The sequence below is a fragment of the Phocaeicola plebeius DSM 17135 genome, from assembly GCF_000187895.1.
Taxonomy (GTDB): domain Bacteria; phylum Bacteroidota; class Bacteroidia; order Bacteroidales; family Bacteroidaceae; genus Phocaeicola; species Phocaeicola plebeius.
Genome location: NZ_DS990130.1, coordinates 173,015 through 288,357, shown reverse-complemented (window position 1 = coordinate 288,357; position 115,343 = coordinate 173,015). Strand labels below are relative to the sequence as shown.

Sequence of the window (115,343 nt, the reverse complement as noted above, 5' to 3'; positions counted from 1 at the left end):
ACGTACCAGTGGTTTTAGGCGGTATCGAAGCCTCTCTTCGACGCCTGACGCACTATGACTATTGGGAAGAGAAATTACGCCCTTCCATCTTAGTAGAATCAGGAGCCGACCTGCTTATTTACGGAATGGGAGAAAAACCCATTACGGAACTGAGCGAGCGCTTGCTTGAAGTAGAAGGAGAAGTTCATGCTGGAGACTTGCCGCATGACATTCCACAAACAGCCTACCTGATTTCACAGAAAGAGGTAGCTGCTCTGCCGGAAAACCCGAACGGCCAAGGCGACCTGACACTCTATTCGCATGAAGAATGCCTGAAGGATAAGAAAAAGCAGGCACAGAACTTCCGACACATCGAGGAAGAATCCAACCGCTATGCGGCAGCTCGCATCCTTCAGCAGGTAGGAAAGCAGGCGGTGGTAACCAATCCGCCTTATCCTCCCATGACGCAAGGAGAGCTGGACATGTCGTTCGACCTTCCTTACACCCGTCTTCCGCATCCTAAATACAAAAACAAGCGGATTCCGGCCTATGAAATGATCAAGTTCTCTGTCAACATCCACCGGGGATGCTTTGGCGGATGTGCTTTCTGTACCATCTCGGCCCATCAGGGAAAGTTCATTGTCAGCCGAAGCAAGGAAAGTATTCTCAAGGAAGTGAAAGCCATCGCTGAAATGCCCGACTTCAAAGGGTATCTGAGCGATTTGGGAGGTCCTTCGGCCAACATGTACCAAATGGGTGGAAAAGATACGGCTCTTTGCCGTCGCTGCAAACGTCCGTCGTGCATCCATCCCAAAGTCTGCCCGAATCTGAACACTGACCACCAGCCGTTATTAGAGATATACCATGCAGTAGACAGTTTGCCAGGCATCAAGAAAAGCTTTATCGGCAGTGGAGTGCGTTACGACCTGCTTCTGCATCAGAGTAAAGATGCAAAGACCAACCAGAGTACCAAGGAATATACTCGCGAACTGATTACACGTCACGTAAGCGGACGACTGAAAGTAGCTCCGGAACATACCAGTGACAAAGTGCTATACCTGATGCGCAAGCCACCGTTCGAGCAGTTCTACGAGTTCAAGCGTATCTTTGACAAAATCAACAAAGAAGCGGGATTAAGGCAACAGATTATCCCCTACTTCATCAGCAGTCACCCTGGCTGTACGGAAGAGGACATGGCCGAACTGGCGGTCATCACCAAGAAACTGGACTTCCACCTGGAGCAGGTACAGGACTTTACGCCTACCCCCATGACCGTCTCTACGGAAGCATGGTACACAGGCGTACATCCCTACACACTGGAACCGGTATTCTCGGCCAAAACCCCTCGTGAAAAACTGGCTCAGCGTATGTTCTTCTTCTGGTATAAACCTGAGGAACGGAAAGCCATTATCAACGAATTACGAAAAATTGGTCGAAACGACCTTATCAACAAGCTATACGGGAAATCATGATTTTTCACAGCAAAATTCGTCCGTGTCAAGCATGACGCGGACGAATTTTACGTACTACAGCCGACAGACTTTTCTGAATGGTCCGGGTCAACACAATCAAGGTAACGGCCACCAAGATAAGGAATATTCCCCAGCCTTCCTGCATGGTAAACTCTTCCCCAAAAATCAAGGCACCGATACATACAGCCGTCACCGGTTCCATGGCTCCTAATACCGAAGTCATTGTTCCACCAATATTCTGTACGGCCAATACCAAGGTAATATTGGAAATAACAGTAGGCACCACCGCCAGCAAGAACAGATTACCGATTGAAACTGCATCCGGTACCGGCTGTATTCCCTGATTGGTTAATGCCTTTATGGCAAACAGCACCGTACTTACGATAAATACATAAAAAGCTAATTTCCGCCCACTCATATCACGCAATCTTGATTTATTGACTGCCACAATGTATCCGGCATAACATACAGCCGAAAGCAGAACAATAACCACTCCCGTCGCATCGGCCGACAGCTCATCTCCTTTCAATGAAAGTTCAGATACACCATATATTGCCAGTAGAATAGCTACCCACGTTACCCAGGAAGCTTTCTCACGGAACAAGACCAACATCAGCAAAGTCACAAACACGGGATAGGTAAAATGAAGCGTCGTGGCTACCCCGGCTCCCATAAACCCATATCCCCAGAACAGAAACATGGCTGAACCAGTATACAGCAGTCCCAACAAAAGAAACATCGGAATATCACGGCTCTCTATACGAAATGACTCCTTCTTTACTTTCATCATGGCCCCCAATGCAAAGGTGGCAAAGAGAAAACGATAAAAAAGAATCGAATCAAACATCATCCCTTTCTGCATCAAAGGCAGCGTAAACAAGGGTATCAAACCAAATGTTACCGAAGTGGCAATCCCATAGAAAAAACCTTTCAAACTATTCATATACTTAACTTACAATAAAAATGAGTTTGCAAAGGTAAACAAATTACCATGATATTTTTACATAAAACTTGACCTACAATATTTTTTCAATATCCATTCTTTTTTCTTTTCTTTGTGATACAAGAAGCATCATCATGAAAAACATTCCGACTCACAACTTCAAATACATCATAAACGGCCGTCATGACCACAACTGGGGTTTCACAGTACAGACTGTAGGCTCGGCTATAATTCACCCAAACTATGAAAGTTATCCTCCAATATGCGGACATCCCACAGAATTTACTTTCAACCCATCCAAAGGCAGACTTCTGCCCATATTTGTACAGCTTTACATCGCTAAAGGAAAAGGTATATTCTTTTCTTCTCCCAATGAAAGTATGGAAATCAAAGAAGGAGATTTAATTCTCATACCTCCCTACACATGGCATAGCTATCTTCCCCACAAAAGCACGGGATGGAAAGAATATTGGATTGGATTCGACTGTCCGCATATAGAAAATTGCTTGAAACACAATCTATTTAACAAGAACAAAAAGATCTATCGAATTGGTATACAGGATAAAATCATCAATTTATACGAAGAAGCCATACGTATAGCCAACGAAGAGAAATCAGGATATCAGCAATATTTAGCAGGTATTGCCAACCTTATCTTCTGCATGATTCCCTATTACAATAATAACCGGAGTTTTGATCCAGCAACTGAGGATATCATCAACAAGGCCAAAATTATCATGAAAGAGGAACTTCTCAACGGAATATCTCCCGAAAAAACAGCAGCTCAAATCAAACTAAGTTATTCATGGTTTAGAAAGATCTTTAAAGATTATACAGGAGTTACTCCCTCTCAGTATATTCAAGAATTAAAAATGCAGGAGGCTAAAATATGCTTAACTACCTCCCACATTCAAATAAAAGAAATTGCCTATCACCTTGGATATGAAGATATAGCCTATTTCATCAAATTATTCAAACGACACACAGGGAAACGTCCCTCAGAGTATCGAAAATCATTTTTTGAATAAATCATTAGAAATAAGTACTTCATCTGTTTTCAGTTGAAAATACACATATTCATCATCTGAATGTGTCAATTTCACATAAGGATTATCCGACAATTGCATATTCTTTATAGAAATACGCTGCTTATTCACTTGTAAATGAGCATCAATTCTATTCTTCGGGAAGCCAACCAAACAAGCTTTCCGGGTATGATTCTTCACTTTAATCTCATACTCACTTTTATTAGAAGTTACTTGAACTTCTATCCGAGAATTTCCCACGGGAACTGTACAATCAATCCACGACAAGCCTCCCAATTGAGGTTTCACCATAATGGTATCCCACCCCGGCGTAAAAGGATATACTCCAGCTACATACTGTGGCAACAAGGACAATGCTCCGCCAGCCCAGCCATGGTTAATACTTCCACCTCCAGCTCCCCCTACGGTCCAGTCTTCCCATAAAGTAGTCAACGGACTTTCTACCATCACGGTATATCGCTGTTTCATTCTTTGTAAAGCATCTTTTACATATCCTTTCGATAACAGAGCTTCTTGTATATATTTTTCCATATACGGACTGGCTCCTTTTCGCTTCATCAAGAAATCACGCACTTTATCCCACTGACTTTTATCTGCAAAGCCTGCCAGTAAAGCCATACCATTGGCACGGTCATCCGTAATTCCCTTATAACCAGCCGACCTAAAATTTTCTCCTGTCCAAAAAGCGTTAGAAGCAGAAGTTCTGACAAGTTCCAGTTGAAAAGTATAATAATTTACAAAAGAGGTGTCATTTAACAGTTTTCCCATACCAATGGCTGATTCCAGTGCCAAACAATACCATGCGTTATCCAATACAGCCACATCAATATTATCACCCCAATCAGCCCAATCCCATCCTCCAGCTCTGTGCTTTACCAGTCCTTTTTCATCAATATTCCATAAAGAAAGATATTTTTTCATTTTAGGATACACATATTCTATCGTGTGCAAGTCCCCTGTATACTGATAATAATTCCAGAATCCATATTTCCCGATAGCAGCCAACATTTGCAAAGGCAATTCTTTATCCCATGAGCCTGCAGGCACAGGAGAGTATAAAGTCCCATCCTCTTTCTGCCAATCCACCAAGTTTAGCATGGCTTTTCGCACCGCCGAAATCCCATTCGTATCACAGGAGTAGAAAATCTCATTCAGAATAATGGCCGCATCTCCCCACCACTGAGATCGTTCCCTATCAGGGTCTTGTATGGCATCTCTCATATTAAGATTCATCGTATTCAAGGATTTCTCCCATAAACGATTATAAAACTCATCATTACAAGTAAACTTCCCGATTATCTCTGTATTAAAACGAGTTTCCCGATACCCCACTTTCAAGCATTTCACTCCTTTGGGAAGAGTATAGAAGATACGATGCCCATTGATATAATTAGGCATCTCAAACTCCTGCACTCCCTTCTTTGTGATATATTCGGCACGGACATTGTATTCACTTCCTCCCTTGTAATTGTCACTCCGGATATCAATCAGCTGACCAGCCTCAGCTTTTAAGCAAATATAAGGAGTTACTGTTATATTTTTAGGAAGTGTTCCGGTTATCAATACTGTATCTTTTTTCTCCTCAGATTCCACCTTTTCGTATTTCACGATTCCTGAATCTTTCCAGTTAGGGAATGGCCTTTTATGCAATAAGTTCCATGGTGCACATGGATATTCTCCCAACACAGAAGCTTGCTGCCATGAACTATCATCATAATTCAATTTTTTCCAATTTCCTAAACCTTTACGCGCATCAAAATGTACATTATATTCCGGTAGTCTATAATTAGGTTTAGGCTCATTACTCTCTCCAAATGACGGATGCACGTGTACTTTCCACGATGAATCTGTTCCTACAGATTCTTTTCCCCATCTTATATTAGCCAATAAGCCACACATCCCGCTATTTTTATGGCAAAAACCATCTTTGCCCCAATACCATACTAATACTGAAACAATGTTCTTTCCCCTTTTCAAGTATTTGGAAAGGTCTACTACGTCATAATATGTATCAGTTGGATTGGGTCCTCTCTTCAATCCTCCTTCAAAAATGACCAATTCCTCATTTACCCATAACCAGTATTTGGAATCTACAGCTATATCCATATATACTTTATCAGGTTGCGCATCCATATATACTACTTTTCTAAAGCACAACCATTGATTAGGAGTTTGTTGTTCAGAATTTACAGAAATCCATTTAATCCCTTTTAAATCAGCACTCCCTTCACAAACCGCATACAACGAACATACATTTGTGACCAACAAACATAACAACAAAATAAAAAATCTTTTCATATAATTTTTTCCTTCATACATTGTAAAACGTCTTTATTTCCATTTGCAAATTTAGGCGACAATACAATATCCGAATTTAGACAGAATGATTTTATATGGATATTTTCTGACTTATTTATTCAGGGCATAAAAAAGCGAAGCCGCAAGAACCTTTCATCTAGCTCTCACGACTTCGCTTCTATAAGATTCTACAACTTATCGTTCTCCTATCGGCTTGTAGTCCACTTCCTCCAGCACATTCTTGTACGCCGGACGGATAATGCGACGACCTTCGAAGTTCAGTTCCTCAATACGGTGTGCCGTCCATCCTACAATACGGGCCATGGCAAACAGCGGCGTATAGATTTCATGCGGCAAACCCATCAGTTCGTAGATAAAGCCTGAATAGAAATCCACATTCGAGCAAACCTGCTTCTTGGTTCCTTTCACTTTCTTGAAGCATTCGATGGCACGCTGTTCCAACAGTTCAAGGAAGGCAAATTCTTTCTCACACCCCTTTTCTGCCACCAGTTCACCAGCCAGTTCTTTCAGCAATACGGCACGCGGATCGGAAATCGTGTATACCGCATGACCGATACCGTAAATCAACCCACTGCCATCGTAGGCTTCTTTATTCAGCATACGGGTCAGATAGGTATCGATTTCGTCTACATTCGTCCAGTCAGAAATTACCTCTTTCAAGTGATGGAACATCTTTACCACCTGAATGTTGGCACCTCCGTGCAGAGGACCTTTCAACGAACCGATTCCGGCTGCAATGCTGGAATAAGTATCCGTGCGAGTAGAACTGGTGACACGTACGGTAAATGTAGAGTTGTTACCACCTCCATGCTCTGCCTGAAGCACCAGCAACAAGTCGAGCATACGCGCTTCCAGTGGAGTGTATTCTTTCTTAATCATGTAAAGGAAGTTTTCGGCCAGCGACAGATTCTCGTGCGGATGGCGAATGTGCAGCGAACGTCCGTGTATGCTATGACGATAGATGCTATACGCATACGCAATGATGGTCGGGAACTTTGAAATCAGTTCGATGGACTGACGCATCAGGTTGTCGCGTGAAATATCATCCGGATTTGGGTCGAACGTGTACATTTCGAGCACGCTACGTGCCAGGATGTTCATGATGTTCTGCCCTTCCAGATCGATAATGTTCATGGTCGTCTTCTTGTCCAGCGGCATATTGTCATTGATGAGTTCCTTGAACGAAGCCAGTTGTTCGCTGTCCGGAAGTTCACCCGACAACAGCAGATAAGCCACTTCCTCAAAGCCGAAACGCTTCTCGCGCAGCAAGGCATGAGCAATGTCATCCAAATCGTATCCACGATAGAACAACTTACCCGGAATAGCCTTCAATCCCTGGTCGGTACGTTCATAGCCCACCACATTACCAATCTTTGTCAGTCCCACGAGCACACCCGTACCATCTTCGTTACGCAGACCTCGCTTTACATTGTATTTCGTGAACAGTTCGTTGTCGATGCGGCATGCCTGCTTGGCACACTCGGAAAGTTTGTAAACTATATATTCTTTCTTCATAAACTTCTCTTTTTATCCATTAAAAACACTCCGACAAGAAAATCCTCTGACTATTACAGCAAAGAAATGATTTCCTGTCCAAATTCATTCGTGCCCAACGCGTGACCATTCGGCATGAAACGCGCCAAATCATGAGTAGCCTCCCCTTTCGAAAAAGCTTTCTCCAAGGCATTCACAATCAGTTGGGCAGCTTCTTTCCAGCCCATGTACTCCAGCATCATGACAGAAGAGAGCAGCAAGGAACACGGATTCACCACATTCTTTCCGGCAATGTTCGGTGCCGTGCCGTGAGTAGCTTCAAAGATGGCATGTCCGCTCTTGTAATTGATATTGGCTCCCGGTGCGATACCGATACCACCCACCATGGCTGCCAGCTGGTCGGACACATAATCACCGTTCAGGTTCAGCGTAGCAATGACTGAATATTCTTCCGGAATGAGCAGGGTGTTTTGCAGGAAAGCATCTGCAATACAATCCTTCACCACCACTTTTCCATCGTTGATGGCTTTGGCTACGGCAGCCTTGGCCGACTCTTCACCCAACTCTTTCTTCAAGCGGTCATATTCGTTCATGGTGAAAGTCTGGTCCTTGAACTCAGTTTCAGCCACTTCGTATCCCCAGCGCTTGAAACCTCCTTCCGTAAACTTCATGATATTTCCCTTGTGTACCAGTGTCACTGACGGCAAGCCGTGTTGCAACGCGTATTCAATGGCTGCACGTACCAGTCGCTGGGTACCTTCCTTTGACACGGGTTTCACACCAAATGAAGAGGTTTCCGGGAAACGTACCTTGGTCACACCCATCTCATCACGAAGGAAAGCATAGAATTTCTGTGCTTCCGGTGTACCTTGTTCCCATTCGATACCCGCATAAATGTCTTCCGTATTTTCGCGGAAAATGTGCATGTTCACCTTGTGCGGCTCTTTCACCGGAGAAACGACTCCTTTGAACCAGCGTACCGGACGCAGGCAGACATACAAATCAAGCGTCTGACGCAATGCCACGTTCAGCGAACGGATACCACCGCCTACCGGAGTGGTCAACGGACCTTTGATACCTACCAGATATTCCTTGAATGCTTCCAGCGTAGCCTCCGGCAACCATTCACCAGTCTGCTCAAAAGCCTTTCCGCCGGCCAGCACCTCTTTCCATTCAATGCGGCGCTTGCCTACGTAGGCCAGCTCTACTGCTGTATTGACAATTTTCTGACAAACCGGAGTGATTTCTGCTCCTACTCCATCCCCTTCGATAAAAGGAATCACTACGTGATCGGGAACCACTAGTTTCCCGTCCTGCATATACATCTTATTGCTCATTTCTCTCATTTTTTAAAGGTGTTCAAGGCTGAACCGGCCTTAAACCAGTTAATTTGCATTTCATTATAGGTATGAAGCACTTCGAATGTTTCTGTCGTGCCGTCTTCGTGCGTCAATACGGCATGCAACGGTTTACCCGGAGCAAAGCGTTGCAATCCCAAGATAGAAATCCGGTCGTGCTCACGTACCTTGTCGTAATCGTTCTTGTCGGCAAAAGTCAGTGCCAGCATACCCTGTTTCTTCAAGTTTGTTTCATGAATACGGGCAAAACTCTTGGCCAGGATTACCCGCACGTTCAGAAAGCGCGGTTCCATGGCGGCATGTTCACGACTGGAACCCTCTCCGTAGTTTTCTTCTGCCACTACGATAGAGCCCATGCCCTTTGCCTTGTACTGCTTGGCCACTGCCGAAACGGCTTCATATTCGCCAGTCAACTGATTCCATACGCAGTTAGTCTTACCGTTGAATGCATTGACAGCACCCATCAGCATATTATCGGAAATATTTTCCAGGTGTCCGCGGAAGCGCAACCATGGTCCGGCCATAGAGATGTGGTCGGTAGTACATTTTCCCTGCGTCTTAATCAGCAGCGGAAGTTCCATGAAGTCTTCTCCATTCCATGCAGCAAACGGTTCCAGTTTCTGCAAGCGCTGTGAGTCCGGCTGAATGGTCACTTCTACCTTTCCTCCGTCGGCCGAAGGAGCCACATAACCATTGTCATCTACTGTAAATCCTTTCTGTGGCAGTGTTTCCCCTATCGGCGGATCAAGTCTGACCTCTTCTCCCTTCTCATTCTTCAGGGTATCCGTCAGCGGATTAAAGCACAGGTCGCCCGCAATAGCAAACGCCACAGCCATTTCCGGTGAAGCAATGAACGCATGCGTGTTCGGATTGCCATCGGCACGCTTGGCAAAGTTACGGTTGAACGAAGTCACGATAGAATTGGCCCGAAGCGGATCGTCGGTCACTCGCTTCCACTGTCCGATACAAGGACCGCAGGCATTGGTCATCACTACACCGCCGATGCTCTTCAAATCCTCAATCATGCCGTCGCGCTGAGCCGTGCAATATACCTGTTCCGAACCCGGATTGATAATCAGCGAAGCCTGCATCTTCAAACCTTTTGCCTTTACCTGACGGGCTACCGAAGCTGCACGACTCAAATCCTGATAAGAAGAGTTGGTACAAGAACCAATCAATCCCACTTCCATCTTCTGCGGGAACCCTTCCTTCTTCACACGGGCAGCAAATTCCGATACCGGACAAGCTGCATCGGGCGTAAACGGTCCGTTCACATACGGTTCCAGTGCAGAAAGGTCAATTTCAATCAAACGGTCGTAATACTTTTCCGGCTGCAGTGCCACTTCCGCATCCGCCCGCAAATCGGCCGCATTAGCCTCAGCTAGTTCGGCAATATCTTCACGTCCGGTAGCACAAAGGTAGCGCTTCATCTCCTCATCGTAAGGGAAAACAGAAGTCGTAGCTCCCACCTCAGCTCCCATGTTACAGATAGTAGCCTTGCCGGTAGCAGACAACGAGCGGGTTCCCTCTCCGAAATATTCAATAATGGCATTCGTTCCTCCCTTCACGGTGAGAATACCTGCCAGTTTCAAAATCACATCTTTTGGTGAAGCCCATCCGTTCAACGCACCGGTCAGCTTCACCCCAATCAGTTTTGGCATCTTCAGTTCCCATTCCATGCCAGTCATTACGTCCACTGCGTCGGCACCGCCCACACCAATGGCAATCATACCCAATCCACCGGCATTCGGGGTGTGTGAGTCGGTTCCCACCATCATGCCACCCGGAAACGCATAGTTCTCGAGTACAACCTGATGAATGATACCTGCTCCCGGTTTCCAGAAGCCGATGCCGTACTTCGAAGCCACACTTTTCAGAAAATCGTATACCTCTTTATTGGTAGTGCAAGCAGAAGGCAAATCCTCTTCCACTCCTTTATATGCTTGAATCAAATGGTCACAATGTACGGTAGCAGGAACAGCTGAAACGGATTTTCCCGCATTCATAAACTGCAACAGCGCCATCTGGGCCGTCGCATCCTGCATGGCTACGCGGTCCGGACGGAAGTTAACATACTCTTCCCCCCGACGGAAAGCTGCCACCGTGTTTTCGTCGTATAAATGTGCATACAATATTTTTTCAGCCAAAGTCATGGCACGCCCCAGTTTCTTACGGGCCTTTTCTACTTTTTCTGCATACGACGCATAGAACGTCTTCTGCATTTCCATGTCGTAAATCATCTGAACAATCTTTTATAACTTCGTGCGCAAATATATTGAAAATATCTCACAATATCACACTTATATCAAATAAAAAACAACAATCTGCCACAAAACCTCATTTCTTTATAACAGAGGGCTGGTTTTTACCGCATTCCGGAAAGCTTTTTGACATGCCATTATCCTTAAATTGAAAATTCCCTGCATATTCTTGCTATTTTCCTTGTTCGTTTTCTACGTTTTCCTACTGCAAACCCTATGTTTCCCGTCGCAAAAACGTAGGGTTCCCGAACGGAAAACATACGGTTCCGCGACGGGAAACATAAAAAAACTTGAAAAGTTTCCGAATAAACTTACCGAATTTAGAAAAAAGCAGAGCCATCACATAAAAGCCAAATTATCCGCCTTTTCTGCCAGTAGAATCTCCCGCATTTTATTCGTTTTCTTCGGGATTTTTTGTAAGTTTGGAGAAACTCTTATTCAACTATATTATGGAAACATATCTATTCTGGCTGGTCCCGGCGGCATCGCTGCTGGCATTGGCACTTGCCGGATACTTCTACCGGCAAATGAAGCAGGAAAGCGAAGGTACCCCCACCATGGCACGCATTGCATCGTATGTCCGGAAAGGAGCCATGTCTTACCTGAAACAGCAATATAAAATAGTTACCCTTGTATTTATCGGACTGGCTGCCTTGTTTGCCATCATGGCCTATGGGTTCAACTTGCAAAATCCGTGGGTACCCGTAGCATTCCTCACTGGAGGTTTCTTCTCCGGTCTGTCGGGTTACTTAGGTATGAAAACCGCTACGTATGCCTCTGCACGTACCGCAAATGCCGCACGCAACTCTCTGAACAAAGGATTAAAGGTGGCATTTCGCAGTGGAGCGGTTATGGGACTTGTGGTCGTAGGACTGGGATTGTTTGATATTTCTTTCTGGTACCTGCTGTTGGATTTCTGCATTCCGGAAGATGCACTGAACCCCACTGCCAAGTTATGCGTCATTACCACCACGATGCTGACTTTCGGAATGGGCGCCTCCACCCAAGCTTTGTTTGCACGTGTAGGAGGAGGTATTTATACCAAGGCGGCCGATGTGGGAGCTGACCTGGTGGGAAAAGTAGAAGCGGGCATTCCGGAAGACGACCCACGCAACCCGGCTACGATTGCCGACAATGTAGGCGATAACGTAGGTGATGTGGCCGGAATGGGAGCCGATCTCTATGAATCCTACTGCGGTTCGATTCTGGCTACCGCTGCCCTGGGAGCTGCTGCCTATATCGGCACGGGAGATACCGCCATGCAGTTTAAAGCCGTCATCGCCCCGATGCTGATTGCAGCCGTAGGTATTATCTTGTCCATCATCGGCATTTTTGCCGTGCGCACCAAAGAAAATGCAGGCATGAGAGAATTGCTCAAGGCTTTGTCTACAGGCACCAACCTCAGTGCGGGATTGATTGTCATCGCCACCTTTAGCATTCTTTGGGTACTGCAAATTGATAACTGGCTGTATATTTCACTGGCTGTAGTCATCGGACTGATTGTAGGCATCGTCATCGGACAATCTACTGAATTCTACACTTCCCAATCCTACAAGCCCACTCAAAAACTGGCGGAAAGCGGAAAAACAGGTCCGGCTACCGTCATCATTTCGGGCATCGGATTAGGAATGGTATCCACTACGATTCCGGTCATTGCAGTTGTAGCCGGCATCATCCTGTCTTACTGGCTGGCCTCTGGTTTCGATTTCACCAACATCAGCATGGGACTTTATGGCATCGGTATCGCTGCCGTGGGTATGCTGTCCACTTTGGGCATCACATTAGCCACGGATGCCTACGGACCGATTGCCGACAATGCCGGCGGTAATGCGGAAATGAGTGGTTTGGGAGCAGAAGTCCGCAAACGCACAGATGCACTGGATTCACTGGGCAATACCACAGCCGCTACGGGTAAAGGTTTCGCCATCGGTTCTGCCGCCCTGACCGGACTGGCACTACTGGCTTCTTACATTGAAGAAATACGCATCGGACTGGAACGTATCGGTACCACCGTACTGGAACTTCCCAACGGACTGGAAGTAATGATTCAGGAAGCCGGATTCACGGACTTCATGATGTTCTACGATGTCACGCTTATGAATCCCAAGGTACTTTCGGGAATGTTTATCGGTAGCATGATGGCCTTTCTGTTCTGCGGACTGACCATGAATGCTGTAGGAAGAGCAGCTGCCCACATGGTAGAGGAAGTACGCCGGCAGTTCCGTGAAATCAAAGGTATTCTGGAAGGAAAGACTGAACCTGACTACGCACGCTGTGTACAGATTTCCACCCTTGGCGCACAGAAAGAAATGGTATTCCCGTCACTGTTGGCCATCATCGCCCCCATTGTGACAGGTCTGCTGTTTGGTGTGCCGGGCGTCATCGGTCTGCTGATAGGTGGACTTTCTTCAGGCTTCATTCTAGCAATTTTCATGGCCAATTCCGGAGGTGCCTGGGACAATGCCAAGAAATACGTGGAAGAAGGAAACTTTGGCGGGAAAGGCAGTGAAGTACATCGGGCCACAGTAGTAGGCGATACGGTAGGTGACCCGTTTAAAGATACCTCCGGTCCCAGCCTGAACATCCTGATTAAACTGATGAGCATGGTAGCCATCGTCATGGCTGGTCTGACCGTTTCATGGAGCTTATTCTGATAAACTAGGATAAAAGCAAAATACCCCGAATCCGTAAGCTAATCAAGCTGTCAGATTCGGGGCATTTTCATGTCTTCACAAGAAGTATGATTTATTCAATACCTAAATATTGCTTCCAGTATTTCTCACCTAAATCAAGAAATACTAAGCGATTTATCACAATAGGTCTATCATAAGGAATATATCCCTCCTTATAACAAGTATAGGTGGCACCTTCAGGATATTTTTCATAACTAATCTGATACTTGAAACATCCTACTCCTTTAAAAAATTCATAAGTATCCCGGTCATTATTGTCCGCTACATAAATATGAGATACATCACCATTTTCATCAAACTCCGCTCCCCACATGGTTATTACATGTCCCTCTCTTATCGGTCCCACAGAAAGTCCTATCGCCTTCTTGGTACTCAAAGCATCTTTTATCACTTCATTGAAACGCTCCTTACTAAGACCTCCTACATTGGTTCCCAAACGTACACCTTCCGGAAAAACATCCTTGAAATATCCTGCTGGATTTAAAGGCTTATTATGAGGATACGAAGGAGCTATTCCATGTATGAACCAGTTAGCACCTTCATCCCCCTTTCCAGCCTCATTGGGAAATGCATCTAAAAAACACTGAAAAATATTACTTTCCTGTTTTTTACCAGATGGGTATGTATAATCCGGTCCTGTATACTTATCCCCATACATGTCGATATAACGTTTATTCTGGTCAATCCACCATTGCAACATATTTGACGCTGTAGCAGCCCAACACATATACCCATCGGGCACTCCATCGGGATTCGCTGTAGGATTTAGTTTATTACAATCATACCAACCATATTCTTTCTTCCAAACCAAAGCAGTAGATGTAAACAATCCGGGATAAAGTAACTTCCAGTCCTTTTCATCGGGAGAGGTAATTCCATAAACCCATACTTTTTTATTTGCCCACTGCACATCGCCTTCCTTGAGCGACAAACGAATAGTCACTTGCTTACCTGACTCAAAATCAGACAACACGGTTCCATCCGAGGCATTATCAGGAGCCTTAAAAAAAGATTCTTTTCCCTGCGTCACAATTTTCAACAACCCTTCTCCTTCTCGATAAGGAGTAGTCTCCTGTGGATATATAACGGCCTCCCAATTTCCATCCGAATTTTTCCATGGAGTAATCCACTGATATTCGTCAGTGCTCACAGAGGTTTCACCTGTCAGCAAGTTTACCTTTCCATCGACCTTACTGCGCACAAAGACCTCTACATCTTCCGCATCATTTTGAAGTTGTATTTTCAAACGGTGTAAAACATGGTTAAACATCAATGCTGATCGATAACTTCCTTCTTCCAATACGGTTTGGGCAAACAATAAATCGGAAGCATCCTTTCCAGTTCCCGACTGTACGGAAGCTACCGAAAATGAAGAAGATTCAGGAGATATTCTTGAAGATTCCGATAAAACAGGATAATGCGCCGATAAAGTCAAACGTCCTTTCCCAAATTCGGAACGCTTCAGACGAGGATACCACTCACCATCCGTCAAGGTTAGTTCCCGATAAGAGACGTTTCCTTCACATGCTACATAAAGCCCAATGCAGTCTCCTTCACTGAAACTTCCGGCACCCTCTTGCGACAAATCAGCACGCGAAAGTGTTTTCGTAAAAGTCAACGACAAATATTCATCACTCGATGATGTGATATCATCCTCCGTCGAACAGGAAGAAAATAAAAAGGCCCACACCATCACACACATCCACCACACATTTTTTCGTAAATTCAATGTTTCAATACCCATAAAGCTTTATTAAAGATTCTATATTGGTTGTATAAAACGTCTGCAAACGTAAAACAATAGCATTTACAAAACAACCTTTATCCACATAAAGTTCTAACATAATCAACAACAATTACAAAAAATACCAAATGAAACCAAAAGACTCCTCTCTTTAAAAGCACAAAAAAGGCCGTCTCACCATCCAGATGAAACGGCCCTTCTTATTATGTGTAAGGGTATTACAATTCTTCTTTTGCCAATACATGACAATTATGCGCCTCAAGCACTTTCAGACACTGTGACATGTCATTCGGCTTGATAACCACATGAGCCTGATCGGCTTGTGCAAACGCATACATATACTCAATGAAAATCTGCTCTTCGGCCAAGTATTCCAATACCACAGCCAACGAGCCGGGCACATTGGCACACGAAAGACAAACCACATCAGTCGACATCACGGCAAAATTCTTTTCACGCAATACTTCTACCGCCTTGTCCACATCAGACACAATCAGTCGCAGAATACCAAAATCTGCTGTTTCGGCCATACTAAAAGCGTGCATATTGATACCGTTTGCTCCCAAAGTATGCACTACATCATTGATTCTTCCGGTCTTGTTTTCCAAAAAAACAGACAATTGCTTAATTATCATAGTTCTTTTTGCTTTAGTTATACCAATACTCGTTTATCTATCACACGCTTGGACTTCCCTTCGCTGCGGGTAATGCTGTTCGGTTCTACCAGTTTCACGTCGGCACTGATGGACAATACACTCTTCAAGCGGTCGGACAGTGTTTTCTTCAGTTTCAGCATAGAACCGATGTCATCACTGAAGAAATCACGACGCACTTCTACCTGTACTTCCAGGGTATCCAGATTGTTCTTGCGGTCTACCACCAACATATATTGCGGTTCGAACTCTTTCATACCCAGGATAACACTTTCTACCTGCGACGGGAAGACATTGATACCACGGATAATCAGCATATCATCGCTTCGGCCCATAATCGGCGTCATACGCACACTGGTACGGCCGCACGAACACGCATCAGCAATCAGTGAAGTCAGGTCCTTCGTACGGTAACGCAACAACGGCATGCCTTCTTTGGTCAATGTGGTAAATACCAGTTCTCCCTGTGTGCCGTATGGAAGGGATTCCAGGGTAACCGGATCAATAATTTCCGGATAAAAATGATCCTCGTTGATGTGAGAGCCAAACTGTTCCTGACATTCGTAAGATACACCCGGGCCCATAATCTCACTTAGCCCATAAATATTGTATCCCTTCAAACCCAAACGATTCTGTATTTCCTGACGCATGTTTTCTGTCCAAGGCTCTGCTCCGAACGCACCGATACGCAGTCCTAATTCCTCTTTTCGGATACCCATCTTTTCCACTACCTCTGCCAGATACAAGGCATACGAAGGGGTACAGGCAATCCCCGTGATGTGCAAATCACGAATCAAACGTACATGTTTTTCCGTATTTCCTGTAGAAGCCGGAATTACGGTAGCTCCTAAGTTCTCTACTCCATAATGTGCGCCCAATCCTCCGGTAAACAATCCATAGCCATAGCTTACGGAGAAAGTATCGTCACGGGTCACCCCGTATGCCGACAGACAGCGTGACATCACTTCCGACCAGATGGACAAGTCGCGACGTGTATACCCCACAATCGTCGGATTACCCGTTGTACCGGAAGAAGCATGTACACGCACCACCTCTGAAGGAGGAGCCGCCATCAGTCCGTAAGGATAATTGTCACGTAAATCCTGTTTGGTAGTAAAAGGCAATTTGGTAATATCGTCTATACTCCGTATATCATCTGGAGTCAGGTCCATTTCCTGCATTTTATGACGATAGAAAGGTACATTATGGTATACATACTGCACCAGTTTGCATAAGCGTTTTCCTTGCAGCTCGCGCATCTGTTCACGCGGCATACATTCTTTGTTCGGATTCCAAATCATAAGCTGTGTTTTTCTTTATTTCAGTAGTAGTTTTGTGATTTCTTATTTCAGCGGATGGTCTTCCTGAAACGCTTTCATACGTTCCTCCAGCACCGGATAAAGTTCTTCACGCATGCGCGACGTACAGGCTCTCACTCCTTGCTGTTCACTTCCAGTGGTAGACAAGGAAATACTGCTCACGCCATACATCATCAGTTCACGCAGCAATTCGCCTCCTGTCAGTCCGGGGTATCCCAAGGTGAAGAAGAAACCATCGCCCACCTGCTGAGTGACATCCTTATCATACACAATCGAGAAACCGTGGTCAGTAAAAATCTGCTTCATCCGGCGTGCCCGACGTTCATACTCGCGCACATCTTCTACGAAGTTGATTTCTCCTGAAATGGATTTCTCCAACATCTCGGCCATGGCATACTGAGTAGTAGCCGTACAACCGGAGGTAATCATGTACATGATAGAAGCGATGAAAGTCGGTCCGAATACGCCAGAATCTTCATAACGGGCTGCCAGGGCCGGATACTGCGTATCAAACAATTTATCGGACACGCAGGCTAAAGCTATACGCTGGCCGGCATAGCTGAAAATCTTGGACGCCGACAACATCAGAATATAATTATCGGTATAACGTGCAACCGTAGGTACAAAAGGTGGCTGGTAAGGACGGCCGAACGCATGACGGAAGTCCATGCAGAAATAAGCCTGGTCTTCCAGCACAATTACATCGTACTTCGTAGCCAGCTCTCCAATAATCTTCAATTCACTTTCTTCCAGACAAATCCATGCCGGATTATTAGGGTTAGAATATACTACAGCGGCAATATCTCCTTTTGACAGGAAACTTTCCAGCTTGGCACGCAGCGGTTCGCCACGGAAATCATGAATGTCGAACAACTCCCATCCAATACCCAAAATACGCAACTGAGATTTTTGTATCGGGAAACCTGGGTCGATAAACAAGACCTTGTTCTTTCCCGGAATTCGCTGGGTACAGGCGATAAAGGCACCGAAAGAAGCTGCCACAGAACCGGTAGTGGGCAGACATGCCCGCGGAGAAATATCAATATCGATAAAGGCTTTCACGAAACGTGAAGCAGCCTGTTTCAGTTCTGCCACTCCGGCAGCTGCCGGATATTGCGAACCGACTCCTCTATCGAGAGCTTTCTTCTCTGCCTCAATACCTATTTTATTGGCCGGAAGACCGGGAGATCCCTGGTCCATCCGGATAAAAGGAATACCTGTCAGTTCTTCCAGGCGGGAAGCTACCAGCAACACATCCCCTATGGTGGCATTGGCCAAGTCGGCCACTTTCATTTCCTTCGCTACGGAATTTACCAGCTCTTCACTAAACACGCGACTCATAGGCTCTCAGAATTTCAACTGTTTGACATATTCATGACCTATATCGAAGGCACGATAGTTCATCTGCACCACTTCTTCGCCTTTTGACGCAAAAATACGGCCTACACTTTCGCGCAAGACTTCTGCATCCAGGATTTTCAGGAAAGGAGCGGCAGCCCCTAACAGAATGACATTGGCCGATTTGGGCATGTGATTTTCTTTCGCCAGATTTTCCACATCCAGCACGACTACATGAGGCTGTGACTTCAATTCCTGCATCAGCTTTTCTTCCTCCGGATAGTTCGGTATGTTTTTGAAAGGAGCAGCCGAAGTAATAATCCATCCGTCTTTTGATAGATACGGCAGGTAGCGCAAAGCTTCCATCGGCTCCAGTGAGATAATCATATCAGCCGTTCCCAAGGCAATCAGGTCGGAAGCAATCGGGGCATCCGACAAGCGAAGGTTAGACTGCACATCCCCTCCACGCTGGCTCATTCCGTGTACTTCTGCCTGTTTCAAGTTCAACCCTAAATGAAGAGCTGCTTCTCCGATAATCGTAGCGATGGACAAGATTCCCTGTCCGCCGACTCCTGAAAGTATAATATCTGTTTTCATTGTTTCTGTGCTTTTTGCTGTTTCAGTTTCCGGTTCAAAGTCTGCATACATTCCCTGCGCGGAATAATGACAGATACACCGTTGTATTCTATTTCCTCACGAATGACACGGGTAATTTCTTCCATGTTCTTAGGAAGCGGCACGACCACCCGCACATGTTCCGGTTCTACTCCCAAGCCCAGACAAATGGCTTCGAACTTATTGGTTCCGGCTGAATCCTGTCCTCCGGTCATGGCAGTAGTCAAGTTATCAGAAATAACCACCGTGATATTGGACTTGTCATTCACGGCATCCAGCAGACCGGTCATTCCAGAGTGAGTAAATGTGGAGTCGCCAATCACTGCAATAGACGGGAACAAGCCTGCATCCGCAGCCCCTTTGGCCATGGTAATGGAAGCTCCCATATCCACGCAACTGCTCAACGTACGGAACGGAGGAAGTGCGCCCAGTGTATAGCAACCGATATCACCGAAAATCTTGGCATCCGGATATTCGGCAGCTACTTTATTCAGAGCATCATACACATCACGGTGTCCGCATCCCTTGCACAAGGCAGGAGGACGAGGAACTACATTTTGAGCAGCAGCATAAACCTGTTCGCAAGAAAGTCCCAAAGCCTGACGCACATTATCCGGCGTCAATTCTCCCGTACGAGGTAACTCACCGCTTAAACGGCCTTTCACCACATATCTAGAAGGAAGAATACCTTTCAGCTGTTCTTCAACAAAAGGCTGTCCGTCTTCCACTACCAGAATCTCTTTGCAAGAGTCGGCCAGACGGGTCAAGGTTTCCACCGGTAAAGGATACTGTGAAATCTTCAGCAAAGGATACGGACATCCATCCGGATAGGTTTCCATCACGTAGTTGTAGCCAATTCCACAAGCCACGATTCCTTTCTCAGCTACACCTTCCTGACCTGCCAACCGATTAAATGCAGACTGTTCAGCCTCATCGCGTAACTTTTCCTGAGTAGCGATGGCTTCCACATACCGGCGGCGGGCATTACCGGGTAAAAGTACCCAATCAGAAGGAACCGACGGACGCCCCGTGCAAGTCACTTCCTTTCCTGATTCCTGCACTTCGACTGCCGCACGAGAGTGTGCCATGCGGGTAGTAATGCGCATCAGTACCGGCGTACGCATTTGTTCCGAAAGATCGTATGCATACGACATCATGTCGTAAGCTTCCTGCTGAGAAGACGGTTCCAAAATCGGAATCAGGGCAAACTTGCCGTAAAAACGGGAATCCTGCTCATTCTGAGAAGAGTGCATGGACGGGTCATCAGCAGCCAGTACCACTACCCCTCCGTTCACGCCTGTAATGGCCGAATTGACAAAGGCATCGGCACAGACGTTCATTCCCACGTGTTTCATGCAAACCAAGGCACGTTTCCCTACATAAGAAACACCCAAGGCAGCTTCCATGGCTGTTTTTTCATTGGTACACCAGCTACTGTGCAAACCACGTTCTTTTGCTATCGGAGAGTTTTGAATATATTCCGTAATTTCAGTAGAGGGAGTTCCCGGATAAGCATACACTCCCGAAATCCCCGCGTGAATGGCTCCCAGCGCAATAGCCTGGTCGCCCAACAATAAGCGTTTATTTTTCATATAATATAGAAATTAATTCAGTGTAAAAGAGTCGGCATCGTTCAATACCGGGAATTTTTTCCGGAACGACTGCAGTTCCTCCATATCAATCACAACTTCTGCAAAACCTTCTTTCCCATCCGCACAAGCAGAAAGTGTTCTACCATACGGGTCTATTCCTGCTGTTCCTCCGCTATATTCGCAATAAGGATCTTTCCCTACCCGGTTTACCCCGAGTACATAGCACTGGTTCTCGATGGCACGGGCACGCAACAAAGCTTTCCAGGCTTCCACTCTGGGCGAAGGCCAGCTGGCTACATAAATCGCCGCATCATAATCGCCCCGGTTACGTGACCATACCGGGAAACGCAGGTCATAGCAGACCTCCAGCAGGAAACGCACGCCACGGAAGTTCACAACCACCCGTTCCTGTCCGGCTGTATAGTGTTTGTCTTCCCCTCCATACGTAAACAGATGCTTTTTATTGTACCACTGCACGTTTCCGTCAGGATGCACAAAGTAGAAGCGGTTATAGAATTTTCCATTTTCCTCGACTGAAACACTTCCGGCAATGGCACAATTACGTTCGGCAGCTTTTTGCTTCATCCACTGAAGGGTAGCACTATCAGATGATTCGGCAATACCTTCCGGCGAAGTACAAAATCCGGTGGAAAACATTTCCGGAAGAACAAACAAGTCTGTTCCTTGTGCGTGGGCACTAATAAGTTTATCCATGTAAGCCACATTGGCTGCAGGATCGGCCCAACGAATATCTGTCTGTAGTAAAATAACTTTCATGCTTTTCATTCATTAGAAACGCCCAAAGGTAACAAATTAATCATAGAAACCAAAAATTAGCATCAAAATACTTCAAAGGCATACGTATTTGTATATTTTTGCAAACGCTTATACAAAAATACCTCGACACGTTGCTGTTAAGGTCTCGACTCGAACGTGACGAGACATCCGCACAAACGTGTCAAGACCTCGTCACGTACGTGTCGAGGTAAAAACGTCAAGAACATGATGATAAAACCCCAGCCTGCTGTCTGTTTTTCATGAAAGAGTCGTGGCTTTTTATCCTAAAAGAACCTTATAAATAGGGATTATTTGCAAAATGTTTTTTATTTTTGTGCCCAGAATGAGTTAATATACTAACAAATGAACGTATTAGAATTAAGCGAACAGGAAATAATCAGACGCAACAGCCTGAATGAGTTGAGAGCAATGGGGATTGAACCATACCCTGCTGCCGAGTATGTAACCAACGCTTTTTCGACTGACATAAAAGCCGAATTCAAAGATGATGCTGAACCTCGCAAAGTATCCGTTGCAGGACGTATCATGTCTCGTCGTGTAATGGGAAAAGCGTCTTTCATTGAATTACAGGATTCTAAAGGCCGTATACAAGTATATATAACCCGCGATGATATCTGTCCGGATGAAAACAAAGATTTATATAATGTAGTTTTCAAACGTTTGCTGGATTTAGGTGACTTTGTAGGAATCGAAGGTTTTGTATTCCGCACCCAGATGGGCGAAATCTCTATCCATGCACAAAAACTGACTGTATTGTCGAAATCAATTCGTCCGCTCCCGATTGTAAAATACAAAGACGGAGTAGCTTACGATAAGTTTGAAGACCCTGAACTCCGTTACCGTCAGCGCTATGTAGACCTGGTAGTAAACGACGGAGTAAAAGAAATCTTCCTGAAACGGAACAAGGTCTACAACTCTATGAGAGAGTATTTCAACTCCAAAGGATATATCGAAGTAGAAACTCCGATTCTTCAGTCAATTGCCGGAGGTGCTGCAGCACGTCCGTTTATCACTCACCACAATGCGTTGGATATTCCATTGTACATGCGTATTGCCAGTGAGTTGTACCTGAAGAGACTGATTGTGGGTGGTTTCGAAGGTGTGTATGAAATCGGTAAGAACTTCCGTAACGAAGGTATGGACCGCACACACAATCCGGAATTTACCTGTATGGAAATCTACGTAGCTTACAAGGATTACAACTGGATGATGAAGTTTACAGAAAACATGATTGAAAAAATCTGCCTGGATGTAAACGGTACTACAGAAGTACAGGTAGGCGACAACGTAATCAACTTCAAAGCTCCGTTCAAACGTGTAACCATGCTGGATTCTATCAAGGAATTCACCGGCTATGACCTGACAGGCATGAACGAAGAACAGATTCGTGAAGTTTGCAAGAAGCTCAACATGGAAATTGATGACACCATGGGTAAGGGCAAGCTGATTGACGAAATCTTCGGCGAATTCTGCGAAGGCAACTACATTCAGCCGACTTTCATCACTGACTATCCTATCGAAATGTCTCCGCTGACAAAGAAACACCGCAGCAATCCGGATCTGACAGAACGCTTTGAGCTGATGGTGAACGGTAAAGAACTGTGTAACGCTTACTCTGAATTGAATGACCCGATTGACCAGCTGGAACGCTTCGAAGAGCAGATGAGACTGAGCGAAAAGGGAGACGACGAAGCGATGATTATCGACAAGGACTTCGTTCGCGCATTGGAATACGGTATGCCTCCTACTTCGGGTATGGGTATCGGTATGGACCGTCTGGTGATGCTGATGACTGGCCAAAGCACTATTCAGGAAGTGTTATTCTTCCCGCAGATGCGTCCGGAAAAAGTAATCCCGAAAGATGCACCTGCTAAATTCATGGAATTAGGAATCGCAGAAGAGTGGGTTCCGGTAATTCAGAAAGCCGGATATAATCTTGTGACTGATATGAAGGAAGTGAATCCGCAGAAACTTCATCAGGACATTTGTGGCATCAACAAGAAATACAAACTGGAACTTGCCAACCCCACAGTAGACGAAGTTGCTGGCTGGATAGAAAAGATTAAATAAATGAATGAAAGTGTATGAAGGACAAAGCACATGTCTTGTCCTTCATATCTGTTTTTCATTAAATATAAGAGTATGAAATTACCCGGGAAAATAGCGATTATGGGGGGAGGCAGCTGGGCCACTGCTATAGCTAAAATCATTTTAACCCAGGCTGAATCCATAAACTGGTACATGCGCCGTGACGACCGAATTGAAGAATTCAAGCGTCTGGGTCACAATCCAGCCTATCTGACAAGTGTGCGTTTCGACATGAAATGCATCAACTTTTCATCAGACATCAACAAGGTAGTGAGAGAGTCAGACACACTGATTTTTGTCACCCCCTCACCGTATCTGAAAAGTCACCTCAAAAAGCTAAAAACCAAACTGAAGGATAAATTCATCGTTACTGCTATCAAGGGTATCGTACCCGACGAAAACCTTATCGTATCCGATTATTTCCACAAGATTTATGACGTTCCAGAAAACAACATAGCCGTACTGGCAGGTCCCTGTCATGCGGAAGAAGTGGCATTGGAACGGCTTTCTTACCTCACCGTAGGATGCAAAGATATTGAAAAAGCCAAGATGTTCGCACGGCAACTGGCCGGTCACTACATCAAGACTTCGGTCAATACGGACGTAGCCGGCATTGAATATGCTTCCGTGCTGAAGAATGTATATGCCATTGCAGCCGGAATCTGCAGCGGTCTGAAATATGGAGACAACTTCCAGGCCGTACTGGTATCCAATGCCCTACAGGAAATGAACCGGTTCTTAGACACCGTACATCCCGTAAACCGTTGTACAAACGATTCAGCCTATCTGGGCGACCTTCTCGTGACTTCTTATTCCAATTTCAGCCGTAACCGCGTGTTCGGTACCATGATTGGTAAGGGATATTCTGTAAAAAGCGCACAGATTGAAATGGAAATGATTGCCGAAGGATATTATGGCACCAAATGTATCAAGGAGCTGAACAAGCACCTGCATGTCAATATGCCCATTGTGGATGCCGTCTATAATATTCTTTACGAACGTATATCACCAATGATAGAAATCAAATTATTAACTGACTCATTTAGATAAAATCAGAAAACAGTTATGGAAAACATTAAACTGAACATTGAAAAGACTTTAGATTTTATATCTAAGGAAAAATTGGCTTCTTATGAACCAAAGGTAAAAGCTTGTATGGAAACGCTGGAAAAAGGCACAGGCTTAGGAAACGACTTCTTGGGTTGGTTGCATTTACCTTCTTCCATCACAAAGGAACACTTGAATGACCTGAAAGCTACTGCACAGACACTTCGCGAAAACTGCGACGTAGTAATCGTAGCTGGTATCGGAGGAAGTTACCTGGGCGCACGTGCGGTCATTGAAGCGATGTCAAACAGCTTTGCTTGGTTGCAGGAGAAAAAAGCCGGACAGCCTACTATTATTTTTGCCGGACACAACATCAGCGAAGACTACTTGTTCGAACTGACTGAATTCCTGAAAGACAAAAAATTTGGTGTAATCAACATATCTAAATCTGGAACAACTACAGAAACTGCTCTTGCTTTCCGTTTGCTGAAAAAGCAGTGCGAAGACCAAAGAGGTAAAGAAATGGCTCGCAAGGTTATCGTAGCTGTTACAGATGCAAAGAAAGGTGCAGCCCGTACAACAGCCGACAAGGAAGGTTACAAATCATTTATTATTCCTGACAATGTAGGCGGACGTTTCTCTGTATTGACTCCGGTAGGCTTGCTTCCTATTGCAGTAGCTGGAATCGACATTGACAAGCTGGTTGCCGGTGCTTGCGAAATGGAAAAAGTTTGTGCCAACGAAAACATGTACGAAAACCCGGCTGCTTTGTATGCTGCTACTCGTAACGAACTGTATCAGAGCGGAAAGAAAATTGAAATCTTAGTAAACTTCCAGCCGAAACTTCACTACTTCATGGAATGGTGGAAACAGCTGTATGGTGAATCCGAAGGTAAAGACCTGAAAGGTATCTATCCGAGCTCTGTAGACTTCTCTACTGACCTGCACTCTATGGGACAGTGGATTCAGCAGGGTGAACGCAGCATCTTCGAAACAGTAGTTTCTGTAGAAACTCCAAGCCATGAACTTCACTTCCCGAGCGATGAAGAAAATCTGGATGGTCTGAACTTCCTGGCAGGCAAACGCATCGATGAAGTAAACAAGATGGCCGAACTCGGTACACAGCTTGCACACGTAGACGGTGGAGTTCCTAACCTGCGTGTAAGCGTTCCTTCACTGAACGAATACTACCTGGGACAGCTTATCTATTTCTTCGAAAAGGCTTGCGGAATCAGCGGATACCTGCTCGAAGTAAATCCGTTCAACCAGCCGGGTGTAGAAGCTTACAAGAAAAACATGTTTGCTCTTCTGAACAAGCCGGGATACGAAAAAGAATCTGAAGCAATCCAGGCTCGTCTGAAAAAATAAATAAACGAGAGTTTATCACTCCGTTTTTTGATTGACAGGCACGAATTACATGAAAAGCACTCTTTCTTCTACAAGGAAAGTGCATTCATGTAATGCGTGCCTGAATATTATAAACCATATCATCATGTTCCAACAAGAAATCAACCAATATCTTACCACCCATCATTATACACGCATTAATTTAAAGGCCGTATTGTTCGATATGGACGGAGTATTGTTCGACTCCATGAAGAACCATGCCACCGCCTGGCATGAGGCAATGAAGCAATACGGAATGAGCCTTAGCAAAGAGGAAGCCTACCTCCACGAAGGACGTACCGGTGCGGCAACCATCAACATCGTCAGCCAAAGAGAAAGAGGCTATGAGGCCGATGAAAAAGAAATCAAACAAATCTATCAGACAAAGAGTGATATATTCAATCAGTTGCCCAAAGCCGACCCTATGCCCGGTGCTTTCGAGGTGCTGAAGAAAATAAAAGAAGCCGGACTGACTCCAATGGTGGTTACCGGTTCCGGACAACTTTCCTTATTAGATAAACTGAACCATTATTTCCCAGGCATTTTCCAGCGGGAACTGATGGTGACTGCTTTCGATGTAAAATACGGAAAACCCAATCCCGAACCTTACCTGATGGCTTTGCAGAAAGCCGGCATACAAGCCAACGAAGCAGTAGTCATTGAGAATGCGCCGTTAGGAGTCAGAGCGGGAGTAGCTGCCGGAATCTTCACCATCGCATTGAACACCGGTCCGCTTCCAGACAACGTACTTCTGCAAGAAGGTGCCAACATCTTGTTTCCGTCCATGTCTGCGTTTAATGAGAATTGGGAAACTTGCCGCCAAAGTTTACAAGAAGTATCTCTATAAAGAAAAATCCACGGAAAACTAAAACTAACATTTCAGTTTCCCGTGGATTTTTTATGCCAAATAAATTACTTATTCCAAAGCAAACAGCTTGCTTCTTGACAGTAGAGAAGAGCCTATAACATTTGCCTTTTCTTTCAGTTCAGACAACACAATATCTGAGTCTTTATACATCAAATTCAACGTATACTTACGAACTGCAGAAATAACCGGTGGCAACAAATACTCTCCCACCTTCGAGAATTCTCCTCCAATAATTACCTGTTCCGGATTGAAGACATTAATCAGGTCACCAATATGGCGTCCCAGCTTTGCACCGATTTCTTCCACCAATTCAATCGCCAGCACATCTTCACGACGAACAGCAGAAATAATATCAGCCAATGTAATCTCATCGATTGTCTTTTCTTTCAACAATACAGAGTTCTCTCCCTGACGCAGACGCGCAATAAACTTACGATACAAAGCAGAGCAAGACACTTCCGTTTCAATACATCCTTTTTTACCGCAATAACAAATCTGCTGATTGTCATATCCGTAATTATGACCAAATTCTCCGGCAAAGCCAGACATACCAGAATACAACTTACCATCTATAATGATAGCAAGCCCCAGCCCCCAGTTTACATTCACATAAATCAGGTTTTTCGGACATTTTTCTGAACGCATGATGTATTCTCCGTAAGCCATTGCACGGCTATCGTTATCAATACATACATTAATACCCATTCTTTCTGTGAACATCTCAGCCAAAGGTTTGTCACCATAAGTCAGATGCGTGTAGCTGCAACCTGTTTCCGGATTTACTCTTCCGGTCATACCAATACAGATATTCAAAATCTTTGATTTATCACACGGAAGCTCATCGATAAACGTTTCTATCTCCTGACAGATACGCTCCAAACATTCCGGTGTATTTTCCAGCTTAAATGGTATTTCCATTTTGGTCTGAAGTACTTCTCCCTTAAAGTTGATAGCCCCCAGACTTAATGACTGTACAGCCAGAGCGACTCCTATAAAATAGGCAGAATCCGCATTCAAGCCATACAAACTTGGATGGCGTCCTCCACTGGTTTCCAGTTTTCCACAATCATTCACATATCCTTCCTTGCACATTTCATCTACAAATTTTGTCACGGTAGGAACACTTAGTCCCATCGACTTGGACAAATCTGTAATTGTAGTGCTACCCGCATAAATCAAGTGCGTAATGATACGTTGCTTCACCAATGCACTTTTAACGCCTTTCTGTATATTCGTCAATAGAGTCTGACCCATATTTGTTATTTTTTATAGAAACATTTACAAATGTAGAATTTTTCTTTAAAAACTCATACATAAAAAATCTATTTTTTTATTTGCCTTTCTGAATAAGCTTTGATATATTTGCATAGAGTAAGAATTTCTTATCAATTAAGGAACAAGTTAATTTAATTTCAATATTCAAAATTCTAACCACCATGAGATTAATCATTGAACCCGATTACAGTTCTCTGTCCAACTGGGCAGCAAACTATGTTGCAAAAAAAATCAACGCAGCTAATCCAACCAAAGAAAAACCGTTTGTATTAGGACTTCCCACAGGTTCATCTCCTCTGGGTATGTATAAAGCCCTGATTGAATTAAACAAAAAGGGAGTGGTATCATTCAAGAATGTAGTGACTTTCAATATGGACGAATACGTAGGTTTGCCGGAATCTCATCCTGAAAGCTACCATTCATTTATGTTCAACAATTTCTTCAACCATATTGACATCTGCAAGGAAAACATTCACATCCTGAACGGTAATGCAGCCGATCTGGAAGCTGAATGCGCCAACTATGAAAAAGAAATTGAAAAGTTCGGCGGCATTGACCTGTTCTTAGGAGGTATCGGTCCTGACGGTCATATTGCTTTCAACGAACCGGGATCTTCACTGACTTCACGCACACGTGTGAAAACACTGACTACAGATACCATCATCGCTAACTCACGTTTCTTTGACAATGACGTAAATAAAGTGCCTAAGACTGCCTTGACTGTAGGAGTCGGAACTGTACTTTCTGCAAAAGAAGTGCTGATTATCTGTAACGGTCATAACAAAGCACGTGCTCTACAGCACGCAGTAGAAGGCGGCATCACACAGATGTGGACCATCAGCGCATTGCAGATGCACCAGCACGGTATCATCGTATGTGACGAAGCTGCTACCGATGAATTGAAAGTCGGCACCTACAAATACTTCAAGGATATTGAAAAGAACAACCTTTAATTCATTGAATCATGAGAACCAATCTTAGCTCTCAAATTTCACTGAACCGCGTTTCCCCACGCTACTATCGTCCGGGAAACGCCGTAGAACGTTCTGTCCTTACACGATTGGAAAAAATCCCTACCAATATCTTTGAAACAATTGAAGAAGGTGTAGAACAAATTGCCAATGAAATCGTAGCTAAAATACAGGACAGACAACATGAAGGAAAATTCTGTACAATCGCCATAGGTACAGGAGCTTCCCTCCGTCCACTGTTCACAGAACTCATCCGTAAACATAAAGACGAAGGAGTAAGCTTCCGTAATGTAGTCTTCTTCAATCTATATGAATATTATCCATTGGTTGAAGGGGCAGGAAGCAGCTTCAACCATTTAAACAAACTTTTCCTTTCACAGATAGACATTGACCACCAAAACATCTTTACGATGGATGGTAGCATTCCACAGGAAGCTATCATTGAACACTGCCGCTTGTACGAACAGCGCATACAGACTTTTGGAGGTCTTGATATGGTCATTATGGGTATCGGCCGTGAAGGAAACATCGGTATGAATGAGCCAGGCTCACATGCCAGCTCTACCACCCGTCTGATTTTGGTTGATGCCACTTCCCGTTCTGAAGCCGCACGTAATATCGGTGTAGACAATCTTCCTCCCTGCTCCATCACCATGGGTATCAACACCATTATGGGAGCAAGAAAGATTTACATGCTGGCTTGGGGAGAAGACAAAGCAGACATTATCCGAAGCGCGGTAGAAGATAAAGTAAGTGACACATTACCTGCATCTTACCTGCAACTTCATACAAATACTACCGTTTGTGTAGACCTGGCAGGAGCAGCCCATCTGACCCGTATCCAGCGTCCATGGCTAGTAACCAGCTGTGAATGGAACGACAAACTGGTGAGAAGTGCTATCGTATGGTTATGTACTACTTTGAACAAACCTATCCTGAAACTGACCAACAAGGATTACAACGAAAATGGCTTAAGTGAACTGCTGGCTCTTTACGGTTCTGCTTACAATGCCAACATCAAGGTATTCAATGACCTTCAGCACACCATTACCGGATGGCCGGGCGGAAAACCGAATGCTGACGATACATACCGTCCGGAACGTGCCAAACCGTTCCCGAAACGTGTAGTCGTATTCTCTCCACATCCGGATGACGATGTAATCTCCATGGGAGGTACACTGCGCCGTCTCGTACAGCAGGGACATGAAGTACACGTAGCTTACGAAACTTCTGGAAACATTGCCGTAGGCGATGAAGAAGTAGTACGCTTCATGCATTTCATCAATGGCTTTAACCAGCTGTTCGAAAACAGTGAAGATAAAGTAATCTGCGACAAATACGCTGAAATCAAGCAGTTCTTCTCTACTAAGAAAGAAGGCGACATGGATACACGCGATATTCTGACCATCAAAGGTCTGATTCGCCGTGGTGAAGCTCGTACCGCTTGTACGTTCAACCATATTCCGCTCAGCCGTTGCCACTTCCTTGACCTTCCGTTCTATGAGACCGGAAAGATTGAAAAGAATCCTATCAGCGAAGCCGATGTAGAAATCGTTCTGAACCTGCTCCGCGAAGTAAAACCTCATCAGATTTACGTAGCTGGTGACTTGGCCGACCCGCACGGTACCCACCGCGTATGTACGGACGCTGTCTTTGCCGCTATTGATGAAGAGAAGAATGCCGGTGCAGAATGGCTGAACGACTGCCGCATCTGGATGTATCGTGGTGCATGGGCTGAATGGGAAATCGAAAACATCGAAATGGCCGTACCCCTGAGTCCGGAAGAACTTCGTGCAAAACGTAATTCTATCCTGAAACATCAGTCTCAGATGGAAAGCGCACCGTTCCTGGGCAATGACGAACGTCTGTTCTGGCAAAGAAGTGAAGACCGCAACCGTGGAACCGCTTCACTTTACGACCAGTTAGGCCTGGCTTGCTATGAAGCTATGGAAGCATTTGTAGAATATAAACCTATCTAAGTGCATATTACATTTTAAGCAAAAGACACAGAAACGTAGAAGTCCATCCTCAAGGAAGAACTTCTCGTTTCCGTGTCTTTTTTATTTCTGTTTTTACCAAATCTTTATTACCTACATGAAAAAACTACTTATACCCGCATTTGCATTCTGGCTCAGTTGCCTCTTCCCGTCGTGCACCTCGACTTCTCCCAACCATTTTCTAAAAGAAGCCGATTACCGCAACAAGGTGGAAGCTGATTTCGGACAAAAGAAAGAGATTCTCAATCGGGGAAATCTTTTTGACATTTTCAATGAAGACATGTCACTGGAGGAACGGGAAGCCATGATGTTCCTGTATGCCTACATGACTCCAGGCGATATTTCCGACTATTCCGGAGAATTTTACCTGAAAAATGTACGCCTGGCACTTCAGAACCGCAAAGAGACTTCATGGGGAGCCGGAATTCCTGACATGATATTCCGCCACTTTGTACTCCCTGTCAGAGTGAACAACGAAAACCTAGACAATGCACGCGAAGTATTCCGTCAGGAACTGATGCCGCGTGTGGAAAAACTGTCCATGTACGATGCCGTGCTGGAAGTAAACCACTGGTGTCATGAAAAAGTAATCTATACCCCGACCGACATCCGTACCAGTGCCCCGATGGCTACTGTCAAGACGGCTTACGGACGCTGCGGTGAAGAATCTACCTTCCTGGTAGCCGCTCTCCGTGCCGTAGGTATCCCTGCCCGTCAGGTGTACACTCCGCGCTGGGCACACACAGACGACAACCATGCCTGGGTAGAAGCCTGGGTGGACGGCAAATGGTACTTCCTTGGTGCCTGCGAACCGGAACCGGTACTGAATCTGGGATGGTTCAACGCTCCTGCCAGCAGAGGAATGCTGATGCACACCAAAGTATTCGGTGCATACGACGGACCGGAAGAAGTGATGAAAACCACTGCCAACTATACGGAAATCAACATCATCGACAACTACGGACAGAGTGCACCCGTCACTGTTACGGTGGTAGATGCTCAGGGTAAAGCTGTAGAAGGCGCTCACGTAGAGTTTAAGATTTACAATTACGCTGAATTCTTCACCGTAGCCAACAAAACGACCGACGCACAAGGAAAAGCTTCGCTTTCTGCCGGATTGGGCGACATGGTAGTCTACGCTTCGGCAAATGACCACTTCGGCTTGCAGAAAGTATCTTTCGGAAAAGATAAAGAAGTCACATTGACACTTTCTCACCGTCCGGGAGATGTATTTACCGATACCTTGCACATCGTGCCGCCGGCTGAAAAGGCCAACTTCCCGGAAGTGACCGATGCACAGCGTAAGGAAAACACCCTTCGCATGGCTCAGGAAGATTCTATCCGCAACGCCTACGTAGCCAGCTTCCCGACCGAAGAAAAGGCCAAAGCTTTTGCAGAAGGACTGAAACTGGATGTGAACCAGACAAGCACATACATTCTGAAATCCAGAGGAAACCATGCGGACATCATGCAGTTCCTGTCGAATGCAGCAGAAAAGGGACAGGGTGCCCGTGCATTGGAATTGCTCAGCACACTGGCTGATAAAGACCTGCGCGATACACCTTGCAGCATCCTGGAAGACCATTTGTATGCTACCGATGCGAAAGCTGACGTGAAAGAAGTGCTTGCACCGCGCATTGCCACTGAAATGCTGACTCCTTACCGCACTTACCTGCAGAAAGCCTTGTCTGCCGAACTAGCCGCACAAATCAAAGCTGACCCGCAAGTACTCGTGAAATGGTGTAAGGACAGCTTGTCTATCCGCAACGACCTGAGTACGATATTCACCATTACTTCACCCGAAGGCGTATGGCGCAGCCGTGTGACTGACTCACAGTCAAGAGACATTTTCTTTGTAGCTGCTGCCCGCAGCTTAGGTATCCCCGCCTGGAAGGATGAAGTAAACGGTAACATCTGCTACCGCCTCAACGGAAAACCGGTATTGGTGGACTTTGAAAGTTCAGAAGGTGGAAGTCTGTCGGAAGGTGTATTGAAAGCTACTTACCAGCCTATTCCGCGACTGGACAATCCGAAATACTACACACACTTCACCCTGTCGAAATATGACAACGGCACATTCCAGTTACAGAACCATCCGGAAGATGCCAGCTGGGCTTCTCTGCTGAAAAACGGAAGCAGCATGTCGACCGGTTATTACATGATGGTAACGGGTAGCCGTATGGCCAACGGAGGCGTATTGAGCCAGGTTTCATTCTTCACTGTCGACAAAGGAAAGACCACGGTAACTCCTCTCTGCATGCGCAACAATACGGAAGAAGTACGTGTTATCGGCAGCTTCAATTCAGAAGCACTCTACACCCGTCCGGACACCGATGAACAAGTATCCGTACTCAACACTACCGGAAGAGGATATTACATTGTCGGCGTATTGGGCGTAGGTCAGGAACCGACCAACCATGCCCTGAAAGACATCGAAGTAAAGAAAGCAGAATTTGAGAAATGGGGACGTACGATCGTACTGCTCTTCACAGACGAAGCAGCTTACAAGAAATTCGACCGCAAGGAATTCCCCAATCTTCCGTCGAACGTAGTATTTGGTATAGACAAGGACGGAAGCATTCTGAAAATGATTGCTGAAAATATGAAACTGGGCAGCAAACCCACCCTGCCGGTGATTATCCTGGGCGATACGTTCAACCGTGTAGTCTTCGAATCACACGGATACACCATCGGCATGGGCGAGCAACTGCTCCATGTTATCCACGGACTGTAAGCGCCTCGATGGTGCGACGCACCTTTTCGGGAGTCGTGACCGGATGAGCATATTCATCCATATCCGTACCTCCCATCGACAAAGCCGGATTGCGAAGAAGCATCCGGCTTTCTTTTTGTTCGCGCGCCGAAAAATGGAACTCACCGGCTCCCGTCACACGAGCCAGTTCCGCAATGTTATGTTCGTTCACTCCGCAACCCGGCATGATGATAATGCGATCGCCCGCCTGCTTCACCAGTTCAGCCAGCAAAGGTGCCCCTTCCATGACCGTAGGCATCTGGCCGGAAGTCAGCACACGGTTCACCCCCATGCCTATCAGTTCTTCAAGTGCCTCACGGGGTGACTTGACATAATCAAACGCACGATGGAAAGTCACCGAAAGTCCTTTAGAAGCTTCCATCAGACGCTGCATGGCCGGCTTGTCCAGCTCGCCTTCCGGTGTAAGACAACCGAACACCACTCCATCGGCTCCCGCCTGACGGGCAGCCCGAATATCTTCTTCCATAATCTCCAGTTCAGAAGGTGTGTACAGAAAATCTCCTCCACGCGGACGGATAATGACATGCAGACGGATGTCAATCAACTTACGGGCCACTTTTATCTCGCCCAACGACGGAGTAGTTCCACCTTCCGGCATGCCGGCACACAATTCTACCCGATGAGCGCCCCCCTGCTGGGCAGCCACGCAACTCTCTGCAGAGTTGGCACAAATTTCAAACATGTAGTTTTTCATCTCTCAGTCAACTTTTAACAGTGATTTTTTTCACCCTCAGAAAAGGCCTTTGCATCTACCGGAAAACGCTTTGACGTTTTAATCAAAACGCAAGTACGTTTTACTTGAAACACAAGTACGTTTTGTATCAAACGTAAAGGAGTTTCAGCACAAACGCAGAAACGTTTTTCTCCGAAAGTACAGACCTCGTTTTCTGAAGGCAGGTAAGTATAAACAAAAAAGCTTATTAAACCGTTCTTTTTCAGTCTAATAAGCTTTATGTACGCCCGTGGGGAGTCGAACCCCAATCGAAGGAACCGGAATCCTTTATTCTATCCATTGAACTACGGGCGCAAATATCAATAAGCACACTTTCCAACGTCCTTTTTGAAAAAGGATATTTCGAAAGCGTGACAAAAATACAATTATTCAGTCTTTTCTCCTAATTTTTTCCTGAAAAAATAGAGAACGAAAACTAAAATAGTTGTACCCTTACACGCCTATACAATCACACGCATCAGAACTGAAAGTAGATAAACGGCTGAATATCGCTGCTTTTCACCTGAATAACCAGATAAATCAATGCAATCATTATCAGTGCCTGGGCTACGAGAGGCATACGCACCATGCCCCGGCTGCACGCATTCTGCCAGCTGTCGGGACAGAAATGAAGCAAGAAGCCTACTCCCATCAGTGCAAATACCTTCCAATAGCCCGTCAGGAGCTGCTCCAGCAATTCCGGATGGAAGGCTGTAAATATCTGGCGAATCATGGTCACCGAAGCCTCAAACGTGGAGTTTCGGAAGAATATCCAACAGAAGCACACAAAATGGAAGGTCAGCACCACGGCAAAGAATTTGCGTACTCCCCGACTGCGGTATTGCTTGGGCCGGCCCAACAGGTTGCGGAAGAACTTATGCAAGGCCAGTGCCACTCCATGCAATCCGCCCCACACCACAAAGTTCCACGAAGCACCGTGCCACAAACCACCTAACAGCATGGTCAGTATCAGGTTGATGTAGGTACGGACTTTTCCTTTCCGGTTACCCCCCAGGGAGATATAAAGATAGTCGCGCAACCAGGACGACAGGGAAATGTGCCATCGGTGCCAGAAGTCGGTCACACTGTCCGACTTATAAGGGGAGTCGAAGTTGAGCGGGAAACGGAATCCCAGCAACAAGGCAATACCGATGGCCATGTCACTGTAGCCCGAAAAGTCACAGTATATCTGCAAGGCATATCCGTAGACGCCAAACAGGTTTTCCAACCCGGAATACAACCCCGGATTATCGAAAATACGTTCTACAAAGTTCACACTGATATAGTCTGAAATCACCGCTTTCTTGAACAAGCCGCTTACAATGAAGAAGATGCCTTGTCCGAACATCTCAGATGATACAAACAAGGGCTGACGGATTTGCGGGATAAAGTCGCGGGCACGCACGATGGGCCCTGCCACCAACTGTGGAAAGAACGACACATAAAACGCGTAATCCAACAAGTTAGTCAACGGTTTCAGGTCACGACGATACACGTCGATGGTATAACTCAGCGACTGGAAGGTAAAGAAGGAAATTCCCACCGGAAGGAATATGTCCAGCGGTTCAAACTGCCCGTGCCACAACGGAGCCAGCATCTCATAAAAGAAATTGGTGTACTTGAAATAACAAAGCAATCCGAGATTGATGCACAAACTGCATACTACCAACAGTTTCCGTTTCCAAGGCTGTACGGTCAGTTCCATCCTGCGAGCCAGCAAGAAGTCGGACACCGTGACAATGCCTAACAGAAAGAAATAAAACCCGCTGCTCTTATAATAGAAATAATAAGAAAACAAGGTAACAAACAGCAGACGCGCCGTAGTCTTTTTCTGCAAAATCAGGTAAATCAGGCTGAATCCGAGAAAAAGCAGCAAGAAGAAGCCACTGCTGAAAATCATCGGTTGCGACGCATCGTACGTCAGCACATCCTTAAGTCTGTCCCAGTCAATTCCAAGTTCCGTCCAGTTGAGTTTCCACATAATTGTTGTATGATTTGATAATCGCTTCGTGTAATAATAATCCCTGTAAAATATATCCGTCCTGCGTAAAATGAATCTTGTCGCGCTGGAAATAGTTTCCGTTACTCCAGTTCAGACAGGCATAGCGTTCACCTCCTACCACGTGATACATATCCCATATAGCGAGTTCCCGTGAAGCCGCATAATCCAGTTCTGTCTTTACCACTAATTTCGTGCGAGGATTGATTACCCTTGCGCCCCGCCGGCCATTGCGGACATAGGCTCCGGGAGGAGTAGTCAGCAGATATACCGCCTGCGGACATCCTTTCTTCAGTTCTCCCAACAGATTGTCCATCTGCGCCAGATGCTCCGCCGAAGAATAACGGCGACCATGCGCTTCATTGGTGCCGAACGAAAGAATAACCAAGTCCGGATTCAGTTCGATAATCTGACGAATGTTCTCAGGGGTAGCAAAAGAAGCACAAGTCGCTCCGTTTACTCCTACGATGTGATATACAATCCCTGCGGCTCCCGTTTCCTGCGCCAGTCCCGAAGTACGGTAACTCACCTGCATATCGAGTACAGCTTCCCGTCCGAAATCGTCTTCCAGCTGACGCCGTACAATATAAGGATACACATGCCCCCGCACATGAGAATCGCCGATGTGCACGATACGTAACGGACGGTCGAGCACGGAAAGCTTCTGCCAGAAAGGCTCCAGTTCATGCGTTGGGTCTATAATCGTATTTTCAGTTGTTCCCTTAAATCCGGCAGGCATCGGATTGCTGACTTCCACAAAACGCATCAGCTGCTGCATGGCCTCGCTGTCGGACACATGTCCGGAATGACGGTCAGGACGCGATTTCTCCGGCAAAGCATCCTGCGCTAAAAGCGGCAATGCTCCCAAAAGGAACCCGAAGAGTATCCCCAAAAAACGTATCTCACTCCATTTCATAAGCTTTTCGTTTTTCGTACTGTTCCTTGCCGTACATCAAGGTCTCAAACAGAAGTCCGGCAATGTGCTTTCCTCCTCTGAAATTGATGTGAGTATAATCATAATTGGCCATCTGAGGCTTGTGGTTCACCATCTCTACCATACTACCTTCTCCTCCCATGGCTTCGAACATATTCCAGAATGCCACCCCCGTTTCTGCCGCAAGTGCCTGCTGGTAACGAATCAAACGCTTCACACCCGGCATGGTACGCAATTCACCGTTTTCATCCTTGTTTTCTCTATCTCCCACACCGACAATCAGGACAGAAGCCTCCGGAAAGGCCGTCTTCAAACGCTCCACTATAGGTTTCATCGCATCCTTGTAATAGGTATAGTTCATTACCTTGTCTGAAGCCACATTCAACCCGTACTGCAACACAATCAAATCGTATGTACGCAAACGGTTGTATTGGCGAAGTATCGACATCGGAATATTACCCAACTGCTGTCCGCTGCTTCCACGGGTACTGAAGTTATCGACTACCACACCTTGACGCGGATCCATCGTCACGGCATAGAACAAAGCCGTAGAATCCAGTTGTTCCACTTTCCAGCGCACAGAGCCGATACGTCCGTTCACAGACACAGCTTGTAATTCATCTTTTCCATCTACAGAGAATGGCTGTGCCTCTCCCCCATTGACGGATGCAGTCAGCCGTAAAGAATCGGAAGTCAGAAAATAACAGGTAGACACTTCGCAGGTATCAAGATGCGACAAGAAGCGTTTCTCACCTTTCAAGCTTACATAAGCTCCCGAAGAAGGAATAAAATAATGATTGGAAATATCCTGACGAGAACGGTCAAAATAGGTGGAATCCGTAATAGAATGACTGCCCCATCCGCCAAACGAATGATGTACCGTAGGGCGGAAGCCGGCTATTTTCGTTGTGATGGGCACATATCCTACCCCACATCCGCCAAAACGTTTCTGCAACATTTCACGTAAGTCACCGGTCAAGATGTCGGCCTCAATAAATGAATCTCCGAAATAGGCAATACGTACCGGGCGGCCTAAAGAAGAAACCTTTCCCAAAGCCTCATAAAAATACTCCATTCCACGCCCCGCAGAATCGGCATATTCTTCAATGCAGACCATTCCACTCTTGCAGGTATCCACAAAAGCAGGCTTTACGGGAGGCGGCAATACCAGTGTATCAGAATCCATAGGTTCTGCTACTTCCTTCTTTATACGAATATCTGAAAGCAAATCAACCCTTCTCAAAGGTTCGCCACGAAAAGAAACAGACGGCAAAAAATGCATGGCAAACAGACCTGCCACCACCAGAAGGGTGAACAGAAAAGTGTATAACAATTTATTCTTCATGAACTTTCCTCTAAAACCGGGTGCAAAGATAGTGAAAGGTGAGAGCAATACCAAGCCAAAAGCTTGCTTTTAAGCGCAAGTATTGCCGAACCGCATCCTATCTTCGAGAAATCAAAGATAGTGAAAGGTGAGAGCAATACCAAGCCAAAAGCTTGCTTTTAAGTACAGATATTGCCGGACCGTATCCTATGTTCAAGGAATCAAAGATAGAGGAATTTTAAGTAAAAAAGATTATCCGATATGCTTTTCTCGAATATTCTTCAAAAAATCATCGACCATGCGGTAACCTTTTTCTGTGGTAATCCCCCGCATGTGTAAGATAGTGATTTCACTATAGATTTCAGCCAGCGGATAATGGTCTGTAATGTCTGAATAAATCAACAAGTCCATCTGCATGGCCATGGCCTGATTTATAATCTGGAAATTAATGTCGCTGCGAAAAATACCTTGCTCTACCCCCTTTTGAAAATAGGCCAGCGCATCAGCATCTCCCCTGCGACGGTCATCGTGTATATATTCCAACACCTTGGAATATCTGCGCAAGTCACGAAAAAACAAAGGGTTTACCGTACATAACTCATTGAACTTACGCTCATAAAATGTAAGGATTACTTCCAGCACATTGTTCGCGCTGGAAGCAATCTCTTGCATATACTCATTCATACAACGACGATAGAAACGGAAAACTTCCAGTAGAAGTTCTTCTTTATCTCCAAACAGCTCATAAAGCGTACGCTTGGATATAGAAAGCGAACTTGCTATATCGTCCATGTGCACAGCCTTAATCCCCAAAGTCATAAAAGACTTGGAAGCTGTTTCCACCACACGCAACTTTAACTCTTCACGGTCGTTTTCCTTTCTTCGCCCTGCCATTATCTATATCAATGAATAATTCCTAATTTTGAAGTTTCCACAAACTGGATAATGTTTTCAATTTCCGGTCCGTTAGGAATCTGTTCACGAATACGTCCCAATGCATCATGCAAAGAAGTATTGGCCTTATAAAGGATACGATATGCTTGTGCAATGTGTTTGATAATGGTTTCAGAAAAACCGGTATGCTCCAGCACCTTTGTATTGATGCTATAGAATGCAATCGGTTCATGGGCTGCTACAATATATGGAGGAATGTCCTTGATGAAACGGCATCCACCCTGCACTACTGAGAAACTTCCCAGGCGTGTATTTCCCTGCATCAGCACATTGGAAGTAAGGATGGCATTGTCATAGATAATACAGTTGCCTGAAACCTGTGAACCGTTACCGATAATGCAACGGTTACCCACTTCCACATCATGAGAAAGACGGGCCCCACTCATGATGAAGTTACCATTACCCACTTTCGTAGCATGTGAAGCATGTGTACCGCGAATAATCACGGCATTTTCACGAATCACATTGTTATTGCCGATAATAGCCAGTGTTTCTTCACCTGTAAAGGCAAAATCCTGGGGAACTGCTGCCACAACAGCTCCCTGATAAACTGTATTTCCATTTCCCATACGTGTGCCGCTCATCAGACTGGCATAGGGCATAATCACGTTGTCATCGCCTATCTCTACATTCTTGTCGATATAGGCAAATGGATGAACCGTCACGTTCTTACCCAATTTGGCTGACGGATCTACATAAGCTAAAGGACTTATCATAGTTTTCTCATTTTAAGGTTAATCAATTTCTTCCTCCTCCCAACGCACTGTACAAGTTGATGACAGCTTGCATACGCTGGAAATTATCAGCTACCTCTGACAGCTGTGCGCTCAACAGATTCTGCTGTGCAGTCAGGATTTCCAGATAAGTGGCATCTCCACTTTGGAACAAGGCTTTGGTATAAGTCACCGCCTTATCCAACTGTTCTACCTGTCCACGGTCTTCCACCAGTTTCTTATTCTGTGTATCGAACAGATACAAAGCATCGCTCACTTCCTTACCAGCTTCCAGGATAGTCTGCTGATAATTCATCTGAGCAATCTTTTCTTCTGCTTTTGAAACCTTCAGGTTAGCAATCAGCTTACCGTTATTGAAAATAGGCTGAGCCAATGAAGCCAAAGCCTGCAACATAAATTCACCCGGATTAGCCACTGTAACACCTGAGCCGTTTGTCCATCCAGCCAGACCTGTAATGTTCAAGCCCGGATAGAATGCTGCACGTGCGGAATTAGTTGTATAATAAGCCGCAGCAAGCGTCATTTCAGCCATCTTCACGTCCGGACGGTTTTCCAGCAACTGCATCGGTACGCCCGCAGCCAGTTCTTCCGGCATAACCTGTTCGTCCAATGTACTGCGTTCGATGGTCTGAGGAGCCTTAGCCAACAGCACAGCTAATGAATTTTCTGTTTCACGCACCTGACGTTTCAAATCCATCAATGAAGCCTCAACCTGATGGCTGGCAGCACGCATCTGTGCTACAGCAGCTTCGGTTGTCATACCGGCAATTTTCATGGCTTCCATTACTCGTACGTTTTCTTTATAGATAGCAGCCGTTTCAGTCGTAATTTCTACCTGACGGTCGAGCATCAGCAAAGAATAGTACACGTTAGCTATACCACAAATAATTTGTGAACGTACAGCCTGTTCTGCATACTGGCTCTGTTCGTAGGCTACTTTCTGACCACGTTTGGTATTCAGAATCTTTCCGAACAAGTCAATTTCCCAGCTGGCAGACACTGGAAGCTGGTATGCCTTTACATAATTTCCACCTCCCATGCTGGTTGTAGAACCTTGTGGAGCCAGATTAATAGAAGGCAAATAAGATAATTTAGCTGCAGTCAGCATCACATTCGCTTCCTGTACACGGAGCGCAGCAGCCTGCATATCTACATTATTAGCCAATCCTTCCTCAATCAAGGCCTGCAGTTTGGCATCACGGAAAATGTCTTTCCAAGGCAAATTTCCCATATTAGCCGTATCGGCAGCCAGTGTATCGGTTGCCGAAGCCGGGTCACGATAGACGCCTGAGGCATCTATCGTTTCCGGACGGTCATAAGCTTTGTAAATGTGGCAACTGCTCATCATGGCAGCCAGACACATCATTCCTATTATCTGTTTTTTCATTATCAATCTTATTTATGCGTATTAGGAGAATACTGTTCAATTTCAGCTTCCACTTCACTTTCATCGAGGCTATCCCATTCCATTGGTTTGAATTTCTCCTGTAACCACTGGAATACCACGAACAATACCGGAACGATGAAAATCTGGAAAATCATACCGATTAACATACCACCGATAGCCGAAGCACCCAATGTACGGTTACCGTGAGCTCCTACACCCATAGCCAACATCAACGGAATCAAACCGACAATCATGGCCAATGAAGTCATCAAAATCGGACGAAGACGGGCTGCAGCACCCAATACGGCTGCCCAGGAAATACTCATACCTTGTTTACGACGGTCAAGGGCAAACTCAACAATCAAGATGGCATTCTTAGCCAACAGACCCATCAACATAATCAAGGCAATCTGCATGTAAATGTCATTTGACATGGTTCCCAAAATCATCTTCAATGCAGGAATACTTCCCAATGCACTAAATCCGTTGACGAAGATGAAGCTACCCATCAAACCAAACGGTACAGAAAGCAATACGGCCAACGGCAGAATGTAACTTTCATACTGGGCACTCAGCAGCAAGTAAACGAAGACGAAGCAAAGTACGAAGATAATACCTGTTGTACTGCCACTTGACTGTGCTTCCTCACGTGCCATACCTCCCAATTCGTAACCGAATCCCATCGGAAGATTTTCCTTAGCCACTTCAGCAATAGCCTGCAATGCCTGACCGGAAGTATAACCAGAAGCAGGAGCCACCATCACCTTCATTGAAGTGTACAGGTTGAAACGGTTGATAATATCCGGACCGTATACTTTCTTCATGCTTACGAACTGTGTGATAGGAGCCATTTCTCCATTGCTACCACGTACTTTCACTCCGTTCAACGATTCCATGTTCTTAGTAGCATCCGGCTCAGCCTGAATCATTACACGATACATCTTACCGAAACGGTTGAAGTTAGAAGCATACAAACCTCCAAAATATCCCTGCATGGTAGAAAGAATATCGCTCGGGCTGATGCCTGCCTTTTTACAAGCTGCTGCATCAATGTCAAGCTGATACTGCGGGAAGCTCGGGTTGAAAGTAGTCTTCGCTGAATTGATTTCCGGACGTGCTTCCAATGCAGCTGTATAGCTATTTACTACTTCAAAGAAGTGATCCAGTGAACCACCGGTCTTATCCTGCATGTTCAATTCAATATCGCTTGATACTGAATAACCCGGAATCATCGGAGGAGCAAAGAACAATACCTGTGCATCCTTAATGACTTTCTGTGCACGCAAGAACAAAGTAGAATAGATAATATCTGAATTCTGCATCATAGAACGTTCTTCCCAGTCTTTCAACTTGATGATGACAGAACCGTAAGAAGGTCCTTGTCCACCAATAAAGCTATATCCAGAAATGATAGTACGAGACTGAACGGCAGGTTCTGCAGCTACCAGGCTGTCTACCTTGGCCAACACTTCCATAGCGCGTTCCTGAGAAGTACCAGGAGGCAATGTCACAGCACCCATGATAGTACCAGTATCTTCATTCGGCACCATACCCGTCGGAGTGGTCTTCATAAAGAACATCAACAATACGATAGATGCAGCCACCAGTCCGAATGAAAGCCATTTCTTATGAATAAAGAATACGACACGCTTCTTATAGCTCTTCAGCAATGAATCGTATGCTGCGTTGAAAGAGGTATGGAAACGATCGACCATACTCATCTTCTTCTGCTTGTGTTCTGAATCATGCGGTTTCAGGAAAATGGCACACAAAGCCGGAGACAGTGTCAACGCGTTCAATGCTGAGAATGCGATAGAAATCGCCATCGTAATACCGAACTGACGATAGAATGTACCGGCTGTACCTCCCATGAAACTTACCGGGATAAACACGGACATCATGACCAATGTAATAGAAACCAGTGCACCACCGAGTTCACTCATGGCATCGATAGAAGCCTCACGAGATGATTTGTATCCCTGGTCCAACTTGGCATGTACACCTTCCACCACCACAATAGCATCGTCGACCACAATCGCAATGGCAAGCACCATCGCCGAAAGTGTCAGCAAGTTCACACTAAATCCAATCAGTTTCAATACGAAGAAAGTAGCAATCAAGGCTACCGGAATGGCAATGGCCGGAATCAATGTAGAACGCATATCCTGCAAGAACACATATACTACGATGAACACCAGCACAAACGCCTCAATCAAAGTCTTGATAACTTCGTGAATAGACGCATACAAGAAGTCATTGGCATTCTGAGCCACGTTAATCTTCAATCCGGCAGGCAAGCTTTCTTCAGCCTTACTAATAACATCCAGCAAGTTGTTGATTGTTTCAGTCGCATTGGTTCCTGCCATCTGGAATACGATACAAGTTACAGCCTTATGACCGTTTACTGTATTATTAAAGGTATAAGCCAGACGTCCCAGTTCGATACGGGCTACATCTCCCAAACGGAGCACTTCACCGTTAGGCAGAGCCTTCACTACAATATCTTCAAATTCTTCAGTCTGCTGCAAACGACCTTTGTAACGAATGGTGTACTGGAAAGTCTGATTACCACGTTCACCAAACTGTCCAGGTGCAGCTTCAATATTCTGTTCTGCCAATACACCAGAGATATCAGACGGAACTAAATTGTACTGAGCCATCACATCCGGCTTCAACCAAATACGCATAGAGTAGTCCTGCCCCATCACGTTGGCATCACCTACACCTTTTACACGCTGAACTTCCGGAATCAAGTTAATCTTGGCATAGTTTTCAATAAACTCAATGTTATACTTATCTTCTGCATCATACAATGAGAAAATCAACAACATAGAGTTCTGACGTTTCTGTGTGGTCACACCCACCTTGGTTACTTCTGCCGGCAACAGACCTTGTGCCATAGACACACGGTTCTGTACGTTGACCGCAGCCATATCCGGGTCAGTACCCTGATTAAAATAAACACTTATTTCAGCAGAACCATTGTTTGAGGCACTAGACTGAATGTACATCATGTTTTCTACACCGTTAATCTGGTCTTCCAGCGGAGCAATCACTGAGTTCAACACAGTCTGTGCATTCGCACCTGTATACGTTGCTCTTACCGATACGGTAGGAGGTGCAATGTCCGGATATTGTGTAACCGGCAGGGTGGCCAAACCAATCACACCCAGAATTACTATCAAAATAGAAATTACGGTTGACAGTACCGGACGGTTAATAAATTTATCTAGTTTCATTCTTTAAATACCATTTATAATTATAGTTCTGAGAGATTTTCATCAAACACATTCCCCCAGCACCATAAGAATCATTTTTTATTATTTAAAAGCTGTCTGAATGTTACCATCCCGCTGGTCTTGTAACGCCTTCTGGAATTTAGCTTCTTTTTCAGCCTGTGTAATCGGAGTAATCTTTTGTCCGTCTTTCAATGTCTGAACACCTTCTACAACAATCTTATCCCCAGGCTTCAGTCCACCTGTCACGATGTAATGCTTACCATCATTCAAGTTAGAGACTTGTACTTCTGTATGCTTGATAGTATTGTCAGACTGTAATACATACACAAACTTCTTGTCCTGAATTTCCTGAGTAGCAGTTTGAGGAATCAGGATAATGTCGCTCATAGTGTATGGGAATACCACGTTAGCCATACCTCCACTACGAAGGATATTCTGCTTGTTCGGGAAAATTGCACGCATGCTTACAGAACCAGTTGTCTGGTCGATTACACCACTCACGGCATCAATCTTACCCTCTTCTGAATACATTGTTCCATCAGACAACTGCAACTTGACAGCAGGCATTTTTTCCAACTGTTCCTTCAATGTACCACCTGCTTTAGTCAAAGCCAGTAACTGTTTTTCAGTCATTGAGAAATATACGTACATATCTCCAATCTGAGAAACGGTAGTCAACGGTTCAGCCGCAGAAGGACCAACCAATGCACCTACACGATACGGGAAAGTACCAATTACTCCATCTGAAGGACTGGTTACTGTACAAAAACCCAAATTCTGTTTTGCAGCGGCATAAGCAGCTTCAGCCTGAGCCAGGCTTGCTTTAGCTGAAAGCAAATTGTTCACAGCTGTCTGGTATTCAAAATCACTGATAATTTTCTGCTCATGCAACATCTTCTTGTTTGCTTCAGTTGAAGTAACAGTTTCCAGGTTAGCTTTTGCTGAAGCAACGCTTGCTTTAGCCTGATCGTATGCAGCCTTATACTGTGTAGGATCAATCTGGAACAAAGCCTGTCCCTTACGAACTGTAGCACCTTCGTCTACACACAACTTCACGATAAATCCTGATACTTGCGGACGAATTTCAATATCCTGCAAACCTTTAATTGTAGCGGGATACTGGGTTGTCTGATTGCTAGAAGCAGCTGCAAGTGTTTCAACCGCAAATTCATCATCACCCATTTTCATACCCCCCTGACCGCCTCCACATGCAGTCAGCACCGAAAGAGTCAATGCATAGAATGCCACTCGGCTAGAAGAAAAACTTCTGTTTCTTTTTGTGCTCATACTTATATTCATATATAAAATTTAGTTTTATCTCTTCTCTCTATTAAAGTTTTCCACTGAAAACTTTACACCCTTCTCTAGTTTTTTATCGTGCAAATATAGAAAAAAAATCAAGGTCCGGAAAGTGGCTTTAACTAAGAATAACCATAATGCCCTAATATCATTACATATAGCCAATATTATCAGACCAATCGACAAAAACTATCGACAAAAAAGTTTTATTATCGAAAAAATAAGTCTAATTCATTTTATAGTTTTTTTCAGAAAAAAACAGTCCATTTGTTATTTTATTCCTACATTTGCGCGATACATTATTCTTTGAAACAACTAAAAAACGAAGAAATATGACAAAAATAACGAAAGAAGCAGCCTTGCTCTATCACTCACAAGGCAAACCGGGGAAAATAGAAGTAGTCCCCACCAAACCTTATCAAACTCAACGTGATTTATCACTGGCGTATTCACCAGGAGTAGCAGAGCCATGTCTGGAAATCCAGAAGAATCCGGATACGGCATACGACTATACCGACAAAGGTAACTTAGTAGCCGTTATCTCTAACGGAACTGCTGTACTGGGCTTAGGAGACATAGGTGCCATGAGTGGAAAACCCGTAATGGAAGGAAAGGGACTGCTTTTTAAAATTTATGCTGGAATCGACGTATTCGATATTGAAGTAAATGAAAAAGACCCGGATAAATTTATCGAAGCGGTAAAAGCCATTGCTCCTACCTTCGGAGGTATCAACCTGGAAGACATCAAAGCTCCTGAGTGCTTCAAAATAGAACAGAGACTGAAGGAGGAACTGGACATCCCGGTAATGCATGACGACCAGCACGGTACAGCCATCATCTCCAGTGCCGGATTGCTGAATGCACTGGAAGTAGCCGGAAAGAAAATTGAAGAGGTAAAAATCGTAGTCAACGGTGCCGGTGCATCTGCCGTATCTTGTACTAAATTATATGTAGCCCTCGGTGCACGCTTGGAAAACATTGTCATGCTCGACAGTAAAGGAGTGATTTCTAAAGAGCGTACAGACCTGAACGAGCAGAAAAAATTCTTTGCTACTGACCGTACTGACATCCATACACTGGCAGAAGCCATCAAGGGAGCCGATGTATTCCTTGGTCTTTCCAGAGGTAATGTGCTGAGCCAAGATATGGTACGCAGCATGGCTTCTCATCCTATCGTATTTGCTCTGGCCAATCCGACTCCAGAAATTTCATACGAAGATGCCATGGCTTCCCGCCCGGACGTATTGATGTCAACCGGACGTTCTGACTATCCGAACCAGATAAACAATGTGATTGGATTCCCCTATATCTTCCGCGGTGCACTTGACACTCGAGCCACTGCCATCAACGAAGAGATGAAGCTGGCGGCCGTACATGCCATTGCCGACCTAGCAAAGAAACCTGTACCCGACGTAGTGAACGAAGCTTATCATGTGAACAACCTGACCTTCGGACCTGAATACTTCATCCCGAAACCGGTTGACCCGCGTTTGATTACCGAAGTATCTATGGCCGTAGCTAAAGCAGCCATGGAATCAGGAGTAGCCCGTAAACAGATTACCGACTGGGATGAATACAAAAATCACCTGAGAGAACTGATGGGACAGGAAAACAAGCTGACCCGCCAGTTGTATGAAACCGCCCGCCGCAATCCACAGCGCGTGGTATTTGCTGAAGGTATTCATCCGAACATGCTGAAAGCAGCAGTAGAAGCCAAAGCTGAAGGTATCTGCCATCCGATTCTTTTAGGTAACGAAGAACGCATTGAAAAATTGGCTAAAGAACTTGACCTGAGCCTGGAGGGCATTGAAATCGTCAACCTGCGCCACGACCGCGAATCAGAACGCCGTGAACGCTATGCACGCATCCTCTGCGAGAAACGTGCCCGCGAAGGCGCAAATTTCCAAGAGGCCAACGACAAGATGTTTGAACGCAACTACTTCGGTATGATGATGGTGGAAACCGGCGAAGCTGATGCCTTTGTAACCGGATTATACACCAAATATTCCAACACAATCAAGGTGGCTAAGGAAGTTATCGGCATCCAGCCTGGATACAAGCATTTCGGTACCATGCATATTCTGAATTCCAAGAAAGGAACTTATTTCATTGCCGATACATTGATTAACCGTCATCCAGACACCGATACCTTGATAGACATTGCCAAACTGTCGGCCAAGGCTGTGCGTTTCTTCAACCAGGAACCGGTAATGGCTATGCTGTCTTATTCAAACTTCGGTTCCGACGCAGAAGGAAGTCCGGCGAAGGTACACGAAGCTATCAACCAGCTTCATCAGGAATATCCGGATTTGGCCATTGACGGTGAAATGCAAGTGAAATTCGCCTTGAATAATGCCCTTCGTGATGAGAAATATCCGTTCACACGCTTAAAAGGAAAAGAAGTAAACACTTTGGTATTCCCTAACCTGAGTTCCGCCAATGCTACCTATCAACTCATTCAAAACATGAGTGAGACCGAAGTGATCGGCCCGATTCAGATGGGATTGAACAAACCAATTCACTTCACCGACATTGAAAGCTCTGTACGCGATATTGTCAATATCACAGCTATCGCCTGCATTGATGCCATTGTCGACAAGAAGAAGAAAGCACAATAAACATTACTGATTTATTTCACCTTACACGGAGGAGCAGCCGCAAGCCAAAACATTCACCCTTGCCACCGTTCCTCCGTGTATTATTTTTCTATAAACCATGAGAAAACCACTCAATCATACACAATGTGTCGTACTTACTTTATGCTGGGCTGCACTTTGCTTTTTAGTACTCACCTCTACTCCCAAAATTGACGGTCCGCTTGTCATTATGATTCTCATATCAGGAGCTTTGGTGTTTATCCCTGTAATTAAATCACTTAAAAGCAGAAACAAATAAACACGAATAAATAGATAAAAAGGGATTTTTGACGCTTTTTTCTTACTTTTCTTGATTTATTGTTGCATAAATAAATTTTTATCTATATTTTTGGCACATCAAACAAAAAGAAACATATTACTGTGATTTTTCAAAACCAATAAATAAGACAGATAATCTTTTTTAATTATGAATGCAGCTAAAGTTCTGGAAGATCTGAAAAGAAGATTCCCCAATGAACCTGAGTATCATCAGGCAGTAGAAGAAGTGTTAGGAACTATCGAAGAGGAATACAACAAACACCCTGAATTCGACAAAGTAAACTTGATTGAACGTCTGTGTATTCCTGATCGCGTATATCAGTTCCGCGTCACTTGGATGGACGACAAAGGTAACATCCAGACCAACATGGGTTACCGTGTGCAACACAACAACGCTATCGGCCCGTACAAAGGCGGTATCCGTTTCCACAGCTCTGTAAACCTGGGAATTTTGAAGTTCCTGGCATTCGAACAGACCTTCAAGAACTCACTGACTACTCTTCCGATGGGTGGTGGCAAAGGTGGATCTGACTTCTCTCCACGTGGTAAATCAAATGCAGAAGTAATGCGTTTCTGCCAGGCATTCATGCTGGAATTGTGGCGTCACATCGGTCCTGAAACTGACGTTCCTGCCGGTGATATAGGTGTAGGCGGTCGTGAAGTAGGTTACATGTTCGGTATGTACAAAAAACTGACTCACGAATTCAGCGGTGTATTGACTGGTAAAGGCCGTGAATTTGGTGGTTCACTTATCCGTCCGGAAGCTACAGGCTACGGTAACATCTATTTCTTGCTGGAAATGCTGAAAACTCGTAACATCGACATCAAGGGTAAGACTTGTCTGGTATCTGGTTCAGGAAACGTAGCACAGTATACTGTAGAAAAACTAATCCAGTTGGGTGCTAAAGTAGTTACCATGTCCGACTCTGATGGTTACATCTATGACCCGGACGGTATTGACCGTGAGAAACTGGATTACATCATGGAATTGAAGAACCTCTACCGCGGACGTATCCGTGAATATGCAGAAAAATACGGTTGCAAATACGTAGCAGGTGCTCGTCCTTGGAATGAAAAAGCAGACATCGCTCTTCCTTCTGCTACACAGAATGAAATCAACGGTGATGATGCAAAAGCACTGGTAGCAAATGGAGTATTCGCCGTATCAGAAGGTGCAAACATGCCTTCTACTCCAGAAGCAATCCGCGTATTTCAGGATGCGAAGATTCTTTACGCTCCGGGTAAAGCAGCCAATGCTGGTGGTGTATCTGTATCAGGTCTGGAAATGACTCAGAACTCTATCAAACTGAGCTGGAGCCAGGAAGAAGTAGACGAAAAACTGAAGAGCATCATGAAGAACATTCACGAAGCTTGCGTAAAATACGGAACAGAACCTGATGGTTATATCAACTATGTGAAGGGTGCTAACGTAGCCGGATTCATGAAAGTAGCTAACGCTATGATGGCTCAGGGAATTGTATAACTCTCTATCTCAATCATAATAAAACGGATGGGGCCTATTCAGGTTTCATCCGTTTTTGCTTTCAAAGAACGACTTCCAATAAAGACCTTTATCCAGCAACACCAGAATCACGATTTTTATTTTCAGGTCTTCATTATACATTCACTTCATATAAGTGAATAATCTCCCGCCAGAAGCATCCTGTTCATACACAATATAAAGAATAAAAACAGATTACGTATAACAAAATTCATGGTAAACAAGTTTATCTGTATCCATTATTAACAAATGAAACAAGAGACTTGTTTACCATGAATTTCTATTCAGAATGAACCTTCACATAAGTTCTAATAATCATATTCAAGACTAAACTCATCCACCCACATGGTAGAACCAGCTCCTCCTGTAAAATAATCACCATATTTACTAGCTGAACATACTATCAACAGATACTTGGGCACACGGCTAGTAGAACGATAATCCAAATCAATCTCAAAATCCTTATAAGCCGATATCGTTTCACCACAATTCATTTCACCGTATGCGATGATATTCGGGTCATTTTTATCAAAATATTTTGAGTTTTTCGGATTTGTCCGTATTTCTACAGGTTCACTCCAATCTCCTAAAGCTATCCAAACAATACATGTATCAGGTTTCCCCATCAAAGCTGCATGAGCATCATCTGTATAATTGATTGTGGATACAGTATATTTAAAATGCCCTTTTAGTTTTGTAGGCCGGGCAGAAAATTCACGCCCAAAACCTAAAATACCATTCGTTCCATCAGTTGCTCTATATTCACCAAGAAACAAATTACCAGCGGCAAACTTTCCAATACTTCCAATACCCACAAATTTTGAGCCCAAAACTGCAGCCTGACTACCCGCAGCAGCCCCACTCCAAATATCCGATGTAGGTTGCGTGATGTTGTCATTTGCAGACAAGGTGGTACTACCCCAGTTACCTGTATCCCACCAGGATTCATCCCCCTCCTTCCAAGGGCATATCACCTTCTCATCCTGATGCCATTCATCAAAACTCATATTAGGAATAGTCACAGCATCGCCGGTGGTAAAGCTCATTTCTTCTCCATATTCCTCACCTGAATAAGCACGACATACATACGTTGTATTTGCTTGCAAATGGATTATACGAGCTGTGAAATCACCTCCATCATGCTTCAGTTCAGAAGCATCTACTCGTATCCAGTCAGCATCACCTTCTTTTTTATATTCACAGCCATTATCTTCACCATCGCGGCCAAATCCATTTACCCAAGCCACATTCGTCCATGCATCTACGCTATTTACTCCTACAGTTATATCTGAGAGATTCACATACAAAGTCCACTCTTCATCTATAAAATCACTAAATTGCACCTGTACCTTCGATGTAGCAAAGGCTCCCTTTTTCTCCCATTGAAGCGTAGGTACTCCCTCCACTCCATTTTGTGTTGCACCCTCCGGTCCAAGTTTCAAGTCTGTCACTTCAATATTTCTTAAACCTTGTTCTCTAGGAATATTGACAGAAGCTTCATGAGTTTCAGGATAAAACTTAGCCTGCCCGATCTGTCCAGTCACAGTGAATGCACGTGCTATCGTCTGATTTGCCTGTATTGTCCATACATAGTCCTGATACAAAGACAAAGTCACCGATAAAGGCTTTGTCAAGTCTATAATTGAATCAGGGCCAATACTAGCTGTTCCTCCTTCTGTGATATCAAAAGTCTGTACTCTTACCTTCTGAGGGTTTACGGTTTCTCCAAGCTCCAGCGTCACCTTTCGTTCATCATTCGAAATCACAGCACTTCCCACCTGACCTTCCACAGTCATCCCCGTTATATAAAGTTTCACGGTAGGATAAGGTAAGTCATTCTGTATACAGGATACTAGCAAACAAACAGACAAGCAAACCATCCATCTCACTACTCTTCTATATGCTACCATCTTTCCCATCATCAGATACACACCGTTATACCAATATTAATATTAAACAAGTTAATCTTAAAGTTCGCTCCACTATTCGTACGCTTTCCAGTTTCACCTGTACTCTTTTTCTGTTTTTCCCAATTATAGGTAAACCCCGCTACTCCAAACGAAACTTCGGCACCCACGTTAGGCATGATAAAAATAGCAATTCCTGGATTGATTCCAACCTTTAACTGGTTGATTGATGTATCTGTATATTTTAAATCATCATCCGCCCCACGTGAAAAACGAGTAGACCCTGTACTATATCCCAATGCTGTTTCATTAAAAAGCCCGAATAATCCTTTGTGATCCAATCCAATATAGGAACGATGAAAAAAACTGAAAGAATATGAATCATCCGTATATTTTATATCTTTCAACGAAATATCCAAATCTTCAATATTCAATGCTAAATTATTGATTCCACCTGAAATACGAGAATAGCCAAATTTCAAGCCAATCACCGTATTATCCTTTATCGCATAACCGACAAAAGGCTTTACAGATAAAGTACGTAAGTTTAAATCAATATCCTTCAATAAGGAAAACAATAATCTACTATTGTCACTTTCAAAGTTAAAAACCGAAACCGTTACACCGCCTATCCATTTATGCTTTGGTATAAAACGATAATTAGTGATTCCACGATCATATCGACCCACAGGTTTAGTGTAAATAATTCGTGAAGAATCAACAGGCATTTTCGTTTCTGGAATCGGCACATACACAGTGTCATGAACCACCACCAGTTTATATTTAAACAACGAATCTCCACGGACTACTGATACAGAATCCACATTCTGAGCTTTCATTTGCAAGCAGCCCACACAAAAAAGCAAACACCACACTATGTACCACAATTTTATCTTCATCATGCTTACAAATAAAATGCAATTCCCAAGCCTATTGAGAATATATTAATTTTAAAATTCGCAGAAGTGGACGACTGTTCACCTGTTTCTACTTGATTTGTCACCTGCTGCTTCTTACTCAAATTAACTCCTAGCACACCAATACTCACTTCTACCGCTGTATAGTTATTGATAAAAGCCACCATTCCTGGAGAAACTCCAAATCCAAGATCTACTGACTTAGAATAGGTACCAGTAAGTGCTTCACCTTTTCCATTCGATACCTTCGACTGGCTTCCACCTACCTCCAACTGAGTCTCACTAAAAATCGCAAACCGTTTACTGTCACCCAATGGTATATAATTTCGAAAAACAGCCATGGCAGAATAGGAATGTTTCAGCTGATACACATTGTTGATATCAAATTGATTTTCATCATCAAGTTTCAACTGTGTCTCATCCATACGTACCAACGTACGTCCATACTTAAAGCGTCCTCCCAACGCCATATTGTCTTTCAAGGCATAGGCAAACATCGGACTGAGTTTGAAAGAATACCCGTCCGAATTTATTTTTTCCACAACCAGAAAGTCATAATTATTTTCCGTATGTTCTGAATACGAAACAGAACTTCCGACAATCCATTGTCCTTTAGGGACAAAAACTTTTGGCGGAAGTTTCTTTTGAGTATCTTGCGCATACCCCCCTAAGGCAGTACACGCAAGACATATTATACATAACAGTTTCTTCACAAATTCAATCGAATTATTTTCTTATTCATAAATCAGCTCCATATCGTCAAGCCACATCTTGCTAGAAGAACTTCCTTCGTAGTAATCACCATACCGACTAGCAGCTGCCACAATAATGATTGACTTAGGCTTACGATTATAGCCTCCATAACTTTCATAATCCAAAGGAATGATAATTTCCTTCATACTAGTTTCTGTTTCTGCACCATAATTTTCAGTAAAGATATACTCTCCATATCCAATGGTACCACTATCATGTGGATCAAATAAAGAAGGCCCCTTTGTCCGTACAACTACAGGCCACTCTGCACCATACTGGCTATCATCAGACTGCCATTCACCTACAGCCACATAAATAATACCATTATCGGTAGAACCTTCTTCCAAATGTCCACCAAAATCTACTATACCAGGCGTATAACGTACCCAAACTTTCAAAGCTGTCGGACGACTTGTACATGGACGTCCCCAACCTAAAATACCTTTTGTTGTATCTTCCGTTCCTATAAATTTACCTGAAAACAAATTTCCAGCAGCAAAAGTACCCATAATAGAAGTTGAAGCTAACTTCACTGAATAATCACCACTCTTTTTTATTGAAGTATCTTGACTCGTTATACTTTTGCCAGCAGTTGCAGATCCTGTATTTCCAGTATCCCACCACATTTCTGTACCTTCTTTATAAAAGAACAAACAATCTTTTTGTCCCAACAAAGTAGAAACCTTCAATGTTTGAGTATATTCAAAACTTGCATTATCTGGTTGGAAAGCTGTTTCTGTTGTAAATTCATAAGTAACAGATGATGCCTGCTCACCGTCCATAGCCTGATATTCATAAGTAGTACCAGGTGTCAGTCCAGTGATTTCCTTACTAAATAAATTTTCTGCTAAATCTGCATCCACCGTCGTCCAGTCTGCTGTATTTTTAACACGATAACGGAATTTTGGAGTAGAAGCCAACGTACCTGTCACAGTTCCATGCAAGGTTGCTTTTGAAGTCCACACTTCATACGGAATTATCTCATTCGTCACAACCGTCGCATTTGAAGCAACAATATTCCAAATCACTTTACGACTCTTTCCATTTGCATCAATCGCTTCAATTGTAGTAGATACACTGCCTTCATTTGCTGTCATTTTGGCAATCAACTCTTTTGCAAACAACAAAGTCCAGACATCTCCGTTCAAAGAAGTCTTTGAATCAGACACTGAAATACCAAAAGTTTTCAGTTCTTCATCTTTACCATCCAATTTCAACATATCGAACTGATTGGCAATAAATCCCCATTCGGTAAAACGTTCATTCTGAATGATTAAAGAGCTCAAAGACGAAGAAGTAGCAATTTGCAGATAAAAATCCTTCTGTGCACCAACTTCCAAATATATAGGCTGCTCAAGGTCATAAGAACTTTCTTCCGAATCCTTGCATGTAATCACCGGACGTTGTCTGATAGTAATTACATGTTCTTCTTCTGCCAGCGGAGTTTCATCTACTTTAATCTGCAAAGCAGCACCACCAGTAGGATCCTGACCCACAGCCGTATAGCTATAGTTCAAATTATAAAGTGTAGCCGACTTTAAGTCACTCAATTCAGTAGATTTTTCATACGGCTCACCTCCTAATGTCTTTGCACTAAACTTACAAGTCAATTTAGGGTTATCTTCCGGCAGACTGAAATATCCTTTTGCATCCGCATTTGCTGAAGAATAAACTAATTCTCCGGTAGCCGATGTAACCGTTACCTGACAATCTCCCTCGAATGCCTCCTTCAACGACTCATCCCAAGTAATCGCTACTACAGTATTGGCAATTCCACAATCTACCTCTACAGTACTAACTTGTCCCTTCGTAATAGTAAAATCCTTTTTTCCTTCAAAAAAGCGCTGTTCAAACGAAGCAGCAACAGAATCTCCAGCCGTTACCCGTACAGAATAGTTACCATTTACCAATGCAATTTCCGAAGGTACATTTTCTACTCCCTGATACTTCTGTATCAATGTTTCGCCATCATAAATACGAATCTTGCAATTTTGTTCCAGCACCTCCTGTTCCTCGCTGGCTAAGCTACGAGAAACTACGTTTACTTTATCCGACACTCCGATAGAAAGCTTTAAACTTCCTTCTGCCTCAGCAAATCCGACCTCTTTTTTACAAGAAAAAAGACTAAACATTATACAACCCAAGACAGCTATATATAATTTAACGTTTTTCATTTTGTTACTCTTAACTTTAAAACTTTTGTTACTTCTAAATTCTGCTGATCCACCACATGAATCACAAAATTATGGTCACCAGAGAAAGTCAATAACAAAGCTGTGAATGTGGAAATATCAAAAACCGTATTTTTCTTTCCAATAACTTCATCTCCGGTAGGGAATCCCAAACCATTCAATCCTTCCTGTAATTCTCCAGGATAAGCTAAATCAAAGCTATTAGATAAGCCCACCTCTGTAACATCTAATGTCTCAGATTGAATATCAACATAAAGATGTGCAATCCCGTTCGGAGCATTTATTTCCACTTTTAATGTTGCTGCTCCTGTTATATTTAACACATCATTATCTATATCAAATGCACTTCCATTAAAGTTGGCTCCCACAATAGTCGGAGCATTTTCATCGCCATCACCATCGCCATCACCATCACCCGGATCTTCACCGCCTTCTTCTGGGAAATCATCTATTCCAGGTTCCTTTCCCGGATCAGTTCCAACGACTTCATCCGATCCTGTCATCGATGAATCAACTACAATTGCCACACCTAAGGTACCATCGCCCTCAGAACCATCACTTACAGGTGCAAACTTGTATTTAATAATATTATGTACACCGATTTTTACACTCTCAAACCGTTCGCTATAATCTATACTTTCTCCATCAATTGTACCTTTCAGAGTGACAATCATAGAAGTCGTTTCACCTTCAGGAGCAATCAGATAAGCCGAACGTGTTTCTGAGTATGGAATTTCTAAAGAATTCTCACCCACAGTAATTGTCGTCACGACATCCTCTCCCATTTTACCTTGGAACTCTTCATCATATTCCACTGAAAATAGCATGTTTGCCAGTTTACAAGTAATAACAGGAACATCAACTACTTCATTTTCTTTTACCTCACAGGATGCAGTTCCTTTATAATAAGGTGTATCAAACCCATTAGATGGACTTTCTGCAGATGTAACCACAATAGAATAAGTACCCACGGCCAACGACACGATTTCAGGCATTGCATTGTAATTCCATTGTTCTACTTTCTGCGACTGAGCATCATATATGGTCACCAAAAAATTACTTACATCCACTGTTGATTCAGCACGTGAACCCACATACACCGTCTCAACATTCGTATCTACTTCTGCCTTCATTGAGGACAAATTCAAATCCCCTTTCGCACTAGAGACACTTTCCATGGCTTCACTATGGCAAGCTGTAAAAGCCAGTAGACCAGTGAACAGCGTCAAACAGATTAAAAATATTTTCTTCATATTATGTCGGCTTTTTATTCGTAATTCAGTTTTATATCATCAATTCTCAATACACTTCCAATATGAGAAGTCTGATCCTTACCTGCAATCTCCATTGTCACCTGACTATTATATCCTGGAGAATCTTGAGTAGAAGATTTAAACACCATATAAATGGAAGACACTTTTTTATTCTCGGAATATTCAAACGGTAACGTAATTGTTGTTCCAACTGCTTCAGCTGCACCACTTGCTATTTCATTTGAAGCAATTACAGTCCCATCTTCTGCCTTTAACTCTATTTTCATATAAAAAGTTTCTGAATCAACCGGACTATATTGATACCAAAAAGATAAAGAATTAGGTCTACTAACAAAAGAATGACCTTCTGATGCATGATCCCCACTATCATTAGCAGTACCAATCCATATTTCACCTGCACGAGAAGTTACAGATCCACCTGTAGGTATAGCCCAAGCACCTGTAGCAATAGTAGCTATCTGAATAGATTTTTCTCCACTTGACTTATTAGAGGAAGACCATGAAACAGTAGGAAAAACCTTAAAATCAAGATTTGCTGCTGTACATTCTGATAACATTGTCTTTTTACTATTAACAGCCCACCATATATCTGCTTCATTTTCATTCCATGGCAAATACCAATCACGATAATGAGGATTACCAAAAAAATCTGCACTTACATTAAAGCTATGACTTTCTGTATGCCAATCTTCAAATCCTGCATTTCCCACTTGAGACTTAGGTTCAGTGGTTAAACTAAGTTCTTGAGAAAATGAGGAAGCTTCTCCCGCACGCTTATATACCGCACGCAAAGTGTAAGACACTCCCTGAGTTTCAGAAGCTCCTTCTCCCATTCCGCTCAACAAAAACAGCCCTGTTCCACTATCATAAGACTGGTTAGGCCACGTTTTCCATTCCTCTCCATCCTTATATTGTATTTCTACCGTAGAAGAAGAAATAGTACGCGATGCACGCGATTTAGCAGATGCAACTACTTGAAGATATGCTTTCGTCGCCCACACATCCGCATCACCATTCTTTAAAGACAAAGTAAGTTCCGGATCTTCCACTTTAAAAGTGCCTTCAATAGTTTTCGCACCATACTGTGCTTTAAACTTCACCCCATTTTCTGTATCCACCAATGGTTCTGGATAAGTAAATGTCACCTTATATTTATTTTCTTCCGTTCCTGGCTGTATATCAACATTTTCAGCAGTAAACTCCTGATAAACACCCAAGTAAATATAATAGAACTTAATTAAGGCAGGATCACCCTCTAAAGTCAAATCAGCAGTCATCGTTGTGCTACCATACGAAACATATTCAGGCAAAGTCACAGCAAAACCGTTGTTACGAGTAGAAACTTTCAATACCAGGTCTTCCGATACTTTAGTCAAGATATCTGTAGCCCGAAGTGTAAACGTATGTACATCATCTCCATCAGAAGTACAATATAAATGAGGAAGTACATTTTTAAAATCAACCAATGCTATTTTATCATGGTTAGTTCCTAATCCTTTTGTATTCAATCCAAGTTCAGTCATCTTCTGCGACTGTTCAGTCGTAAGATTCATCAAATCCACACTTTCCGGCCACCCCTGTGCCTTCAAAGCCTCAGAAACCGTTATCAATTCACATTTAGCCAACCCGGAAGCCGCATTTAGATAAGCCTCTAATTTATTGGAAACAGTACTACCTTCCACCACTTCAATCGCATTTCCCGATGTAAATCCATAAGCTGTAAATTCAGGAGCCGGTGCATTCAGAGCCTCATCCGAAATATTAATATCCACATTCTGCTCTGAAGAAGGATTATCATTAAACACAATCTTCAAAGAAGCCGTAGAAGCGTCCACATCCATTGTCAAGCGATATTCGTGTTTCACTTCTGCCGTAAAATTCTTTGGATTTAAAGTCACCTTTTGAGATACACCCTGACGGGTCACCTCCAAGAACAATTCCAGATTTCCCGGAACAAAATATGCCCCACGTGTTTCGTCTGCAGCATAAGTTATCTTATTTCCCTTCGAAGAACTGACATACGCACTGTAAGAAGAAAAATAAGACTTAAAATCATCCGTATACGACAGAACAACTCTGGCTTTATTAATCGTACACGTTACAGAAGCCTCCGCTGTTTCATCTTTACCAACTTCCACAGTAGTACTTCCCAAATAACTCAAGGCATCAAAACCTTCCGCATTCGCATCTCCATACGAAGCTGTCACCAAATATGTACCTACAGGAACAGATACGGGTTGAAATTTCCCAAAACTGTCCCATGAATTAGAAATCTTACCATCGGCAGATTCTATCGCCAATGCAAAATCATTAATTTCAGGAGCCACATCTTCTGAAGCTCTGGATTCAGCATCCGCCAAACTCTGGTCCGTGCTAACTCTCACATCTATGCGCCCTTCAAGCGAACTCCGTGTATCTTCTTTCGTACACGAAGCTAGTCCTATAAACAAAAAGGACAACAATCCATAACAAATCTTTTTCATCTTCTATTTTCTATGAAAACTTCTATTTTTTTCGGGTGCAAAATAACACCAAATCACAAATTCTCACAAGGCCTATTTCTTTTATTTTTGGCTGATTTTTAAATAAGAGTAAAACATACACTCTTTATTTTACCTGAATATTAATACAAATCAGCTATTTAAACCGCGAATTAATAGTCTATTTTTAAGATTACCATATTTCCTAAACAAGCAAAAATATTTTGAATACATTTCGCCCATCATCATACCTCATATTCCTATTTCAACAACCCAACGAACAGAGAATCTACAAATGAAATAAGTGATAATAATAAGCTTATGAAGTTTTTTTCTTATCTTTGCAAGATATAGTAATATCTAATCTATAATCAAAACAATGAATTTAAAGTACATTTTAACCGGATTTTTACTAAGCTTATCTATAAGCTCCTGTATTCAGGAAGAAGCTCTAAATGTAGAAGCAGCTATAGACAGCTGCACCGGAACAAACATCCAATCCACCACAATTGACCACTTAAGAAAAGAAATAGAAGTCTATGTACTAGACGGTACTGATATTTCCCACCAGGAATTGATTTTCACTCTTCCTGAAGGGGCTTCCATTCAGGCAGAAGAAGCTGAAACAAACGACCAGCCTCCTTTATATGATTTCAGCCAAAAAACATTACGAACATTTATCGTAACTTCTGAAGATAGAGCAACGCAAACCAAGTACCTTATTCGAGTAAACAAACTGACTTTACCCACAAGCTATTCTTTCGAAGAATTAAAAGAAATAACTCCATATAACGTATTTTACTTGACAAATGAGTCCGGTATTATGCAGTGGGCAAGCGGAAATCCAGGATACGACTTAAGCGGAATGGCATTAGACGAAACTCAATACCCGACTGTACAACATCCTACTGGCTATTCAGGAAAATGTGTAAAACTCACCACCCTTAGTACAGGAAACTTTGGAAAGCCTATAGGAATGCCTATTGCTGCCGGAAATTTATTTATCGGATCATTCGATACTCAAAATGCCGTACTTGCTCCTTTGCAAGCGACCCACTTTGGATTTCCGTTTACCAAACGCCCTTCCAAAATTACCGGCTGGTTCAAATATAAAGCAGGAGAGGTTTTTACCGATAAATCAGGAAACATTGTTACTGGCAAAAAAGATAAAGGAGACATCTACGCAGTACTTTATGAAGCTCCCAGCAGTGATTTCTCATTAGATGGCAATCTTTTTCCGAATAATGGTACCGGAATAGATGAACACATTGTCCTTTTAGCACGTATTTTCGAACAAGAAATGACAGAAACAAGTGAATGGACAAAGTTTGATTTAGACTTCAAGCCTCAAAACGGCAAAACAATCAACACTGAAGACTTAAAAAATGGAAAATACAAACTTGCAGTTGTATTCTCCTCCAGTGTCATGGGGGCGTATTTCCAAGGAGCCGTAGGAAGTGAACTATGGATAGATGAAGTAGAAATTATTTGTGAAAATTAATTATTATAGAAAAAAGACATATGAAAAAACATATAAAACCAATATTAGCCCTCCTTTTATGTGGCTTTACTCAAATTAGCCATGCACAATCATCAGAGCACAAAGGTTTGATATGGCTGGCTTCACACGGACTTGACTACGAAGTAAAAGCAGGAATAAATATAGGAGGAACTTCCCCTTTACCTCTACCTAAAGAAATCAGAAGTTTAGACAGCTATTCTCCCGGACTCGCCATTACATTGGAAGGAAATGCCACTAAATGGATTGACGCTCAGCAAAAATGGGGAGTAAGTCTGGGTATAAGGCTTGACAGCAAAGATATGGAAACAAAAGCCAGCGTAAAAAACTATGGCATGGAAATATTCAGTGAAACCGGAGGAAAAATAAAAGGACTTTGGACTGGAGGGGTAAAGACAAAAGTAAAAATGTCATATCTGACTATTCCCGTCCTAGCTAATTATCGTATCAGTAGTCGCTGGAAAGTCATGGCAGGTCCTTATTTTTCATATATGATGAACGGAGAATTTTCGGGAAATGTATACGAAGGACATTTGCGAACTCCTGACGCCAGTGGAAGCCGGGTTAATTTTGAAGGAGAAAACATGGCCGCGTATGATTTTTCAGACAATCTTCGCCATTTCCAATGGGGGTTACAAGTAGGTGGAGAATGGAAAGCCTACAAGCACCTGAATGTACATGCAGATTTGACCTGGGGCCTGAACGACATATTTGAAAAAGATTTCACCACGGTTTCATTTGCCATGTACCCCATTTATCTGAATCTCGGATTTGGATATGAATTCTAAAATATCCATTTCATTTATAAAATAAAAAAGCATCCGTCAACTTGAATACAAGATCTGACGGATGCTTTTTCTATTCTGTAACAAATGTGCAACCTCAATTATATGCTGAATCCAGACCGTCTTATCGGCAACACACCTGCCACTGCAAAAATCATTATACTAACATTTAAAAAGAAATACTCAGTTCATCTACGAATAACACACTACCCGGCGCACCAGAAAACTTGTCACCATCCTTACTTGAAGAGCAAACAATAGCCAATTTGTATTTCTTGCTTGCATCCCATGACTTTCCGTCCTTCCACTCAAAGGCCACATTGAACGAAGTGTACTGTGCTTGCGTACCAGCATCAGCCACAGAAGCAATAGCTACAATTTTGTCCGAAGTAAGCAAATTTGTACCGTCCAGATAATCGGTAGAGAAATTCGTCACTTCATACAACACAGCGTTGATAGCCGGAGCATCTGTTTTATCCACTTCATTCACTTCATTAGCTTTAGACGGGTCTCCCGGATATTTGGCCTCATAATAAGTTTTTCCCGGAATATACTTATAAAAGCCACTGAAGGATTTAGGTTCCTTTGTACACGGCTGACCGAACTGTGTACTCTTCAAAGTATTGGATATATTCACAGAAAAAATACCATTAAACAATGATCCGGAAGTAACCTTTGGCACAGCCGGAATAAAACCGCCAAATCCAGCCTGTCCTTTCGTATCCACTGTTTCCAGACGGGCAGCATGTCCAGAGTGTGCATCTTCAACTTCAGTCACCAAATAAGGAGCTTCTTTAGAATACAAATTCGGATACATCATTTTAACCCATTTCAATCCTTCATTAGAAGTAGCCCAACCATCAACCGGTTCATAGTAATGTGTATATTCTTCTCCATCTGCATTCTTCATTTCCCACGTATCCAAGTTGCTGGCGAAACTATACTCCTTCATTTCTGCTGAAGAAACCGTATATGATTTAGCAACTCCCTTTTCAGACTGTACCTTGAGGGTCACTGTTGAAGAGAAATCAATTGCAGTTCCAGCCACGTATTCCTCATTATTATACATCACCTTGGCACCTTCCGACACCTCAAACACAGGAACCAGCTTCAATTGCTCTGCCGTAGTACCCGGCATCACATAGAAAGTCACGGTCTTATCACTAATTTCAGGCTGTACAACCACGACATCACTATCAAATGTCATTCCCAATAAGTCATTCCCAGTTTTCTGCAAGTTACCAGACACATACTTATAATTGATTGTAAAGTTGGCCGACTTCATAGTAACATTCAAAGTCAACACCTTCTCATTCAGACTTCCAGAAATCGTATAGTCCACTGCTTCCCGTCCAGCTTTTTCATCCTCATCGTTATGTCCCTTTACTTCTTCAAATATTAACGAGCCATCTTCCGACTTCTGCATTTTGATACTTTCAGCCTCTATAGGTTGCGTAGCATTTCCTTTTTCTACTAACGTAGGGAAAGATATATAAGTACTTTTTAATTGCACCTTATTATAGCCCACAGCAACAAGTTCTACCCCATTCGGCCACTTCAGTTCAAATCCCTCTGCCTGGTAGTCTGAAGTAAATGAACCTCCTTCCAATGGATAAAATCCTTCTACAGTCTTCGAATAATCCGCGTCATCCACTTCCTTGCTCACACGCGTTCCTTCAAACGTCACAGCGATGTTCATATCATTGCCATTGTCCATGTGTTGAATCACACCGATATTCAGTTTAGCGTTTTCATCAGCTACCGTACCAGTGATAGTAATATCCAAACTACCCAGCAATTCATGCTGCTGAGTCACCTTAGTTTCCACCAGTTCCACATTTGAAGGCTCACCATCCAACGCAATACCTTTCACAATAATGTCACCAACCTCTAACGGACTATCCGCAATCAATATAGTAAAATCACGCAAAGACATCTCAACCTTATCGGTTCCATCTTGCTTTACAAAGATACGCTGAGCCAGAGGCTCTGGAGTAATATTCACACCATTCAAAGAAACAGAAAGTGTACCATCATAAGTACCAATGATAGGAGTCTGCAAATCTACAGGAGTCCCCTCGTCACTACCTCCCGGTACAGTTTCCTCATCACTACAAGAACTAAATAAATTCACCGCACACAGCACAGCAAATAAGTAATAAAATAAACTCTTTTTCATTTCTTGATTATATTTTTAATTGCAACTGCAAAGGAAAACAATAAGCTTTATCCATACAAGGTCGATTTATATTATTTTTATCCCATTTTTCAAGTTATTCCTATAAAAGAGAAGGTAAAATGCAGATTTTACATTATTTAGAAATCAAGTAGCAGCATATAATTAGTCTATATTTAAGATTTTCTAATCCTCACATAAACTCTATATCATAATAATGTAATCAACCATACGTAGCAACAGGCTATTTAATAAAAGGTTCAAAGTTTATTAAAACCATCCATCTAAGCCAAGAATAAAGAACATAAACGTATTTGACTTAAAATTATATACGTCAAAACAATACTTTTTGTATATTTGAAAACCTTATTACATACTGTCAGAACACTAACCACAAAAAACAATAATAAAATGAATCACTCGACAATCTACCGAACCTTAGGTATCTTACTTTTTATCACTTTTCAAACAATCACAGTCCATGCACAATTTTCCGTAAAAGGAACACTCGTCGATTCACTGACCCATGAAAGTGAACCCTATGCCACCATACGCATTACGCTCGACAAGTCGCCTGAAAAACCGGTCAGAATGAATGTGACCGATGATAAAGGAAAATTCCAGGAGAAATTGCCTCAAACCGGGAAATACACTCTGCAAATCACCTCTGTAGGAAAACGCACAGTAATCCGCCATTTTACCATCACCGACAGCAAACGGGTGGCCGACCTGGGTACGCTGTACACTGGCGATGATACCCAGATGCTGAAAGGCGTGGAAGTAGTGGCTCAGAAACCGCTTGTAAAAGCCGAAATCGATAAAATTTCTTACAGTATAGAAGACGACCCTGACTCCAAGACCAATACCACCCTCGAAATGCTGCGGAAAGTACCGCTCGTTTCCGTCGACGGAGAAGACAACATACAGGTAAATGGTTCCAGCAATTTCAAGGTACACGTAAACGGAAAGCCGAACACGTTGATGAGCAACAACCCCAAAGAAGTGCTCCGCAGTCTGCCTGCCAATTCCGTCAAGTCCATTGAAGTGATAACTGAACCAGGAGCCAAATACGATGCAGAAGGCATTGGAGGTATCCTGAACATCATCACGACCGATGCCAAGATGCAGGGGTACAATGTTACTCTCGGAGCAAATGCCAATAACATGGGAGTATCGGGATATGCTTACGGAACAGTACAGGTGGGCAAATTCACCCTCACCGGAAACTATTCGTACAATCATCAGAACCAGCCGCGCAGCCTTTCCGAAAGCGGACGTGAAGACTTCACTTCTACCGACTACCGTCACCTGCTGACACAAGGCTCTTCCAAGAGTACCGGAGATTTCCAGTTTGGAAATATTGAAGGAAGCTATGAAATAGACAGCCTGAACCTGATTACATTTTCAGCCAACATATTTGGCGGAAAATTCGATACACATGGCGATTCACGTACCGTCATGAGTGACAATGACTGGAAAGAACGCTATAGTTACCTCACCCTCAACCAGTCTAACAGCCAATTTGGAAACATCGGCCTCAATGCCGACTACCAGCATTCTTTTAAGAAAAAGGGAGAATACCTCACTTTATCCTATAAGTTCAACAATTCACCGAACGGGAACGATGCCGACACCTACTATGACGAAGTGAAGGATGTACCTTTCAACCTGCTTCATCAGTATTATGACAACGATGCCCATACGGCAGAACATACGGCACAGATTGATTATGTCAATCCGCTGAATGATATGCATTACATAGATGCCGGCATGAAATACATTTTCCGTGAGAATTACAGTGACAGCCAGTATTTTCTGGAAAATGCAGAAGGTGAAATGGAGGCCAGTCAAGACCTTTCCAGTAAATACCAGCAGGGACAACACATTCTGGCTGCTTACGCAGACTATCAGCTGAAATGGAAAAAATTCGGTGCAAAAGCCGGTGTACGCTATGAGCACACGTTTATGGACGTGGAATATGACTACATGCCCGAACGCAACTTCAAGGCCGGATTCGACGACGTGGTGCCTACCTTGAACCTGTCCTACATGCTGGGCACAAGCGCCAGCCTGCGTGCCAACTACAACATGCGTATCAACCGCCCGGGAATATGGTACCTGAACCCTTTCCGCGATACCAGTAACCCGACTTCCATCAGCTATGGTAATCCGGATCTGGACACAGAAAAAGCCCACATCCTTGGCATGACCTTCAATTCCTTCAGTGCCAAGTTCAGCCTGAATGCCAACCTTACTTATACGTTTACCAATAACGGTATCGAACGCTACTCCTTCATGAACAACGGGGTGCAGGAAAACACCTATGGCAATGTGGGCAAGAGCCAGCGTACACGCCTGGCCTTATGGATGAACTGGAACCCGGGCAGTACCACCCGTCTCTCACTCAACACCAGCGGAAGCTATTCCGATTATCAAAGTAAGGAGCTGAATTCGTACAACAGCGGATTCTCCGGCGACGTATTTGCCAACGTACAGCAGACCATCCCCTGGGAACTGCGGCTCAGCCTTTACGGCGGTGGAAGCACTCCTTACGTATCCTTGCAGGGAAAAGGTTCTTCCTTTTATTATTATGGCATCAATCTGAGCCGTTCTTTCCTGAAAGAAAAACGGCTTAACATATCACTTTTTGCCAGCAATCTTTTCCAGAAATACACCTCCCACAGCAGTGAAACATGGGCAGAGACCTTCCGTTCATGGTCGAATAACAGCTATCCTTCACGCAGATACGGAATCAGCATCAGCTGGCGGTTTGGAGAACTGAAGACACAAGTGAAAAAGACACAGCGCAGTATTACCAATGATGATGTGAAAGCAGGAGGAGACAACCAGGCTGGCGGAAGCATGCAATAAATTCATTATCTTTCTGTATCTTTGCCAAAAACAGAACAAGATGGAAAAGGAATTACCTAAAATAGATTTGCCCGAGGAATGGCTGGTAGGTACCGGAATCAGCAAGGAACTACTGGGATTGTACAGAAACTATCCGGTACGCCTGAAATGTGAAATTTTTGTACTTTGCACATCCGGAGAGGTAGAAGCTTCGGTCAATCTTAATAAGATAACGGTAGAAGCCAACGATTTTATCGTACTCACTCCCGGAAGTATCTTCCAGATAAACGACATCAAAGGAGACCTGAACATTTATTTTGGAGGTTTTTCCTCTGAATATATAGAGCGTAATCTCCAGTCGCACTCTTTTCTGGATACCATGTACCTCACACTGGGACGCCCGGTTATCCGTCTGAAGCCGGAAGGAGCCAAAATGATGGAGGAATATATGCAGCTGCTTATCAAGATGTATGAGTTCCTTCCAGAAAAAATCAGACCGGAAATGGCTCCCAATCTTTATGCCGACATACACAAAGGCATCTCTATACTCTACCGCAACAAAACCGACGGAGTGCATTCTCTGTCAAAAAGCGAACTGATTTGCCGTAACTTTGCCCAGCTAGTGATGCAACATTACAACCAGACACGCAATGTGGCCTGGTATGCTGAAAAGCTACAGATTACGCATGCTCACCTCTGTACTACAGTGAAACAGATTACGGGAAAGACTTGCGTGGATATCATTTCCTCCATGGTCATTATGGATGCCAAGTCACAGCTGAAATCATCCCAGCTTTCCATCCAGAATATTTCCGATTCACTGAACTTTGCCAATGTGTCTTTTTTCGGAAAATACTTCAAACGTTATGTAGGCATGAGTCCGCTGGAATACAGAAATAACGGATGTAGTGTACTAAATAAGTTGACACAATTTATTTAGTAACATGCGTAAAAATCGAAAGTTCTCAAAGGCAGAATGTCTGTCTTATCTGGAAGAATATATGTGTTCTTCTCAGAACCATAGTGAATTTGAACGAGAAAAAGGTCTGAAACGTACTACAATTAGCCGCTGGCTTCGTATCTTTGGGATTGAAGATAAACCAAGTCCCATTATGAGCAAGAAACTAAGTCAGACCGAGCAGGAGCTTCATGACCGTATTCATGAGCTCGAGCGGAAAATCAAGTCCCTGGAAGTAGAGTTGAAGCAGTCCAACATGGCCCGTGACGCCTACGACTGCATGATTGACCTTGCGGAAAAGACCTATAACATTCCGGTAAGAAAAAACTCCGGTGCCAAGTAATCCGGGGCCTGTCTCAAGGCGGACGCCGTTACCGCGTGCGTCCGCTTTGCAGATTGCTTGGCATATCAGCACAGGGATACTACAAGCATGACTATGCCTCAAACGAGGCTGACATACTCTCTGCCAGCATTGTATTGTACTGCCTGTACGTCCGCCAGAAGGAATGTCTTCCCAAGGCGGGCTGTCGGGAACTCTACACACTCTGCCGTGAATACTTCAGGGAAAAGTTCACCATAGGACGGGACAGGTTTTACAATGTGCTCCGTTCCAACTCGCTCATGCTCAGGCGGACAAGGTACCGTCCTCGTACCACGGACTCCAGACACGGTTACCGTCTTTACAGGGATCTTGTAAACACTTCTCCCAAGTACACGCCTGTGGGCAATGGCCGGCTTGTGGTGGCGGACATCACCTATATCTATACCAGAGAAGGTTTTGCCTATCTTTCACTGGTGACTGACGCCTACAGCAGATACATAGTCGGATACTGCCTGAGCAGGAGTCTGGATGCGGAGGGACCGCTGAAAGCCATGTACATGGCTCTGGAGACCTACCGTGCCTACGGAATCAGTACGGAAGGCATGATACACCACTCTGACCGTGGCGTGCAGTATGCCTCGAAGCAGTACACGAACCTGCTGCTTTCACAAGGCATCAGAATCAGCATGACCCAGACGGGAGACCCGCTTCACAATGCCCTGGCCGAGAGGATGAACAACACCCTGAAGAACGGGTGGCTCTTCAATGAAGGTGATATGGACTTCAGACAGGCAGAGGAAGCCGTAAGTAAATCCGTAGCGATGTACAACAATGCCAGACCACACAGGGCACTGGGTATGAAGACCCCTATGGAAGTCTTTTCAGGCAGAGGAGGAAACCCTCTTATGGAATATCGGTATAACTGAAAGATGTGCTCGTCGGGACGGGTGCTCCCGCCCCTTGCCGCACGGCGCTCCCCGAGCGATGAGTTTTTAGAGAGAAAATATACGGATATTGAGTTTTTGTTGTAGTTTTGCAGAACTGACAACCTTTTTAGGAATATAATGTTTAACCTGTCAACTTAGTCAGGAATTAATCTTCAAACTGACAACTATTTTTAGTACACTTCAGGATAAGAATCTAGCAAACTATCCTTCAAAAAAACGCACTTGCGTTTAAAGGAAAACGCCGAAGAGTTTTGATTAAAGCGCACTTGCGTTTCGGGTAAAATGTACTTGCGTTTTCAATCAAACGTACTTATGTTTTTTAGTACCCTGAAAAATCCCATGAAAAGAATTTATTTTTTACTCGTTTTCAGCCTGATAGGAGTTTCCTTACGAGCCATATCTAACATCCGGATTACTCCCGTTCCTTCCCTCCCCCAACTTCCGGTCAGTGCCATACACCGGATTTTTCAGGACAGCGAAGGCATGATGTGGTATGGCACGGTCAACGGACTGTGCTGTGACGACGGATACCAGATTAGCGTCATCCGTTCCGATATCAACACACCGGGACTGCTGAACGATAATACCATCCAGTCCATTGCAGAAGATGAAACAGGTAGAATCTGGTTTGGAACCGACCATGGAGCCTACATTCTTGACAAGGCAACCAGACAAGTCACTCCGCTAGATGCCGAACAACTGCAGACCAGCTTTATCTACAGCATACGAAAGACCTCCGACGGATATATGTGGATAGCGACGGGGCACAGGCTCCTAAGATACAACACCTTGGGAGAGTTACAAAAGACTTATCTGCTATACGACCATGAAGGAAAACCCTCATGGATGGCCGGTTTTTGCGAAAGCCGGCAAAAACAGATTCTGATTACCGTAGGAAGAGAAGGTATCTACCATTACGACAAAAAGACAGACACCTTTACCCGTTATGCCAATCCTCCTTCAGAGCGAAACCTCACCTGCATTGTGCAAGACCGTACCCACAATTATTTCTGGGTAGGCACCAGTTCCAGCGGCCTGCTCCTCTTCAACCCTTCCGCTCCCAAGGACTCCGTCTACACTTACTCACCGTTACCGGTCAATCCCATGGGAGAAACCGAAGGAGAAATTTTGTATATGGAACAGGACAGTCACGAAGGAACTCTCTGGATGACCACCCGAAGCTCCTTGATTGCCATGCGCTACGATGAAGCACATCGCTCCCTGCACCAGACAGATTTCCGTCTGCCCGCAGAATACGGAAACATGCTCAATGAAATCTATCAAGACAAAGAGGGAAATCTCTGGGTAGCTTCTTTCGATGGGAAAAGTTTCATTATCCACTTCACGGAAAATGCTCCGGAAGAATTCACGCTGCCAGCTCTGCAGCAGCGGGTACGGTTCCAGCCGGCCATCATGGCACTGAGTGATGCGGGCGAAGGCAAAATGTGGATTTCACAAGAACGAACGGGACTCGGCCTGTACGACCTGTCCCGCCACGAAGTCATGCTTTACAGCGATGTCCTCGCCCTGAAGTCTCTTGCCCTGGGCTCTATCAAGCAAATGACCGAATCACGGAGAGAAGGCAACGTATGGGTTATTCCCGAAGGACGCAACCTTATTTATGAACTCGGACGAGAAGGTATGCGGATGAAGCACATCCGTACCCTGAGTCTTCCCGACAAGGCCAAAAGGCACTTCACCCAAACCTACGAAGACCGCAACGGCACGCTCTGGGCTGGAACGAACAACGGATTATTCACCTTTAGCCTACGTGATAACCAATGGCATACGGTGTGCGACACACTGGGGCAGGTCAGTGCACTTAAAGAAGACAAACAGGGAAATCTATGGATTGGCACCACCAATAAAGGGCTTTATCAGCAATCCTCCAGAGGGAAATGCAAAAAAATACCTTCTCCCCTCTCCATTACCTGCCTGAGTGTGCAGGAAGACAGCCTCATCTGGATAGGAACACAAGAGGGAGGAGTCTACGCCCTGAACCCACAGACTGGAAAACTGACCGACCACACCCGGCTGTGCGGACTGAACGGAAACATTGTCAACCAACTGGAGTTCGACGTATACGGCCATTTGTGGATAGACACCAACCAGAAACTGATAGAGTATAACCCGAAAAACCATTCGTTCTCCACTTACCTCACTACCGACAATTCCATGCTGCTCAGGCGGTTTATCCCTACAGCTATCTGCAAGGGACACGACGGACGAATTTATTTCGGAGGTATCCCAGGAATCTGTGCGGTAACTCCTTCTGCCCGACTTGACCAGCCCAGCAAGAACATTCCGACATTTATTACCGGAACATACGTCATGGGAAAACCTGTCACCAATGAAAACTCCCTGACACTCCACCCCGATGAATACGACCTGGACATTCATTTTTCTTCCCTCGACTATCTGAATGCCTCCAAGATACGTTATGCTTATCGTCTGATTGGACTTGACAAGGAATGGAACTACACCGCCGTAGGACAACATACCGTCAATTATAAACATCTGCCTCACGGAAATTATGTGTTCGAAGTGAAGGCAACCGACGGATATGGAATCTGGAGTGACAAAATCACCCGCCTGCACATTGAACGTTTACCTGCTTTCTACCAGACAGGCTGGGCCATTACCTTATATATATTACTACTGGCAGCCGGAGTCTTCCTCGGGCTTCGTTTCTACCTTCGCCGGATGAAGCTGAAAAATGAAGAACTGTATGCCGACAGCACGGAACTGATGAAGATGCGTTCTTACCTGAACGAAAAATCAGTCCCCCAGGCAGAAGTACGGATTTCGGACATGGAATTTGCCAAACTGGATGAGATTCTATTGGAAAATATCCTGAAAGCCGTGGAAGAAAACCTGAGCGAACCCGACTTCGACGTACAGCATCTGGCCCAAAAAGTCAATATGTCACGCTCCACACTGACCCGCAAGCTGAAAGCCATTACAGGGCTCACTCCGTTGGAGTACATCCGCCGTGTAAAGATGCAGCATGCCTGCCGGATGCTGGAAGATACCCGCGCCACCGTGAACGAAGTAGCCTTGGCACTGGGATATTACAACCGGAAATATTTCACCACCTGCTTCAAGGAAGAGTATGGAATCACTCCCAGCGAGTATCAGAAACAGCAAGGAAAGAGGGATACATCTGAATCAAAAGAGGGATAAAAATGAATCAAAACACCCTCTGAAGCATTTCAGACTGCTCTTTGGCGCATTCTGTTCTCTTTGTCTGACGGAAATCTCTTTACATTTGAACCATCAACCTTTGTATGTAAAAACAATCTGATAAAAAAATGAGAAAAGAGATTTTATTCCTAACCGCACTGGCATCTTGCCTGTCTTCCTTCGGTCAGACTTTTGAAAAGACCGCTCAGGGAGGAAAGTTCCAGACTGCACAGCCCACATTGAACGGGGAGGTGATTTTCTACTCTCCTTCCATCGTGCGCATTGTAAAGTATCCTTCGGCTGAAATGCCCGAAAAGAAGAGTTATCCAATCATCAAGACTCCCGAAAAGGTAGAGATTTCTTACAAGCAGAACGGGAACACGGTAAGCATGACCTCCGGAAAAATGACAGTAACACTCGACGTAGCTACCGGAAAAGTGACTTATACCGACCCACAGGGTGAAACTTTATTGAAAGAAAAGGTGGAAGGCACCAACTTCATTCCCCGCAAGGATGTAAACCGCGATGCCTACACTGTCAGCCAGGCATTCAGCCTTGAACCGGAAGAAGCCATTTACGGACTGGGACAGCGCCAGAGCGGAGCTATGAACCACCGAAACCAGCAGATTCACCTGTCAAACGGCAATACCAACATCTGTATCCCCTATTTCACATCTGAAAAAGGATATGGTGTATACTGGGATAATCCGGGCATCTCTGATTTCAGCGATACCCCGTATGAAACCTCCTTCTCTTCGCAGGTAGGCCTCTGTTCTGATTACTATTTTCTTTATAAAGACGGTACACAAGACGGCGTAATTGCCTGTATCCGCGACCTGACCGGAAAGGCCACCATGTTCCCGCTCTGGACCATGGGCTACTGGCAGTGCCGCGAACGTTACAAGAGTCCCGACGAACTGTGCGGCGTACTCGACAAGTACCGCAAGCTACAGATTCCGCTCGACGGTATCGTGCAAGACTGGCAGTACTGGGGATGCGATTCCAACTGGAATGCCATGAAATTCATGAATCCGCGTTACATCAACAAGATGGACGATAAAGAAGCACTTCGCTACCTTCCGAATGGAGAAGACAAGAACGCACGCTATCCGAAACCCCGTTTCAAAAGTCCGGAAGAAATGGTGGAATATGTTCATAAGCACAATGCCCACCTGATGATTTCCGTATGGGCCAGCTTCGGTCCCTGGACCGATCAGTTCAAGGAGCTCGACAAGATGGACGCCCTGTTGGAATTTGAAACATGGCCTCCGAAATCGGGTGCACATCCTTACGACCCGTTCAACAAAGACGCCCGCGACCTGTACTGGCGTTACCTCAGCCACCTGCATAAAATGAACATCGACGCCTGGTGGACCGACTCTACGGAACCCGACCATCTGAACCCCAAAGAAAGTGACTTCGACCTGATGACGGCCGACGGTTCTTTCCGCTCGGTACACAATGCATTCCCGCTAACCCACAACCAAGGTATCTACGAACACCAGCGTGCTGTTTCAGACGAGAAACGTGTGTTCCAGATGACCCGTTCCGGCTACCTTGGACAGCAGCGCTATGGTGCCCTGAGCTGGAGTGGCGACGTGGTATCAAGCTGGGATGTACTCCGTCAGCAGATTCCGGCCGGATTGAACTATACACTTTGTGGTATCCCCTTCTGGAATACAGATATAGGAGGGTTCTTCGGATGGGAATACAACAACGACTGCACCAACGTAGCTTATCAGGAACTGCACGTACGCTGGTTCCAGTGGGGATGCTTCATGCCGCTGATGCGTAACCACTGCTCTTCACCGATGATGAACGAGATTGACCTCTTTGGCAAAGAAGGCGACTGGGCTTACGATGCACAAAAACGCATCATCGAACTTCGCTACCGTCTCCTGCCTTACATTTACAGCCTGGACGGAGCCGTAGTACAGGAAGACGGTACCATGATGCGTCCGCTGGTAATGGATTTTGCCCACGACCGCAAGGCCATCCTGCTGGACGATGAATACATGTTCGGTAAAAACATCCTGGTATGTCCGGTCACCGAACCACTCTATACCAAGAAAGTAGAAAAGAACAAGGGAGTTACTACCGTGCCCGATGTAGCGAAAGCTTCAGCTCCGGTAGAAGTGTACTTGCCTAAAGGAACAAAATGGATTGACTTCTGGACCAACGAAACAGTAGAAGGCGGCCAGCACATTAAACGCGAATGTCCGGTTGACATCCTGCCACTCTACATCAAGGCGGGAAGCATCCTTCCGCTCGGCCCGAAAGTACAGTACACTACCGAAAAGAAATGGGACAACCTGGACATCTGCATCTATCCGGGAGCCAACGGCGAATTCGTACTCTACGAAGACGAGTTTGACAACTACAACTACGAAAAGGGTATGTTCTCTACCATCAAGTTCAGCTGGGACGATGCTTCACGTACACTGACCATCAGCGACCGTAAAGGCGAGTTCCCCAAAATGCTGAAACGCCGCAGTTTCCGCATCACCCTGATGCAGCCCGGCAAGCAATCGGCCGAAACTGTCATGGTGAGCGCAGACAAGAAAGTTAACTATTCAGGCAAGAAGCTGACAATCAAGCTGTAAATACACCCTAACATACAAAAAAACGGGATGCACTTCAAATGTGAAGCATCCCGTTTTTGTATATATTATTTTTTAATCTTCCGGCAGCTCTACCACACCGAGCTTTTTCTTCCCGTCCATCTTGACGGACAAAGGTTTTTCAAACCGCACCCAGCGCAGGTATTTGGTTTCTTCCACCGCCGGCATGCTGTCGAGCAAGGCCTGGTTATAAATACCGTCGTTCATATAGGCATTGATGGTGAAGTATCCCACCCCGAAAGAGGTCAGATTCTGGAAGAAGTGGGTTCCCTGACTGGGATCTACACGGTAATTGGTCAGTCCGGCTTCCACGATGATACGGGCTGCCGAAATGTTGGGCCACTTCACCGGAATACCCAGCCACGTGTCACTGCTTCCCCAGCGTCCGGGGCCAACCAGTATGTAATGTTTACCTTCATCCAGGAAACGGCGGTTGAGTTTCTCGATGTCGTAAGCTATCAACTGGTTATTGGAGGCAGAATAGCCTTCTGTCTTGACATAAATCACATCTTGTATGTCGTCCATCACTCCGTGTCCCAGGGAGTTTTCACTCTTGAGTAACAAACGTTCATCGGGAATCACGCTCAGGTCTTCATCCAGTCCGGCTTTTACATCGACCATCGGACGTATCTGCAACAGATAGAAGATGCCGCTCTTTGTACGGGCATCAAAATTGACGGCAAACTCGATTTCCACCGGACGGCGCATTTCGCCCTGACCGTATTTCTGTGCCAGCTGCAAGATGCGGGCCAGCGGGAATACATCGTGCTGAAGGATGTTGGCAAAGGTTATCAGCTTGCGGCCGCCGGGATAAATGCCGTCACGTATCACCATGTCGTACGGATCGTAAGTAGAAGCGATGAAGTTCAAAGCTCCGTCGGCTTCGGCGTCTTTCACATGGAGTTTCAACAGGTTAAATCCATCGTCGAGCGAGAAGTTCTGTCCCAGGTTCTTCAAGTCGAGGGCATAGAAGCGGGTCTGTGTTTCACGCAGGGCGATTTCCATTTCGCTGGTCTGGAGCACCTGCGTAGGATGATACGGACACACGCGCAAGGTCAGTCCGCCGTCGACAATGTATTTTCCTAACCCCAAGGCCAGACTGACGGTACCTTCTTCGGCCAGCTCGTCATTAATCGGGTAATAGTTGATGGAGCGGGCTACTCCGGAAATGGCCGGATAATAGCGGTCGCCATACTGGGTGCCGACTACTTCCTGCAGGATGACAGCCATCTTTTCCTGGTCTATCACGTTGCTGGTGGCTTGCATGTAGGCCTTACTATCCTTATAATATACGGAAGCATATACTCCCTTGATGGCATCGCCCAGCATGCGGAGCATTTCGTACTTATCGTCCAGATAGGGAATCATATAAGTGGAATAGATTCCGGCAAAGGGCTGGTAGTGGGAGTCTTCCAGCAGACTGGAGGAACGGATGGCAATCGGTGCCTTTACCGCATCGAAGAAGGCAAAGAAATCTTCCACCAGCCGGTCGGGCAACTTGGCACGAAGGAAGGCGCGGAGAATCACGTCGTCGGCCGCATCGCTCAGGGCTATCTGGTACAACTGGTTGGAGTCCATGAACTCATCGAAAATATCGGTACAGAGGACTACGGTTTTCGGAATCATGACAGAGGCATTCTCAAACTCATCAAACTCCGTGTGACGTTTTACCATGTTGTCAATGAAGGCCAGACCGCGTCCTTTTCCTCCCAATGAGCCATCGCCGATGCGGGCAAAGTTGGAATAACGGTCGAAGCGGTCGCGCTGGAACACGGCTACTACGCCCTGGTTTTTCATCTTGCGGTATTTTACGATGGCTTCGAATATTATCTGGCGGTGGGCATCGATGTCCTGAAGTGACTCCCACGTAATCTGTTTCAAGAATTCGGCTACCGGGAAGATGGCACGCGAATACAGCCAGCGTGAAATGTGGTTGCGGCTGATGTGATAGAGGAAGGATTCTGCAGGGATGGCAAATATCACGTTCTGCAATTCCTTCAGGTTGTGGATACGGGCTACTTCCTTCATGGTATGGGGGTCGCGGAAAATGAAATCACCGAAGCCGAAATTGTCTGACACAGCTTCACGGAGGTCGATATTCATTTTCTTGGAGTTCTTATCAATGAACACGGCACCCAGTTCCGGCGCATAGCTACGGTTACTTTCTTCTGCCGACTGAAGGATAAGGGGTATAAAGGGGTCCCGCTTACGGACTTCGCGCAGCAGGGTGACACCGGCCTGGGGGTCGTTGACTCCGCCGTGAGGGAAACGGGCATCGGATATGATACCGAGCACGTTGTTCTGGTACTTATTATATAGTTCAGTGGCTTCTTCGTAGGAACGGGCCAGCACGATCTTAGGGCGTCCGCGCATGCGAAGGGTTCGCTGGTGCTCGTTCAGGGCTTCTGTGGCAAATTCCTGGCTCTGCCGGAGAACGAACTTGTAGAGGTTGGGCAATACGGAAGAATAAAAGCGTATGGAATCTTCTACCAGCATAATCATCTGTACGCCGACTTCCTTAATGTCATGCTCCAGGTTCATCTTGTCTTCTATCAGCTTGATGATGGACACCAGCAAATCGGTGTTTCCCAGCCAGCAGAACACATACTCGAAGATGCTCAGATCTTCATGCTCCATTCGTTCCTTAATACCGTGCGAGAAAGGAGTCAGTACAACCAACGGTAGATGAGGGTATTGCTTCTTGATTTCACGGGCAATGTCGAAGGTATCGCTGTTGTCGGAACCCGGCATACAGATGACCAGGTCGAACATGGTGTTGCGCAACTGTTCCCAAGTTTCTTCTGCCGTGGAGACCTGCGTGAAACGAGGGGGATAGCGCAAACTCAGGTTCATATATTCATTGAAAATCTTTTCGTCAATGCGGCCGTCATCTTCAAGCATGAACGCATCGTAAGGGTTGGCCACCAGCAACACGTTGAAAATGCGCTTGGTCATCAGGTTGGCAAACTGCGTATCCTTGAAATAAAGCTGACGGAGTTTAATTCTTAGTTTGGTAAGCATGGTATCTTCTTTTAAAGCTTATATTACAGAAACAAAAATCGGAATTTCACACGATTTTTGCAAATCTTTCTTGAGAGTTGATAAAAAACTAACAAAATTCAACCTTCAGCTCAAAAAATCGGGTAAAATCCTTTGAAGGTATAAGTAATTTCCTATCTTTGCATATACAAAATATTTCATTTTGTCAGACCTTAAATTATTTGATTATGGACATTAACAAAATCATGTCATCACTGGAAGCCAAGCATCCAGGTGAATCTGAGTACCTTCAGGCAGTCAGGGAAGTATTGCTTTCTATCGAAGATATCTACAATCAACACCCCGAATTTGAAAAGGCGAAAATCATTGAACGGCTGGTAGAACCCGACCGTATCTTTACATTCCGCGTGACATGGGTGGACGACAAGGGTGAAGTGCAGACGAACTTAGGTTACCGCGTGCAGTTCAACAACGCCATCGGCCCGTATAAGGGAGGTATTCGTTTCCATGCTTCCGTGAATTTGTCCATCTTGAAGTTCCTGGGATTTGAACAGACTTTCAAAAATGCCCTTACTACTCTACCGATGGGCGGCGGAAAAGGTGGCTCCGACTTCTCTCCACGCGGCAAGAGCAATGCGGAAATCATGCGTTTCTGCCAGGCATTCATGCTGGAACTGTGGCGTCATCTGGGACCGGATATGGATGTGCCGGCAGGTGATATCGGTGTAGGCGGACGCGAAGTGGGTTATATGTTCGGTATGTACAAGAAACTGACCCGCGAATTTACCGGTACGTTTACCGGCAAGGGACTGGAATTCGGAGGTTCACTGATTCGTCCGGAGGCTACAGGCTTCGGAGGCTTGTATTTCGTGAAACACATGCTGGATGAAAAGGGTATCGAAATCAAGGGCAAGACAGTGGCTATCTCCGGCTTCGGTAACGTGGCATGGGGAGCTGCTACCAAGGCTACCCAACTGGGAGCAAAGGTAGTTACCATCTCCGGACCGGACGGCTACATTTATGATCCGGAAGGCATCAGCGGAGAAAAGATTGACTATATGCTTGAACTGCGTGCATCGGGTAATGACATCGTAGCACCATATGCGGAAAAATTCCCGGGAGCTACCTTCGTGCCGGGACGCCGTCCGTGGGAAGTGAAGGTAGATATCGCATTGCCGTGTGCTACCCAGAACGAATTGAACGGTGAGGATGCACAGAACCTGATAAAGAACCAGGTGCTCTGCGTAGGAGAAATTTCCAACATGGGATGTACACCGGAAGCTATTGACGCATTCATCGAACACAAGATGATGTATGCTCCAGGAAAGGCTGTCAATGCGGGTGGTGTGGCTACTTCTGGACTGGAAATGAGCCAGAATGCCATGCACCTGAGCTGGACTGCACAGGAAGTGGATGAAAAACTCCATCTGATTATGCACAATATTCATGAACAATGCGTGAAATACGGTAAGGAAAGCGATGGATACATCAATTATGTGAAGGGTGCGAACATTGCCGGATTTATGAAGGTGGCTCACGCCATGATGGCTCAGGGAATAGTCTGAATATTAAGGATAATTAAAAAATCAGACAAGCATGAGGAACGGATGAAATATTATTCGTATCTTTGAATGCTTTAATTTTTAGCACAAAATCTCGTTTAGTTGTATTTGTATTTTGTATTGTAGCTTGCGCTATCCGCCTGTGAAGGTCTGATAGCGCATTTTTTGTATATAAACGAAAATATAGGAAAACAAAAAAGTCCCGCAGGAACTGCAGGACTTTCAATTTGTTACGGGTGACTAGTGGGACTCGAACCCACGACATTCAGAACCACAATCTGACGCTCTAACCAACTGAACTATAGTCACCATGTTGGTAGGAAAATTTTTACTCTTGAAGAAAGGGTGACTAGTGGGACTCGAACCCACGACATTCAGAACCACAATCTGACGCTCTAACCAACTGAACTATAGTCACCATGTTGGCTTCCTTTTCAAAAGCGATGCAAAGGTAAAGGATTTTTCTGAAACTACAAACTTTTCTTCAAAAAAATCTTCTATTTTCTCAATATATTGCCTTTTTCCCTGCCAACAGCGTATTTTTCATCAATGAAACGATGGTCATAGGACCTACTCCACCAGGTACCGGCGTAATGTAAGCACACTTTGGAGCAACCTCGTCGAACTTCACATCACCCGTCAATTTGAAACCGGATTTGCGGGTTGCATCGGGCACGCGGGTAGTACCGACGTCAATTACTACGGCTCCTTCCTTCACCATATCGGCGGTTACAAAATTGGGCTGTCCCATGGCAGCAATCAGAATATCGGCTTCCCGGCATTCTTTCACCAAGTCTTTGCTCCGACTGTGGCATACGGTTACAGTAGCATCGCCCGGACAGGCTTTCTGCATCATCAGCATGGCCATCGGCTTGCCCACAATGTTGCTTCGTCCCAGAATGACGCATTTCTTTCCTTTGGTGTCTATCTGATAACGACGCAACAGTTCCATGATTCCATTAGGGGTAGCAGAGATGTAGCAAGGAAGACCGATGGACAAGCGTCCTACGTTAATGGGATGGAATCCGTCGACGTCTTTACGGTAGTCTATCGTTTCAATGACTTTCTGCTCGGAGATGTGAGCCGGCAACGGAAGCTGTACGATAAAACCGTCTACATCGGGATCGGCATTCAACTCCTGCACCTTTGCCAGAAGTTCTTCTTCTGTCACATCCGATTCGTAACGAATCAAAGTCGACTTAAACCCACATACCTCACAGGCCTTGACTTTTGCGGCCACGTAAGTTTCACTACCTCCGTCATGCCCTACCAGAATGGCAGCCAGATGGGGGCGTTTTCCTCCGCGGGCTACGATTTCGGCCACTTCGGCTGCAATTTCCTGTTTCACTTGTTCTGAAACTGCTTTTCCGTCAATCAATGTCATAAATCACTCCTTTCTGTTTTTACAAATTACACAAATGTAGAAATTTTAAAACAAACGACCTGCTTATTTTTCGGTTTTTATAGCAATTATTACAGCAATAGAAGAATTCTTGAAGTAACAGAAAGCAAGTCGACAAAAAAATATTAACTTTGCCGCGTTATTTTAATTATGAAAAGGAGAATTCTCAACATACTGTATATTGCTACAAGTCTGCTGCTGACTTTCAGTTTAGCCCCTCAGGCACATGCGGCTAAAACGAATTTCACCGTCGTGATTGACGCCGGGCATGGCGGACACGACCCCGGAGCGATAGGCAGAAGAGGAAAGGAAAAAAATATCAATTTAAGCGTAGCACTGAAACTGGGACGGCTCATCAAACAAAACTGTCCGGATACCCGGGTGGTGTACACACGTGAAAAGGACGTGTTTGTTCCCTTACACAGAAGAGCTGAAATAGCCAACGAAGTCAAAGCAAACCTTTTTATCTCCATACATACCAACTCTCTGGCTTCAAGAAGCAGCAAGGTCAGCGGTACCGAAACATATACGTTAGGTCTTCACCGTACGCAGGAGAATCTGGAAGTGGCTCAAAAAGAAAATGCAGTAATTCTGATTGAGGATGATTACAAGCAGCGTTATGCCGGATTTAACCCTAACTCTGCAGAAAGCTACATTATATTTGAGTTTCTGCAAGACAAAAACATGGCACAAAGCGTGAAGTTCGCAACAGCCGTGCAACGCGGATTCCGGAATGCCAACCGGATAGACAAAGGGGTACATCAGGCTGGATTTCTGGTGTTACGCGCCACGTCAATGCCCAGTGTGCTGATAGAACTGGGATACATCACCAACCCCACGGAAGAGGCTTTCCTGTTATCTGAACAGGGCAGTTCAACACTGGCTCAAAGCATTTACCGGGCCTTTCTGAATTACAAAGGAGAGAAAACAGCAGGAAGCAGTCAGCTGATGCCTGTAGAAAGTGCAGCTCCTCTTACAGAAGCCACAGATATACCGGAAGCAGAAGTAGCAGAAGTTTCTGCTGCATCTGCCCGACAGACCGCTCCGCAAAGTAAAGAAGTGAGCCCTGCCGGAAAACCTGTATTCAAGATACAAATACTGACTTCCGACCGTCAACTGTCACCCAAGAGCAAGCAGTTCAAAGGACTTTCTCCTGTGGAAAGCTACAAAGAAAAAGGTATTATAAAATATACCTATGGTTCAGACACCAACTACAACAAAATACTCCGCCTGAAACGGAGCAAAGTGGATGGCAAATTCAAGGATGCGTTCATCATCGCTTTTAAAGATGGAGTGAAAATGAACATCAATCAGGCCATACGAGAATTCAAACAAAACAGATAACAAAAGAGAAAAGATAACTATATGAAAAAAGAAGTAAAAATCGGATTAGCTGGAATCGGAGCATTACTGATTCTCTTTTTCGGCATCAATTACCTGAAAGGAATCAGCATGTTCAAACCGGAAAGCTATTATTATGTAGATTTTACCGATGTGAACGGACTGGCTCAGTCGAGCCCTGTGTTTGCCAATGGTTATAAAATAGGTATTGTACGCGACCTGCAATACAATCACCAGAATCCCGGACATGTGATTGTTGGGATTGAAGTGGACCAGGATTTGCGCATTCCTGCAGGAAGTAAGGCAGAACTAGTGACAGAGATGCTGGGAACAGTTAAAATGAATATGCTGCTGAAGCATGAATCAACAACCTTCCTCAATCCGGGGGATACGATTGAAGGTACGGCCAATACGGGCATTTTAGGAAAAGCTGAAAAGGATTTACTTCCGAAGGTGGAACAGATGATGCCTAAACTGGATTCTATTCTTAGTTCACTGAACCAGCTGTTGGCTGATCCTGCATTAAAGCAGACACTTCACAATGCGGAAAAACTGACAGCTTCATTGAACGCTACCAGCACACAGTTGCATAGCCTGATGAGCAAAGATATTCCGCAACTGACAAGCAACGTGACTGCCATTACCGAAAACCTGAAAGGTATCAGTGAGAACCTGAAGGGAATTGACTATGCAGCCACTTTCCAGAAAGTGGACTCTACCCTTCAAAACGTACATCTGCTGACTGAAAAGTTGGGTAGCAAGGATAACTCCATCGGATTACTGTTGAATGATGATGCTTTATACAAGAACCTCAATGCAACTTCTGCCAATGCAGCTTCTCTCCTGAAAGATTTGCAGGAACATCCGAAACGGTATGTACACTTCTCTCTTTTTGGAAAGAAAGATAAATAAACACATATAAATCAAACAGATAAAAGAAGGCATACCCAGCTTATGCCTTCTTTTTTGTCTCCTTAAACGGAGCTCCATTTTTAAGCATAAAATATTACAAATAGGTTACTATATAGAAATATTCTAAATAGTATCGTTTTAGGAATACATTTTCTCACAGGAGTGCAACCCTATGATTTTCAAAGGAAAGCAACAAAGCAATGGGATTTGAAGACTAACACTTGGATATAGCTAAACAACTGACAAATAAGAGATTACTAAAATACAAGTCAAATTCATTTTATCAATAATTTAACAACTTTGTAACCTCCTATTTATCAACCCCTTAATTTATTAAAATAAAAAGCAAGGAAAAAGGGATTTGTTTTTCTGAAATTTGATTACGAAATTTGCAAGCGTAGAAGTTTCGCTTTATTAATAACAACGCACGTATGATTGAACATAACCAAGCTGTTGCATTGTGGAATCGTTGCCTGTCATTTATCAAAGACAATGTAAATGCTACAGCTTTTAAAACATGGTTTGAGCCTATCGTACCTTTAAAATATGAAGCTACGGAGAAGGCATTGACAATCGGCGTCCCCAGCCCTTTCTTCTATGAGTATCTGGAAGAAAAATATGTGGGATTGCTGCGCGCCGCCATCTATAAAGAAATAGGTGAAGGCACGGAGTTGATGTATTCTATCCTGACAGATAAGACAAACCATATCACCGTCAATATAGAAGGAACCAAACGTTCGTCTGCATTGCCGGAACAGGCTCCCGTATATAATGGTAATAAAACTCCGAATCCGTTACAAGCTCCGGCTCCTCAGGATTTGGATCCGCATTTGAACCCGAACTATAATTTCGAGAACTTCATCAAAGGAAACAGCAATGAGTTCTCCAGAACGGTAGCAGAAACGGTGGCTCAAAATCCGGCACGTACTTTCAACCCGTTATTTATTTATGGCCCGTCTGGTGTGGGTAAAACCCACCTTATTAACGCCATCGGAACACGCATCAAGGAATTATATCCGGAGAAACGCGTATTGTATGTATCGGCTCACCTCTTTCAGGTGCAGTATACAGACTCGGTACGTACCAACCACTTCAATGATTTCATCAGCTTCTACCAAACAATCGACGTGCTGATTATTGATGATATTCAGGAATTTGCCGGAGTAACCAAGACGCAAAATACGTTCTTCCACATATTCAACCACTTGCACCAGAACGGAAAACAGCTTATCCTGACTTCAGACCGTGCTCCCGTAATGCTTCAAGGTATGGAGGAACGACTGCTTACTCGTTTCAAATGGGGATTGGTAGCCGAACTGGAAAAACCGGATATTGAACTGCGAAAGAATATCCTGCGCAATAAGATAAAACGTGACGGACTGACCATTCCGGAATCTGTAATCAGTTACATTGCAGAAAGTGTGAACGAAAGCGTACGTGAACTGGAAGGTATCGTCAATTCATTATTGGCACAGTCTATTCTGTTCAAACGCGAAATTGACCTGGATTTGGCACAGCGCATTGTCAGAAAAGCTGTGAAGTGCGCCGAAAGCAAACCTATGACCGTGAGTGATATCATCACCAAGGTGTGCGAACATTACAAAATAGATGAAACGGCCATTCATACCAAGACCCGTAAACGGGAAGTAGTACAAGTAAGACAAGTGGCAATGTATCTGGCCAAGAAACATACAGATACTTCTTCTTCCAAGATTGGTCAGCTAATCGGAAACAAAGACCATGCTACTGTGCTACACGCCTGCAAGATTGTAAAAGATCAGGTAGATGTGGACAAGGCATTCAAAGCAGAAATTGAAGAAATCGAAATGAGTCTTCGTACAAGATAAGAGAAAAGGCAGCTGAGGTTTCAGCTGCCTTTTCTCTTATCTTTTTTGCATCGTACATCAATCATCAAACCCCTGACGCTTCAACACCTTCTTCAATCCTTCGGACATAAACTCATTATCACTCTTCTTATAACGAATATCGGTAAAGATTTGAGCCAGCGTCTCTGTATGATTGATTTCTACGAAATGTTTGTTTTCGGGTAGACCTTCCTTGTATGCATAGATTTCATCAATCATAGACGGCGTATAATCCTGGTATTTTTCTTCATGAATAATGCCTTGAACCGGCAAACGATCGGGCTGTTCCGGGCATTCATCCGGATAACCTACGGTAATCGTAGCGACAGGAACAACTAGCTTGGGCAGTTCCAGCAAATCAATGATCTGATCTGGATTATAAATGGTAGTTCCAAGATAACAGATACCCAATCCGGCCTCTTCTGCCAATGTACAGAAGTTTTGTGTAACCAGCAATGCATCGGTAGCAGCATTCAGAAAAGAAATAAAGTTGTCATAACCCGGCACAGCCTTCCGCTGTTCACACCATTTGCTGAAACGATTGAAGTCGGCACAAAAAGTAAGCACTACAGGAGCCGAAGTCACCATAGGCTGGTTAAAGTGAGCAGGTGCAAGACGGGATTTCATTTCCGCATCACGAGTCACTACCACACTATATAACTGCATATTTCCCATTGTGGAAGCGCGAAACGCTTCTTCCAATAATTCATTCAGCAAAGCAGCAGGCACATCGTCCTGCTTATACTTGCGAATGGTACGTCTGTTCTTTATTGATTCCATAATAAATAGGCTTTATGTGATACTACACAAAGGTAACAAGAATCATTGAATATCCCTACTCCCTTCTTAAGCAAGAAACACGCATATTTCAACAATGTTTCCCAATTCGGAAAACTTTTCAGATATATAAATTTTATAACAAACTAAATATCAGATATATATAAAAACAAAATAGAAAACCACCCGCATTGTTAATAACTTCTTTCTTTTTTATTTTGCCAATTAAAAAAACATCTTTAGCTTTGCAGAGGTTTGTTAGAAATAAAAGCGAATTCTACACCTTTACAATTTTTATTGACAACAAACTTATTCATATAATAACCGTGGAAAAGAAAACGTACAGCTACGATGAAGCCTACAACGCTTCGTTGGAGTATTTCAAAGGAGATGAATTAGCCGCACGTGTTTGGGTAAACAAATACGCAGTGAAAGACTCGTTTGGAAACATCTATGAGAAATCTCCAGAGGATATGCACTGGCGAATTGCCAATGAAGTAGCCCGTATAGAGGCTAAATATCCTAATGCAATCAGTGCTCAAGAACTTTTTGACTTACTTGACCATTTCAAGTACATCGTTCCTCAGGGGAGCCCGATGACGGGAATTGGGAACGATTACCAGATTGCTTCACTCTCTAACTGCTTTGTAATCGGACTTGACGGAAGCGCCGACTCATACGGAGCCATTATCCGCATCGATGAAGAACAGGTACAACTGATGAAGCGACGTGGTGGCGTAGGACATGACTTGTCACACATCCGCCCGAAAGGTTCTCCGGTTAAGAACTCGGCCCTGACTTCAACCGGTCTTGTTCCTTTCATGGAACGTTATTCCAACTCTACCCGTGAAGTAGCTCAGGATGGACGTCGCGGTGCACTAATGCTGAGCGTATCTATCAAGCATCCGGACTCTGAATCTTTCATTGATGCCAAGATGACGGAAGGAAAGGTTACGGGCGCCAACGTGTCTGTAAAGCTGGATGATGAATTCATGCAGGCTGCTGTAGAAGGGAAGCCTTACACCCAGCAATATCCGATAGATTCTCCTAACCCGATGGTGTCAAAAGAAATTGATGCTTCAGCTTTATGGAAGAAAATCGTACACAACGCATGGAAATCGGCTGAACCGGGTGTATTGTTCTGGGATACGATTATCCGCGAATCTGTGCCCGACTGTTATGCCGACCTGGGATTCCGTACGGTATCGACCAACCCTTGTGGAGAAATTCCATTGTGTCCGTACGACTCATGCCGCTTGCTGGCTATCAACTTGTACTCCTACGTAGTAAATCCGTTTACTCCAGAAGCTTATTTTGACTTTGAGCTGTTCAAGAAACACGTGGCACTGGCTCAGCGTATCATGGATGACATCATCGACCTGGAACTGGAAAAGATTGAATGTATTCTTGAAAAGATAGATTCTGACCCTGAAAGCATGGAAGTGAAGGGAAGCGAACGTCACTTGTGGGAAAAGATTTATCATAAATCCGGACTAGGACGCCGTACAGGTGTAGGTATCACTGCGGAAGGCGATATGCTGGCTGCCATGGGATTACGCTATGGCACGGAAGAAGCAACTGAATTCTCAGAAAAGGTACATAAGACAATTGCACTGGAAGCTTACCGTTCGTCAGTAAACATGGCTAAGGAACGTGGAGCTTTCGAAATCTACGATGCGGAACGCGAAAAGAACAATCCGTTTATCAACCGTCTGAAGGATGCGGATCCGGAACTGTACGAAGAAATGAGAAAGTATGGTAGAAGAAACATTGCCTGCTTGACCATTGCTCCGACAGGAACTACCAGCTTGATGACACAGACTACTTCTGGTATTGAACCGGTATTTATGCCTGTGTACAAACGCCGCCGTAAAGTAAATCCGAACGATGCGAATGTGCACGTAGATTTCGTGGACGAAACAGGAGACGCATTCGAAGAATACGTGGTATTCCACCACAAATTCCTCACTTGGATGAAAATCAACGGCTATGATCCAGACAAACGCTATACACAGGAGGAAATTGATGAACTGGTAGAAAAATCGCCTTACTATAAAGCTACGTCAAACGATGTAGACTGGCTGATGAAAGTAAAGATGCAGGGACGTATCCAGAAATGGGTAGACCACTCTATCAGTGTAACCATCAACTTGCCTAACAATGTAAGCGAAGACCTTGTCAACCAGTTGTATGTGGAAGCATGGCGTTCTGGCTGCAAGGGATGTACGGTATACCGTGACGGCTCACGTGCCGGAGTGCTTATCTCTACCAAGAAAAAAGACAAGAAGGAAGAGGAAGAATGCCGCTGCAAACCTCCTCAGGTGGTAGAGGTACGTCCGAAAGTGCTGGAAGCTGATGTGGTACGATTCCAGAACAACAAGGAAAAATGGGTAGCATTCGTAGGCTTGCTCGACGGAAGACCATATGAAATCTTTACCGGTCTGCAAGATGATGAAGAAGGTATCGTATTACCGAAATCAGTCACCAGCGGACGTATCATCAAGAGCTACGATGAAGATGGAACCAAACATTATGACTTCCAGTTCGAAAACAAGCGTGGCTACAAGATGACCATTGAAGGACTTTCTGAAAAATTCAACAAGGAATACTGGAACTACGCCAAACTGATTTCAGGAGTACTCCGCTGGAGAATGCCTATTGAGCAGGTTATCAAACTGGTTGGTTCTCTGCAACTCGATAGTGAAAACATCAACACCTGGAAAAACGGTGTGGAAAGAGCACTGAAGAAATACGTTCAGGACGGCACTGAGGCCAAAGGCGTGAAATGCCCGAACTGCGGACATGAAACACTGGTATATCAGGAAGGCTGTCTGATTTGTAAGACATGCGGTTCTTCACGTTGCGGATAATCGCTGATAAAATACATATTTTATAAATGCACAGGCATGAATCGTACAGGTTTCTGAGTTTCAGCAATCATACGATTCATGCCTCTCTTATTCATGAAAGAAGATGAAACAAAGCGACATGTATATTCATTTGAAGGGACTGAAGATTTTCGCCTTCCACGGGGTACTGCCACAGGAAAACAAAGTAGGTGCCGAATACACTCTCAATCTGCGGCTGAAAACCGACTTCAGTCAGGCCTCACAAACTGACGACCTGAACTATACCATCAATTATGCCGAAGTGTTCAAGGCCGTGAAAGAAGAAATGAAAATCCCTTCCCGGCTGTTGGAGCATGTCATCCAGCGTATTGCCGGACGATTGTTTCACGATTTCCCGCAAATCACAGAAATCAAGATTGCCCTGTTCAAGCAGAATCCTCCTATGGGAGCGGAATGTCAGGAAACAGGAGTAGAATCTATTTACACCAAAGACTAACGCAATATGAAAAAGATTGTCATTTTTGACCTGGACGGAACTTTACTAAACACCATTGCCGACCTGGCAGCAGCTACCAATTATGCGCTGACTCAGTTTGGCTATCCCACACATGACACGGACGCTTATCGTTTCTTCGTGGGAAACGGCATCAACAAATTGTTCGAAAGAGCTCTTCCTGAATCGGAAAGAACACCGGAGAACGTGCTGCGCATACGCTCTAAGTTTGTGCCTTACTACAACCTGCACAATGCAGATTTAAGTCGCCCCTACCCCGGTATCGAGAAACTACTCGCACAACTTCAGGAACAGCATATCCAGATAGCCGTAGCCTCCAACAAGTATCAGGAAGCGACAGAAAAACTTATCCGCCAATATTTTCCCTCCATCCATTTTACAGCCGTATTCGGACAGCGGGAAAATGTACCGACCAAACCCGACCCGCAAGTCATTCATGAGATTATGGAAATAAGTGGCGCACAGAAAGAGGAAGTGGTCTACATCGGTGATTCCGGAGTAGACATGCAGACCGGACTCAATGCAGGAGTTAGCACCATAGGCGTATGCTGGGGATTCCGCCCGAAAAGCGAATTACAAGAATTCAACCCAGCTCTTCTGGTTGAAACTCCAGAAGAAATTGCAGCGTTTCTGCAACTTTCCTAAGAAAATTTCTAAACCGTCCTTGTGCTTTCCCTAAAACGCAAGGACGTTTAAATTCAAACGTAAGTACATTCGATATAAAACTCTTTTACATTTCAGTTAAAACACAAGTGCATTTTAAACCAAACGTAAAAGAGTTTTCTCTAAGACTGAAATCACTCACGAGACAGCCGCTTGAGAGCCAGATGATGACCTGCTTGAGCGGCTTTTTTATACCAGAACATGGCCAGATGCAAATCAGGAGCACCAGTCCATCCTTCTTCATACCCTTGTCCGATACGATAGAAAGCATAGGGATCTGACGAATGGCGGTACGCCTCAAAAGCTTGCGGAAGTGACACGGGCAACGTCCCGCATCCTTTCCGATACAAATCACCCAAGTTGGCTGAAGCATAGGTCAAATCACCTTGGCGAACGGCCTCCTTAAACCAGAATTCCGCCTGATAGCCATCGGGAAACACCCCTACCCCTTCCTGATACAAAGTACCGATGTCATTCAATACCACTCCGTCTACAGGCGTTCCTTCACGATATTCCTTCCCTAATTCCAGCAACATGTCCACATCTTCCCGCGAAAAGCTTTCCCATGTCTCTGTACCGTCAGTCTGCCATGACTTAACCCGCCCGATGGAAACATGCTGTGGCACGTCGACCTCCACATCCATCGCATAGGCCATGCGATCGGCCAGAAACTCTTCCTTAGTCGCTTCTAACAGCCAGCCTTTCCGAAGCAGATACTGTATGTAACCATAAATGCGTGAGGTAGAAGAATGAAGATTCACCCCATATTTCTTCAACTGTTCCAAAGACACATAACGAATTCCGTCTTTAGGTAGTTCCAGGTAACAACGGGGAATGACAGAAAGTATCACTTTCAGCGAGGCAATTTCCTCTCCGATACAGTCTTCTATCCATTGCGCTCCCAGCCTTTCATATACACTGTAAGTCTTTCCATCCTCCCGCGACATCAGTTTCGGAGTGTGTCCGTTCAGATGCAATCCCAAGGTATCAATCAGGTAAGGAAAAAATTTATAGTCGTCGTATGAAGACAGCCCGTCCATGCCTATCACTATTTTGCCATGCATATCATCGGAAATGACAAACGAAGTGGTGGAATGCTCCGGACGATGAAAATAATAATGAGTTTCCCCACGGTAAGTACCCTGTACGGTCAGTTCCACAGGAACCTCCAGCTTGCGAAAAAAATCCTTTATTTGCAAAGGAGATGCCGCATTCAGTTGAAAAGAAATTCGCATAGTTACTCTTTCTGCTTTTAATAAATCTTTGCTCGAATCTCACCACTACCTATGCACAAACGAGCATCCTTGTCATAAATCACCCCGAATTGTCCGGGCGCTATGCCCTGTATCGGTTCCTCGCTGGAAACATGCAACGTTCCGTCTTCGGCAAAGCGCACTTTCCCAGTCTGAAAGGTATCCGTGTGACGTATTTTGAAACAAATTTCAGTTTCCTGTTCTTTCCATGGATTCAGAGTGATAAAATGAAAATCCTTTACACAGAAGAAATGCCCAAACTGTTTTTCTGTATCATACCCATGCGACACATAGATAATGTTTTCTTCCACATTCTTGTCTACAACGAACCACGGACCACCGCCCAGTCCCAGCCCTTTACGCTGGCCTATGGTATGAAACCAGTATCCGCGGTGCTGTCCGATAACCTTTCCGGTTTCCAGTTCCACGACTGGCCCCGGACGTTCTCCCAAAAAACGACGGATAAAGTCATTGTAGTTTATCTTACCCAAAAAGCAAATACCCTGGCTGTCTTTCCGCCGTGCACTTGGCAAAGATGCTTTCACTGCCATATCCCGCACTTCTTCCTTGAGAAAACCTCCCAAAGGAAACATCAGGCGAGACACCTGCAAGTAGTCAATCTGAGCCAGGAAATCGGTCTGGTCTTTTACCGGGTCTTTGGCCGTAGCCAACCATGTATATCCATCTATATCCAGCGTAGAAGCATAATGCCCCGTAGCAATCTTATCGTAACCTTGACCAGCCTCCCGATCAAAGCAACCAAATTTTATCAACTTGTTGCACATCACGTCCGGATTGGGAGTCAGCCCACGGCGTACCCTGTCTACCGTATATGCCACCACATTGTCCCAATAAGCCTGCTGTAAATCGACAATATGGAAAGAAAGGCCATACTTACGTGCAGTGGCAGAAGCCAGTTCAATATCCTCCTCCGCCGTACAAGTCAACCCATCGTCCGTATCCATACCGATTTTTATATAAAACAAATCAGGCTTATGTCCTTGTTCACACAACAGATGCACGACTACTGCACTGTCCACTCCTCCCGAAATCAACGCTGCTACATTCATATCTTTCTTTTTTAACGGCAAATATACCACCGGCATTCCACATGCCCAATACCCTTTTCAGGGTATATCTCATTTCATAGCCTGGAACTGCTCGATAAGCGAAGTGATGTTTGCTGTAAACAAACGGGCTGAAATGGCCAGCAAAATGATACCGAAAAACTTACGGATTACATAAATACCACCCTTTCCCAGCAGACGTTCAATACGATCGGTCAATTTCATGACAATAAATACCCATACCATATTAAGAATCAATGCCAGCACGATGTTGATGGGTGCATATTCCGCCCGCAGTGAAAGCAAGGTGGTAAACGCACCGGCACCAGCCAGCAAAGGGAAGACCAAAGGTACCAGCGTGGCCTCCTTAATCGGACCTGTATTCTTGAAAATCTCAATATCCAGAATCATTTCCAACGACATCAGAAAGATGACAAACGCACCGGCTACCGCAAATGAAGCGATGTCTACCTGAAACAAACGCAACATCATGTCGCCCGCATAAAAAAATCCTAGAAGAAGTGCAAAAGCAATGAGAGTGGCTTTAAGGGCATTCACGGACCGCCCTTTCTGTTTCAAATCCAGAATAATAGGAATGGAACCAATAATGTCAATCACGGCAAAAAGAACGATAAAAGCACTCAGAAACTGCTGAAAATCTAATCCACTCATAGCTATATCCAAAATTATTACTGCAAAGTTATGATTTTTCTACACACTTGCAAGGGAAGAACAAACATTATCAGACTGTAAGAAAGAATAAAAAAGATAAAAGGTATAAATGGACGATACTTTCAGTAGGGAAATATACTTAACTTTGTATGTTAAAAGATAACTTAATAAAGTTAACGAGAAATGGAATTGACAATGTACGATAAGCTTTTACAGCTGCCTCTATTTCAGGGTATGTCGAAATTTGACTTCACTGACATTCTGGAAAAAGTAAAAATTCACTTCAACAAATATGAACCTGGAAGCTGCCTGGTTAGACAGGATACTCCATGCAACCAACTCATTTTTGTGCTGGATGGAGAAGTACAAATAGAGTCCAAGGATAGAGCACATCAATATACAATTTGGGAAACTTTTAAAAGTCCGAATGTAATCGAGCCTTATTCTTTGTTTGGCATGCGTCCTTACTTCACAGCTTCTTACACGGCGGTTACGGAGGTCAACACACTGAACATTGACAAATCATACATTCTCAATGAGCTATGCCGGTATGAGGTGTTCAACCTGAACTACATGAACATGTTGAGCAACCGGAGTCAGGTAATTTACAACAAATTGTGGAATTCGCATATCGGAAAAACGCGCGACAAGATTATCAACTTCCTTCTGCTGCGCTGCATGACTCCATACGGAGCGAAAAAACTGTCCATCCGAATGGAAGATTTGGCACGCCTGATTGACGATACCCGCATCAACGTATCGAACGTATTGAACGACCTTCAGAACCGGGGACTGATTCAGTTAGGACGGCGTACCTTCAGCATTCCCGAACTAAGGGAGGTAGTACTGCTGTTAGATAAGAAAGACTAAGCGTAATTACAACCTTTATTTATTTGAAGCAATATGAACAATCCATTTTTACAACCTTATCATACACTCCACGATACTACTCCTTTCCAGCAGATACGGATTGAAGACTACGAACCGGCCGTTCGAGAAGGCATGCGACTGGAGGACAAGGAAATACAGCAAATCACCAGCAATCCGGAAGAACCGACTTTCCAGAACACCATTTTAGCTCTGGAGCATGCCGGGAAAACCCTCGACCGGGTCACTACCGTACTCTTCAATTTGCTGAGTGCGGAAACCTGCGACGCGCTGGAAGAAATAGCAGAAAAGCTGACTCCGGCACTGTCTGAACATGCCAACAACATCAGCCTCAACGAGCAGCTCTTTGCCCGCGTAAAAGCGGTATACGATAAAAGAGAATCCTTGCAGCTGACTCCTGAAGAATGTCGTTTGCTGGAAAAGTCATACGACGGTTTTGTTCGCAACGGAGCCAATCTGTCTGAAGAAGACAAGACTACTTTCCGAAAGCTGAGCATGGAACTGAGCAGCCTGACATTGAAATTCTCGCAGAATCACCTGAAAGAAACCAATGGATACGAACTGGTGCTGCACACCGAAGACGAACTGGCCGGACTTCCAGAAAGTGCCATAGAAGCAGCCGCACATACGGCACACGAAAAAGGGAAAGAAGGTTGCTGGGTAATCACTCTGCAAGCCCCAAGCTACGTGCCTTTCATGAAATACAGTGACAAGAGGGAACTGAGAAAGACGCTCTACATGGCTTATAACACCCAATGTTGTCACGACAATGAATTCAACAACCTGAAGATTGTGGAACAGCTGGTCAACCTCCGCATGGAACTGGCTCAACTGTTGGGCTTCAAGAATTACGCTGAATATGTACTGAAAAAACGCATGGCCGAAAACAGCGAAAATGTATACAAACTGTTGAACGACCTGCTGGAAGCTTATACGCCAACTGCCCGTCAGGAAGTAGAAGAAATCCGTGCCCTGGCCCGCGAACTGGAAGGTGAAGACTTCGAACTGATGCCGTGGGATTTCTCTTACTATGCGGAAAAGCTGAAAAACCGGAAATTCAGCCTGGATGAAGAAGCGCTCCGCCCTTACTTCGAACTGAGCCGTGTAAAAGCCGGTGTATTCGGACTGACTACCCGCTTGTATGGCATCACTTTCAAGGAAAACAAGGAAATTCCGGTATATCATCCGGACGTACAGGCGTATGAAGTGTTCGACCGCGACGGAAGTTTCCTGGCTGTACTCTACACAGACTTCCATCCCCGCGAGGGCAAGCGTTCGGGTGCCTGGATGACCAGCTATAAGGAACAATGGATAGACGACAACGGATGTAACAGCCGTCCGCATGTGTCTGTCACCATGAATTTTACCAAACCGACCAAGGACAAACCTGCCCTGCTGACATTCTCGGAAGTAAATACCTTCCTGCACGAATTCGGGCACGCATTACACGGCATGTTTGCCAATACCCGTTTCCAAAGCATGAGCGGAACCAATGTGTACTGGGATTTTGTGGAACTTCCTTCACAAATCATGGAAAACTTTGCCATAGAAAAAGAATTTTTGAATACATTCGCATGTCATTACCAGACAGGCGAACCCATCCCACAAGAACTGATTCAGCGCATCGTTGATGCTTCCAATTTCAACGTGGCATACGCCTGCCTGCGCCAGCTCAGTTTCGGATTCCTTGATATGGCCTGGTACACTCGCCAAAGCAAGTTCGAAGGCGATGTAAAAGCCTACGAAAAAGAGGCATGGCAGCGTACGCAACTGCTTCCGCAACCGGAAGACACCTGCATGAGCGTACAGTTTGGTCACATCATGTCGGGAGGATATTCTGCCGGATATTACAGCTACAAATGGGCTGAGGTGCTGGATGCCGATGCTTTCTCCGTATTCAAGGAGACAGGCATCTTCAATCAGGAAACTGCCCGTTCATTCCGTGAGAATGTACTGTCAAAAGGAGGTACTGAGCACCCGATGACATTATACAAACGTTTCCGTGGTCAGGAACCGACCATTGAAGCACTATTAAAAAGAAATGGTATAAAATAAGGATACAAATGAAGACATTCAGACTCTACTGGTTCTTTACGTTACTCCTGTTACTAGCCGGATGTAACCAGAAAGACGATGTTAACGAAATTTTCTCCAGCGGACAGACGTGGCACTGGAGCAACTCCTATAGTACCAGTGACTGGAAGGATGACAACAATTTCAATTCCACACTGACACGTGATGAAGTAGCTAAAATCAACGACAGCCAGGACAGCTACAACATCATTTTCAAGGAAGACGGTACCGTGGAAGGCAACGGAAGTAATTTCAGTTTTACCGGTACATGGAGTGCCAACGGAGAAGACCAGAGCTTTTCTATCCAGTTAAAGCCTAGTGGAAACCGCAGTGGCCTGGACAAAACGTTTTATGACGAAATAAGCAATGCTAAATTCTATCGGGGAAGTTCCAGAACCATCAAGCTGTTCAACCTCGACAAGAATCATTATATTCAATTCTATCCCAAAGGATTCAACGATTAAGCATACCACTATGAAACCAACGGAACATAAGCAAGAAATACTGGACAAACGCTACATGCGCATGGCCTTAATCTGGGCAGAGAACTCCTATTGCCAACGGCGACAGGTAGGCGCATTGATTGTCAAAGACAAAATGATTATTTCAGATGGTTACAACGGTACTCCTGCCGGCTTTGAGAATGTGTGCGAAGATGAGAACGGAGTAACCCGCCCCTATGTGCTTCATGCTGAAGCCAATGCCATCACCAAGATAGCCCGCTCCAGTAACAGCAGCGAAGGAGCTACCATGTATGTCACCGCCTCCCCGTGTATCGAATGTGCCAAACTGATTATTCAGGCTGGTATCAAACGAGTGGTATATGCAGAAAAATACCGTTTGGAAGACGGGTTGGACTTGCTGAAAAGAGCCAATATTGAAATTGTATATCTTAACCCCAATGAATAAATAACATGAAAAACAATAACACACGCTTTATCCCGTTCCTGTTGGCCATCTGCCTGATTGCGGGCATCGCCATCGGCACATTCTATGCCAACCATTTCTCAGGAAACAAGCTGGGCATCATCAACACTTCATCCAACAAGCTGAATGCGTTGTTGCGCATCATCGACGACCAGTATGTAGATACGGTAAACATGGGCGAACTGGTGGAAGAAGCCATGCCGCAGATTCTTTCGGAACTCGACCCGCACTCTTCTTATATTCCGGCCAAGGACCTGGAAGCTGTAAACGCCGATTTGAAAGGTAGTTTCAGCGGTATCGGTATCCAGTTTACCATTCAGAACGATACCATCCATGTAAACAGCGTCATTCAGGGCGGCCCCTCGGAAAAAGTGGGTTTGATGGCAGGCGACCGTATTGTAGAAGTAGATGATTCTGCTTTTGTCGGCAAGATTGTGACAAACAGTGAAGCCATGAAACGCCTGAAAGGTGAAAAAGGCAGTAAGGTGAAACTGGGTGTTTACCGTCCGGGCGAAAAGGACTTGCTTCATTTCACTGTTATCCGTGGAAACATTCCGGTGAAGAGTATCGATGCCGCCTATATGATTAATGAAAAGGTAGGCTACATAAAAGTCAACAAGTTTGGTGAAACCACTTATCCGGAACTGCTTATCGCACTGGCCAAACTGAATCAGAAGAACTGTGAAGGCCTGATTGTCGACTTGCGTGGAAATACGGGAGGTTATATGGCTGCTGCCATCCAGATGGTCAACGAGTTCTTGCCTAACAACCGTCTGATTGTCTACACCCAGGGACGCAAGTCGCCGCGCGAAGACTACAACTCCAACGGAACAGGAAGCAACCAGAAAATGCCGCTTGTAGTACTGGTGGACGAAGGTTCAGCTTCTGCCAGCGAAATCTTTGCCGGAGCCATCCAGGACAATGACCGTGGTACCATCGTAGGACGCCGTTCTTTCGGAAAAGGTTTGGTACAGCAGCCCATTGAATTCAGCGACGGCTCTGCCATCCGTCTGACCATCGCACGCTACTACACCCCATCCGGACGCTGCATACAGAAACCTTACGAAAAAGGTAAGGAATCGGAATACGAACTCGATTTGCTCACCCGTTATGAACACGGCGAATTCTTCTCTGCCGACAGCATCAAGCAGGATGAGACTGAAGTATATCACACCCGCCTAGGCCGTCCGGTATACGGAGGAGGAGGTATAATGCCCGACATTTTCGTACCACAGGATACAACCGGCATGACCTCGTACTTCCGCATGGCTGCTAACCGTGGACTAATTATCCGCTACACGTTCGACTATACCGACCAGAACCGCAGCACCTTGCAGAAATATGATACTCCGGAAAAGATGGAAACCTACCTGAAAGGACAAAACCTGCTGAATAAGTTTGCCGCATGGGCGGAGAAAAAAGGCTTGAAACGCCGTAACAACCTGATGATGAAGTCACGCCGCTTGTTCGAAATGAGTTTGTACGGAAACATTATCTATAACATGCTGGGTATGGAAGCATACGTGGAATACCTGAATGAATCGGACAAGACCGTACTGAAAGCCGTAGAAATTCTGGAAAAAGGTGAATCTTTCCCTCAGGCTCCAAGCCCGCAAGCAGCTACTGACAAAAAGGAATGATACCTTATGGATAAAAAGGAACTGCGACGGTTAATCGCACAAGAAAAACGGAATTATTCCGTTGCTCAAAAAACTGAATGGTCTTCCAGCTTGTTTCAAAAGCTGGAGGACCATCCATTGTTTTTGCAGGCACACACTCTCCTGCTCTATCACTCGCTATCCGATGAGGTACAGACTCACGAGTTCATCAAGCGCTGGCATCCATACAAGCGCATCGTACTTCCCCTTGTCAAAGGAGATGAACTGGAATTCCGGTATTATGAAGGGGAAGATTCATTACAAATCGGTGCTTTCGGCATTGAAGAGCCCACCGGTAGCCTGGTAGAAAATCTGCATGAAATAGAGCTGAGTATTATTCCTGGTGTGGCCTTCGACCGCTCAGGCAACCGGTTAGGACGTGGAAAAGGATATTACGACCGCGCCTTGACCAAACTGCAATCCTATCGCATAGGGGTATGCTTTCAATTCCAACTGCTTCCACATATTCCCGTAGAAGCCACAGACCTGCCCATGGACGAAGTATGGACGGAACAAGGCTGCATATTCAACGGAACACAATGTTCACAATAACCTGAGAACCGACCTGGGCATTCAGGTTACGAATCAGCATTTCACGTCCCATCATCAGTTCCTGACGAATCACGGAAGAAGAAAGACTGACATAAAGTACCTGGTTTTTAATAAAAAGATTCGTGGTGTAACGGGTAATGACCGGTCCCACCACATCTTTCCAGGCATCCACCAGACGATATTCATTCAATGGAGTCTCCAGCCCTTGCTGGCGGAGAAACTGCCGGAGCACATCGCCAATCTGTTCAGTGTTATTCCGCTTCATAAGACTCCTTTCGTTCGGACACTTCTCCGTTTTCCACCTCAAACAGTTTGTAATCGCCCTCTATCTTTTTCAAGATACGGTCCAGATGGTCACGGTTGGTATCGGTAATAAAAATCTGTCCGAAATTATCTCCTGCCACTAATTTGACAATCTGCTCTACACGAAGTGCATCCAGTTTGTCGAAAATATCATCCAGCAGAATCAAAGGAGTCGTACCGCTTCCGGTACGCTTCAAAAATTCAAACTGTGCCAGCTTGAGGGCAATCAGATACGTTTTGTTCTGCCCCTGAGAACCTTCCCGCTTCATGGGGAACTCTCCCAGCTGCATAATCAAATCATCCTTATGAATACCTTTCAAGGAGTAGCCCATCACCCGGTCACGCTGACGGTTGGCACGCAGCAGGGCAAGCAAATCCCCCTCTGCCGCATGCGACTGGTAAGAAAGTTTTACTTCCTCCTGATTTTGGGATATATAAGAATAGTATGACTGGAAAATCGGAATAAACTCATCGATGAACTGCTGACGTTTACGAAATACCACTTCACCCGTAGAAGCCATCATCTCTTCCCATACGTTCATCAGTTCTTCGTCGGGCTCCAGTTCCGCTTTCAGCAACGTATTACGCTGTACCAAGGCTTTATTGTAGCGAATCAGCGCATCCAGATATTCCCGGTCGAACTGCGAAATCACCACGTCCATGAATCGTCTTCTTTCCTCACTCCCCCCGGCAATAAGCAACGTATCAGCCGGAGAAACCATCACTAAAGGAATCAATCCGATGTGGTCGGACAAGCGGGTATACTCTTTCTTATTCCGCTTGAACTGCTTCTTCTGCCGACGCTTCAACCCGCAATACACTTCTTCCGGATCACCGTCTTCTGTTTCATAAAAACCTTGCAGCACAAAGAAGTCCTGTTCATGCCGTATATTCTGAGAATCAATAGGGTTAGTTGCACTCTTACAAAAAGAAAGATAATACACAGCATCCATCAGGTTGGTCTTTCCCATCCCGTTCTTTCCGATAATGCAGTTCATCTTGCGGGAAAAAGCCAGCTCGGCCTGTTCCAGATTCTTATAGTTTAATATCGAAATGCGTTTAAGCCACATAAAAACAATCACTATTTGGGATACAAATTTAACAATAAAAGCAAGATTGATTAAAAAAACTGCCCGCAAATTTCATTTATACACATAAATCAACTACTTTTGCTGTCCAAATACGTGGATTGGAAAAATAATAAAAAACAAATATCAAATGACTGAACAAAAACACACTAATGACCCGTTGAATGTAGACGAAGCGCTCAGCACTTCAGAAGCATTCCTGATTAAAAACAAGAATGTACTTTTGGGAGCAGTAGTTGCTCTGGTAGTTATCGTCGGAGGTTTCCTCGGATACAAACATTTCATTTCTGAGCCGAATGAACTGAAAGCTTCAGAAGCTATCTTCAAAGGTGAACAGTACTTCGGAGCTGATAACTTTGAAGTTGCCTTGAAGGGTGACAGTCTGGGATATGCAGGTTTTGTGAAACTGGCAGACGAGTTCAGCGGTACAGATGCAGGAAACTTGGCAAACGCATACGCAGGACTTTGCTACGCACAGTTAGGCAAATACGAAGATGCTATCAAATATCTGGATAAATTCAGCGGTGATGATTTACTGGTTGCTCCTTCAGTAATGGGAGCTCTGGGAAACTGCTATGCACAGACTGGACAGCTTGACAAAGCTGCCGCTACTTTGTTGAAAGCAGCCGACCGTGCCAACAGTTTGTCAATTAGCCCGATTTTTCTGATTCAGGCTGGACAAATCCTGGAAAAACAAGGAAAGAATGCAGAAGCCGTAGAAGCTTACAAGCAGGTTAAGAACAAATACGGTAACTCATATCAGGCAATGGACATCGATAAGTACATCGAACGTGCTTCTTTGAAATAAACCACAAGAAACATACTTCTATTAGTATAAGTATCATTCAGGCCGGACCGAGGTTTTTCGGTCCGGCTTTTTTCTTTAACATACAAACTTAAAAAGACAAACAATATGGCTACAGCTTATCACAATCTTTCAGATTACGACTTTAACTCCGTACCCGATGCCTCACAGATGCGCTTCGGTATCGTAGTATCTGAATGGAATCATAACATTACGGGAGCTTTACTTGAAGGAGCAGTCAACACATTGAAAAAACACGGAGCAAAGGATGAAAACATCCTGGTATATTACGTTCCGGGTAGTTTCGAACTGACTTTCGGCTCATCACAACTTGTTAAAAGTGGAAAAGTAGATGCAGTCATCGCATTAGGCTGCGTAGTACGTGGCGATACGCCTCATTTTGATTATGTGTGTGCCGGAGCCACTCAAGGTATTACAGAACTGAATGCAACTACCGATACACCAGTCATTTACGGCCTCATCACAACCAATAACATGCAGCAGGCAGAAGACCGTGCCGGAGGGAAATTAGGAAATAAAGGTGACGAATGTGCAATTACAGCAATAAAAATGATCGATTTTATTTGCAAGTTAAAAAAATAATCGTACCTTTGCATCGCAATTGAGAAAAGCACTAAATCTTGATTGCGGACGGGCAAATACCAGAGTGGCCAAATGGGGCAGACTGTAAATCTGCTGGCTTACGCCTTCGGTGGTTCGAATCCATCTTTGCCCACTAAAAATTGCGGAAGTAGCTCAGTTGATAGAGCATTAGCCTTCCAAGCTGAGGGTCGCGGGTTTGAGCCCCGTCTTCCGCTCTTTTTAAAATATTGTTGGGCAAGTACCAGAGTGGCCAAATGGGGCAGACTGTAAATCTGCTGGCTTACGCCTTCGGTGGTTCGAATCCATCCTTGCCCACCGCAAATTTGCGGAAGTAGCTCAGTTGATAGAGCATTAGCCTTCCAAGCTGAGGGTCGCGGGTTTGAGTCCCGTCTTCCGCTCATGAAAAAAGCCTGTCTTTCGACAGGCTTTTTTCGTATCCTTTTCTTGCTTATTTCCGGAAAGGAGGTTTCACTACCTGCGCTTTCAGTTTTCTTCCACGATTGTCCAGATAAATCTCCGTACCCGGCTTACTGTATTCGGTCTTCACGTATCCCATACCGATACCTATCTTACGCATAGGCGACATGGTTCCTGAAGTGACCTGACCAATAGGCTCTCCGGCTTCATTCAGCAACGCATAGCCATGACGGGGAATTCCACGGTCAATCATCTCAAAACCTACTAATTTCCGGCTGACACCTTCTGCTTTTTGTTTCTCCAATGCCGCACGATTGGTAAAATTCTTACCCTCCACAAACTTGGTAATCCAGCCCAATCCGGCTTCCAATGGAGAGGTTTCATCAGTAATGTCATTTCCGTACAAGCAGAAGCCCATTTCCAGACGTAATGTATCGCGAGCTCCCAAACCAATCGGCTTGATGCCAAACTCCTGACCTGCTTCGAAAATCGCATCCCAGATTTTCATGGCTACTTCCGGATAAAAATATAATTCAAAGCCCCCGGCTCCGGTGTATCCGGTATTGGAAATAATCGCATTCGGTACTCCAGCAAATTCACCAACTTTGAATGTATAATAAGGAATGGATGACAAATCTACGGAAGTCAGTTTTTGAAGCGTTTCGCAAGCCTTTGGCCCCTGAATGGCCAGCTGGGCCATACGGTCGGAAGAATTCTCCAGTTCCGCCCCTACCCGATTATGAGCCACACACCAGTTCCAGTCCTTTTCAATGTTTGCCGCATTGACTACCAACATGTATTTATCCGGTTCGTATGCATACACCAACAGGTCGTCCACAATCCCTCCGGTCTCATTAGGAAAACAAGTGTACTGCACCTTGCCCGGCGTAAGCACAGCAGCGTTATTGGAAGTCACTTCCTGAATAAATTCGAGTGCATGAGGGCCTTTTACCCAAAATTCACCCATGTGAGATACATCGAAAACACCTACCGAATGGCAGACTGTGAGATGTTCATCAATAATTCCTGAATATTCAATTGGCATGTTGTAACCCGCAAACTCATGCATCTTGGCTCCGAGTGCAATGTGTTTCTCGGTAAATGGAGTTGTTTTCATAAGGTATATATTAAGGTTGATAAATAAGTTGCGAGTCCGACCTCGGCAAGGCGAACCCGCAACCGTTGTATAATTAGCAGTATCTTTTAGCAGTAAGTTCCGCAATCTTCACTACCACATTCATGGCTTTTTCGATAGACTGTACAGGAACAAACTCATAACGTCCGTGGAAATTCAATCCGCCGGCAAAGATATTCGGACACGGAAGCCCTTTGAATGAAAGCTGCGCACCGTCCGTACCTCCACGAATTGCTTTTACTTTCGGAGTCACCCCAGCTTCCTGCATTGCTGCAAAAGCTATATCAATGATATGCATCAACGGTTCCACCTGCTGGCGCATGTTATAGTACTGGTCTTTCAGCTCTACGGTAACCGTACCCTCTCCGTACTTCTCGTTCAACTGTGCAGCATAGTTCAGCAAAGCCTGCTTACGTGCTTCAAACTTCTCACGGTCATGGTCGCGAACAATATATGAAAGCACCGTATTTTCCACTTCACCTTCCATACCAATCAGATGATAGAAGCCTTCGTATCCTTCCGTCGTACCCGGTGTTTCATTTGCAGGCAACAGAGAAGCATATTCATTGGCCACCAACAAAGAGTTAATCATCTTGTTCTTTGCATATCCCGGGTGTACATTACGTCCCTTTACCCGAATCTTTGCAGCTGCGGCATTGAAATTCTCAAATTCCAGTTCACCGACTTCTCCTCCGTCCATGGTATAAGCCCATTTCGCACCGAATTTCTCTACATCAAACTTGTGAGCTCCCAGACCGATTTCCTCATCCGGATTAAAACCGATACGAATATCACCATGCTTGATTTCCGGATGTGCAATCAGATAAGCCACCGCACCTACAATTTCTGCAATTCCGGCTTTATCGTCCGCCCCCAACAAGGTATGACCGTCGGTCACAATCAAATCCTCACCTACATGATCCAGTAGTTCCGGGAAATTAACAGGAGACAGAATGATATTCTCCTCCGCACACAGAGGAATATCCTTTCCATCGTATTTCTCTACGATACGCGGTTTCACATTCTCTCCGCTCATATCGGGACTGGTATCCATGTGGGCAATAAAGCCGACCACCGGAACCTCATGGTCCACATTCGAAGGAAGTGTGGCAAACAAATACCCGTTTTCATCCAAGGAAATATCTTTCAATCCCAGTTCCTCCAGCTCCGTTTTCAGGTATTGCGCAAATACCATCTGCTTCGGCGTACTCGGAGTGACACCGGTCGATTCGTCCGACTGCGTATCAAAAGTCACATACTTTAAAAAGCGTTCAATTACTGTCATATCACTTTATTGTTTACAAATATCTTACTTTTGTAAAAGTAAAAAATACCCAGAGAATGACCAAAAGACTTACCATTTTTTATCAGAACGCAAGGATGATTTACCTACTTACGGCAAAAATCCAGACACCAGTCTGACTTTTAAGTTAAAAAGACAAGGGAATCCAAAAACTCTTAAAATAAGCCCAATCAGATTCGACCCTTTTTTGTAATTTTGTCGCATGAAAAAATACTTACTCATTTGCATCTATTGCCTGTTCATCGTAGCAGGATATGCACAAGAATCTCTTCAAGACAGTCTGCCACACCATCAATTGACAGAAAAAGAGCTCAAGAAACAGAAAAAAGCAGCCCGCAATTTTCATTATAACATATTGGGAGGACCGAGTTATACCCCTGATTTTGGCTTGCTGATAGGCGGAAGTGCCCTGATGACATTCCGCATGAACCCGAAAGACACCACCATGCGCCGTTCAGTTATCCCTGCTTCCGTAGCTTTCATGTTCAACGGGGGACTAAATCTGGTGGTAAAACCACAGCTTTTCTTCAAGAACGACCGCTTCCGTATCTTCGGACAGTTTACATTCAAGAATACCCAGGAAAACTTCTATGGTGTAGGATATAATACCAATAAGAATTATGTACGCAGTGATACGACCAGTCAGTATCGCTACAGCGGCATACAGATTAATCCGTGGTTCCTTTTCCGTCTGGGAGAAAGCAACTTTTTCGCAGGGCCACAGATTGACATTACCTATGACCACATCATGGATCCGGCCAAATATCTGGTGGAACAGCCTGACTACAAACGTGCAGGAGGTACTGCCGACGGCTACAAAGATTTCAGTTCCGGGGTAGGTTTCCTGCTTACTTACGACACACGCGACGTTCCAGCCAACCCTTACAAAGGGCTCTACTTCGACTTGAGAGGACTGATATACCAGAAGTTTTTAGGCAGTTACTCTAACTTCTCTCATCTGGAACTGGACTACAGACAGTACAAGAGCGTCGGGAAACGAAAGGTAGTGGCATGGACGGTACAGAGCAAGCACTCTTTCGGGCACAATCTTCCGCTAAATAAATACGTACTGAGTGGTACTCCTTTTGACTTGCGAGGATATTACATGGGGCAGTACCGCGATAAGTCTTCGCACGTGGCACTGGCCGAATATCGCCAGATGTTCAATACCGACCAGAGCAATTGGATTAAAAGAGTAATCAATCGTCTAGGCTTCGTAGCCTGGGGAGGATGCGGATTTATGGGACCTACGCCTGGAAAAATAGAAGGAGTGCTTCCTAATGCCGGCCTGGGACTTCGCATAGAAGTACAGCCCCGCATGAATGTCCGACTGGATTTAGGACGCGATTTCACCAACAAGCAGAATCTGTTTTATTTCAACATGACCGAAGCATTCTAACACATACAGACATACTCCATTTCCACCACAGGGTAAAATACCCTCCAGTGAAACATTTCCCGCAATAAAAACACTAATATTTCATAAAGTAAAGGATACGCTTTTTCCCTTATTTAAAAGTCAGCCCGTTAAACAAAGCAGACTTTCCACCTTGATCTGTACCAATCAGCTGAAGTTTACCATTCTTCAAAATAGCTTTACAAGTACCTTCTCCATCGTCCATACCTGAACGTCCAGGCACAAACTTAAGGTAAGCTATATTTCCTTCCATGCGTGTCAGAGAAAATTCATAAGTGACCAACAGCGACTTACGACCACTTGGTTCCACCACATATACTGACATAAAACCATTACACAAAGCTCCATCATTGTAAGGATTCAAATTCTTTTTCTCACTCACATTCAAATCAAAACTCATTACAGCATCTTTTTGAGGAGTAGTGGCACTCCAAGTTTTATTCCATGCCGAATTCCCAGTTTGTGCATAAACCATTCCTGAAAAACAGAGCAAAAAGATTAATAATACCCTGCAACTTTTGTAAAAATAACACTTCTCCATAATTCAAAATTTAATAGTTACAATTCATCATATAGATACAACAAATATACTAAGTATCATTACAAAAAATATCTTAATACAAGCTTTTTATGTTTCTAAAAATACTTGTCTGAAAAAACATTTTCTTACCTTCGGACATTATAATACATATACAACGTTCATATTACTTTATTTATTATTACATAATCATGATTTTTACAGCTGAAAACATACTGATGATTGGCTCTATCCTTATTTTTTCCAGCATTCTCATCAGTAAAACCGGATACCGGTTTGGTATTCCCACTCTTCTACTTTTCCTGATAGTAGGAATGTGTTTTGGCAGTGACGGACTCGGACTGCAATTCAACAGTGCTTCAGATGCGCAATTTATTGGAATGATGGCACTGAGCATTATCCTGTTTTCTGGAGGTATGGATACCAAATACAACGAAATCAAACCCATCCTTACTCCCGGTATTGTCCTGTCAACCGCCGGTGTATTGCTTACAACCTTGCTGACCGGTATATTTATATTCTATATTTCCGACTGGAACCGAACCAACATAGAATTAACCCTGCTTAGTTCCTTGCTGCTCGCCGCTACCATGTCGTCTACAGACTCTGCTTCTGTATTCAACCTGCTCCGCTCCCAACGCATGAACCTGAAACAAAACCTGCGTCCTATGCTGGAGCTGGAAAGTGGAAGTAATGACCCGATGGCCTACATGCTGACCATCGTACTGATACAAGTGATTTCAAGTGGAAGTAATCCTGATTTTCTACTGATTACCAAAGACCTGCTTGTGCAGTTCTTCTTCGGTGGAGTCATCGGTTACGCCATGGGACGATTCAGCGTATGGCTGATAAACCGCATCAACCTGTCCAACAGTTCGCTTTACTCAATCCTCTTGTTGAGCCTGGTATTCATTACCTTCACCATTACGGATCAGCTGAAAGGAAATGCTTATCTGGCGGTCTACATCATGGGAGTCATTCTTGGAAATACCCGACTGGCTTTCCGAAAAGAAATCAATACCTTTATGAGCGGACTGACCTGGCTTTTCCAGATTATCATGTTCCTTACTTTAGGATTGCTGGTCAACCCACACGAAATGCTCGACATTGCAGCGGTAGCCTTACTGATTGGTGTGTTTATGATTCTCGTCGCCCGTCCGCTCAGCGTATTCCTCTGTCTGCTGCCTTTCCGTAACATTACGAATAAAGGCAGACTGTTTGTTTCGTGGGTGGGACTGAGAGGAGCTACTCCCATCATTTTTGCAACTTATCCGGTATTGGCACAGATTGAAGGTTCACAGCAATTGTTCAATATTGTATTCTTCATCACGCTTCTGTCTTTGGTTATTCAGGGGATGACCATTACAAAGGCGGCAAAAATCCTACAACTGGACTTGCCCGCACCTAAAGAAGGAAATGAATTTGGAGTGGAACTGCCGGAAGAAATTGATACCCGTCTGAATGACCTCACCCTGACAGCCGAAATGCTGGAAGACAAAAACAGACTGGCCGAAATGCAGATTCCGAAAGGAACATTGGTCATGCTCGTGAAACGTGGCAATGAGTTCCTCATTCCCAACGGACAAATGGAGTTGAAACCGGGAGATAAATTACTGCTTATATCAGAAAACAAAAACAAGTCGGCTGATTAATTCTCAGCCAACTTGTTTTTCAAATATTCATAAAAATCGTACTGCGCACGTACATCGTCGTTACCCGGTTTTCTTTTAAAGATATTCCGCAACTGATTGTCCACCCAACATGCCTTCCGGTTGGCCGACAGCTGAAGCTCCAGCATGTCTGTCAATTCCCGACGAAGTCTGCCGTCGAGAATAGGAGTTACCGCCTCGATACGACGATACAAATTACGACGCATCCAGTCGGGCGAACCGATAAAAACTAACGGATCACCTCCATTCCCAAAGTACCACACACGGGCATGCTCCAAGAAACTGTCCACGATACGGGTAACCCGAATATTCCGACTAAACGATTCTCCCGGAACCAGACAGCAAATTCCTCGTACAATCAAATCAATCTGCACCCCTGCCTCACTGGCACGATACAGCTCATCTATCATAGCCGTATCCTGCAAGGCATTCATCTTCAAAATAATCCGGCCAGGCTTTCCATCTTTTGTCAAATCGATTTCCCGCTGAATCAGGGCTTTCAATTCTGGAAGCAGATTGAAACGTGCTATCAACAGGCGTTTGAAACGAGGCTCTGTCACTTCTTTCCGCAAGACCTTAAACAGGGTACACATGTCGTCCACTATCTGCTTGTTACAGGTATACAAAGCTATGTCTGCATAAATCTTTGCCGTTTTCTCATTAAAATTACCCGTACTGACATACGCGTAGCTTCTTAACCGTTCTCCCTTGTCATTCTTCCGGAGAATCAATGCCACCTTGGCATGTACTTTCAATCCCGGAATGCTGAATATAATGTCAATCCCCGCCTTTCGCATCAATTCGGCCGTAGCCAGGTTATTTTCCTCATCAAAGCGGGCTTTCAGCTCCACAAACACCGTGACATGCTTCCCGTTTCGTGCGGCAGCAATCAAGGCATTAATCACTTCCGAATGTTCTGCCACACGATACTGCGTAATCATGATTTCACGACAAAAAGGATCATGAACGGCTTCATACAGAAAATGAATGAAATGTTCAAAACTGTGATACGGATAATAAAGCAGCATATCCCGTTTGGCTATCCGACGATACATAAAGTGTTTTTCGTTCATTCCAGGCAAGAACATCGGCTGCGGCTTGACGATGGCCGGAATATCCGGATTCGGGTTAGGGAGGGACGCCAAATCTTCCAGGTTCAGATGCTTGTCGCCTGGCACAAGCTCTTCCCGGTTGATACCCAATGCTTCTACCAGAGCATCCAGAAAATCATCCGGCATTTTCCGGTCATATACAAAACGACAGATAGCGCCAATCTTCCGCTTCTTCACCTTCTCCTTCAATTTTTCCACCATGCTCTCAGCAGGTACATCATCTACAAACACATCAGCATCACGTGAAATCTTACAACAATAACTGCATTCTACCTTGTAGCCAATAAACACCTCTTTCAAATTGGCCTTAATTATATCCTCCAGAAACATGAGGTAATAATTTCCCTCATGCGAAGGAAGCTGCACAAAGCGGGGCACCTTACTATAAGGCATTTTTATAATATAATATTCCGGCTTCTCCTGCGCATCTTTCCATACCCTTACAGCCAGATACAAACGTCTGTCCCTCAAGAAAAAGCGCACATTATCCGGATCGATTTTCACCGGCTGAATGTAGGGAAACACTTCTTCCATAAAAAAGCGATGCACAAACTCCTTATGAAAATCCTCCACCTCGCTTTTACTCTGGTAAAACGCCACATGATTACGTCGTAATGCCGGAAGAATCTTTTCTTCATAGATGCGTACACGGTCTTCCAACTGACGGTTCACGGTATCCGTAATCTGCCGGATCAAGGCATGAGCCTCATCCACGGTCATGTCTTCACTCTTACCTCCAGATGCAACCGCCTTATGTTCTGCCACACGTACCTGGTAAAACTCTTCCAGGTTAGACGAATAAATAGCTATGAAATTGATTCTTTCGAACAGAGGAAGCGTATCATCATCTGCCTCCAGCAATACGCGATGATTAAATGACAACCAGCTTATATCTCGGTTGAAATAATTATAGTGTTTTTCCATATACTGAAATCATTCAAGGTTTTTTCAAATGTAGTATCTTTGCCGGACAAAAGCAAAAGAAAAATGAAAAGAATCGGACTCTTATCGGATACCCACGGCTACTGGGACAAACGTTACCTGAAATATTTCGAAAATTGTGACGAAATATGGCATGCCGGCGACATCGGTTCACTGGAGGTAGCCGAACGTCTGGCGGATTTTCGTCCACTGAGAGCTGTCTACGGCAACATCGACGGACAAGACTTGCGTATACGTTTTCCAGAAATCAACCGTTTCCAACTGGAAGGTACCGACATACTCATCAAACACATCGAAGGTTATCCTGGAAAGTATGATTCTTCCATTCGGGAAACACTTATGATACATCCCCCGAAGCTGTTTATCAGTGGTCATTCACACATTCTAAAAGTTAAATACGACCGCAACCTGGGGTTACTCCATATCAACCCGGGAGCTGCCGGAAAATATGGTTTTCATCGGGTACGCACACTTGTACGATTCAACATAGAAAACGGAAATTTCTCTGACCTGGAGGTAATTGAATTGAATGATTAAAACAAAAAAGTCTTGTCACATTCAAAAAACTTTCCGAAATTTGCATTCAAAATAAAACTCTATATGAAAACTTATCTAGTTACTGGAGCTGCCGGATTCATCGGAGCCAATTATATAAAATATATTCTGGGCAAACATGACGACATCAAGATTGTAATTCTCGACGCTTTGACATATGCCGGGAACCTGGAAACAATCTCACAGGACATCGACAACGAACGTTGCTTCTTTGTAAAAGGAAATATCTGTGACCGTAATTTGGCCGACCAGTTATTTGCTGACTACAAGTTTGATTACATCGTAAACTTTGCAGCTGAAAGTCATGTGGACCGCAGCATCGAAAATCCGCAATTATTCTTACAGACCAACATTCTGGGAACACAGAACCTGCTGGATGCAGCCCGTCGTGCATGGGTCACAGGAAAAGATGAAAACGGCTATCCTACCTGGAGAAAAGGCGTTCGATTCCACCAGGTTTCTACTGATGAAGTATATGGTTCTTTAGGGGCAGAAGGATATTTCACCGAAGAAACTCCGCTTTGTCCGCACAGTCCGTACAGCGCCTCAAAAACCAGTGCTGATTTAATCGTGATGGCTTACCGTGACACCTATAAAATGCCTGTCACTATCAGCCGCTGCTCCAACAACTACGGACCATACCATTTCCCTGAAAAACTGATTCCTCTCATTATCAAGAATATTCTGGAAGGAAAACGTCTGCCTGTATATGGAGACGGTACCAACGTACGCGACTGGCTCTACGTGGAAGATCATTGTAAAGCTATCGACATGATTATCCATAACGGAAAGGATGGTGAAATTTATAATGTAGGAGGCCATAACGAAAAACAGAATATTGAAATCGTTAAACTGACCATTGCAACCATTCATCAGATAATGACCGAGCAACCGGAATACCGGAATATACTTAAAAAGAAGGAAATGACTCCTGACGGACAAATCAGCATTGACTGGATTAACGATTCGCTGATTACTTTTGTCAAGGACAGACTCGGACACGACCAGCGTTATGCCATTGACCCGACCAAAATCACCCGCGAGCTCGGATGGACACCTGAAACAAAATTTGAAGATGGTATTGTAAAAACAATCCGATGGTATCTTGACAACCAGAAATGGGTGAAAAATGTAACCAGCGGAGAATATCAGAACTACTACGAGAATATGTACAAGAATCGCTAAATAACCTTTCTTTACATTACATAATAGAATGTCATTCCGGAAAGAAATTTCCAGAATGACATTTTTTATTTCCACCAATCCCTTTTCACTTTATCAGCAAGCAAAAAGAAATAAAAAACATTTTGACAACTTATTTCAAAAATCACTTGCATATTTATAAAATACACCTATCTTTGCAAGCAAATAAACATTTAAAGAAATTCACACATGAGTTACCTTATAAAACCAGCCAATTATAAGCCGCTGCTTGATATGAAACAGACCGAGCTGGGCATCAAACAAATTAAAGAGTTTTTCCAGCAAAATCTCTCGTCCGAACTTCGCTTGCGCCGTGTTACTGCTCCTTTGTTTGTACTAAAAGGAATGGGAATCAACGACGACTTGAGCGGTACGGAACGACCAGTCAGTTTCCCCATTAAAGACTTAGGAGACCAGCAGGCAGAAGTAGTTCACTCACTGGCCAAATGGAAACGTGTCACTTTAGCCGACTATCAGATTGAACCCGGCTACGGAATTTATACCGATATGAATGCCATACGTGCCGATGAAGAGTTAGGCAACATACATTCTCTTTATGTAGACCAGTGGGACTGGGAACGGGTTATTACGCCGGAACAACGTACAGTAGACTTCCTGAAAAGTATTGTGACCCGTATCTATGCAGCCATGCGCCGCACAGAGTACATGATTTGTGAAATGTATCCACAGATTAAGTCATTCCTGCCCCACGATGTACATTTCATTCATTCGGAGGACTTATTGCAAATGTATCCTGACAAGACTGCCAAGGAACGCGAAAACCTGATTACAGAACGTTTTGGAGCCGTTTTCATCATCGGAATCGGAAACAAGCTGAGTAACGGACAACCGCATGACTTGCGTGCTCCGGACTATGACGATTATACCACTGTAGATCCCAAAACAGGGCTTCCTGGCTTGAACGGTGACTTGCTGGTGTGGAACGACGTGTTGCAACGTGCACTGGAAATTTCCTCCATGGGTATCCGCGTGGACAAGGCTGCCATGCTCAAGCAATTGGAATTAGCCGGAAAAGAAGAACGTACCAAACTGTATTTCCACCAGCGCCTGCTAAACGACACACTCCCTCTGACCATTGGAGGAGGTATCGGACAGTCACGCTTGTGTATGCTTTATCTGAAGAAGGCACATATCGGAGAAATCCAAGCCAGCATCTGGCCGGAAGACATGCGTGAAGAATGCGCACGACTGGGTATGCAACTTATCTGACAAACACATAGATCATCATATAAAATAACAATCCCCTTGCTCCGTTCATACGGGTGGAGCAAGGGGATTTCTTTTTGCGTATTTATTGATTTGTTGTTTCTTACCAGTTGATAGGAGTCTCTCCATGAGCCACCAGGTATTCATTGGTGCGACTGAAATGCTTGTTTCCAAAGAAACCGTTATAAGCCGACAAAGGAGACGGGTGCACGGAAGTTAACACCAGATGCTTGTTGCGGTCAATAAACGCTCCTTTCTTCTGCGCATAAGCCCCCCACAAGATAAACACCAAATGTTCTTTCTGTTCAGCCAGCACACGGATAGCCGCATCCGTAAACTCTTCCCAACCTCTGCGCTGATGTGAACCAGCCTGATGGGCACGCACCGTCAAGGTAGCGTTCAGCAGCAGCACACCCTGCTCGGCCCAACGAGTCAGGTTACCACTGGCAGGAATCGGCATACCCAGATCATCGTGGATTTCCTTGAATATATTCTGCAAAGAAGGAGGAAATGCTACCCCGTCGTTCACCGAAAAACACAAACCATGCGCCTGTCCCGGTCCGTGATACGGGTCCTGCCCGATAATCACCACTTTCACCTTATCAAAAGGACAAAGGTTGAATGCATTGAAAATCAATCTTCCGGGAGGATATACCGTAGTCTGCTGATACTCCTGACGGACAAAATCGGTCAACCGGACAAAATAATCTTTTTCAAACTCCGGCGCCAGTGCCTTTTTCCAGCCTTCTTCTATCTGTACATTCATAATACGATGAGTAAATAATTAATCCCAAAGGTTCAGTTTATTCTTTTGAGCTTCCGCAAGTGAAACCGTCTGTACCGTTTTCTGACGGTTCTTTTCACGCAAAGCCTGATATTCTTCATTCAAAGCTTCCACAAAAGCCGGACGTTGCTCACGATTCAGCAACTTAGCAGCCACCAATGCATTTTGTGAAGCATCCTTCATGTATACCACCGGCGCATGATACACCGGAGCAATCTTCAGTGCCGTATGCAGCTTCGAAGTGGTAGCCCCGCCAATCATCACCGGAATATCCAGTCCAGCCCGCTGCAGTTCGGTTACCACGTGCACCATCTCTTCCAGCGAAGGAGTAATCAGTCCGCTCAGTCCTACGATA

The 115,343-nt window shown here is 44.5% G+C and carries 84 protein-coding genes and 7 tRNA genes (2 of these 91 running past the window's edge); 45 read left to right on the top strand and 46 right to left on the bottom strand.

Annotated features, from left to right (window positions below):
* Nucleotides 1-1,451, top strand: the 3' portion of a protein-coding gene (locus tag BACPLE_RS09415; RefSeq protein ID WP_007561225.1) for a YgiQ family radical SAM protein. The gene continues 403 nt to the left of window position 1, outside the view; 1,451 of the gene's 1,854 nt are visible here — the last part of the coding sequence; the start codon falls outside the window, past its left edge; the stop codon is at nucleotides 1,449-1,451.
* Nucleotides 1,452-1,476: 25 nt separating this feature from the next.
* Here the strand turns inward: BACPLE_RS09415 and BACPLE_RS09410 are convergent, their stop codons facing one another.
* The gene (locus BACPLE_RS09410) at nucleotides 1,477-2,394 is read right to left on the bottom strand and encodes a DMT family transporter (protein WP_007561223.1); all 918 of its coding nucleotides are present in this window, start codon (nucleotides 2,392-2,394) and stop codon (nucleotides 1,477-1,479) included.
* A 134-nt stretch (nucleotides 2,395-2,528) separates the two neighbouring features.
* Here BACPLE_RS09410 and BACPLE_RS09405 point away from each other — a divergent pair, with 134 nt between their 5' ends.
* Entirely contained in the window at nucleotides 2,529-3,422 is an 894-nt protein-coding gene (locus BACPLE_RS09405) for an AraC family transcriptional regulator (RefSeq protein WP_007561222.1), read from the top strand.
* Here the strand turns inward: BACPLE_RS09405 and BACPLE_RS09400 are convergent.
* From BACPLE_RS09400 to BACPLE_RS09385, 4 genes are all read right to left on the bottom strand, one after another.
* Nucleotides 3,408-5,738 carry an alpha-L-rhamnosidase-related protein gene (locus BACPLE_RS09400; protein ID WP_157131888.1) on the bottom strand — a complete coding sequence of 777 codons (2,331 nt, stop codon included), beginning with the start codon at nucleotides 5,736-5,738 and terminating at the stop codon, nucleotides 3,408-3,410. The two genes, BACPLE_RS09405 and BACPLE_RS09400, sit on opposite strands and share 15 nt — an antisense overlap.
* Nucleotides 5,739-5,933: 195 nt before the next feature.
* The gene (locus BACPLE_RS09395; RefSeq protein WP_007561217.1) at nucleotides 5,934-7,274 is read right to left on the bottom strand and encodes a citrate/2-methylcitrate synthase; all 1,341 of its coding nucleotides are present in this window, start codon (nucleotides 7,272-7,274) and stop codon (nucleotides 5,934-5,936) included.
* Between the two features lie 53 nt (nucleotides 7,275-7,327).
* Nucleotides 7,328-8,599, bottom strand: coding sequence for an NADP-dependent isocitrate dehydrogenase (icd, locus tag BACPLE_RS09390; RefSeq protein ID WP_007561215.1), 1,272 nt, complete (start codon nucleotides 8,597-8,599; stop codon nucleotides 7,328-7,330).
* Complete coding sequence (locus tag BACPLE_RS09385; protein WP_007561213.1) at nucleotides 8,596-10,851, bottom strand: aconitate hydratase; 2,256 nt, start codon at nucleotides 10,849-10,851, stop codon at nucleotides 8,596-8,598. The genes icd and BACPLE_RS09385 overlap by 4 nt, the downstream gene beginning before the upstream one ends.
* 470 nt (nucleotides 10,852-11,321) lie before the next feature.
* On the opposite strand from BACPLE_RS09385, the gene BACPLE_RS09380 reads away from it, so the two are divergent.
* Nucleotides 11,322-13,526, top strand: coding sequence for a sodium-translocating pyrophosphatase (locus tag BACPLE_RS09380; protein WP_007561209.1), 2,205 nt, complete (start codon nucleotides 11,322-11,324; stop codon nucleotides 13,524-13,526).
* 91 nt (nucleotides 13,527-13,617) lie between these two features.
* Here BACPLE_RS09380 and BACPLE_RS09375 read toward each other — a convergent pair whose 3' ends face one another.
* The 7 genes from BACPLE_RS09375 to BACPLE_RS09345 form a co-directional block, all read right to left on the bottom strand.
* Nucleotides 13,618-15,309, bottom strand: a complete 1,692-nt coding sequence (locus BACPLE_RS09375) for an IdeS/Mac family cysteine endopeptidase (RefSeq protein ID WP_040312793.1) — start codon at nucleotides 15,307-15,309, stop codon at nucleotides 13,618-13,620.
* Between the two features lie 218 nt (nucleotides 15,310-15,527).
* A complete protein-coding gene (locus BACPLE_RS09370) occupies nucleotides 15,528-15,944 on the bottom strand; it encodes a hypothetical protein (RefSeq protein WP_007561204.1) in 417 nt (138 codons plus the stop codon).
* 17 nt (nucleotides 15,945-15,961) lie between these two features.
* Nucleotides 15,962-17,263: a phenylacetate--CoA ligase family protein gene (locus tag BACPLE_RS09365; protein ID WP_007561202.1), complete on the bottom strand. Its 1,302-nt coding sequence runs from the start codon at nucleotides 17,261-17,263 to the stop codon at nucleotides 15,962-15,964.
* 42 nt (nucleotides 17,264-17,305) lie between these two features.
* Complete coding sequence (locus BACPLE_RS09360; RefSeq protein WP_007561200.1) at nucleotides 17,306-18,622, bottom strand: aminotransferase class I/II-fold pyridoxal phosphate-dependent enzyme; 1,317 nt, start codon at nucleotides 18,620-18,622, stop codon at nucleotides 17,306-17,308.
* 6 nt (nucleotides 18,623-18,628) lie between these two features.
* Nucleotides 18,629-19,216, bottom strand: coding sequence for an indolepyruvate oxidoreductase subunit beta (locus BACPLE_RS09355; protein ID WP_007561199.1), 588 nt, complete (start codon nucleotides 19,214-19,216; stop codon nucleotides 18,629-18,631).
* Nucleotides 19,213-20,826, bottom strand: a complete 1,614-nt coding sequence (locus BACPLE_RS09350; protein ID WP_007561197.1) for a thiamine pyrophosphate-dependent enzyme — start codon at nucleotides 20,824-20,826, stop codon at nucleotides 19,213-19,215. Before BACPLE_RS09350 ends, BACPLE_RS09355 begins: the two co-directional genes overlap by 4 nt.
* A gap of 12 nt (nucleotides 20,827-20,838) precedes the next feature.
* Nucleotides 20,839-21,603: an amidohydrolase gene (locus BACPLE_RS09345; protein WP_040312933.1), complete on the bottom strand. Its 765-nt coding sequence runs from the start codon at nucleotides 21,601-21,603 to the stop codon at nucleotides 20,839-20,841.
* Between the two features lie 363 nt (nucleotides 21,604-21,966).
* On the opposite strand from BACPLE_RS09345, the gene lysS reads away from it, so the two are divergent.
* The 4 genes from lysS (at nucleotide 21,967) to BACPLE_RS09325 (ending at nucleotide 26,992) form a co-directional block, all read left to right on the top strand.
* On the top strand, nucleotides 21,967-23,694 hold the full coding sequence (lysS, locus tag BACPLE_RS09340; RefSeq protein ID WP_007561193.1) for a lysine--tRNA ligase: 1,728 nt from the start codon (nucleotides 21,967-21,969) through the stop codon (nucleotides 23,692-23,694).
* A gap of 72 nt (nucleotides 23,695-23,766) precedes the next feature.
* Entirely contained in the window at nucleotides 23,767-24,762 is a 996-nt protein-coding gene (locus BACPLE_RS09335) for an NAD(P)H-dependent glycerol-3-phosphate dehydrogenase (protein WP_007561191.1), read from the top strand.
* A 15-nt stretch (nucleotides 24,763-24,777) separates the two neighbouring features.
* The gene (locus tag BACPLE_RS09330) at nucleotides 24,778-26,127 is read left to right on the top strand and encodes a glucose-6-phosphate isomerase (RefSeq protein ID WP_007561189.1); all 1,350 of its coding nucleotides are present in this window, start codon (nucleotides 24,778-24,780) and stop codon (nucleotides 26,125-26,127) included.
* A gap of 124 nt (nucleotides 26,128-26,251) precedes the next feature.
* Complete coding sequence (locus BACPLE_RS09325; protein ID WP_007561187.1) at nucleotides 26,252-26,992, top strand: HAD-IA family hydrolase; 741 nt, start codon at nucleotides 26,252-26,254, stop codon at nucleotides 26,990-26,992.
* Between the two features lie 69 nt (nucleotides 26,993-27,061).
* On the opposite strand, the gene BACPLE_RS09320 is transcribed toward BACPLE_RS09325, so the two are convergent.
* The gene (locus tag BACPLE_RS09320; protein ID WP_007561185.1) at nucleotides 27,062-28,267 is read right to left on the bottom strand and encodes an ROK family transcriptional regulator; all 1,206 of its coding nucleotides are present in this window, start codon (nucleotides 28,265-28,267) and stop codon (nucleotides 27,062-27,064) included.
* 182 nt (nucleotides 28,268-28,449) lie between these two features.
* On the opposite strand from BACPLE_RS09320, the gene nagB reads away from it, so the two are divergent.
* The 3 genes from nagB (at nucleotide 28,450) to BACPLE_RS09305 (ending at nucleotide 33,990) form a co-directional block, all read left to right on the top strand.
* Nucleotides 28,450-29,241: a glucosamine-6-phosphate deaminase gene (nagB, locus tag BACPLE_RS09315; RefSeq protein ID WP_007561183.1), complete on the top strand. Its 792-nt coding sequence runs from the start codon at nucleotides 28,450-28,452 to the stop codon at nucleotides 29,239-29,241.
* Nucleotides 29,242-29,252: 11 nt separating this feature from the next.
* Nucleotides 29,253-31,238, top strand: a complete 1,986-nt coding sequence (locus BACPLE_RS09310) for a glucosamine-6-phosphate deaminase (RefSeq protein WP_040312789.1) — start codon at nucleotides 29,253-29,255, stop codon at nucleotides 31,236-31,238.
* Between the two features lie 115 nt (nucleotides 31,239-31,353).
* Nucleotides 31,354-33,990, top strand: coding sequence for a transglutaminase domain-containing protein (locus BACPLE_RS09305; protein ID WP_007561180.1), 2,637 nt, complete (start codon nucleotides 31,354-31,356; stop codon nucleotides 33,988-33,990).
* On the opposite strand, the gene BACPLE_RS09300 is transcribed toward BACPLE_RS09305, so the two are convergent.
* The 10 genes from BACPLE_RS09300 to BACPLE_RS09250 form a co-directional block, all read right to left on the bottom strand.
* Nucleotides 33,974-34,723 (bottom strand): copper homeostasis protein CutC, encoded by a 750-nt coding sequence (locus BACPLE_RS09300; protein WP_007561178.1) that lies wholly within the window; start codon nucleotides 34,721-34,723, stop codon nucleotides 33,974-33,976. The two genes, BACPLE_RS09305 and BACPLE_RS09300, sit on opposite strands and share 17 nt — an antisense overlap.
* A gap of 261 nt (nucleotides 34,724-34,984) precedes the next feature.
* A tRNA-Arg gene (locus BACPLE_RS09290) sits at nucleotides 34,985-35,056 on the bottom strand.
* Nucleotides 35,057-35,219: 163 nt separating this feature from the next.
* Nucleotides 35,220-36,722 carry an MBOAT family O-acyltransferase gene (locus BACPLE_RS09285; protein WP_007561176.1) on the bottom strand — a complete coding sequence of 501 codons (1,503 nt, stop codon included), beginning with the start codon at nucleotides 36,720-36,722 and terminating at the stop codon, nucleotides 35,220-35,222.
* Nucleotides 36,688-37,656, bottom strand: a complete 969-nt coding sequence (locus tag BACPLE_RS09280; protein ID WP_007561174.1) for a GDSL-type esterase/lipase family protein — start codon at nucleotides 37,654-37,656, stop codon at nucleotides 36,688-36,690. The genes BACPLE_RS09285 and BACPLE_RS09280 overlap by 35 nt, the downstream gene beginning before the upstream one ends.
* Nucleotides 37,643-39,019, bottom strand: coding sequence for an SGNH/GDSL hydrolase family protein (locus tag BACPLE_RS09275; RefSeq protein ID WP_007561172.1), 1,377 nt, complete (start codon nucleotides 39,017-39,019; stop codon nucleotides 37,643-37,645). Before BACPLE_RS09275 ends, BACPLE_RS09280 begins: the two co-directional genes overlap by 14 nt.
* A 231-nt stretch (nucleotides 39,020-39,250) precedes the next feature.
* A complete protein-coding gene (locus tag BACPLE_RS09270) occupies nucleotides 39,251-39,892 on the bottom strand; it encodes a TetR/AcrR family transcriptional regulator (RefSeq protein WP_007561170.1) in 642 nt (213 codons plus the stop codon).
* A gap of 8 nt (nucleotides 39,893-39,900) precedes the next feature.
* Nucleotides 39,901-40,668 (bottom strand): acyl-ACP--UDP-N-acetylglucosamine O-acyltransferase, encoded by a 768-nt coding sequence (gene lpxA, locus BACPLE_RS09265; protein WP_007561168.1) that lies wholly within the window; start codon nucleotides 40,666-40,668, stop codon nucleotides 39,901-39,903.
* A gap of 22 nt (nucleotides 40,669-40,690) precedes the next feature.
* Nucleotides 40,691-42,073, bottom strand: a complete 1,383-nt coding sequence (locus BACPLE_RS09260) for a TolC family protein (RefSeq protein WP_007561167.1) — start codon at nucleotides 42,071-42,073, stop codon at nucleotides 40,691-40,693.
* An 8-nt stretch (nucleotides 42,074-42,081) separates the two neighbouring features.
* On the bottom strand, nucleotides 42,082-45,312 hold the full coding sequence (locus BACPLE_RS09255) for an efflux RND transporter permease subunit (protein ID WP_007561165.1): 3,231 nt from the start codon (nucleotides 45,310-45,312) through the stop codon (nucleotides 42,082-42,084).
* An 81-nt stretch (nucleotides 45,313-45,393) separates the two neighbouring features.
* Nucleotides 45,394-46,599: an efflux RND transporter periplasmic adaptor subunit gene (locus tag BACPLE_RS09250; protein ID WP_185150573.1), complete on the bottom strand. Its 1,206-nt coding sequence runs from the start codon at nucleotides 46,597-46,599 to the stop codon at nucleotides 45,394-45,396.
* A gap of 344 nt (nucleotides 46,600-46,943) precedes the next feature.
* Between BACPLE_RS09250 and BACPLE_RS09245 the strand changes: the two genes are divergently transcribed.
* The 3 genes from BACPLE_RS09245 to BACPLE_RS09240 all read left to right on the top strand — a co-directional run bounded on the left by BACPLE_RS09245 (nucleotide 46,944) and on the right by BACPLE_RS09240 (nucleotide 51,009).
* Nucleotides 46,944-49,229 (top strand): NADP-dependent malic enzyme, encoded by a 2,286-nt coding sequence (locus tag BACPLE_RS09245; RefSeq protein WP_007561161.1) that lies wholly within the window; start codon nucleotides 46,944-46,946, stop codon nucleotides 49,227-49,229.
* 97 nt (nucleotides 49,230-49,326) lie between these two features.
* Nucleotides 49,327-49,506, top strand: coding sequence for a hypothetical protein (locus tag BACPLE_RS19715; RefSeq protein ID WP_081458118.1), 180 nt, complete (start codon nucleotides 49,327-49,329; stop codon nucleotides 49,504-49,506).
* A 168-nt stretch (nucleotides 49,507-49,674) separates the two neighbouring features.
* Nucleotides 49,675-51,009: an NADP-specific glutamate dehydrogenase gene (locus BACPLE_RS09240; protein WP_007561159.1), complete on the top strand. Its 1,335-nt coding sequence runs from the start codon at nucleotides 49,675-49,677 to the stop codon at nucleotides 51,007-51,009.
* A 326-nt stretch (nucleotides 51,010-51,335) separates the two neighbouring features.
* On the opposite strand, the gene BACPLE_RS09235 is transcribed toward BACPLE_RS09240, so the two are convergent.
* The 6 genes from BACPLE_RS09235 to BACPLE_RS09210 are packed head-to-tail and all read right to left on the bottom strand — an operon-like array spanning nucleotide 51,336 to nucleotide 60,553.
* The gene (locus BACPLE_RS09235; protein WP_007561156.1) at nucleotides 51,336-52,949 is read right to left on the bottom strand and encodes a PCMD domain-containing protein; all 1,614 of its coding nucleotides are present in this window, start codon (nucleotides 52,947-52,949) and stop codon (nucleotides 51,336-51,338) included.
* On the bottom strand, nucleotides 52,949-53,836 hold the full coding sequence (locus BACPLE_RS09230) for a hypothetical protein (RefSeq protein WP_007561154.1): 888 nt from the start codon (nucleotides 53,834-53,836) through the stop codon (nucleotides 52,949-52,951). Before BACPLE_RS09230 ends, BACPLE_RS09235 begins: the two co-directional genes overlap by 1 nt.
* 2 nt (nucleotides 53,837-53,838) lie before the next feature.
* Nucleotides 53,839-54,564: a hypothetical protein gene (locus BACPLE_RS09225; protein WP_007561152.1), complete on the bottom strand. Its 726-nt coding sequence runs from the start codon at nucleotides 54,562-54,564 to the stop codon at nucleotides 53,839-53,841.
* A gap of 21 nt (nucleotides 54,565-54,585) precedes the next feature.
* Nucleotides 54,586-56,778: a DUF4493 domain-containing protein gene (locus tag BACPLE_RS09220; RefSeq protein WP_007561150.1), complete on the bottom strand. Its 2,193-nt coding sequence runs from the start codon at nucleotides 56,776-56,778 to the stop codon at nucleotides 54,586-54,588.
* Nucleotides 56,775-58,049 carry a DUF4493 domain-containing protein gene (locus BACPLE_RS09215; protein ID WP_007561148.1) on the bottom strand — a complete coding sequence of 425 codons (1,275 nt, stop codon included), beginning with the start codon at nucleotides 58,047-58,049 and terminating at the stop codon, nucleotides 56,775-56,777. Before BACPLE_RS09215 ends, BACPLE_RS09220 begins: the two co-directional genes overlap by 4 nt.
* 14 nt (nucleotides 58,050-58,063) lie before the next feature.
* A complete protein-coding gene (locus BACPLE_RS09210) occupies nucleotides 58,064-60,553 on the bottom strand; it encodes a DUF4493 domain-containing protein (protein ID WP_007561146.1) in 2,490 nt (829 codons plus the stop codon).
* Nucleotides 60,554-60,929: 376 nt separating this feature from the next.
* Here BACPLE_RS09210 and BACPLE_RS09205 point away from each other — a divergent pair, with 376 nt between their 5' ends.
* Nucleotides 60,930-62,051: a PCMD domain-containing protein gene (locus BACPLE_RS09205; RefSeq protein ID WP_007561144.1), complete on the top strand. Its 1,122-nt coding sequence runs from the start codon at nucleotides 60,930-60,932 to the stop codon at nucleotides 62,049-62,051.
* A 20-nt stretch (nucleotides 62,052-62,071) separates the two neighbouring features.
* A complete protein-coding gene (locus BACPLE_RS09200; protein ID WP_007561143.1) occupies nucleotides 62,072-62,857 on the top strand; it encodes a porin family protein in 786 nt (261 codons plus the stop codon).
* A 166-nt stretch (nucleotides 62,858-63,023) separates the two neighbouring features.
* Here the strand turns inward: BACPLE_RS09200 and BACPLE_RS09195 are convergent, their stop codons facing one another.
* Complete coding sequence (locus BACPLE_RS09195; protein ID WP_007561141.1) at nucleotides 63,024-65,033, bottom strand: PCMD domain-containing protein; 2,010 nt, start codon at nucleotides 65,031-65,033, stop codon at nucleotides 63,024-63,026.
* Nucleotides 65,034-65,441: 408 nt separating this feature from the next.
* Between BACPLE_RS09195 and BACPLE_RS09190 the strand changes: the two genes are divergently transcribed.
* From BACPLE_RS09190 to BACPLE_RS09165, 6 genes are all read left to right on the top strand, one after another.
* Nucleotides 65,442-67,901: an outer membrane beta-barrel family protein gene (locus BACPLE_RS09190; protein WP_007561139.1), complete on the top strand. Its 2,460-nt coding sequence runs from the start codon at nucleotides 65,442-65,444 to the stop codon at nucleotides 67,899-67,901.
* Between the two features lie 40 nt (nucleotides 67,902-67,941).
* Complete coding sequence (locus tag BACPLE_RS09185) at nucleotides 67,942-68,820, top strand: helix-turn-helix domain-containing protein (RefSeq protein WP_007561137.1); 879 nt, start codon at nucleotides 67,942-67,944, stop codon at nucleotides 68,818-68,820.
* Between the two features lie 4 nt (nucleotides 68,821-68,824).
* The gene (locus BACPLE_RS18595; RefSeq protein ID WP_007559766.1) at nucleotides 68,825-69,181 is read left to right on the top strand and encodes a hypothetical protein; all 357 of its coding nucleotides are present in this window, start codon (nucleotides 68,825-68,827) and stop codon (nucleotides 69,179-69,181) included.
* On the top strand, nucleotides 69,181-70,086 hold the full coding sequence (locus BACPLE_RS09175) for an IS3 family transposase (RefSeq protein ID WP_148374551.1): 906 nt from the start codon (nucleotides 69,181-69,183) through the stop codon (nucleotides 70,084-70,086). Before BACPLE_RS18595 ends, BACPLE_RS09175 begins: the two co-directional genes overlap by 1 nt.
* Before the next feature lie 360 nt (nucleotides 70,087-70,446).
* Nucleotides 70,447-73,290, top strand: coding sequence for an AraC family transcriptional regulator (locus tag BACPLE_RS09170; RefSeq protein WP_040312923.1), 2,844 nt, complete (start codon nucleotides 70,447-70,449; stop codon nucleotides 73,288-73,290).
* 128 nt (nucleotides 73,291-73,418) lie between these two features.
* A complete protein-coding gene (locus BACPLE_RS09165; protein WP_007561132.1) occupies nucleotides 73,419-75,893 on the top strand; it encodes a glycoside hydrolase family 31 protein in 2,475 nt (824 codons plus the stop codon).
* A 72-nt stretch (nucleotides 75,894-75,965) separates the two neighbouring features.
* Here BACPLE_RS09165 and BACPLE_RS09160 read toward each other — a convergent pair whose 3' ends face one another.
* On the bottom strand, nucleotides 75,966-78,932 hold the full coding sequence (locus tag BACPLE_RS09160; protein ID WP_007561130.1) for a PEP/pyruvate-binding domain-containing protein: 2,967 nt from the start codon (nucleotides 78,930-78,932) through the stop codon (nucleotides 75,966-75,968).
* A gap of 206 nt (nucleotides 78,933-79,138) precedes the next feature.
* Between BACPLE_RS09160 and gdhA the strand changes: the two genes are divergently transcribed.
* Entirely contained in the window at nucleotides 79,139-80,476 is a 1,338-nt protein-coding gene (gene gdhA / locus BACPLE_RS09155) for an NADP-specific glutamate dehydrogenase (RefSeq protein ID WP_007561126.1), read from the top strand.
* Between the two features lie 232 nt (nucleotides 80,477-80,708).
* Here the strand turns inward: gdhA and BACPLE_RS09150 are convergent.
* From BACPLE_RS09150 to folD, 3 genes are all read right to left on the bottom strand, one after another.
* Nucleotides 80,709-80,782 (bottom strand) — tRNA-His (locus tag BACPLE_RS09150).
* A gap of 35 nt (nucleotides 80,783-80,817) precedes the next feature.
* Nucleotides 80,818-80,891 (bottom strand) — tRNA-His (locus BACPLE_RS09145).
* A gap of 87 nt (nucleotides 80,892-80,978) precedes the next feature.
* Nucleotides 80,979-81,857 (bottom strand): bifunctional methylenetetrahydrofolate dehydrogenase/methenyltetrahydrofolate cyclohydrolase FolD, encoded by an 879-nt coding sequence (gene folD / locus BACPLE_RS09140; RefSeq protein WP_007561124.1) that lies wholly within the window; start codon nucleotides 81,855-81,857, stop codon nucleotides 80,979-80,981.
* A gap of 168 nt (nucleotides 81,858-82,025) precedes the next feature.
* Here folD and BACPLE_RS09135 point away from each other — a divergent pair, with 168 nt between their 5' ends.
* The 3 genes from BACPLE_RS09135 to dnaA all read left to right on the top strand — a co-directional run bounded on the left by BACPLE_RS09135 (nucleotide 82,026) and on the right by dnaA (nucleotide 85,975).
* Entirely contained in the window at nucleotides 82,026-83,219 is a 1,194-nt protein-coding gene (locus tag BACPLE_RS09135; RefSeq protein ID WP_007561122.1) for an N-acetylmuramoyl-L-alanine amidase family protein, read from the top strand.
* A gap of 21 nt (nucleotides 83,220-83,240) precedes the next feature.
* Nucleotides 83,241-84,128: an MlaD family protein gene (locus BACPLE_RS09130; RefSeq protein WP_007561120.1), complete on the top strand. Its 888-nt coding sequence runs from the start codon at nucleotides 83,241-83,243 to the stop codon at nucleotides 84,126-84,128.
* Between the two features lie 431 nt (nucleotides 84,129-84,559).
* Entirely contained in the window at nucleotides 84,560-85,975 is a 1,416-nt protein-coding gene (gene dnaA / locus BACPLE_RS09125; RefSeq protein ID WP_007561118.1) for a chromosomal replication initiator protein DnaA, read from the top strand.
* A gap of 57 nt (nucleotides 85,976-86,032) precedes the next feature.
* Here the strand turns inward: dnaA and BACPLE_RS09120 are convergent, their stop codons facing one another.
* A complete protein-coding gene (locus BACPLE_RS09120) occupies nucleotides 86,033-86,773 on the bottom strand; it encodes an NADPH-dependent oxidoreductase (protein WP_007561116.1) in 741 nt (246 codons plus the stop codon).
* A gap of 323 nt (nucleotides 86,774-87,096) precedes the next feature.
* Here BACPLE_RS09120 and BACPLE_RS09115 point away from each other — a divergent pair, with 323 nt between their 5' ends.
* From BACPLE_RS09115 to BACPLE_RS09105, 3 genes are all read left to right on the top strand, one after another.
* Nucleotides 87,097-89,640 (top strand): adenosylcobalamin-dependent ribonucleoside-diphosphate reductase, encoded by a 2,544-nt coding sequence (locus BACPLE_RS09115; protein ID WP_040312784.1) that lies wholly within the window; start codon nucleotides 87,097-87,099, stop codon nucleotides 89,638-89,640.
* Nucleotides 89,641-89,743: 103 nt separating this feature from the next.
* Nucleotides 89,744-90,115: a dihydroneopterin aldolase gene (gene folB, locus BACPLE_RS09110; protein ID WP_007561113.1), complete on the top strand. Its 372-nt coding sequence runs from the start codon at nucleotides 89,744-89,746 to the stop codon at nucleotides 90,113-90,115.
* Between the two features lie 6 nt (nucleotides 90,116-90,121).
* Nucleotides 90,122-90,778 (top strand): HAD family hydrolase, encoded by a 657-nt coding sequence (locus BACPLE_RS09105; RefSeq protein WP_007561110.1) that lies wholly within the window; start codon nucleotides 90,122-90,124, stop codon nucleotides 90,776-90,778.
* A 152-nt stretch (nucleotides 90,779-90,930) separates the two neighbouring features.
* On the opposite strand, the gene BACPLE_RS09100 is transcribed toward BACPLE_RS09105, so the two are convergent.
* The 3 genes from BACPLE_RS09100 to BACPLE_RS09090 form a co-directional block, all read right to left on the bottom strand.
* The gene (locus tag BACPLE_RS09100) at nucleotides 90,931-92,031 is read right to left on the bottom strand and encodes a tetratricopeptide repeat protein (RefSeq protein ID WP_007561108.1); all 1,101 of its coding nucleotides are present in this window, start codon (nucleotides 92,029-92,031) and stop codon (nucleotides 90,931-90,933) included.
* A 17-nt stretch (nucleotides 92,032-92,048) separates the two neighbouring features.
* Complete coding sequence (mnmA, locus tag BACPLE_RS09095) at nucleotides 92,049-93,119, bottom strand: tRNA 2-thiouridine(34) synthase MnmA (protein ID WP_040312921.1); 1,071 nt, start codon at nucleotides 93,117-93,119, stop codon at nucleotides 92,049-92,051.
* Nucleotides 93,120-93,188: 69 nt separating this feature from the next.
* Entirely contained in the window at nucleotides 93,189-93,788 is a 600-nt protein-coding gene (locus tag BACPLE_RS09090) for a MarC family protein (RefSeq protein WP_007561103.1), read from the bottom strand.
* Between the two features lie 183 nt (nucleotides 93,789-93,971).
* Between BACPLE_RS09090 and BACPLE_RS09085 the strand changes: the two genes are divergently transcribed.
* The 6 genes from BACPLE_RS09085 to BACPLE_RS09060 are packed head-to-tail and all read left to right on the top strand — an operon-like array spanning nucleotide 93,972 to nucleotide 99,886.
* Nucleotides 93,972-94,658: a Crp/Fnr family transcriptional regulator gene (locus tag BACPLE_RS09085; protein ID WP_007561101.1), complete on the top strand. Its 687-nt coding sequence runs from the start codon at nucleotides 93,972-93,974 to the stop codon at nucleotides 94,656-94,658.
* A 33-nt stretch (nucleotides 94,659-94,691) separates the two neighbouring features.
* A complete protein-coding gene (locus BACPLE_RS09080) occupies nucleotides 94,692-96,731 on the top strand; it encodes a M3 family metallopeptidase (protein WP_007561100.1) in 2,040 nt (679 codons plus the stop codon).
* Between the two features lie 8 nt (nucleotides 96,732-96,739).
* The gene (locus BACPLE_RS09075) at nucleotides 96,740-97,213 is read left to right on the top strand and encodes a DUF4847 family protein (protein ID WP_007561098.1); all 474 of its coding nucleotides are present in this window, start codon (nucleotides 96,740-96,742) and stop codon (nucleotides 97,211-97,213) included.
* A 10-nt stretch (nucleotides 97,214-97,223) separates the two neighbouring features.
* Nucleotides 97,224-97,658: a dCMP deaminase family protein gene (locus BACPLE_RS09070; RefSeq protein WP_007561096.1), complete on the top strand. Its 435-nt coding sequence runs from the start codon at nucleotides 97,224-97,226 to the stop codon at nucleotides 97,656-97,658.
* Nucleotides 97,659-97,663: 5 nt separating this feature from the next.
* Nucleotides 97,664-99,316: a S41 family peptidase gene (locus BACPLE_RS09065; RefSeq protein WP_007561094.1), complete on the top strand. Its 1,653-nt coding sequence runs from the start codon at nucleotides 97,664-97,666 to the stop codon at nucleotides 99,314-99,316.
* 6 nt (nucleotides 99,317-99,322) lie between these two features.
* The gene (locus BACPLE_RS09060; RefSeq protein WP_007561092.1) at nucleotides 99,323-99,886 is read left to right on the top strand and encodes a 5-formyltetrahydrofolate cyclo-ligase; all 564 of its coding nucleotides are present in this window, start codon (nucleotides 99,323-99,325) and stop codon (nucleotides 99,884-99,886) included.
* On the opposite strand, the gene BACPLE_RS09055 is transcribed toward BACPLE_RS09060, so the two are convergent.
* Together BACPLE_RS09055 and recF are read right to left on the bottom strand one after the other, a co-directional pair.
* Complete coding sequence (locus BACPLE_RS09055; protein WP_007561091.1) at nucleotides 99,861-100,151, bottom strand: DciA family protein; 291 nt, start codon at nucleotides 100,149-100,151, stop codon at nucleotides 99,861-99,863. The genes BACPLE_RS09060 and BACPLE_RS09055 overlap by 26 nt on opposite strands.
* Nucleotides 100,138-101,259 carry a DNA replication/repair protein RecF gene (gene recF, locus BACPLE_RS09050; RefSeq protein WP_040312781.1) on the bottom strand — a complete coding sequence of 374 codons (1,122 nt, stop codon included), beginning with the start codon at nucleotides 101,257-101,259 and terminating at the stop codon, nucleotides 100,138-100,140. The genes BACPLE_RS09055 and recF overlap by 14 nt, the downstream gene beginning before the upstream one ends.
* A 148-nt stretch (nucleotides 101,260-101,407) precedes the next feature.
* Between recF and BACPLE_RS09045 the strand changes: the two genes are divergently transcribed.
* The 6 genes from BACPLE_RS09045 to BACPLE_RS09020 all read left to right on the top strand — a co-directional run bounded on the left by BACPLE_RS09045 (nucleotide 101,408) and on the right by BACPLE_RS09020 (nucleotide 103,083).
* Entirely contained in the window at nucleotides 101,408-102,085 is a 678-nt protein-coding gene (locus BACPLE_RS09045; protein ID WP_007561087.1) for a tetratricopeptide repeat protein, read from the top strand.
* 105 nt (nucleotides 102,086-102,190) lie between these two features.
* Nucleotides 102,191-102,685 (top strand): 6,7-dimethyl-8-ribityllumazine synthase, encoded by a 495-nt coding sequence (ribH, locus tag BACPLE_RS09040; RefSeq protein ID WP_007561085.1) that lies wholly within the window; start codon nucleotides 102,191-102,193, stop codon nucleotides 102,683-102,685.
* 50 nt (nucleotides 102,686-102,735) lie between these two features.
* Nucleotides 102,736-102,818: transfer RNA gene (locus BACPLE_RS09035), tRNA-Tyr, on the top strand.
* Between the two features lie 9 nt (nucleotides 102,819-102,827).
* A tRNA-Gly gene (locus tag BACPLE_RS09030) sits at nucleotides 102,828-102,900 on the top strand.
* 17 nt (nucleotides 102,901-102,917) lie between these two features.
* Nucleotides 102,918-103,000, top strand: a tRNA-Tyr gene (locus tag BACPLE_RS09025).
* 10 nt (nucleotides 103,001-103,010) lie between these two features.
* Nucleotides 103,011-103,083: transfer RNA gene (locus tag BACPLE_RS09020), tRNA-Gly, on the top strand.
* Nucleotides 103,084-103,133: 50 nt separating this feature from the next.
* On the opposite strand, the gene gcvT is transcribed toward BACPLE_RS09020, so the two are convergent.
* A complete protein-coding gene (gene gcvT / locus BACPLE_RS09015) occupies nucleotides 103,134-104,219 on the bottom strand; it encodes a glycine cleavage system aminomethyltransferase GcvT (RefSeq protein WP_007561082.1) in 1,086 nt (361 codons plus the stop codon).
* Between the two features lie 73 nt (nucleotides 104,220-104,292).
* Entirely contained in the window at nucleotides 104,293-105,522 is a 1,230-nt protein-coding gene (pepT, locus tag BACPLE_RS09010; protein WP_007561080.1) for a peptidase T, read from the bottom strand.
* A gap of 220 nt (nucleotides 105,523-105,742) precedes the next feature.
* Here pepT and BACPLE_RS09005 point away from each other — a divergent pair, with 220 nt between their 5' ends.
* The gene (locus tag BACPLE_RS09005; protein ID WP_007561078.1) at nucleotides 105,743-106,939 is read left to right on the top strand and encodes a BamA/TamA family outer membrane protein; all 1,197 of its coding nucleotides are present in this window, start codon (nucleotides 105,743-105,745) and stop codon (nucleotides 106,937-106,939) included.
* A gap of 109 nt (nucleotides 106,940-107,048) precedes the next feature.
* On the opposite strand, the gene BACPLE_RS09000 is transcribed toward BACPLE_RS09005, so the two are convergent.
* Nucleotides 107,049-107,498 (bottom strand): hypothetical protein, encoded by a 450-nt coding sequence (locus BACPLE_RS09000; RefSeq protein WP_148374580.1) that lies wholly within the window; start codon nucleotides 107,496-107,498, stop codon nucleotides 107,049-107,051.
* A gap of 188 nt (nucleotides 107,499-107,686) precedes the next feature.
* On the opposite strand from BACPLE_RS09000, the gene BACPLE_RS08995 reads away from it, so the two are divergent.
* Complete coding sequence (locus tag BACPLE_RS08995; protein ID WP_007561075.1) at nucleotides 107,687-109,147, top strand: potassium/proton antiporter; 1,461 nt, start codon at nucleotides 107,687-107,689, stop codon at nucleotides 109,145-109,147.
* On the opposite strand, the gene BACPLE_RS08990 is transcribed toward BACPLE_RS08995, so the two are convergent.
* A complete protein-coding gene (locus tag BACPLE_RS08990; protein ID WP_007561073.1) occupies nucleotides 109,144-111,201 on the bottom strand; it encodes an RNA degradosome polyphosphate kinase in 2,058 nt (685 codons plus the stop codon). The genes BACPLE_RS08995 and BACPLE_RS08990 overlap by 4 nt on opposite strands.
* A 63-nt stretch (nucleotides 111,202-111,264) precedes the next feature.
* Between BACPLE_RS08990 and BACPLE_RS08985 the strand changes: the two genes are divergently transcribed.
* From BACPLE_RS08985 to asnA, 3 genes are all read left to right on the top strand, one after another.
* Nucleotides 111,265-111,756, top strand: a complete 492-nt coding sequence (locus BACPLE_RS08985) for a metallophosphoesterase family protein (protein WP_007561071.1) — start codon at nucleotides 111,265-111,267, stop codon at nucleotides 111,754-111,756.
* Nucleotides 111,757-111,819: 63 nt separating this feature from the next.
* The gene (gene rfbB, locus BACPLE_RS08980; RefSeq protein ID WP_007561069.1) at nucleotides 111,820-112,959 is read left to right on the top strand and encodes a dTDP-glucose 4,6-dehydratase; all 1,140 of its coding nucleotides are present in this window, start codon (nucleotides 111,820-111,822) and stop codon (nucleotides 112,957-112,959) included.
* Between the two features lie 207 nt (nucleotides 112,960-113,166).
* The gene (gene asnA, locus BACPLE_RS08975; protein ID WP_007561067.1) at nucleotides 113,167-114,207 is read left to right on the top strand and encodes an aspartate--ammonia ligase; all 1,041 of its coding nucleotides are present in this window, start codon (nucleotides 113,167-113,169) and stop codon (nucleotides 114,205-114,207) included.
* Between the two features lie 100 nt (nucleotides 114,208-114,307).
* Here the strand turns inward: asnA and ung are convergent, their stop codons facing one another.
* Together ung and metH are read right to left on the bottom strand one after the other, a co-directional pair.
* Nucleotides 114,308-114,970 carry a uracil-DNA glycosylase gene (ung, locus tag BACPLE_RS08970; protein ID WP_007561065.1) on the bottom strand — a complete coding sequence of 221 codons (663 nt, stop codon included), beginning with the start codon at nucleotides 114,968-114,970 and terminating at the stop codon, nucleotides 114,308-114,310.
* Between the two features lie 18 nt (nucleotides 114,971-114,988).
* Nucleotides 114,989-115,343: the 3' portion of a methionine synthase gene (gene metH / locus BACPLE_RS08965; protein ID WP_007561063.1), read on the bottom strand. It continues 2,408 nt past the right edge of the window; the window shows 355 of its 2,763 coding nt (coding positions 2,409-2,763); its start codon lies beyond the right edge, outside the window — the gene reads right to left on this strand; the stop codon is at nucleotides 114,989-114,991.

Excerpts from the sequence above, each read along its gene's own strand:
- mnmA (WP_040312921.1), bottom strand. The coding sequence starts at position 93,119 with ATGAATGTAGCAGCGTTGATTTCGGGAGGAGTGGACAGTGCAGTAGTC.
- BACPLE_RS09245 (WP_007561161.1), top strand. The coding sequence starts at position 46,944 with ATGACAAAAATAACGAAAGAAGCAGCCTTGCTCTATCACTCACAAGGC.
- lysS (WP_007561193.1), top strand. The coding sequence starts at position 21,967 with ATGAACGTATTAGAATTAAGCGAACAGGAAATAATCAGACGCAACAGC.
- BACPLE_RS09160 (WP_007561130.1), bottom strand. The coding sequence starts at position 78,932 with ATGCTTACCAAACTAAGAATTAAACTCCGTCAGCTTTATTTCAAGGAT.
- BACPLE_RS09300 (WP_007561178.1), bottom strand. The coding sequence starts at position 34,723 with ATGAAAAACTACATGTTTGAAATTTGTGCCAACTCTGCAGAGAGTTGC.
- BACPLE_RS09250 (WP_185150573.1), bottom strand. The coding sequence starts at position 46,599 with ATGAGCACAAAAAGAAACAGAAGTTTTTCTTCTAGCCGAGTGGCATTC.
- BACPLE_RS09070 (WP_007561096.1), top strand. The coding sequence starts at position 97,224 with ATGAAACCAACGGAACATAAGCAAGAAATACTGGACAAACGCTACATG.
- BACPLE_RS09385 (WP_007561213.1), bottom strand. The coding sequence starts at position 10,851 with ATGATTTACGACATGGAAATGCAGAAGACGTTCTATGCGTCGTATGCA.
- BACPLE_RS09170 (WP_040312923.1), top strand. The coding sequence starts at position 70,447 with ATGAAAAGAATTTATTTTTTACTCGTTTTCAGCCTGATAGGAGTTTCC.
- BACPLE_RS09380 (WP_007561209.1), top strand. The coding sequence starts at position 11,322 with ATGGAAACATATCTATTCTGGCTGGTCCCGGCGGCATCGCTGCTGGCA.
- BACPLE_RS09370 (WP_007561204.1), bottom strand. The coding sequence starts at position 15,944 with ATGATAATTAAGCAATTGTCTGTTTTTTTGGAAAACAAGACCGGAAGA.
- gdhA (WP_007561126.1), top strand. The coding sequence starts at position 79,139 with ATGGACATTAACAAAATCATGTCATCACTGGAAGCCAAGCATCCAGGT.
- BACPLE_RS09195 (WP_007561141.1), bottom strand. The coding sequence starts at position 65,033 with ATGAAAAAGAGTTTATTTTATTACTTATTTGCTGTGCTGTGTGCGGTG.
- BACPLE_RS09365 (WP_007561202.1), bottom strand. The coding sequence starts at position 17,263 with ATGATTTGGAATCCGAACAAAGAATGTATGCCGCGTGAACAGATGCGC.
- BACPLE_RS09005 (WP_007561078.1), top strand. The coding sequence starts at position 105,743 with ATGAAAAAATACTTACTCATTTGCATCTATTGCCTGTTCATCGTAGCA.
- BACPLE_RS09325 (WP_007561187.1), top strand. The coding sequence starts at position 26,252 with ATGTTCCAACAAGAAATCAACCAATATCTTACCACCCATCATTATACA.
- BACPLE_RS09410 (WP_007561223.1), bottom strand. The coding sequence starts at position 2,394 with ATGAATAGTTTGAAAGGTTTTTTCTATGGGATTGCCACTTCGGTAACA.
- BACPLE_RS09120 (WP_007561116.1), bottom strand. The coding sequence starts at position 86,773 with ATGGAATCAATAAAGAACAGACGTACCATTCGCAAGTATAAGCAGGAC.
- folD (WP_007561124.1), bottom strand. The coding sequence starts at position 81,857 with ATGACATTGATTGACGGAAAAGCAGTTTCAGAACAAGTGAAACAGGAA.
- BACPLE_RS09210 (WP_007561146.1), bottom strand. The coding sequence starts at position 60,553 with ATGAAAAAGATTTGTTATGGATTGTTGTCCTTTTTGTTTATAGGACTA.
- BACPLE_RS09060 (WP_007561092.1), top strand. The coding sequence starts at position 99,323 with ATGGATAAAAAGGAACTGCGACGGTTAATCGCACAAGAAAAACGGAAT.
- BACPLE_RS09190 (WP_007561139.1), top strand. The coding sequence starts at position 65,442 with ATGAATCACTCGACAATCTACCGAACCTTAGGTATCTTACTTTTTATC.
- BACPLE_RS09355 (WP_007561199.1), bottom strand. The coding sequence starts at position 19,216 with ATGAAAACAGATATTATACTTTCAGGAGTCGGCGGACAGGGAATCTTG.
- BACPLE_RS09055 (WP_007561091.1), bottom strand. The coding sequence starts at position 100,151 with ATGAAGCGGAATAACACTGAACAGATTGGCGATGTGCTCCGGCAGTTT.
- rfbB (WP_007561069.1), top strand. The coding sequence starts at position 111,820 with ATGAAAACTTATCTAGTTACTGGAGCTGCCGGATTCATCGGAGCCAAT.
- BACPLE_RS09375 (WP_040312793.1), bottom strand. The coding sequence starts at position 15,309 with ATGGGTATTGAAACATTGAATTTACGAAAAAATGTGTGGTGGATGTGT.
- ung (WP_007561065.1), bottom strand. The coding sequence starts at position 114,970 with ATGAATGTACAGATAGAAGAAGGCTGGAAAAAGGCACTGGCGCCGGAG.
- BACPLE_RS18595 (WP_007559766.1), top strand. The coding sequence starts at position 68,825 with ATGCGTAAAAATCGAAAGTTCTCAAAGGCAGAATGTCTGTCTTATCTG.
- BACPLE_RS19715 (WP_081458118.1), top strand. The coding sequence starts at position 49,327 with ATGAGAAAACCACTCAATCATACACAATGTGTCGTACTTACTTTATGC.
- BACPLE_RS09280 (WP_007561174.1), bottom strand. The coding sequence starts at position 37,656 with ATGAAATGGAGTGAGATACGTTTTTTGGGGATACTCTTCGGGTTCCTT.
- BACPLE_RS08985 (WP_007561071.1), top strand. The coding sequence starts at position 111,265 with ATGAAAAGAATCGGACTCTTATCGGATACCCACGGCTACTGGGACAAA.
- BACPLE_RS09205 (WP_007561144.1), top strand. The coding sequence starts at position 60,930 with ATGAATTTAAAGTACATTTTAACCGGATTTTTACTAAGCTTATCTATA.
- BACPLE_RS09305 (WP_007561180.1), top strand. The coding sequence starts at position 31,354 with ATGAAAAAACTACTTATACCCGCATTTGCATTCTGGCTCAGTTGCCTC.
- BACPLE_RS09395 (WP_007561217.1), bottom strand. The coding sequence starts at position 7,274 with ATGAAGAAAGAATATATAGTTTACAAACTTTCCGAGTGTGCCAAGCAG.
- BACPLE_RS09350 (WP_007561197.1), bottom strand. The coding sequence starts at position 20,826 with ATGAAAAATAAACGCTTATTGTTGGGCGACCAGGCTATTGCGCTGGGA.
- lpxA (WP_007561168.1), bottom strand. The coding sequence starts at position 40,668 with ATGATAAGTCCTTTAGCTTATGTAGATCCGTCAGCCAAATTGGGTAAG.
- BACPLE_RS09230 (WP_007561154.1), bottom strand. The coding sequence starts at position 53,836 with ATGATGAAGATAAAATTGTGGTACATAGTGTGGTGTTTGCTTTTTTGT.
- pepT (WP_007561080.1), bottom strand. The coding sequence starts at position 105,522 with ATGACAGTAATTGAACGCTTTTTAAAGTATGTGACTTTTGATACGCAG.
- BACPLE_RS09335 (WP_007561191.1), top strand. The coding sequence starts at position 23,767 with ATGAAATTACCCGGGAAAATAGCGATTATGGGGGGAGGCAGCTGGGCC.
- BACPLE_RS09310 (WP_040312789.1), top strand. The coding sequence starts at position 29,253 with ATGAGAACCAATCTTAGCTCTCAAATTTCACTGAACCGCGTTTCCCCA.
- BACPLE_RS09100 (WP_007561108.1), bottom strand. The coding sequence starts at position 92,031 with ATGCGAATTTCTTTTCAACTGAATGCGGCATCTCCTTTGCAAATAAAG.
- folB (WP_007561113.1), top strand. The coding sequence starts at position 89,744 with ATGAAACAAAGCGACATGTATATTCATTTGAAGGGACTGAAGATTTTC.
- BACPLE_RS09090 (WP_007561103.1), bottom strand. The coding sequence starts at position 93,788 with ATGAGTGGATTAGATTTTCAGCAGTTTCTGAGTGCTTTTATCGTTCTT.
- BACPLE_RS09360 (WP_007561200.1), bottom strand. The coding sequence starts at position 18,622 with ATGAGTCGCGTGTTTAGTGAAGAGCTGGTAAATTCCGTAGCGAAGGAA.
- nagB (WP_007561183.1), top strand. The coding sequence starts at position 28,450 with ATGAGATTAATCATTGAACCCGATTACAGTTCTCTGTCCAACTGGGCA.
- BACPLE_RS09215 (WP_007561148.1), bottom strand. The coding sequence starts at position 58,049 with ATGAAGAAAATATTTTTAATCTGTTTGACGCTGTTCACTGGTCTACTG.
- BACPLE_RS09255 (WP_007561165.1), bottom strand. The coding sequence starts at position 45,312 with ATGAAACTAGATAAATTTATTAACCGTCCGGTACTGTCAACCGTAATT.
- BACPLE_RS09130 (WP_007561120.1), top strand. The coding sequence starts at position 83,241 with ATGAAAAAAGAAGTAAAAATCGGATTAGCTGGAATCGGAGCATTACTG.
- icd (WP_007561215.1), bottom strand. The coding sequence starts at position 8,599 with ATGAGAGAAATGAGCAATAAGATGTATATGCAGGACGGGAAACTAGTG.
- recF (WP_040312781.1), bottom strand. The coding sequence starts at position 101,259 with ATGTGGCTTAAACGCATTTCGATATTAAACTATAAGAATCTGGAACAG.
- BACPLE_RS09045 (WP_007561087.1), top strand. The coding sequence starts at position 101,408 with ATGACTGAACAAAAACACACTAATGACCCGTTGAATGTAGACGAAGCG.
- BACPLE_RS09165 (WP_007561132.1), top strand. The coding sequence starts at position 73,419 with ATGAGAAAAGAGATTTTATTCCTAACCGCACTGGCATCTTGCCTGTCT.
- BACPLE_RS09235 (WP_007561156.1), bottom strand. The coding sequence starts at position 52,949 with ATGATGGGAAAGATGGTAGCATATAGAAGAGTAGTGAGATGGATGGTT.
- BACPLE_RS09075 (WP_007561098.1), top strand. The coding sequence starts at position 96,740 with ATGAAGACATTCAGACTCTACTGGTTCTTTACGTTACTCCTGTTACTA.
- BACPLE_RS09285 (WP_007561176.1), bottom strand. The coding sequence starts at position 36,722 with ATGTGGAAACTCAACTGGACGGAACTTGGAATTGACTGGGACAGACTT.
- BACPLE_RS09085 (WP_007561101.1), top strand. The coding sequence starts at position 93,972 with ATGGAATTGACAATGTACGATAAGCTTTTACAGCTGCCTCTATTTCAG.
- BACPLE_RS09200 (WP_007561143.1), top strand. The coding sequence starts at position 62,072 with ATGAAAAAACATATAAAACCAATATTAGCCCTCCTTTTATGTGGCTTT.
- dnaA (WP_007561118.1), top strand. The coding sequence starts at position 84,560 with ATGATTGAACATAACCAAGCTGTTGCATTGTGGAATCGTTGCCTGTCA.
- BACPLE_RS09260 (WP_007561167.1), bottom strand. The coding sequence starts at position 42,073 with ATGAAAAAACAGATAATAGGAATGATGTGTCTGGCTGCCATGATGAGC.
- BACPLE_RS09065 (WP_007561094.1), top strand. The coding sequence starts at position 97,664 with ATGAAAAACAATAACACACGCTTTATCCCGTTCCTGTTGGCCATCTGC.
- BACPLE_RS09240 (WP_007561159.1), top strand. The coding sequence starts at position 49,675 with ATGAATGCAGCTAAAGTTCTGGAAGATCTGAAAAGAAGATTCCCCAAT.
- BACPLE_RS09320 (WP_007561185.1), bottom strand. The coding sequence starts at position 28,267 with ATGGGTCAGACTCTATTGACGAATATACAGAAAGGCGTTAAAAGTGCA.
- BACPLE_RS09330 (WP_007561189.1), top strand. The coding sequence starts at position 24,778 with ATGGAAAACATTAAACTGAACATTGAAAAGACTTTAGATTTTATATCT.
- asnA (WP_007561067.1), top strand. The coding sequence starts at position 113,167 with ATGAGTTACCTTATAAAACCAGCCAATTATAAGCCGCTGCTTGATATG.
- BACPLE_RS08990 (WP_007561073.1), bottom strand. The coding sequence starts at position 111,201 with ATGGAAAAACACTATAATTATTTCAACCGAGATATAAGCTGGTTGTCA.
- BACPLE_RS09000 (WP_148374580.1), bottom strand. The coding sequence starts at position 107,498 with ATGGAGAAGTGTTATTTTTACAAAAGTTGCAGGGTATTATTAATCTTT.
- BACPLE_RS09275 (WP_007561172.1), bottom strand. The coding sequence starts at position 39,019 with ATGAAGAATAAATTGTTATACACTTTTCTGTTCACCCTTCTGGTGGTG.
- BACPLE_RS09080 (WP_007561100.1), top strand. The coding sequence starts at position 94,692 with ATGAACAATCCATTTTTACAACCTTATCATACACTCCACGATACTACT.
- BACPLE_RS09135 (WP_007561122.1), top strand. The coding sequence starts at position 82,026 with ATGAAAAGGAGAATTCTCAACATACTGTATATTGCTACAAGTCTGCTG.
- gcvT (WP_007561082.1), bottom strand. The coding sequence starts at position 104,219 with ATGAAAACAACTCCATTTACCGAGAAACACATTGCACTCGGAGCCAAG.
- BACPLE_RS09220 (WP_007561150.1), bottom strand. The coding sequence starts at position 56,778 with ATGAAAAACGTTAAATTATATATAGCTGTCTTGGGTTGTATAATGTTT.
- BACPLE_RS09405 (WP_007561222.1), top strand. The coding sequence starts at position 2,529 with ATGAAAAACATTCCGACTCACAACTTCAAATACATCATAAACGGCCGT.
- BACPLE_RS09105 (WP_007561110.1), top strand. The coding sequence starts at position 90,122 with ATGAAAAAGATTGTCATTTTTGACCTGGACGGAACTTTACTAAACACC.
- BACPLE_RS09400 (WP_157131888.1), bottom strand. The coding sequence starts at position 5,738 with ATGAAAAGATTTTTTATTTTGTTGTTATGTTTGTTGGTCACAAATGTA.
- BACPLE_RS09345 (WP_040312933.1), bottom strand. The coding sequence starts at position 21,603 with ATGAAAGTTATTTTACTACAGACAGATATTCGTTGGGCCGATCCTGCA.
- BACPLE_RS08995 (WP_007561075.1), top strand. The coding sequence starts at position 107,687 with ATGATTTTTACAGCTGAAAACATACTGATGATTGGCTCTATCCTTATT.
- BACPLE_RS09185 (WP_007561137.1), top strand. The coding sequence starts at position 67,942 with ATGGAAAAGGAATTACCTAAAATAGATTTGCCCGAGGAATGGCTGGTA.
- BACPLE_RS09270 (WP_007561170.1), bottom strand. The coding sequence starts at position 39,892 with ATGGCAGGGCGAAGAAAGGAAAACGACCGTGAAGAGTTAAAGTTGCGT.
- ribH (WP_007561085.1), top strand. The coding sequence starts at position 102,191 with ATGGCTACAGCTTATCACAATCTTTCAGATTACGACTTTAACTCCGTA.